The organism is Bacterioplanoides pacificum, assembly GCF_042648445.1.
GTDB lineage: Bacteria > Pseudomonadota > Gammaproteobacteria > Pseudomonadales > Oceanobacteraceae > Bacterioplanoides > Bacterioplanoides pacificum.
In genome coordinates this window covers 344084-456680 of sequence record NZ_JBHRYB010000013.1, presented here as the reverse complement: position 1 = coordinate 456680, position 112597 = coordinate 344084, and the positions used below count along the sequence as shown (strand labels likewise).

The window sequence follows — 112597 nt, the reverse complement described above, 5'->3', positions numbered from 1 at the left end:
CGCAGATTCAGCCGCTGGCGAGCGATTCGTCGCAACAATTCTGGCGCCAGCATCTGAGCAAAGAGGCTACCCACGCCAGTCATTTTCTCAGCGATGACTGGCCCTCGCAAAACGGTGTCTGGCTGGAAAAAGGTGAGTGGCAGACCTTATGGGAAAGCGATCATGATGAGTTGCCTGAGCTGATCGCCGGACACTGTCAGTGGGATGACAATACCACCGTATTTTTCTGTTACGACATGCAGAATATTATTCAGACTAAATGGCAGTTGTTTCGTCGTTACTGGAAGAATTTTTTATTCTATGACGATGCGGTGTTTTTGCTGGGAAAAAAACGTGATCAGGTCGTTCGGTTTGACTCGGATGGCAGTTTTGAAATTGGTATTAAACCCTGATAATTAATGCTAATCGCTATCAGTCTGGTTCCATAAATCCTGCCGTCAGGCGGGATTTTTTTATATCTTTATATTGAGTTAGTTATCTTGTTTTTAAATGAGAATGCAGCGCTTTATTATTCAATTTAGCTTCTTCTCAATATGCTTGCGAAACCCGTCAGGCCTTTATAGACTGGTCTGGTAACTAAATCAGGGGAGATCATCCGATGCAAGGAGATCCAAAAGTTAATGAATATCTTAATCAGATATTAAGCATCGAACTGACGTCGATTAATCAGTATTTTCTGCATGCCAGAATGTTTAAAAACTGGGGCTTAAATGCATTAAATGACAAGGCTTATAAAAAATCCATCAAGGATATGAAACAAGCCGATAAACTGATTGAACGTATTCTGTTTCTGGAAGGTCTGCCCAACCTGCAGCGGTTAAACCGTTTACGTATCGGTGAAACAACAGAAGAAATGCTGCAGTGTGATCTGGATCAGATTGAAGAACAGCTGCTGGTACTGAAAGAGGCGGTCGCGTATTGCGAGTCGGTTAAAGACTTTGTTACCCGCGATTTGTTACTCAGTATCGAAGAATACGAAGAGGAATACCTCGATTGGCTGGATACTCAACAGCAGCTGATTGCCCAGGTAGGTATCGAAAATTATTTGCAGTCCATGATGTAAGGACACCAAGGCGAGGTATAAATTATGCGTGGTAATCAACAGGTTATTGAAAAACTGAACGAGCTGCTGGCCGGTGAGCTGAGCGCCATGGACCAGTATTTTATCCATTCCCGGATGTATGAGGACTGGGGCCTGGGTAAGTTGTACGAACGTATCGATCATGAGTTTGAGGATGAAAAAGGGCACGCCTCTAAGCTGATTGAACGCATTCTGTTTCTTGGTGGTACACCGGATATGGTCACCCGGGTGCCACTGAATATCGGTAAAGATGTGCCAGCAATGTTGCAGAGCGACCTGAACCTGGAATATAAAGTGATCGACGATTTGCGTGATGTGATGGCATTGTGTGAACAAGTGCGTGATTATCAGACCCGGGACATGTTGCAGGTGCTGCTGGATGATACTGAGAATGATCACACTCACTGGCTGGAGCAACAATTGGGTCTGATCGGCAAGATTGGCCTGCAGAACTATTTGCAATCGCAGATGTGATGCGGAATAGTCTGTTTCAGCCAAAAAGCTCCCACGGGAGCTTTTTTTGTGCCTGAATATCGCGCTTTGTCCCGAGTAAGTGAAGTACTTCCCTAATTATCAATGTCGATGTTCAGGATAACAGCGCCTTATGCTTAAATGCCGACCATCCGAATCAGCACTGGAGACGATTATGCCCCGCAGGGCAGCCAGCTTTGTTCTTATATGTAGCCTGTTAAGCGTGACCGGCTGCAGTATTTGGCCTTCCGCAGAACACCGTGCCGTCACGGAAGGCAGTATCCGCAGTACACTGGAACAGGTAGTCAGTGAACAGGAAGCCCGTGAAATACAATGCACCGATACGGCAGTGGTCGACAGCCGGTTGCAGTTGCAGGGTGAAACCTTAGAGCGTGTCAGTCAGCAGTTGCAGATGTTAACGGCTGCCAGCCCGGCGCTGGCGACGGCAGATTGTCCGCCGGCCGCCGCACCCAGCCGTTCGCTGGACGGTAAAACCCTGGTCGGAGCAACGGAATGGATTTATCTGGCCCCGCCGGGTCGCCATTATAAGGCCCGTGTCGACAGCGGTGCCGCAACGTCCTCACTGAGTGCGATTAATATCCAGAAATTTGAGCGCAACGGTCAGCCCTGGGTGCGTTTTGATCTGCAACACGACGACGACAGTGATGCCACTCATATCGAAGTTCCGCTGGAGCGTCATGTCCGTATTCGCCAGGCATCGGCTGATGAAATTGACCGTCGCGCGGTGGTGAAACTGACCGTTAACCTGGGTAGCGGCTTACAGCAGGATACCGAATTTTCCCTCACCGATCGTTCTGAAATGACGTACCCCATCCTGCTTGGGCGCAGCTTTCTACGCGATATGACGCTGATTGATGTTGGTCGCCGTTTTGTGCAGCCAAAATTTATTCCTGATGATGCAGGACAACCCAAACCATGACTTCATTACGAGTAAATTTCCCGCGTTTCCCGCTGTTTATTGCGGTGGTGGTGCTGCTGGCGATTGGTATTACCCTGATCCTGCATCGCCATTGGGTGTACGAAGTTCCGCTGTTGTACGGCGAAACCCAGACCATCTGGTCGGTGGAGGCCAGTGTTGAGTTTGATGCCAGTGGCAACTCAGTTAAGGTTTCCATGGCACGACCGGAGGATCAGGACGGTTATACCGTGCTGAAAGAAGCCGGTGCATCACCAGGCTATGGACTGAATTTTATCGACAGTGATAATCCGCGGGCAGAATGGACCATTCGTGCTGCCAATGGTGCTCAGGAACTGTTTTACCGTGCGGAGGTGCTGGTAAGTCAGCAGACCGAGCGCCAGCAACCTTTGCCGGCGCCGGAGTTGCTTCCGGTGAGCTGGCCGGAGCCGTATGCCACCGCGGCCAATACCGCACTGATGCGGGCTTACAAGACCTCGGCCGGGAATTTCAGTCTGACCCGGGAGTTGCTGAAGCAATTTTCCCGCAGCAATCCGGATCAGGATATTCAGCTGCTGAAAACCCACTTTGGCAATGACTTGCCAGGCTTAATTGTGGATATGTTACACAAGGCCCGGGTTCCGGCAACGCTGGTGTACGGTTTACCCTTACAGGATGGCCGCCGGCGCCAGAGCCTGGTACCTATGTTGCGGGTCTGGGGACAGGAACGCAGTGAAGTGTTCCATTTGCCGGGTGAACATCTAAGTCAGTTATTGACCAGTCAGAATATTCCGATCCTGATGTGGGAAAATCAGGGCGCGCCGGTATTGGATGTGATTGGCGGCGAAAATTCTCAGGTGCGTTTTTCCATGATCCGCCGGGAAGAATCGACTTATGCCAATATCGCTGAGAATATTTCCAGCCAGCACGATTTTCTGAACTTCTCTATTCACAGCCTGCCAATTGAGGAGCAGGCGATGTTCCAGACCATTCTGCTGATGCCGATCGGTGCGCTGATCGTGTGTATTCTGCGGATACTGATTGGTATCCGAACCTCGGGGACCTTTATGCCGGTTCTGATTGCCCTGGCTTTTATTCAGACTTCACTGGTGACGGGGCTGGTCGGCTTTTTACTGGTGGTTGCCACCGGTTTGTTTATCCGCAGTTACCTGTCGCGGCTGAACCTGTTGCTGGTGGCGCGGATCACCGCAGTCATTATTACCGTGATTATGATCATCGGTATCTTCAGTGTGTTGTCGTATAAAATTGGCCTGACGGAAGGCCTGAAAATCACCTTTTTTCCAATGATTATTCTGTCCTGGACCATCGAGCGTATGTCGATTCTGTGGGAGGAAGAAGGTGGCCGGGAAGTGATGGTGCAGGGCGGAGGCAGCTTATTGACTGCCGTACTGGCCTACTGGGCAATGAGTGATCCCTGGATTCGTCACCTGACCTTTAATTTTATTGGCATTCAGTTTGTGATACTGGCGCTGATCCTGATGATTGGTTCCTACACCGGCTACCGTATTCTGGAACTGCATCGCTTCCGGGTGATGGGTGAAACCTCATGATGGTGTTTCCCTGGCGGCTGAAACGCAGCGGTGTATTGGGTATGAATCGCCGTAATATCAGTTATATCAGCCGTTATAACCCACGTCATCTGTATCCGCTGGTGGACAATAAGCTGAAAACCAAACTGCTGGCGCAGGAAGCCGGCATCGCTTCTCCGGCCTTGATCGGTGTGGTACGCAGCCAGCATGACGTTAACTTTATGGCTGATATGCTGGCGGATGTCTCAGGCTTTGCCATCAAGCCGGCCAAAGGCAGTGGTGGTAAAGGTATTCTGGTGCTCAATCAGGCCGACCAGGGCTTTGTGAAAAAAAGTGGCCAGGCACTGACAATGGCCGAGCTGCAGCGCCATACCTCTAATATTCTTGCCGGTCTTTACAGTCTGGGCGGCACGCCTGATATTGCCATTATTGAAGAGCTGATTGAGTTTGATCCGCAGCTGGCACGCTATTCGTTTGAGGGCGTCCCGGATATTCGCGTCATCGTTTGTCGCGGCTATCCGGTAATGGCGATGATGCGCCTGTCGACCCGTCAGTCGGATGGCAAAGCCAATCTGCATCAGGGAGCGGTGGGTGTCGGACTGGATATTGCCAGCGGCCGACCATTAAAAGCGGTACAGCACGGTGTACCTGTGACTCACCACCCGGATACCGGCTGTTCCATCGACGAGCTTGAGTTACCGGACTGGACCGAATTACTGGAACAGGCAGCCCGTTGTTATGACGTCACGGGGCTGGGGTATCTGGGAACGGATATGGTGTTGGACAAGCGCAGTGGACCGGTATTGCTGGAGCTGAATGCCCGCCCCGGCCTGGCGATTCAGGTGGCGAATGGCAACGGCTTGCTACCGCGCCTTAAACGTATCGATGCGCTGACAGATGTGGAGGTGGCATTACCGGCTGCCGAGCGGGTAGCCCGCAGCCGTGAATGGTTTGCCAGCTGAGCTATTCTAATAAGCCGTCCAGGCCGGAGCTGAGCGAGTCCAGAGCCGCCAGATCGGCCAGTGCTGCTTCGCTATCCAGAGCAATTGACTGAGCGACCTGGCGCGGAAATGTATCGCGGATTTCGTCGTCGCTCTGTTGTGCTTCATCGATGCTGGCCGTTTCGGCAGGCATCGCAAGACGGATCAGCAGCTGACCGATTGAATGCAACATGCCACAGGTAAAGGCGCTGCGACTCTGCAAAAGTGCTTGCCATATTCATCGTTATTTTATCCTTTGCTGCCTGATTTAAATCATCGGCGAGGATTTTTCTGGCTCTGTAATTCGCCTGCCATGGTTTGGCGCAAAGCGGTGTAAATTAGCGTTCAGTAAATAGCGGACTATTTGATATTATCGCGGCCACTATCTTATCGCTGCGGAAACACGGCCTGTTATGCAACACACGCGTATTGGTTTTATCGGTATGGGGCTGATGGGGGTACCTATGAGCCGCCGGTTATTGGCTGCCGGCTATTCACTCACAGTATGGAATCGTAGTCGCAATAAAGCAGAACCGCTGGCTGCTGCCGGAGCGCAGCTTGCCGACGATCTGAAAACGCTGGTCAGCAACAGTGATGTCATCATGTTATGTGTTACTGACAGTGATGCGGTAGAGCAGCTGGTATTTGCTGAGAAGGGTCTGGCCTGTTACCTGCGACCGGAGCAACGGCTGGTCGATTTTTCCAGTATTGACCCTCAGCGCACCCGCGACATGGCAGAACGATTGCAGCAACAATGTGGGACATATTGGGTGGATGCTCCGGTATCCGGCGGTGTCGCGGGGGCCGAGCAGGGCACGCTGGCGATCATGGCCGGCGGTCGTGAGCAGGATATTGAAGCGCTGCGGCCACTGCTTGAACCTTTGTCGCAACGGCTCACCCGTATGGGCGACTGTGGTGCGGGTCAGGTTACGAAAATCTGTAACCAGATGCTGGTCAGCTGTAATGTTCTGGTGATGGCTGAAATGATGGCGCTGGCAGAAAAGTCCGGTGTTGATGCCAGCCGTATTCCGGCTGCGTTACAGGGCGGGTTTGCCGATTCTATTCCGTTGCAGCTCACCGGGCCGCGGATGGCCGGGAAGGATTATGAGCCGGTTAAATGGCACGTTAAAACATTATTAAAAGACCTGGATATGGCCGCGCAGCTGGCCAAAACCATGCAGAGCTCCACCCCGATGGCTGGCTTGGGGGCCGAGCTGATGAGGCTTCATGGCAGTCAGGGCTACCTGGAACGGGACCCTTGTACGCTGGTGGAGATGTATACGGAGAAAAACGATTGAAACTGAGCGCTAATTTATCGCTGCTGTACCCTGAACTGCCATTTCTGCAACGTTTTGCGGCTGCTCGTGCAGACGGCTTTCGTGCGGTGGAAATCCAGTTCCCTTACGATACACCGATCGCAGATATTCGTCGGGCGCTGGACGACCATGGTCTGCGTTGTGTCTTAATCAATGTGCCGGCCGGTGATCTGATGCTCGGAGGAGAGGGGCTGGCAGCGGTGCCGGGGAAGCAGGCGGAATATGCAGCTGCGCTGGTGGAGTGCCTGGCGTATGCGCGGGCCTTGCAGGTACAGTGTGTGAATGTTCTGCCTGGCCGTTGTAGTGATGAAAATCAGAAGGTGTTTTATCTCGATACCTTTAAAAAAAATCTGGCTAAAACGGCCCAGTCGCTGGCGCCTTTTGGTATCACCACCACCTTTGAAGCCATCAATACCCGCGATATGCCGGGTTTTCTGATCGCCTTCAGCCAGCAGATGTTTGATATTGTGCGTGAGCTGAATATGCCTTCCGTGCGAGCTCAGTACGACGTATACCATATGGCGATGATGGGGGAGGATGTGTGTGACGTCATTACCCGTTACGCTGACCAGATTGGCCATATTCAGTTTGCCGATACCCCTCAGCGAGGAGAACCGGGCACCGGTATGCTCGATTTTAAGTCGATTTTCCGGGCCATCGAAACGTCGCGTTACCAGGGTTGGGTGGGAGCGGAATACAAACCGAGTAATAAAACCAGTCAGACGCTGGAATGGAAGAATAAGCTCGCCAGTGCGGTTGCCGAATGCAGCTGACCGCTGTGTTGTCAGAATAAGTCGTACTGATCTTTGGGTTCGCTGGCTGTTGTGACGACGCTTCCGGACGCATTCTGAGGGCTGCTTTCTTCGTGTGTCGCAGGCGGGGTTACGCTGCTGATATCCGATGTATCCGTTGCTGTAAACAGATCCAGTTGCGGAATATCGCTCTCTTCGGTCTTATGCTGAGTGGTTTGGCATTCAGCCTGGCGCATCGCCGCCAGTGCTTTTACCCGCCGCCGTTCACACAGGTTGACGATCAGCTGCTTCTGAAACGGCGTGAACTCGTTCCAGTGAAAACGCTCCTCGCGTTTGCGCAGGCATCCTTTGCAATACCCTTTGTTATTGACTTCGCATACTCCACGGCAGGGATTTGCGATGTCAAACATTTCACCCTGGTCAATCATAAGGCGCACTTAATCCGTCAGACATTCTGTCAGACTAACAGCTTAACGATAAATTACGAGTGCCTGAACGGCGGAGATCAAAGAAGGGGGGGAGGTGGCCAGCAGTAAGCACTGCTGGCACGGAAGTCTTATTCAGGCGTAACGTTTTCAGCCTGAGGACCTTTCTGGCCCTGGGTCACTTCCATAGTCACTTTCTGGCCTTCAGCCAGAGAACGGCGACCGGAGCCATTGATAGCGCTGAAGTGAACAAATACGTCTTTACCAGCTTCCTGCTCGATAAAACCGAAACCTTTCTCATCGTTAAACCATTTAACGGTGCCTTGAACTAATTCTGCCATTTTTCTTTCCTAGCGTTGTGCCAACTTACTTGGCTTGGTGTTGTGCCAAATAATTTTGGCCGGTATTACATTTGGCATTTGTGTTGATACAAGCATCAGCCTGAGTCGAAACAAATCCTGGGTTATCGACCAGTATCCTGTATCACGTTCGCCAGCATCAGGTTTGCCTGACTTTTCGGGACAAAATATAGAGCACTCGCCAATAGCTGCTCAGTAAACAACCAAGCAGAGCCATAGTAGCCTACTTATCTGAGCCGACCAAGCATTTATTAGCAATAATGCCGATATATTTTCGAACGGAGAGAATATTGGTCTCTGATTAAGGTTTGTAACCGCTAATTGTGTCATTCCGGTTACTTTTTGCCCGCATTTGGCCGACAATGCGCCGCTTTGTTACACGAGTGGGTTTTGTTGTGTTCAACCACATTCACTGGCCAGCAGACGATCAGGCACAACGGCTGTTTCATGGCCGAGGTCATGCGTATCCGGGCTACGAACATGTCAATATTGACTGGTATGCGCCGCTGGTACTGATCACCTTGTATCGCCCGGCCGATGATCTCTGGCTGCAGCAGCTGGTGGCCGAATTACGCCGGCACATTCCCCGGGCGACACAGATTGTTGCTCAGCAGCGTTATCTGCGGGATGGTCCGTTTGTCTGGTTAGCTGGCGCAGCAACCGAACGTCTGGTGTTACAGGAGCAGGGGTTGAAATACTGGCTGACGCTGGGGCAACAGCAGAATACCGGCATTTTTCTTGATATGGCGAATGGCCGGCGCTGGTTGCAACAGTGCAGTCGGGGAAAACGGGTCCTGAACCTGTTTGCTTATACCTGTGCCTTTTCCGTTGCGGCGCATGCCGGTGGCGCCAGTAAAATTGTCAACATTGATATGAGTAAGGCATCCCTGGCGGCGGGCCGGAACAATCACCGGCTGAATAATCAGGATCTCGACCGGGTTATCTTTGAAGGGGTGGATATTTTTAAATCGTTCGGTCGGATTAAAAAACACGGTCCTTATGATCTGGTGGTCTGTGACCCACCAACCTTCCAGAAGGGCAGTGTTAATATCGAACGCGATTACGGCAAAATATTGCGCCGCCTGCCCCAGTTCTGCAGCCCGGGGGCAGAGCTGTTGTTGTGTCTGAATTCTCCGGATCTGGATGAAACCTTCCTGCAGCAACAGGTGGCAGAACATTGTCCGGATTGTCAGTTTATTCGGCGAATCGACAACCCGGATGTGTTCGTTGAAGCCCAGTCCGGCAAAGGTCTGAAAGCGCTGCTTTACCGTTATGGCTGATGCTGATCCGGGCTGTATGACTGTACCTGAGCTGTTTTAGCGTGCTGTAGCTGGCGGATACGACGCTGGGTTTGCCATTTCCAGAAGGCCGCCAGTAACGATCCGCTGATATTATGCCAGACGCTGAACAATGCGCCGGGCAGCGCCGCCAGTGGGCCATAAAACTTCAGTGCCAGGGCAACTCCCAGGCCGGAGTTCTGCATACCGACTTCCAGAGCGATAGTGCGGGCCTCCACTTCGGTGTGTCCGTTCCAGCGGGCAATCAGGTAACCCCCTGCCAGCCCCAGCAGGTTGTGTAAGATCACGGCCAGTGCCGCAGTGCTTCCCAGCGTGGCAATTTCGTCGGCGTTCAGCGCAACAATAATGGCCACTACGATCAGGATCGCACCACTGGCCAGGTCGGGCAGGTAGCTATTCAGATGTTTACCGAGTTGCGGGACATAATGGTTGGCAAATAAACCCAGCGCGACCGGCAGAATGACAATTTTGGCGATGCTGAAAATCATCGCCTGAATATCGACCACAATTTCAGCTCCGGCGTAAAACCACACCAGATAGGGAGTGATCACCACACTCCATAACGTCGACATCAGGGTCATGCTGACCGATAACGCTACATCACCTCCAGCCAGGTAGGTCATCACATTGGAGGCTGTGCCTCCGGCGCAGGCCCCTACCAGAATCAGGCCAATCGTCAGTTGTTGTGATAATCCCAACAGCATTGCCAGCGCCCAGGCAATCAGCGGCATCAGCAGAAACTGCAACATCACACCGGTAGCGATGGGTTTGGGTTTGTTCAGTACGCGGCGGAAGTCGGCCAGCCGCAGGGTCAGTCCCATGCAAAACATAATCACCATCAACAGCGGCACAATGGCATCTTTCCAGCCTAATAACGGCTGCGGCTGGTACCAGGCCAGAGCGCTGACCGCCAGTGCCAGAAACGGAAAAAATCGACTGATGGAAAACATAAAAAGCCTGTGGGTAGCCGTGTCGTGCCGGCGTTATATCGGCTTTTTAACCGGATTACCAGCCGCAGGCGGTTGAACGAGAAGGATACCGTCGTCATAGTAACGGCCCGTTTTCTGATGGAGGATGCCGCTGTGCAGCTCGATTTTTCCGCTTTATCAGCCTCTGAAATATATCATTGTCTGGTGCAGACCGTGTTGCCACGTCCGGTCGCCTGGATTCTGACCCGCCAGCAAAATGGCAAACACAACCTGGCGCCTTTTTCTTTTTTTGCCCCGGTCTGTTCCAATCCACCGACCCTGGTGGTGTCCATTGGCAACAAGTCGGCGCACCTGAGCAAAGATACTTTCGCCAATCTGAAGCGTGATCCGTCTTGTGTGCTGCATATTGCATCAATGGAACAGCTGCAGCCACTGAACAGCAGTGCGGCGACCTTATCGGATCAGGAAAGTGAGGTTGAACAGCTGGGACTTGAGGTGGTGAACTTTGGTGAAGCCGGTCTGGGTCGTATCAAAGGAAGCCCGGTGGCGTTTGAATGTTGTTTGCAGCAGGTGGTTGAGCTGGGTGATGGGCCGCAGCATGTGGTATTTCTGGAGATTAAGCGTGCCTGGCTGGATGAGCAGGTCGCAGCAAAAATCAACGGCCGGCTTAAAGTCTCGGCTGCAGACCTGAATCCGGTGGCACGCCTTGGGGGTACCGAATACGCGGCGTTGGGCGAGGTGGTATCTTTGCCGCGGCCGGAATAACCGGACTTAAAATGCCGTTTTAAGAATAGCAGCAGTGTATTTTTTTCATTAATTATCCGTCGGACGCCTTACCAGGCGGCGGCTGGTTAAAAAAGCAGCGGACTAATTGGTAATCAGTGATCTGCCTCATGCCTGAAAGGACATAATCAGGTATGATTCCCGTTTGCCCAATTGCAGTGATTGAGAAACTGAATGAACAATAATAACGTCAAACCAGCCAGCGAGTCGCAAGCTGAACAGGCACCGGTGAACTGGGTCCCGGTTTTAATGTTTTCCATTACCACCCTGGTATCTGTTATCGCTGTTCCCTGGTATGCGATTGCCCAGGGTTTTGAAACGTCAGCCTGGGTGGCCTGTGTTGTCATTACCTGGATGACAGGAATGGCGATTACCGGTGGTTATCACCGTTTATGGTCACACAATGCCTATCAGGCGCACTGGAGTTTGCGCATCTGGTATGCGCTCTGGGGGGCGATGGCGTTCCAGAACAGTATTTTGTCCTGGAGTTCCGGCCACCGGGTGCATCACCGTTATTGTGACGATATTGAACGCGACCCGTATTCTGCCAAACGTGGCTTATGGTTCTCACATATGGGCTGGATGTTGCGCAAATACAAAAGCGGTGAGGTCAACTTCGATAACGTGAAGAACCTGATGAAAGACCCGATTGTGATGTGGCAGCACAAATATTACGTTCCCATCGCCCTGGGGATGAATATTGGGGTTCCGCTGTTGTTGGGTATTCTGACCGATGACATTCTGGGCATGTTATTACTGGCCGGTTTCCTGCGCATTGTGCTGGCTCATCACATTACCTTTTTTATCAACTCCATCGTACATAAATGGGGCTCGCAACCTTACACCGACAGCAATACCGCCCGTGATAACGCGTTATTTGCCTTTCTGACCCACGGTGAGGGATATCATAATTACCATCACATCTTCCAGAACGATTATCGTAACGGTATCCGCTGGTTTCACTGGGATCCGACCAAGTGGTTTATTAAAGCCTGTTCCTGGGTCGGGCTGACCTGGGATCTGAAAGTGGTGCCGGACTTTAAGATTCAGCGCGCGCGACTGAATATGCAGTTTAAGCAGGCGCAGGAGAAACTGGCGCGTGCCAAGGACCCGGCCAAGCTGGAGTTGTGGACCGCACAGCTGGAAAAAGAATACGACGAGTTTAAACAGATGCTGAATGCCTGGACCGAATTGCAGGCTCATAAATATGAAGAAACCAAACGCTCGCTGGCGGAAAAGTGGGAAAAAGCCGCTTTGCGCACCCGTTATAAAGAGCTGGAATATTCGCTGAAGATGCAGCAGGAACGTCTGCGGCTACTGACGGCTCAGTTCGCAGGCTGAAGCGTCGCAAGGTTTCTGAGGCCGTAATGAGTTGCTGATGGCTCCTGTTGCTGATATTCCTGCCCGGTTTGTATATGAACAACAAAAAAAGACCTTTCGTGCCCGAAAAATCCGGGCCGGGTTTAAGTTGTTATTTGGTCACTCACCGGCACCTGATGAAGCGTTAATCCGCCAGTTTGGTGCTGCTTATATGCAGGCCGACAGTATTGGGGATGACGTCGCGGAAGAATTATTTGTTCAGCGAAAACCGGCTCAGGGAATGGCATTGTTAAATCGGGGATTGCAGCAGGGGGCAGCTTCTTTAGTTGCCCCGGACGGCACTCCGGAAGCGCCGCAACTGTATCAGTTGTTATACCGTGCTGAACAGAAGCCGGAATGGCTGGATGACGCCAGACTGGAGCTGGCCTGTAAAACCATACATCGTTGTGGCCGGCATGCCATGTATGCGCTGGGGGATCTGGCGTTGTTAGGTGGTTATGCCAATTCGGATATTGCCAAGCCGCTGGCGTTTACCGGCGCATTAAATGGCAACAGCTCGTTTGATCGGGTGTCGGAAACCACCTCGTTCTGGTTTGATGTCACCACACCGGGTGGTTTGGCGCTGCATGGCAAAGGTTATAATTCAGCGATCCGGGTTCGTATTATGCATGCCCTGGTGCGCCGGCGATTATTACAACATCCCGATTGGAACTCTGCTGAGTGGGGGCTGCCGATTAATCAGGGAGACGCTTTAGCCACCAATGTCGCTTTTTCGATGCTGATGATACTGGGCTGTAAAATGTTGGGCTGGCGTTTCAGCGATGAAGAAATTGAAGCCGTGTTACACCTGTGGCGTTACAGTGGTTACCTGATGGGAGACAAGGATCAGTTGTTGCCACAGACCAAAGCGGAAGGGGTCGACTGGCTGTATATGGTGGCCGTTTCTGCCCGGATTAATCCCGATCATGACAGTCTGGAACTGGCGGACTCTTATCTGCAAGCATTTCGTGACGTGGCCGGTTCAGCGTTTTACCGGTTTTTTGTCTATTGGCTGCACCGGATATATTCCGGTTTCTTTATTCCCGCGGATATCCGCAAGGCATTAAAGCTGCCCAGCACCTATGGCCTTAAGCTGTTACCGGCATTACAGGCTCCGGTTATTTTTACACTGGATACGCTGAGTCGCCGCTGGCTCTGGCTGGATCGGTGGTTGCGTCGTCATGGACGGGCCGGGCAGGCTTATATTGTCGCCAGCCGGTTACAGGGGCGGGAAGTGGATTTTCAGGATAAACAAACGCTGACCCGCTGACAGTGGCGATGGCTCCCGAGCACCATGGCGGTATGGAAAAACCGGGCGACTGGGTGGTAACACATCACAAAGTCCTGCTGCCGGTAACCGCTGTTATCATGCTGGCGTTTTCAGCGTTCCACATGAATGCCGATATGGGCATCGCGACGGCATTAATTAGTTTTGTCGCCTTGCTGGTGGATTTTTTATTTTTACCCGCCTTCCTGCTGCTGGTGGATAAACGACAGCTGTCTGTCAGAGACGTTGATGGTGCAGCTAATCATCGCAGAGTAGCAGTGGCGATGAATCAGGCAACAAATCATAGCCAGTGAATGCAATTACAGGGATAACAGAAGGTACCGATTATGATATTCAATAAAACCGTTAAAATTCTCGCCGGTTCTGTCTTAATGACGCTGGCCGGGTTCAGTCAGGCGCTGGATCTGAGTGGCAAAACACCGCAGGAACAGGGACTGGCCATTGCCGAGGAGCGGAAAACCCGTGACCTGGGCTGGGGTGACTCCCAGTCCGCTGTCATCATGACGCTGCGTAATGCACAGGGCGAGGAAAGTGTGCGTGAAATGCGTATGAAAAGCCTTGAAGTGACGGATGATGGTGACAAGGGGCTGACTATTTTTGATCAGCCACGGGATGTAAAAGGCACTGCTTTTCTCAGTTTTTCACACGTTGATAAGGCGGATGACCAGTGGTTGTATTTGCCGGCCTTAAAGCGGGTTAAACGTATATCCTCGCGTAATAAATCGGGCCCCTTTATGGGCAGTGAGTTTTCTTATGAAGATTTAAGTTCATTTGAACTGGAAAAGTATCAGTTCCAGCTGTTAGGTGAAGAATCACTGAATGGCCAGGACTGTTATAAAATTGAACAGATTCCAACAGATAAATATTCCGGCTACACGCGCCAGGTTGTGTGGCTGGATAAAGCTGAGTTCCGGGCTCAGAAAATTGATTTTTACGATCGTAAAAAGTCACTGCTTAAAACCCTGACCTTCGCTCAATACCAGCAGTATCTTGATCAGTACTGGCGTCCGATGGCGATGACGATGGTGAATCACCAGACCAGAAAAAGCACCGATCTGAAAACACTGAGTCTGGAGTTTAAAACCGGTCTGAAAGATTCTGACTTTAATAAAGCGACGTTGAAACGTGCCCGTTAAGTGTTAACAACAGGACGAGTTATGCAACAGCTTAAACTATGGTTACTGCCGGCACTGTTCAGTGCCGCAACCAGTCAGGCACTGGACGGTGTGGAATTCAGCGGTAATGCCGGAGCGGAATGGCGTGAATTTCTCAATGCCGGACAATTTAATAGCGCGGATGACGATCAGGCCCGGCACCAGTTCAGTGCCAGTATCGAGCCTGAGCTGGCCTGGCAATCAGAAAGTGGCCAGCATATTGTGGTGTTCAGAGCGTTTGGCCGCTGGGACAGCGAAGATGACGAACGCAGTCACGCGGATATCCGTGAAGCGTCCTGGTTAACCTATGGTGACAGCTGGGAATTAAAAGCCGGTATCAGCAAGGTATTCTGGGGTGTTACGGAATCTCAGCATCTGGTGGATATTGTTAACCAGACAGACTTTGTTGAAGCACCGGACGGCGAAGATAAACTGGGTCAGCCGATGCTGAAGTTATCTCTGGTGCAGTCCTGGGGATTATTGGATGCTTTTATTTTACCGGGTTTCCGCGAGCGTACTTTTGCCGGTAACGACGGACGTTTCCGCTTTGCTGTGGATATTGCCGAAGATGATGCTTTGTATCAGTCGGATAAGGAAGATCGCCACATCGATCTGGCATTGCGCTGGGCACACACACTGGATGATTATGATGTCGGATTGACGTATTTCCGCGGCACCAGTCGAGATCCGCTGTTTGTTCCTCAGTTTGCCGGTGCTTCGCCTCAGCCGGTAGCACTGGCTCCCTTGTATGTGCTGATAGATCAGTTTGGTCTCGATGTTCAGGCGACGCTGGACTCCTGGTTATGGAAACTGGAAACCATTTACCGCACCTTTGATGACAGCATCGGAACGGACTATGCCGCAATCGATGTTGAAGATTACAGTGCAGCGACCGGTGGTTTTGAATATACCTTTTACGGTATCGCCGAAACCGATTGGGATTTAGGTGCGCTGGCTGAATACCAGTATGACTCACGCGATGACGCTGCACTGGCTTTAGGACAAAATGATCTGTTTGTTGGCGGCCGGCTGGCACTGAATGATGCCGACTCAAGTGAGGTCTTGTTTGGTATCAGTCAGGATCTGGATGATCAGGCTACCCGGAGTGTGCTGCTGGAAGCGGAAACCCGCCTGGGGGACAGCATGAAGCTGAATGTTGAAGGGTTATTGTTCCATTCATCGGCGGATGACAATCTCAGTTATCAGTTGCGTCAGGACGATTATATTCAGTTGTCGCTGTATTATTATTACTGAGCGACACAGGCGCTGAGCGGCGTTAATACGTCATCAGCGCCTGTCACGGTTATTCGGTCGCCGGCTTCAGCGCCAGGATCAGACAGGGGGGCTGGCGGTTATTTTCTATCACACTGGGAAAACACAGGCTGGTTTCTGTTTTCCTCAGTTGCTGCTTATTAAAATACGGATGTGTTAAGGCATCGGCACTTTGCTGCCAATGATAGAGCTGATTAAACATCATCAGTTTTATATCGAAGTCGTGCAGTCTGGCGAGGTACTGATCAAAGTCGGCTGAAATGCCAACCAGTACATGGCCGGCATAATTTCTCAGCATCGAACTGCGGGCTTTGCCCGGAGGCTCATGTCGAACGGCGGCGGCAAATTCGTTCGGGGGTAATAACGACAGACGCTGCAACCGGTACAACCCGGGAGTGATCGCATTCACAGACATATTGGGTTTAAAAACAATCCGCACCAGCCAGCCTGGCAACTCACCCTGCTCATCAAAGAAGTCCGGGCGCTTATCCAGTTGGCGGAATAAACGATAAGACAACATAAATTCACGTGCGATGATATCACTGAAGCTTTTTTCGGCCTGAGTTAACCGACTCAGCCGATGGCTGCGTCGTCCGCTTTGCGCCAATATAACACTGTGCAGATCGAGGATATCGTTCAGCCAGGATAACATCAGCATTTTGCCAATTACGGTATCCTGTAACGCCATGGCGCGGCGAATCTGACGGAATTGTTGTGTCAGCTTATCCTCTGCCACCACAACGGCACCTTGCTGGTAGGCCTGGATGGCCTCAATCAGAGCCAGCCGGGCGGCGTGGTTTAAATAACGGTAAGGTACAAACTCCTCCGCAGCGTCGGGCAGAGTCTGAGTGGTGTATTCGTTAAATGTTAAAAAATGGCGGAAACGGTTAAGCAGTAGCGAATGTTGTGTTAACAGGCCGTTGTTATCGTGAGTTAATAAATACTCCAGGCACTGCGGCTGGCTGAAGCGGCAAAACGGTTCCCCTTCGGGAAGGAGCAGTGGGGGCTGAGCGGAGTTTTCCTGCCCCTCAGCGGTTGTCTGTGACAGCGCCAGAAACCGTTGTTCACCAACGGTTTTCGGATCATTCCCGGCCTGGGCCGAAAAACCCAAAGCATAATAATAAGCGTTACTAGAGGGCGGATTTTGTTGCTGTAACAGCAGCTGTTTGGCTTCTGGTGTGAGCTCATCATCCAGCTGGGTTAAGCTGGCGATGGCAACCAGTGCGATACTAAAAAATACTACAAGTCGTTTCATAACCGCTCGTTCCCTGGTCGGTTTGTTGTTCAGTTCAGCACGATATTCCTGGCCTGCAGCTGTGTGGCAATCGCCGCAGGTATATGTTCCAGCAGTCCGTTAACCGATTCCAGCTGTGGCAGTGCTAATAATATTTCATAGTCGGTAAATGCCAGGCCATCGGCATAAATATGGCGCAGTTTTTTCAGTGTTCGCAGCGGTGTTAGTGATACACCGTCACAGCCGCAAGTCAGATAGAGGGTTTCCAGATTAATGCAATGTCCGATTCCTGTTAATGAAGACACATCAAACTCCTGGCCTTCACCATCCCAATAATTAAAGCAATAACAATAAATATCATCACTGAAGTCGACAGATACGGAGGTCAGTCGGGCTAATAAAGCGTCAGTCAGCGGGTAATGGCTGAGGTAATCCAATACCGGTTGTACTAAACCAAAAGGCAGATCGTCAGTATCCATTGGCCGACCGTAAACAAAATCGGTCAGCTGTTGGCGGTCCGCCAGGTTAATTAATTGTCGCTGGTTCAGCTCACCCAGTACTGCCAGTTTAAAGTTAGGGTCGGCGAAAAAATGACAGGCCTGTGTGTCTGCCGGGGGATAGATGTGTGCCTCGGGCTCAAGTTGCTGAGTGTTATCCGGGTAACAGGCGTTGGGATTGTCCAGCGTGATGGCGATCAGCTGCTGGTTGCGGCAGCGGATTTCTAGGCGGTTGCCGTCTTCCAGTGGTGTGTTGTAACTCAGAATTCCAAATTGCTCCAGTTCGGCATCGGGTGTTAGTGTCAGTTGAGGGTAGATTGCCTGAGCCTGTTCCAGTGACATACCGGGCGACAACTGTTGCATCTGCAGCTTGGGTGAATTGGCATTGCAGTCGAGATAAGCCAATAATCCCTGCTGATCAAAACGTAAACCAACCGGCAGTCCGTTACTGCGTAATACCCAACCCTGATCGCGCGGTTTTATCGTTGTCCAGCGTTGACCAAACAACGCTTTGACATCGGCCAGTGGGGTGCCCAGCGGCAGCCGGATAAGACTTTTGGTTAACGATTTATTGCTGGGAGACGGTTTGCTCATGATATTCCGGACGTTGGCTGTTTTATTGTTTGGATTATCACTACCTTATCACAAGCTGCTCCGGCAAATAACGGCCATGGCCGTTGAAGTGTGGAACTGTGAAGCCGTACGGATCAGGGCTTGTACCAGCAGGCGGGTCAGGTTATGTGTGGCTGTGGTCATCTGAAGCTCTCTGGTGGTTTCTATGCCGTTACTGTGTGTTGCACTTGTGTCACTGGCCATTACTTTCATTCCCCGGCGATTGCATTACTATGGTGGCCACCGAAACAAATGAAAAGGCTGATCAAGCATGGCAAACGTAGTGATTACCGGTGCTAACCGGGGAATTGGTCTGGAGCTGGCGAAGTTGTTTGCTGCCCGGGGTGATAAGGTAACAGCTGTGTGCCGGGAAAGCAGTGCCGAGCTGGACGATATCGCCGATCAGATTGTCAGCGGTATTGATGTCAGCGATGAAACCGCCGTTGCCGGCCTGCAAACTATGCTGGCAGAGTTACTGGATGGCCCGCTGGATATACTGGTCAATAATGCCGGCATCTTTCTGAACGAAACGCTCGATGATATGGATCTCGACAGTATTCGCCGCCAGCTGGAAATTAATACTCTGGCACCACTGAACATGGTTCACAGCCTGTTACCACTGCTGACAGAGGGCAGTAAAATTGCCAATATTACCAGTCGTATGGGGTCGGTCGCTGATAATACCTCCGGTGCTTATTATGGTTACCGTGCGTCAAAAGCGGCGCTGAACGCGGTTGGTAAAAGTCTGGCGATGGATCTGAAGCCGGAAGGTATTGCGGTTGCTCAGCTGCACCCCGGATTTGTTCAAACCCGGATGGTCGGTTTTAACGGCGATATTACTCCGGCAGAAGCCGCGGCCGGTTTATTAGCACGGATCGACGAGTTAACGCTGGATAACAGCGGTGGCTTCTGGCACTCCAACGGTCAGTTATTACCCTGGTAAAACCAGGCTGGCCAAAAATACAACGTTAGCAATTTAACCTGCTAACGATCTCAGTTACGCAACACAACCGAACAGGATGGTTATGGCTAACCAACGAATTATTAAAAAGCGTCACACCAATTATCTGGGTGATTTTCTGCTGGATGTCAGCCAGGACGAAAGCTGGAAAAACAAACTGCAACAGCTGACCATTGAAGGCAAACTGGATACCGCAGAAGATGGTTTTCCGGCGTATTTTACCGACAGCTTTCCAGAAACCGTGGGTATGCAATTGCATTATTGTATCGAACGGGTAAATCTCGACGATGTGCCGCGCGAAGCCGCCTGCTGGTGGCCGGTGGATGAATCAACACATTATTATGTGGCGTATCCGGCACAGTTCCCGAGCGCCGCTATCTACCTGGCCATTGATTTTGATGACCACAGCGAATGTTGCGGTTAATTGTTTAATGCTAAAACGGAATGCCATCGATGACTGATGTTCAAACGTTATCTTTTGCAGGATTAAAACAACGCTTACGCGAACAAGGTAACGGTTTTGATCAGCGGCATTCCACGCGTTTGCACCGGGCGCTGAGCTGGCTCCAGGCGGCAGAGCACCAGGCTGATGATGCGGATATGCAGTTTATTTCGGCCTGGATCGGTTTTTCTGCCTGTCGGGTAGCTGCGGATGACTCCGGCTCGTTAGCTGAACAGGCTGATTTTGTTCATTTTGTTGAGCAACTGGTGGCCCTCGATCATGACGAAAAAATATATCACTGTCTGTGGCATCAGTATTCCGGGCCGGTAAAGGCCCTAATCAAAAATCCTTATGTGTTTGCCCCTTTCTGGCAGGCATTACGTGAGGAACAGGGAGATAGCCGGTGGCAGTTATTGTTTAACCGCTCGTCGGTGGATGCATTAAATTATTTAAGCCGCAAAAAGGTAGCACCGTTATTAGGCATCGTGCTGGATCGGTTACAGGTATTACATAATCAGGTCGTCGGTGGTGGTGCCACTTACCGCAGCAAAATTAACCGGCAACAGGTGGAAGACGGTGCTGCGCTGATGATGACTCTGTTGCCGATTATGATTGATATTATCCTGGATGCAGCAGACCACGACTGGGGCGAGCTGGCCTATCCGGTGGTGAATTAAACGGTTTGTTATAACTCTGCGAATACCGCACTCAGCCAGCTGAATAACTGCTGATAGCGCTTTTCTTTATGATCATTGGGTTTGGTGATCAGATAAAAATGTTCCCCGCTGCTGAAGCGTTTTTCCGAATGTGCCTGCAAAACGCCGCTGCGTAACTCCTGGTTTGAGGTCGGGAAGCTGGCCAGCATAATACCTAATCCGGCCTTGGCTGCTTCGATGGCAGTCTCATAACTATCAAACATCAGTTGCTGACGGGCGGTAATGGTATAGCCCTGTGATTGCTCCAGCCGTTGCCAGTCGTTGGTAACGCGGCGGGCGTGGATCAGGGTCTGGTGTTGCCAGTGCTGACGACAGGTTAACGGATGTTGTCGCCAATACTCCGGGCTGGCGACCATGGCAACCTGAGCGTCACTGATGACCCGGGCGTGATGTTCGGGCCAGGGTGGTGTGCCAAAACGAATCGCGGCATCCAGCGTGTTGGCCTGCAGATTCTGATTGCGCGAACTGGTGTGAATTTCCAGCGGGATGCCGCTGTGCTCCATAAAATCTGCCAGGCGCGGAATAATGATGCGGTTGGCGACGTAGTCGGTCATGCTGATTCGAATCTGAGGGGACAGAAACTGTTCTGCAAACCCTTGCCAGCCCTGCTGATAATGTCCCAGGCTGTGAGCTGCAAAACTAAAAAACTCTTCGCCCGCCTGACTGAGTTGCAGTTCCTTGCCCTGACGGCTGAATAAACTCAGACCAATCCTTTGCTCCAGACTTTTAATTTGCTGACTGATGGCAGACGGCGTGACATTCAGTTGTTGTGCGGCAGCACGGAAGCTGCCCAGTTGTGCGGCGGCAACAAAAGCCGGCAGGTACTGAATAGGAGGGGCCTGCGGTGGCGCTGAAGGTTGTTTGTTATATGCCATTTGCCGGGCTTTTGATTAGAAAATCTTAATTATTGGTCAGATATTATCGTTTGAATGGTTTTTCTATCAAGTCAAAAATGGCTACGGATTAGTAATTCTTATTCTTTGGGGAAGTTATGGCAGTTAACTATATTGGCCTGTCACAGGCACAAGCGGCCACCGGTGTACGTATGATTGTGCCACAGGGGGTTCCCAGTCCATGGAGTGAAGCGGCCAAGGCACTGTTATGGTTACGCGCTATTCCCTGGCAGGCGGTTTACCTGGATCAGCGTGATGACGATATGGCGCGCTGGAGTGGCCGACGCAGTGCACCGGTATTGTTTTATAACCAACAAGCGCCGCTTTATCGCTGGCACGATATTGTGGCTTTTACTCAGCAGCACGGTAGTGGCCAGTCGTTAGTCCCGGATGAGCCACAGCAACAGCAGCAGGTTATGGCCTGGTGTCAGCGTTTGTGTGATGCCCGGGGGCTGGGCTGGAATCGCCGGTTAATCGGGGTCGATAAAGGTTTAAAGGGAGAAGCCGGCGGTTATCCTGAATTTATAGCCCGCTACCTGGGGAAAAAATATGGTTACGACGCTGCTCAGGCACATCGCTATCAGCCCGCGGTGATTGCTGAGTTGCAGGCACTGGCACAACAGTTACGGCAACAGAAGTCTCAGGGCAGCCCGTTTCTGGTGGGCACAAGGCTGACCATTGCTGATATTTATCTGGCCTGTTTTATGGCGTTTTTTAAACCTTATGATGATTCCGTGTGTGCCATGTCGCCGGTTTTACGGACGGTGTTTGAAACCCTGGATACACCACTGGAAAAAGCGCTTGAGCCAATCCTGCTGGCTCATCGCGACTTTATTTATCAGCAGTTTCTTGAGTTGCCTCTGACGTTGTAACCGCTGTGCTCTGCAGGTCCTGCAAAATGGTATACAGGCAGGGCAATACGATCAGAATCAGCAGGGTGGAAATTAACAAACCAAAACTGATGCTGATCACCAGCGGAATTAATACCTGGGCCTGTAAGCTGGTTTCAAATAACAGCGGTAACATACCGGCGACGGTGGTGGAGGTGGTTAATACGATGGCCCGCAAACGATCCTGGCTGGCCTGACGGGCTGCGTCGGCCAGGCTGGCGCCGTTGCGGCGGTGATATTTGACGAACTCCACCAATAAAATGGCGTTGTTTACCACAATCCCCGCCAGTGATACAAAACCCACCATGCTGGGCATTGCCAGGTTCTGGCCCATGATTAAATGCCCGGCAACCACACCAATCAGTGCCAGCGGAATGGATAACATCACAATTACCGGCTCAGCATAACTGCGGAACTGAAAACTTAATAAAATAAAAACACCTAATAAACCGAGTAATAATCCCGACTGTAACGATTGCTGAGTTTCCCGGGCATTGTTCATCTCCCCCTGAATATCAATCTGCAGTTGCGGGAATTGTTGTAGCAGTTGTGGCAAAAACTGTTGTTGAGTATCCAGCATCACTTCGTTGGTATTGGCCTGTAATTTATTCACCGAGCCTAAGACGGTAATTGTGTCGCGATTATTAATTCGGTGAATCCGCGAAACATCCCGTTGCCACTGAATGTCGGCTAGGGTTGCCAGCGGGATCAGCTGAATCTTACCGTTTGCCTGTTGCAGCTGAATCGGAAAATCCCGCAGCTGGTCAAACGATTGTTGTTTATTCAGTTGCACGGTAATTTCCAGATTATCGGCACTGTTCAGCAGCCCGGGGAACGCCGGGTGAATATCACGGTACACTTCATCAACCACAATACCGGCATAGGCGCTGCGCAGCTGTTCTGCCACGCTGGCGGCGTCAATATTCAGCGCCCGTGCCTGGGGTTTAAAGTGCAGGCTGATTTGTGGCTTACCGGGGCGATAGTCGTCCAGGATGTTATAAACCCCGTTATAACGTTTTAACCAGTGTTGCAGTTGTTGTGAGGCCTGTGCCAGTTGTGGCCGCGCTAACCCCGACAGGCGGATTTCGATGGCGCGTCCGGCAGGCCCTAAACTGGGTTCGGTTAAAATTAACTGGCTGGCGTACGGCATATCGGGCAACGCCTGTTGCCAATGACTGATCAGCTGGTCGATGCTGGTGTTACGCTGGTCGGCTGTTAATAAATCCAGGCTGATGGTGGCCAGGTGCGGGCCGTTATCAAACGCGTCGGCATTGTCACTGAAACGCACACTGGTGTGACGTAACAGAGGTTGTTGTTCCTGTGGTTGTAATTGATGCAGAGCCTGCTGCAGGGCGATCAGAATGCTATCCACTTGTTGTTCTGTGCTGGTCAGCGGTGTACCGGCCGGCATAATCAGGCGGGCTTCCAGTACATCACCATCCATTTCCGGCAGGGCATTAAATTTCAGTATGCCGGAAGCAATCAGGCTGATGCTGATAAAAAAACACGCCAGAGTGATACCAATCACCGCATAGCGATAATGAATCGCTGTGGTTAATAATACGCCGAGACGGTTTTTCTGCCGTTCGAACCACTGATTAACAGCTTGTTGTAACGGGTTAACATTTTGCTGCGCTGATTGATGTTGCAGGCTGTGATACAGGTGCGCCGGCAAAATAAGAAACGCTTCAATCAGGCTGATGCTGATCACAATTAATAACACCAGCGGGACCACTCTTAACACCTGGCCTAAATTACCTTCCAGACCCAGGATGGCGCCAAAGACACACACTGTGGTAAGAAATGAAGCGATAACCCCGCGGGCAACTTTATTGACTCCCCGGCTAACCGCCTGCAGTGGCGGCTGACCTGCTTGCCGCTGGGAAGCAATGCTTTCGGCAATGACAATGGCGTCGTCCATCAGAATGCCAAGTGCCAGTAACAGGGCGACCATACTCATCATATTGATGGTGATACCAAACTGCACCAGCACAAACATGGCGGCCAGAAAGCTGACCGGTAACCCCATAATGACCCAGAAGCTGTAACGTAAACCAAAAAATAATAATAACGTCAGAAATACCAGTACCAGACCCTGCCAGGCATTGCTGAGCAACATCTTCAGCCGGTCGTTGACTATGGTGGTGAAATCCTGAGTTAACGAAAATTTCACCCCGCCCGGCAGGTGTAACCCGGTGGTAAATTCTTCAACCGCCTGCAGTACACTGAGACTGTCGTCTTCGGTGTTTTTTAACACCCGTAATAAAGCGGCGCGCTGATTATCAAACGTGACGTATTGTTCTTCTTTTTCAAAACCAAAATAAATATCTGCCAGTTCACCGAGGTGAATTTCTGCGCCCTGAGCATTACTGAACAGCGTCAGCCGGGCCAGCTGTTGTGGAGTTTGTTGCTGGTCGATAAAACGTAATTCATAGTTTTTCCCGGCGCTGGTTAAATCTCCCAGTGGGACGTCAACATTCTGTTTTTTCAGCACAGCGGCAATTTGCTGCAGGCTGATCTGATACTGGCGTAATTTCTCGGGCCGCACACTGACAATCAGCTGGCGCTGGCTGAAGCCCGACAGTTCTACCAGCGGAATCCCCGGATGTTGTTGCATACGGGCTTTGATCAGCTCAGCCAGGTCCTTGAGTTCGCTGGCCGGAAAATCAGGGTCGCTGACGGTTAATGCCAGGGTGACGACCGGGGCAGTGCGACCCGCTTCTGAAATAATGGGGGTTTTGGAGCGTTGCGGAAAATTATCAATTTTATCGATGGCGGCGCGTACGTCATCGAGGAAGTCGTCAAAGTTTCCCTGTTGTTGCATTTTTAATGTCATCAGGCCGCTGTTTGCCCGGGCATCACAGCGTTTTTCATCGAGGTAACTGATGCCATTGGTGGCGTTTTCCAGCGGTAAACAAATGCCCTGCAACACCTCCTCGGGACCGGCGCCCGGATAGGCGATTCTGATCTGTACTTCGTAACTTTTTACTTCCGGAAAGGTTTCCCGGCTCAGCTGTGGCAGGCTGAATAATCCCAGGGCCAGCAACGCCAGCATCAGCAGGTTGGCGGCGGTTGGGTGACCGGCAAATAAACGCAACATATTATTGTTCCCCGGCCTGTTGCAGCGCCATGCCATCCAGCGCCGGTGTCAGATCGTTCAGCACCAGCTGAGCATCCTGCTGGCGGGCATCGGCCAGTGCCTGCGGCAACAACAATGCCTGATTGTCGGTCAGTAGTGCCGGCGTTATGGCCTGTTTCAGCAGGCGGTGACTGAGGTGATGATGATTGCTTTGCGGATAAGCCAGATAAATCGTGTGTGTTGGTGCCGCCGCTGACTGAGCGTGCTGGTGCAGGGCCGACAACGGAATTGCGATCAGCGGACGACGGCTGGCCAGCAGTTCTGCCCGTACCGGAAAACCACTTAACAGCGGTGGCCGCTGGCCCGGGATAATACCGTCGTAGGGCTGGTTAACACGCAAGACCACCGCCAGGGTATGGCTGCCGGCGGTCAGACTTTCGCGCACACTGACCACCTCGGCCTGCCAGGACTGATCCGGGGTCAGAGGTAAACTGATACGGGCGCTCAGGCCTGCCTGTTGTAATGCTTGTTGCAGGTTGTGTGATTGCGGCAGTGGTGTTTGTGGTGAACTGAATGCCAGGGCAAAAAACGGCCGTAATTTATCCAGTGAAAACTGTGCTTCAACTTCCACCTGGTCGCTGGCAATGGCACTGAATAACAGCTGGCCCTGTTTTTTAAAGGCATCCGGGTCGGCATCCAGTTGCTGGATGCGGCCATTAAACGGCATGCTGATACTGGTGCGTTCAATATTCCGCTGTTGCAGTGCAATGCTGGCAGCGGCCGCTTGATCCTGAGCCTTCAGGCTGTTAATACGGCTGGGTAAGGTATCAAGCTGTTGCTGCAGCGATTGTTGCTCCTGCTGCAGATTCAGTAATTTTTGCCGCTCGGCATCCAACTGTGACGCTGCTAATGATTGTTGTTGTGCCAGATTTTGTTTGCGCTGTAATTCCTGTCGCGCGAGCTGCAGTTTGCTGGCGCTGAGCTGTAGCAAAGCCTGCAGGTTTTTTTGATTGCTGTTCAGCTCCTGTAACTGCGCGGCAATGATGTGTTGTTGCGCTTTAGCCTGAGCCAGTGCCAGACGGTAATCGGTATCATCCAGCCGGATTAATACTTCGTGTTGCTGAAACTGGGCACCGGCAACCAGGTTGGGATGTACCCAAAGGATACGGGCCGCCACTTCGGCCACCTGATGTAACTGCCGTGCCGCACTGACCACACCATAACCGGATACCGACGGCGCCAGCTGGCTGGTTGTCAGTGGTTGCAGGGCAACGGAGACCGCGATTTCTTGTGGTGGTTGTTGCTCCGGTCCGGGGGCCAGAGTTTTGGCGATAATTAATATCAACAGTCCGCCGACGGCCAGTAATGGCAACGCCAGCCTGGAGCTGAGCCAGCCAGCCGTTGTTTCATTTCCGGGTGTCATGCTGTTTCTCCGCCGGGGGCGAGCCCCTGAGTTAATACCAGAGTCAGGTGGTGTTTCCATTCGTCGCTGACGATGGTGTTGCGATCAATGTTCAGCACCTGTGACATCACAGGCTCAGCCAGTAACGGAAAAACCACCAGGCTCATCAGACTGGCCACCATATAACCGGGGTTCAGATCGGCACGTAACACTCCCTGACGGATCAGTTGCTGAAATAACGCCAGCAAACCCTGTTTCAGGCGATCAGGAATGGCCTGCATAAAACCGTTACGTAATGCCGACTGCTGGCTTAACACTTCATCCTGTAACAGCCGCACCAGCCAGGGCTCGGAGGCCATCAGCTCAACCAGATTATCGACCAGCAAGCCGATGGCCTGGTCTGGCTGCGCCTGAATGCGCAGGCCCAGCTGTTGCAGCCGTTGCTGGCGCTGTTCGCCGCTGTGTTGCAGCAGATCGAGGAATAAGCCTTCTTTGCTGCCAAAGTAATAACTCACCATCGCCGATTGAGTACCGGCTTGCTGAGCCAGCTCACGGATACTGATAGAGCGATAAGGCTTCTGTTCCAGCAGCTGTTGGGCTGCCAGGCGTAGCGCCTGTTTGCTGGCTTGCTGACGAGCCGGATCTCTGGGTCTGCCGCGTGACATAACGATCTTTTCTTATTGGTTAATCAGTTGATTAATAAAATAGGCGTTAGCTGCTGCAAAGGCAATCATTATTTGTTTTCCGCTCCCCGGTGTGCCGTTACCCGCTGGCTTCAGCGACCCAGCAGCTGGCGGTAAAAGGTACTGACCAGATCAGCATAGTCGCGCACTAATGCGGCGCGGTTTATCAGGCTTTGCTGAAACAAGCTGTTATTGGGGTAGTGGTTGGCGGTAATAGCACTGTAGCTTTGTAATACCGGTAATGCCTGATCGAGGTGGCGTTTCTGACGGGCCAGGTTGGCGTGTTGTTGTGTAACCTCTGCGGGATAGTTCTGCTGCAACTGCTGCAGCGCAATTTTATGGTTCAGCAACAGCAGCAGCTGATCGGAATGAGTGTTGTGGCCGGAGTGCTCGGCGTGGTTTTTTTCTGCGTCGTTTTCTCCGGCGTCGCTGGGCGTGGTTGCCGGAACGTCTGCGGCCACGACAGGCGACAGCAGGATCAGGGCGAACAGGGTTAATCGTTTCATGGCGGCAACCGGTGTTATTTTTTCTCAGTGTACTGACAGATATTGTCAGTCACAATCCATATACTGGCGCGATAACAGGATGGAGAACAGCGATGGCTGAGGCATTAAAAGATCAGTACGGCCCGGAAGTGGTTGACTGGCTGGCGCAACAGATCTGCCAGGTTTATCCGGCATTTAATGCGTCACAATATCGTCAGGCGGTGTTGCCCGGGTTTGACTCGCTGGAATTAATGGCGCGTGGTAAACACATGGCGCAACAGCTGCACCATTTTTTGCCACATGATTACCCGCGGGCAATGGATATTCTGGTGCGCTCCATGGGAGTGAAATTACAGGACAGCCGCAGTTTCAGTATGTCGGCATTTTATTATCTGCCGCACAGCTTTTATATCAGTGAATTCGGGCTGGATGATTTTGAACCGTCCATGGCAGCCATGTACCAACTGACGCAACGTTTTACGGCAGAATTCTGTATCCGGCCATTTCTGCTGCGTTATCCACAACAAACCCTGGCACGCTTGCACCAATGGCTGACGGATCCGAATGAGCACGTGCGGCGGTTGGTATCGGAAGGGACACGGCCACGGCTACCCTGGGGAATGGCATTAAAACCGTTTAAGCAGGACCCGGCTGCGGTGTTACCTTTGCTGGAACAATTAAAAGACGACGAGTCTTTGTATGTCCGTCGTTCGGTCGCCAATAATCTCAACGATATTGGTAAAGATAACCTGGCAATATTATGTGACGTTTGCCGGCGCTGGTTAACGGATGCTGATGACAACCGCCGCTGGCTGATTAATCATGCATTACGCTCGGCCATTAAACGGGCAGAGCCGGAAGCTCTGGCGGTGTTAGGTTATGGTCGCGATATCGATGTGGCGATCGACGCAGTGTCTATCAGTCCGCAGCAGGCACGCCGGGGAGACCAGCTGACGCTGCAGTTTTGTCTGACGAATCGGGCGGCTGCAGCACAGCCACTGCTGGTGGATCTGGTCGTCGATTATGTCAAGGCTAATGGCCGTATAGGGGCAAAAGTGTTTAAGTTAAAAACACTGCAGCTGGATGGCGGTGAAAGCGTGCTGCTTAGCAAACGTGTATCGCTGAAAAATATGTCCACCCGTAAACATTATGCTGGCCGCCATGTTGTGCATGTGTTGATTAATGGTGTGTCATCGGAACTGGGTCAGTTTCAGCTGCAGATCGATTGAGTTAACATGGTTGTCAATAAATCCCGGTGGCAGGTAACAGCAAGATGGCGTTGGATACAACCGAACTGAATACGATTAAAACCCTGCAGCAGGCGTTGACGACATTCCCGCAAACGGACTATGAGCGCAACGAAAATATCCGGTTATTACAGCAGGCCAGCCCGTGGTTTTCACGCATCAGTGAATTAATGCAGGCCACCGGGCTGGAGCGTAACAGCGTTGCTGACCGGTTGCAGTATGACTTGCGCAGCACTGTTTTTTACGCCGTTAAAGATTTGTTGCAATACGAAACCCGCGACAGTCGTCGTTTATTAGACGACCTGTTTGACGGCATGCCGGCATTGTCGCTGGCGGATTATGAAATCTCACTGGTTTGTCAGGCTCATCAGGGCTGGTTTATTCCGTTATTGCGTCAGCAGTTACTGGATATTGTCAGCCAGGCGACGAACCGCAGCCGCATTTCTTACCAGTTATATCTGACCTACCCCGATCTGAAGAAACTGGCGACGGACTTACCTGAGCTGGCCAGCGAATTGTTACCGCTGATCTTTACCGGTCAGTGGGGCATCGGCTACCGGGCCGCGGTGGCACGCCAGCTGTACGACCAGCAACTGGCAGCGGCGGCACTGCAACCGGCGGTTAACATCTGGCAGGCCCTGGAAGCGATGGCCCTGGACGATCAGGTATTGCAGGATGAGGCCGCTCATGGCGCTGTTATTGAGTGGACACAGCATCAGGTACAGGCCCGGCTGGGCAGTGAACGCGGGCCGGAAATCCAGCAGCTGGAGCCGTTTCTGCAACAACAGGCGTTGGCATTTCCTGATTCCCGGCTGGCAGCGTTTGTCAGTAATAAATGGCAGGGCAGTGACTGGAAAGAGCAGCGTCTGGTTTGCCACAATGGCTGGAAATTTCTGCTGCGTCGCTGGCCTTATTACGACGCCTGTAATATCTGGATTGACGGTGGCGAAGTGCGCCGTGATGAGGTGGTCGCCAGTTATCCGCAGCAGCAACAGTGGTTGTGTGAACAACTGGAGGCGCTGGCAGCGGGCCAGTGGCATGTCAGCTGGGTGATTAATTTTCATTTTTACGGTGAAGCGGCTTTGCAACAGTTGCTACAGCGTATCGAGGCGCTGGGAGTAGCCGAGCGTCAGACAGAAGGCTGTCACAGCAAACATAAAATGCCCTGAGATTGTTCACGCAGCGCTAAAGTTCCGTATATCCATGCCGTAATAACAATAAACCCGCTGTCAGTATGCGGGCAATCAGGCAGAGGATTTTCAATGGCGGGTTTATCAGTACGTGGAAAGTTTGTTTTATTGTTGCTGACGATACTGGTGATTTTTTTGCTGGCGGTGGTGAGTATTCGCCAGGCGGGCAATCAGGTTGCCGGGCAATACCAGCAGTTCTACCAGCAACATTTTCTGGTAACCCAGCAGTTTGAGCAGATTAAAGCCCTGCAAGTGGACATCGCACTGAATATCCGTGGTTTGCAGATTGCGTATTTATTAAACCTGAGCGATCAGACCCGCAGTTATCTGCAACAGATTGATGACAATTATCGTCGCACTCCACAATTGCTGCAGCAGCTGGAAAACAGTTACAGCGGTGCGCCACAGGATTACCAGCAGTTGCGCCGCTTAACGACCGCTTTCCAGCAGCGCGCCCGGGCATTTGTCAGTGCCATGGAGCAGGCCAGCGATCACAAAGCCCCGTATGCTGTGTTTCAGGGATTTATTCAGGCCCATCAGCAACTGATTGTTTTCCTCGATCAGTTCAGCGAAAAAACCCGCCAGGCGGCGGCCGACAGTCAGCAACAAACAGCGTCGATCATTCATCGCGCCGGTATCACATTTTATCTGTCACTGGGGGTGGCCTTGCTGGTGGCGGTTGTACTGGGCGGCTGGATTTCCGGCCATTTTATTCAGCGTATCCGTACCGTGCAGCAGGCCTCTGAGCGGCTGGCAAAAGGCAGCCTGGGGGTACGGGCTGAGTTGCAGGGAAGTGATGAACTGGCACGTCTGGGCCTGGCACTCAGTGACACTGCTGTGTATCTGAGCCAGGTGGTGCAGGATATCAAGCAGTCTGCCAACCTGGTTGGTGATAACAGCGTGGCGGTGCTGCAATCCAACCAGCGGGTACAGCAGGTGGTTGAACAGGTCGGGAATCACATTATTCAGGTGGTGACCGCTATTGAAGAAATGTCAGCCACCGCCAGAACCATTGCCGCGAATACCAATGATACCGCCAGCGCTACGCGCGATATTGCACTGCGCGCCGGTGAGGGGTTGTCGTCGTCACAACAGACGGTGGAGTCGATTCGTTCGCTGGTGGCCTCGCTGGCTGATACCAGTAATGTCATTGGCCAGTTGCGTCAGGAAACCGCTAATATCGAACAGATACTGGATGTTATCCGCGCTATTGCAGAACAAACCAATTTATTGGCGTTAAACGCAGCCATTGAAGCGGCCCGGGCGGGGGAGCAGGGAAGAGGTTTTGCCGTTGTTGCCGATGAAGTGCGCACCCTGGCACAACGCTCTCAGGATTCCGTCAACGAAATTGAAACCCTGCTGAATAATCTCAACCAGGCCAGTGAGCAGGCCGTAGGGCGGATGGCTGACAGTTCTGCCATTGCCGATTCAGCCTGTAGTCAGGTGGAAGATAATAACCAGATGATTGAGCAGGTGTTGCAGCAGGTTGAACGGGTAAACGAACAAACGCAACAAATTGCCACGGCTGCTGAGGAGCAGAGTATGGTGGCCCATGACATCAGCCAGAATGTGCATCAGGTGCAAAGCCTGACGAGCGAAACAGCGGATATTGTGGCGTCAACCAAGGATGCCAGCCAACGTATGAATGATGCCAGTGAGCAGGTAATCAGCCGGCTGGAATATTTCACTGATCAGAGCTGAGTAATGAATGGCGGGTTTGTGACAGCGGACATTGTGTTCCGCTGGTAAGCGGAGTAATGTTGCCTTTTAATTATTGACTCCTCTAACATTATGCGCCCGCAGTTACGTGATAAAATCCGCCAGGTCTGTGAACAGAAAATCGCCCGGAAGGGGGAGCAGGTCGGGTTATCTTTTTATGCCTTTTTTGCCAACAAAAATGACGATCCGGAGCTGCTGATGGAAGCGGCCAGCTGGTGGATCCAGACCCATCAGCTGGATCACTTCGAAAAAGCCCGGAAAATCCTCAATATGATTGACGCCGGAGCCTGAGATGAAACATCTGCTGTTTTTAATGGCCGGTGTGTTGTGTGGTGGGCTGGCACATTACCTGTACTTTTACAGTACCGACCATGGCCCGCTGGTGGATCGCGGGGTTATTAATGCGCTGGTACAACACGCCGATCATCCTATCAGCGAGGCGAATAATGGCTGTCGCCTGCCACGTTTTAAAACCGTTGGTTCGGTGCTGGCCGACCTGGTGGCAGAAAACAGCCGCAATAATTACAACGCGCTGATGGCGGGTTGTATTAACCAGGTCTGTTCGTTATCACTGAGTTATTGCAAGCCCTGGCAACACCAGGAATGTAATCAGGTATTTCTGCAATACCGCCAGGATGAACAGGGGCGGGTCATTACGGAATCGTTCCATTGTTTTGATATGCCCTGAACGCCCGGTTGTGGCTGAAGCTTCCCCATTGCCTCTGTGATTGCCAGAGAGGTAATGCATTTTCTGAGATTGATACATGGCTATTCTTGATATTCTGACCGCACCAGACCCTCGTCTGAAACAACCGGCTGAGCCGGTTACTGATGTTGCGGCAATACAATCGCTGATCGACGATATGCTCGATACGCTGTACGCCACCAGCCATGGTATTGGCCTGGCGGCTACTCAGGTTGGTCGCTCTGAAGCGCTGGTGATTATCGATATTTCGGAGCAGCGTAACGAACCGCTGATTTTAATAAACCCGGAAATTGTGTCCGGCTCGGATCGTGTTACCGGTCAGGAAGGATGTTTGTCGATGCCCGATTATTACGCCGATGTAGAACGTTATCGCCAGGTCACGGTGACGGCGCTGGATCGTCATGGAGAACAACAAACCATTCAGAGTGATGATTTTCTGGCGGTGGTGATGCAACATGAAATTGATCATCTGGCCGGTAATCTGTTTATTGATTACCTGTCGCCGCTAAAGCGCAATATGGCGTTAAAAAAAGCCGCCAAAGCCGCGCGCCAACGATAAGGAGAGAGTCATGAGCTACCCGATTGAAGGTTCCTGCCAGTGTGGTGGTGTGCGTTATAAATTATTAGCGGCACCACAAATGGTGGTGGCCTGTCATTGCAAAGAATGTCAGAAGTTATCGACCAGTGCTTTCAGTATTACCGCTGTGGTGAAACGTGACGATGTCGAATTTTATGGTGATATGCAAAGCTGGAGTCGTCTGGCTGACAGCGGCAATGTGAATGCCGCGCAGTTTTGTCCAACCTGTGGTAACCGTATTTATCATTACAATCCGGATGAACCGGAAATCGTTAAACTGAAACCGGCCAATTTATCCGATACCCGCATTATTCAGCCGGTTGCGCATGTCTGGGTCAGCGAAAAACAGGACTGGTTTGATATTCCGCCGGGTGTGGCGGTGTACGACAAACAGCCCTGATGACAGCGTCAGTCGTAATAACGCGTCAGCGTGACTTCCTGCCAGCAGCTGTTATTACCGGCCAGTGCCCCGGCCGGCAGGCTGATTAATAAACCGCCCTGGCTGAGGTGCAACAGATGCATCAGTGGCTGGTGACCGTCGGGTAATAAATCGCGCATGTTGTCATCCGTTTGTGGTAATAACCCCAGCGGCTGGCGGAAAAAGCGCCAGGGCTTCAATACGGCATTTTGATAATAACGCCTGGTCGAATTTCTGCTGGTAATAGCGGCTGTCAGCAACGCCGTCCTCTGTGCCACAGCGTTGTTCGGTTGCGCTCATGACGGCCAGGTACGGTGTCACCTGACAACAGCATTGTATTGGTGCTGGCTTAAAGCACAAGTTTTGTGGCTTACAGGGTATTTAATAACGTCGTCAGTGTGGTTTGCAGACGACCGCGATCAAGTGGCTGCTGATAATAAAAAACCTGTTGCACCTGTTCGGCCAGTGACTCCAGGCCGCTGGCCTGCGGGTGTTGTTGCTGCAACCGGGCAATCCACTGCTCAAGCGGCTGGCCGGGCAGACGGGGTGTCTGATAACACATCAGTTGCAGCTGGCTGAGGCAGTATTTCAGCACCCTGGTGGCATCGTCCTGTGCCTCCGGCCGGAAGCGACGTAACCGCCAGCGGCCGACGGCGGCCAGTACGGGAGGTTGCCACCAGCGCCGGCTCAGCCAGCCAGCCAGCGTCAGCAAGGCGAGGATACACAGTGGCCATAACAGCAGCTGCAGCAGCGCGACCAGGCTGATCAGCAGGGTGTATAAGATATTCCAGATCCGGCTGAGCCAGGCACTGAGGCTGAATTCTCCGTTGTGATTTACTTCATCCAGCCGGATCAGTTGTTGTGCATATTGCTGAATCTGTTCAGCACTCGAGTAAGAGTGGCTGCGTTGTGGAAGCTGATAAAACGCGGTGGGTTCAAACGTCAGCCAGCGGTTATCGATCCAGGCTTCGACCCAGGCGTGGCCATCAATGGCACGGATTTCAAAATAGCCGGTCAGTGGGTTACGGCTGGTAGCGCTGAAACCGGTCACCAGCCGTGCCGGAATATCCAGGCTGCGTAACATCATCACCATGGCACTGGCAAAATATTCACAGTGGCCTTGTTGGGTTTCAAATAAAAAACGGCTTAGTGGTGTACGTCCCTGGGAGTCGAGAATGGCGTTAAAGTCGTACTGATATTGGCTGCGCAGGTGTTGCTCCAGCAGCAGGGCCTGGCTGAACGGGTCGTGCGCCTGCTGTGTGGTGGTACGCGCCAGCTGGGTGATGCGTGGGTCAAAATCGGTTGGTAGCTGGCGGTCCTGCGGGGTGGGTCGCGGGGCGTGAGAAATGGGCCGGTTATCCAGAGTGTGCAGCTGCGATAATACGGTATAGCGGGTGCCGGGTTGTAACGCGCCGGGCAGCAGTGGCTGGTCAAACTGGTCCAGTGCAATGGCACTGGCCGGTAGCCACAGGCTGACCGGATCGGCGGCGACTGGCAGCCAGGCGGGCAGTGGCGCTTCAATCTGAATAATGTGCTGAAAATTGCCCGCTTTATCATCCTGTAAACGGAATTTTCCGGATGGTCCGGCCGATAACTTACGCGAAATATCCTCGTTGGCCGTGCTCCAGCTGAGACCATCGAAATGGTCAAAGGTGCGGACTTTTAAATAACCACCATGACTGGCCTGCATACGGGCCACGATGGCAAACAGGTCGATGGCGCCGCCGCGGGATGGGTCGCGGATATCAAATTGTTCGTTAAAGCCCGGGTAGCGGTAACTGGGGTCGCCGTCGGGCGTCTCAGCCCGTGACAGCTGAGTGATTTGTTGCAGCTGCTGATTCTTTTGTTCCCGGGCCTGATCAAGGTCACCGGGACGGCTGTGTTCTGCGGCTGGCTGTGATGTTGATGGTGACCCGGAGCGGGCTTCTTTCTGCCACTGCTGGTTATGGTAAAAGTCGCTGGCGGATGCCTGCTGGGCACCCCAGTTAAGCGCCGGTAAGCGCGGGATTAACAGGTAAATGACAAACGCCAGTGCGACGGTAACCGCCGCCAACTGTAGTCGTTGCCGGTGACCGGGACCCGTTACCGGTTGCCCGGTGTTATCCTGATCGAGCCAGGCCTCTGTCAGAGCAAAAGCGGCGAACACCACATACAGCGCCATTAATAATAAATAGTGGCCACTGTGTGCTTCGGCGGCACCGATTAATAAAAAAACAAAGCTGATCAGCTGGGCCAGATAAAACTTACGGTAGCTGTTCATCTGGGTGTTTAACGCCAGCGTAGCGAACAACAATAACAGCGTCAGTGCCGGCATCAGGCCGCTGACAAACAGCAATACGATAAATACGGCGATACCGAGAGCCGCCAGGCCATCGGCCAGGGGTTTGTTGTCCAGTGGTTGCTGGCGTGCCTTCCAGCCCAGTCGCAGGGTGATATAGCTGGCCGGCAGGGTCACTAAGGCGGCCAGCCAGCCCAGTGCCGGTGTCAGCAGAGCGGCAATCGCACCACCACTGGCACAGGCCAGTTGCAGGGCAAACCAGAAAAATGTCTGTTGGCGATTAATCATGCGTTCCACACCTGGGCGATATTCGATAAACGATGTAACTGCAGTTGCAAACAGTGTGGGTTGAGCGAACGCCAGCCTTCCGCATAACTGGCCATCGGAGTGATAAAACTCTGCTGGTTAAACACGATGTCGATATGCCCCGCCGGTGGCTGGCAATCGAGTGTCTGGCCACTGTGGCGTACTGTGATCAGCACCGGGTTATCGCTGCTGCGGTTAAGTGTTTGCTGCAGCAGTTGCGAATACTCCAGCTCGCCATCGTCCTGCACCGCGGCCAGTGCTGAAAATACGGGCTGTAAATCCTGCTTGCCCGGCTCAACCGTCAGTTGCAGTGGCTGTTGGCAACCGACCACCAGCTGCAGCCGTAACTGTTGTTGCTGGGCAAACTGCACTAACGATGCGGCGATACTGAGGGCGTATTCAAAGCTGTTGTCGCTGCCCTGGCCGATTGCGCTGTTGCGCTGAGCGTCGATCACAACCAACCAGCAGGGGGTGTCGTAACTGTGATATTCACGTACCACCAGCTGTTGCTGGCGGGCGCTGGCACTCCAGTGTACGTGTTTCAGCGAATCGCCCGGACGTAGTGGCCGTACCCCGGAATATTCGCTCTGAGCCTGACGTTGCAGGCAGGAGTCCGAGCCTTCCGGCAGTGGGTTCTGGCTGCCGGGTTGTGGCAGGGTGTGAATATCAAAGCGGGCAGGCTGAATTTCAATCTGACAGGGTTCACTGCGGGCGCTGATGGGCCTGTCAAGCAGGCCAAACGGCCAGCCACTGGCGATCTGGCTGGGCGCCAGCTGAAAGATGCCGCGCTGGCTGGCCGGGTAGGATAAACAACAGCTGTGTTGTGGTTCTATCCGGGCCAGGAAATGGCTGCCTGAGTGGTCGCCAATGTGTTCACTCAGGGTGACAAAATACCCGGGTTGTGGGGTGACAAAGGTATATTGCAGCTGGATTAACTGACCGACCTGTGTCTGCCCCAGTTGCTGGCGGCGGATGTGTAACTGGCGCAGGTTGAGCCAGGGAGCAATCCAGCTGATCGTCAGTAATGCCAGTAATAACGCAACCAGGCCATACAATAAGGCGATGCCACGGTTCCAGGCGATCAGAAAACACACCAGTACCAGCAGCCATAACAAGCGGTGACCGTTGACATAACGGCTAAGCCAGCGCGCCAGGGGTTGTATCCGGGCTTCCAGCGCGGCCGTCCGGCTCATGACTTCTGGTCCGGAAAATCCGGTTGTGGCGTGCTGTCGAGAATTTCCTGCCAGAAGCCCTGCTGAGCGGCGGCGGATGACTGATAACGGTTGTTATCCCGCCAGACGATACGGTGGCCCAGAACCGGCTCCAGCAGGTCCGGAATCAGAGCCGGAGTCACCGCCGCCTGGCCCTGCAATAACGCCATTGCCCGGGCGGCACGCATCAGTGCCAGCGAACCACGCGGGCTGGCGCCCAGGCGCACCTGAGGGTGTTGCCGGGTGGCGCGTACCAGCTGGCTGATGTAGCCCGCCATCGCGGCGGACAGGGTGATTTTGTCGCACTGTTGCTGCAGTGCTCGCAGACTTCTGTCGTTCAGAACGGCTTTCAGTTGTTGCAGCGGATGGCCCGTCAGTTGCGCCAGCATCAGCGCTACTTCCTGCTGTTCATCTGGGTAGCCAAGGCTGAGGCGGATAAAAAAGCGGTCCAGCTGGGCTTCCGGTAACGGAAACGTGCCACTGAACTCCACCGGATTCTGGGTGGCAATCACCATAAAAGGCTGAGGCAGTTTGTAGGTTTTACGATCGACACTGACGGTGCCTTCGGCCATGGCTTCCAGCAAGGCTGACTGGGTTCTGGGGGTGGCGCGGTTGATTTCATCGGCCAGCAGAATGTTGCTGAACACCGGGCCGGGGATAAAGTGGAAATCGTGTTCTTCGCTGTTATACACACTGATGCCAGTGATATCTGACGGCATCAGATCCGGCGTACATTGCACCCGTTTCATGGATAATCCCAGCGTCTGGCTGAGTGCCCGCGCCAGGGTGGTTTTACCCAGGCCGGGGGCATCTTCCAGCAACAGATGACCACCACACAACAGATTTACCAGCACCAGCTGCAGCTTATCGGGCCGGGTCTGAATGGCCTGGGCAAGTTGTTTTTGCAGATGTTGTAACGCCTGACGGCTTTTTTGTTGTGCGCTGCTCTGGCTGCCGGACATGGTCTTTCCCTGTGGTAAAAGCGGCGCTCAGTATGCCAGCGAGACGGCGGCGACTGAAGGGCTCAGCCGCGCCGTTTGTGGCGACTCTGTCGGATCCGGTCTCAGCGTTTCAGTAAGCGGGCATAAAACATACAGTCTGCGTCTTCCAGTGGTGCGCCGAGCATACATTGTTCATCCAGTGTGAAATCCGGATTGTGCTGCAGGAAGGTGTCGACTTGTTGTTCGTTTTCGCTCAGTTGCCAGCTGCAGGTGGCGTAGACCAGCACCCCGCCGGGGCGCAAAGCGGCACTGGCGTGTTGCAGCAATTGTTGTTGCAGAATCTGTAATTGTTGGCTGTCGCTTGCTGAAAAACGCCAGCGTGCATCCGGGTTGCGGCGCCAGGTGCCGGCGGCGGTGCAGGGCGCATCCACCAGTATCCGGTCGAAGCCGTGTTGTTTGCGGATTTCTGCCGGCAGTTTTAACGGTTGTTCGCCGTCCCAGCAGAACTGGCGGATATTCTGAAGCTGCGCCCGTTTGGCGCGGCGCTTTAATTCATCCAGTTTGTATTGCTGAATATCGGTGGCGGTGACCGAACCTTTGCCATTCAGGGCGCTGGCCAGTGCCAGGCTTTTACCACCGGCGCCGGCGCAGGCATCCCAGATTTTATCACCCGGGCGGGCACCAACGGCGGCAGCAATTTGTTGGCTGGCGAGGTCCTGAATTTCGATCTCACCCTGCTGGTATTGGCTGCTGCTTTGTACCGCTTTACCACCAAAAGCGGCCAGCACTTCACTGCCGTTGATGTGTTTTAACTGCGCATCCACACCCTGTTCATTCAGTGACTGTTCCAGTTCGGCTAGATTGGTACCGGCCTTGGCGCGCAACCAGAGTGGTGGGAAATCGCATTGTTTTTTAATAAAACTCTGCAGCTGTTTGTCGCTCCAGCCACTCTGTTGGGCACGCTGTTGTAACAGCGCTAACCATTGTGGCCGGATGCCATGCCACAGGCACCACAAGGGTGACAGAGGTTGTTCCAGAGCCTGTTGTTTTAATGCCGTAAACAGGCGCTCACGATAGCTGGTATCGCGTAACTGATGGCGGCTTTTCAGCCACTGGCCATGGCCGCGTAAGCCAATCCAGTACCAAAAAGCATCACCACGGAGCTGGCCGGTCTGCCATTGCAAATCCCACTGTTGCCAGTCAATTTCGTCGTCCTGAAAAAACTGATCCTCCAGTGCCTGTGCCAGTTGCTGAAAACGGCTGGCCTGAATCATGGCGCTGTTTAACGCCCAGCGTTGTGCCGGGCTGAGTCCTTGCTGGCGGTTGTGGGCCTGTTTTAACCAGCGGTCGAGCGGCACCGGTTTATCCTGATTGGCGCCCAGCCAGCGCTGCCACAATGGCCCGAGGTCATCAAAACGTATTTCCGGGTTACGTGGCTGTGTGGCTGCCCGGCGCGGCTGACTGCGGCGCGGCTGACTGCGGCGTGCGGCCGTGGTGCGTTGTTTACGATTGGATTGTTTGGCTGACATAAGGTGTGGCAGGGCTCTTGTGGCTGGTAACGGTTAACAGGCTGGAAGGTGGCGGATTTTAGCAAACTGCAGCACAAATGGCTCTCTAAAGTCGTAGTGAGCAACACAGACAAAATATGCCCCCATCGTTATACTCGGCCTGTATTTAACCACTGCCAAGAGGACAACATGCAGAACGAATTCTGGCATGAACGTTGGGAAAAACAGCAGATCGGATTTCATCTGGATGAGGTGAATAAAGTGTTGCTGAAATATTGGCCGGCGATGCAGGCCAGCAGTGGCAGCCGTGTCTTGGTGCCTTTATGTGGCAAAACGCTGGATATCGTCTGGCTGCTGCAACAGGGCCATGCGGTAGTCGGGATTGAGCTGAGCGAAATTGCGCTGGACGAACTGGCAGCCATTATCAGTGCCGAGCTGCAGCTGGAAATCGACAAAAGCCGTGATGGTGATCAGGTGTTTTACCGCGCTGACAAGCTGCTGCTGATTGCCGGTGATTTTTTTGCTGTCCGACCACAACAACTGGGCAAGGTGGATGTGGTTTATGACCGTGCGGCGCTGGTCGCACTGCCAAAACCGATGCGTGATGATTATTGCCGTCATTTGTGGCAGCTGAGTCAGCAGGCGCCACAATTGCTGGTGACCTTTACCTACGATCAGCAACAGATGCCGGGGCCACCATTTGCGGTATTGCCACAGGAGGTTGAGCAGCAGTATCAGCCGTATTACCACGCCGAACTGCAGGAACAGCGCGAAATCATCGACACTGAACCCCGCTTTCGCGAACGGGGGGTAACGTCGTTTTTACAGGATGTGTTTATTCTGACACCGCGCTAATCCGCTCTACCGCGAGCACACAAATGCGGTTTGGGGCGGGATAATGCCAGCGGATGTTCAGGTCCCAGAATTGTGCACCGTAGTGGCGTTCTGGTGTCGGTTGCTGGTACGCCGGTTTCGGGTCCTGAGCCAGGCATTGCTGCACTAACGCCACGACATCCTGATTCAGACGGCTTGCCTGTTGCTGCGCCTGGTCTAGCGCCTGGGTTTGCCAGTTGACGTCAATCAATGTCGGGGCATCACTGGCGATCTGGTTGTGGGCTCCGTCTACGGCGTCGGCATAAGGCACGTAAGGTTTGATATCCAGAATCGGGGTGCCATCCAATAAATCCACGCCACTGACCCATAATGAGCAACCTTCTATTTTTTCCAGGGCGACGACGGATTGCCCCAGGCTGTTCGGACGATGGGTGGCACGACTGGCAAAAACGCCGATTTTTTCGTTACCCCCCAGCCGCGGTGGTCGCACCCGTAATGACGCCGGTTGTTGCCGGGATGAGGCTAACGCCTGATGAAACTGGAAAATCAGCCAGACATGGCTGACCTGCTGCAGGCCCTCAAGTGCCAGCGGAGAGTTGTAGGGGGGTAATAATTCGATCCGCGCCCGGGCGGCGGGTGCCAGCGCTGGCTGACGTGGAATGGCGAACTTCTCAGCAAACGGAGTGTGGGCAATGGCCACAGGGTGCAGCGTTATGGTCATAATCTGGCCGGGCAAAAGTCGCCAGAGTACCAAAAAGCCGCGGCCAGCCAAACCGCGGGTATGCCGGGAGAGGTTTAAAACAGGTCGATTTCTGTTTCTTCGTCACTGCTGCCGGTTTCAAAGCGCAGTTTTTCATCGGTCAGCTGATCGACCAGGCTGATCAGCTCGGTACTGTGTTGTTCCAGGTTGTGGAACCCCTGCTGGACTTTGCCGTGTACCCGGATATTTTTCCGCCAGTCCTGAGCTTCAACCAGATCCAGAATTTCATGCATTTCACGATGCAACTCCTGATGCACCGGATCAATCCGGGGGTAGGTCGGCAAATGACTGAATAACTGGCGGCCGATGCCGTGATCGTACCACTGGCCAAAGCGGCACTGCTGATGGTTGAGTGCAACCGCCTGCCAGGCGTCAGAGTCATGGCCTTTTTCCATCGCCTGGTAACCGTTTTGTACGTAAATCATGTGGTCCACTTTAATGAGCGAGGCAAAACTGACGATCTGGGAATAATTCACCCGCTCGTAGGTTTGTTGAGCGATGTGTGCCAGTTCGGTAAAAGACTGCTCAAAGGCCGCCGTGGCCTGGCGGGCGGTCGCGGCCAGCTGCACCATCTCTCCGGCCTGTTGCGCCATGGTGTTACTCGACTGAGTAAATTCGGCAATCATCTGGCTGATATCAGCCGTCGCTTTGCGGGTGTTTTCTGCCAGTGACCGTACTTCATCGGCAACCACGGCAAACCCACGTCCGGCTTCACCGGCACGGGCTGCTTCGATGGCAGCGTTCAGTGCCAGCAGGTTCGTTTGTTCGGCAATGCCATCAATCAGTTTCAGTACATCGGTAATCCGGTGGGTGTGGTGTTGCAGGCCATCGGCGGTGGTGTGAATGACTTCGGTCATATCGCTTTGTTGCTGCAGATTTTCGCTGACCTGGTTAATTTCCTGCAAGGCATCGGTCGACAGCGAAACGCCACGGCGGGAAATGGTTTCTACCTGCTGCATTTCACCGGAAACCTTGCTCAGGTCATCCTGATTGCGTTTCAGGTTGGTCAGCAGGCTTTCGGTTTTTACCCGGCTGATATTGGCTTCCAGCTCCTGGCAGTGAGATAAAAAGTAGGCGTGTTCCATGGCGTTAAACGCTTCACCAATTTTATCCAGTGAGGTTTTAAAGTCCCCCTGCATGCCCTGGCTCAATGGTTTGCGGTAAAAGCGATCCTTACTGGCTTCGCGGAAAGACGATTCCACTTCGCGGATATAGGTTTCCACCTGGTCAAGCAGGGCATTGATGGAATATTTCAGCGATGACAACACGGTATCGTCGCGGAAGCGAATCAGGCGGTGTTGTAAATCGCCGGCGGCGGCACGCGCCAGTACCTGCTGAATCCGGCGTTCAGCGTGTTTCAGGTATTTCTGTTGCCAATAACGCAGCAACGCGACCGTCAGTAATAACACCACTGAGGTGATGATCGCTGCCACTGATGCATCGCTGATGCTGAGGATGATAATGCTGGTGGCCCAGGCGCCTAAGCCGATGCGGTTCAGGCTGCGTGGATCAGAGCGATAAAGCGAATTCAGCATAGGTGGTGAACTCCTTATTAATCGCCTGCCACAGCAGAGCGGATGACATGGGGATTTGTTGTTCTGGCGGTACTGCCTGTTCGGCTTCTGTCATACGTTGATATAACGGTTCGATCAGGGCGACGGCTTGTGGTGACGGGCAGCGGCGCGAGGATAAATAGCCGCGCAACTCATCGTGCTCGTAAATCGGAGCCACGGAAGCAAAGGTCCAGTAATAACCACCCTGTTTGCAGCGGTTTTTAATGTAGCCAAAAAACTCTTCACCTTGTTTCAGGTGTTCCCACATCAGGTAATACACGGCCCGGGGCATATCCGGGTGGCGAATAATATTGTGTGGCTGGCCTAACAGTTCGGTTTCGGAATAACCGGAATAGCGGCAAAACAAATCGTTGGCGTAGGTAATATGACTGTCGCGATTGGTTTTCGATACGATCAGATCATTACAGCCAATTTTAATTTCCTCACCTGCCGCAGGCTGGCTGATTGCAGTAGCCAATTGCATAAATGCACCGGTAATTACACAACACACAATCAGTATAGAAAGGAATCCGGAGCTTGCCCGTCACAGTGAATGTGACGGGCAGTCAATAACGTGAATCGTTGCTGCCATTATTGGCGCAGAGGTGGTTATTGAATTGCACTGATAAAACGGTGGTAACGATCAGCGGTTTGTTCGGGGATTTCCACCATCGGCAAGTGGCCGATGCCATCGTAAATCTGTACCTCGGCATGGGGGATAAACTGTTTAAACACGCCAACGGCAGACACGTCCAGTACCCGGTCCTGGGCGCCCCAGATAATCAGTGTTGGCATACTGACCTGGTCACTCAGTTGTTGCTCAAAACCACTTTGTTCCAGACGTTCCCGGGTTGCCAGCATGTCGTCAAAAATAGCCCGGTTAATGTCGACCCGGGCCAGGGTTTTACGCATCAGTGCCGGGCGTAGTGGCCAGGGGAAGGGAGGGGCCTTTTCCATCACAAAATCCATGCGGTATTCAAAGCTGGCTTCATCGGTGGCAATCAGCGGGTTCTGGCCTTGTGCCAGTGCCTGCATGTATTCGCTTGGGTTTGGTGCATCCACCCCGGCCGCATCAATTAAGGTCAGGCTCTCGATCTGTTGCGGATAACGGCTGCTGTAAATGGCGCTGATGGCACCCCCCATCGAGTTGCCGGCGATATGAAAACGCTGAATGCCCAGGTTATTCATCAGCTGGTGCAGGCGTTCGGTCTGGCGAATCAGGTCGTAATTCTGATCGGCCGGAGCCGGAGTATCACCATGTCCCGCCAGGTCTGGCACAATCAGGCGGTAATGGTCCGGCAGTTCATAAGCAAATTTAACCCAGGTGTCTTTATTGGCAGAAAACCCGTGCAGCAATAATAACACCGGACCACTGCCAGGACGCTCCAGATAACTCATGGTGACATCGTCCAGCTGGCTTTGGCCGGGTTTGAGATCTGCGGCATCGCGCGCCATTTCTACTGCGGTTTGCAGCAGGCTGTCCTGTTGGCTCTGGGTACAGGCTGAGAGTGTAAGAGTGACAAACAAGCCGATTAAGCCGCGGTAAATAACGTGCATAGGGTTCCCTTGGTTATTGGCGTTCGGATAACTGCAGCAATTCGGCCAGCTGACAGCCGGCTTCCAGTGCCGCTTCTATATCCTCTACGGCCAGCCGGTGAGCGGGCCGGTAAAGCAGCAGAATGCCATTACTGAATTCGATGTGAAGGTGGGGATGTGCCAAAAGCCAGTGTTGCACCTGTGGGGTTAATAACGCCGTCAGCCTGGCCGGATGTTGAGCAAACAGCTGCCGTGAATGTAACGCCGGCGGATATTGCCCCTGGCTCAGACGCAGCAGCGGCGCATTGTCGGCAAACACATCGGCGTGTAACCAGGCGTGTGGCTGGATGCGGAAGCAACCACAATTCAATGAACAGGCGAATAACATCAGCGTCTGGTTGTGGGTGCCTTTATCACTGACCAGGCCATAGTCAAATACGTTAAGCCGGCGCTGAGTGAGCGCCAGCGGCTGCTGTTGGAAATGACTCGTCTGGGGCTGATAACTGCCTTCCAGCAGGTGGCGGAAATAACGCATCTGGCCAACGCTGAAGATCAGGAAACGGGCTTGCCGCAGCGGTTGACTGAGTGACGCAAAAGGGCGGTAACTCAGTGTCAGGCGGTCGGCGAGTTGTTGCAGCTGACCCGAACGCTGGTGACGTTGCAGCAATACCAAAGCGAGCAATAAAAAAACAATCAGCAGCAATACAATGAGACTTAGTATTAACGTCATAATGCTTTTTGCCCGGATAAAAAACGCTATTATCAGGCTTGCCGGGTCTGAGTTACAAATCCGGCCTGTTTAAAAGGAGAGAGTTTTGAGTTCTGTTGCTGCTGATGGGTCGAAGGGTGTGGTGTCAAAGGATGTAGTGTCAAACGATGCGGTGTTGTTTGACGAACTAAGTGCCGGTGCGGATTTTAAACTGGGGCTGATGACACTCAATGTCCCGGCGGCGATGAACGCGGTGGATCTGGATATGGTGAACCTGATCGATGACGGCATCAGGCGCTGGAATGAGGATCCGCAGATTGCCGCCATTATTATGCGTGGTGCTGGTGACAAAGCTTTTTGTGCCGGTGGTGACATCCGCAAGTTGTACACCAGCATGACCTGTGACGATGAGCGTCAGCGATTACAGTATGCGGATGACTTTTTCCGTGGTGAATATGCCAAAAACTATCGCCTGCACCAGATTACCAAACCACTGATTGCCTGGGGGCACGGTTTTGTAATGGGAGGAGGACTGGGGTTATTCATTGCGGCCAATCACCGGGTTGGCAGTGAATGCCTGAAGCTGGCCTGGCCGGAGGTTCGTATTGGTTTATATCCGGATGTGGCCGCCAGTTATTATTTGTCGCGCCTGCCTTATCCCGCCGGACACTGGATGGGGCTGACCGGCAGCCACATGAACACCACCGATTGCAAGCAGCTGGGGTTAATTCAGTACGCGCTGGAGCATAATCGCTGGCAGGACTTTATTCAGCGCATGCAACAGGCTCACTGGTGCACGAATAAAGCGGTTAATCATCAACAGGTGCGGCAGTTGTTAACCGAGCTGGATAGCGCCAGTGCCGGGCAGATGCCAGCCAGTGATATGCAGGCGGTGGCAGCGGAGCTGGATGAAATTTTTGCCAGTGACGATATTGCAGACATCTGTGCCCGTCTGAAACAACACAAAAGCCGTAATAAATGGCTTAAACAAGGCCAGCAGAACTTTAAAAAAGCCTGTCCGGCGACGGTTCATCTGATCATGGAGCAGATCCGCCGTGGCGCCACCATGAGTTTAAAAGAGGTCGTCAGCTGGGAGCTGATACTGGCCTATCAGGCGGTCCGTCATCCGGATTTTTCTGAAGGCGTCAGGGCCATGGTGGTGGATAAAGATTACAAACCCAAATGGCAGCATAAAAGCGTGGCAGCGGTACCGGACAGCTGGCTGAAACAACTGATGACCAGCCCCTGGCCGGCGGATCAGCATCCCTACCATGAGCTGTAATGGTTGGCCGTGTCATTAGCGGCTGTGCTGGTCAGGCGTGGGCGGCGCGGCTCTGCCAGGCCATCATCTTTTTCTGTACTTCATCGGTGGTCAGGCCCAGGCGCTCCAGTACTTTGCAATCCTGCCAGTCTTTACGCTGTTCGGATAAAAAATAGCAGGCGGCTGCAACCAGATCTGATATATCAGCCTGTTGTTTGCCGTTATGATTCATATTCTGATAGTTGTGCGGCACGGCACACAGCGACGGTGGAAAACACCAGTCGTCCAGCAGCTGCTCTGCCAGCAGCGCCTGATGTTGCTCCACCAGTGTCATGATCTGTGTTCGCGACAGCTCGATGTCGGTTTGCTCATCCAGCCAGCGTAAGATCGGTAACGCGCCAATTTTATGCAGCAGTCCGGCCAGGTAAGCACTACCGGGATTGATCGGATAGTTTGTCGCCATGACCAGACACAGATTCGCCACCCGGGTTGATTCTTCCCAGGTGTGTTCGATCAGGTCGCTGATTATTGCATGGCGGGCCCGGAATAACTGGCGCAACGCCAGGCTGATCGCCAGCTGGCTGCAATATCCAATACCAAATAAACCAATCGCGGTGCCCAGGTCCGTGACTTCCGTCGGACAGCCGACCAGCGGGCTGTTGGCGATTTTCACCAGATGGGCGGCGATGGCCGGGTCCTGTTCCACCAGTGCCGACAGGGAATCCGTGGTCAGGTTGTCACCCTGAGCCGCTTTTAACACCTTTTGTGCCAGTGATGGCAGGGTCGGCAACGGCAATTGGCCATTGTTGACCAGAGGGATTAACTGTTCGCTGAGTGGTTGCACTGGCATATCCGTATTCTCAAAAATAACCGGTGGTTAGCCGTTCATGGCGGCCTGAGTTGCGTCAACTTCGTCGCTGAGTGCTTCCAGCTGGGTAACTTCTTCATCACTGTCGAGTCCGAGGCGCCGGAACGATCCCAGCTGACTGCGGTCAACCCGGGCCAGTGGATGTTCAGTGTCGGCATAACTCTGAAAGGTGGCTACCTGTACCAGGTCGACGTAGCTGGGCTGAGTTGTCTGATATTGCTGATCTAGGTAATGGCGCGGCACTTCCACCAGATCGGCCGGAAAATCCCAGCTGCGCAGAATATAGGCACCCAAGGCCGGATGCAGACGTTCGATGACGTTGTCGAGTGACAGGCTGTCAGCTAACAGGCTATCGTGGTTCTCGGCATAAGCCAGAATCGGCAGAATCCCAATCTGGTGCACCAGTCCGGCCAGCATCGCCTGATCGGCCTGCAGCTGAGTGAAATGTTTAGCCAGTACCTGAGCTGTGGCGGCAATTTCCATCGCCTGCGACCAGCAGCGGCGCATACGTTTATCAATCATATCGTGGGTGGCCTGGAACATCTGTTCCATCGCCAGGCCAATGGCGAGGTTGGATGTGAAGTCGATGCCCAGCCGCGAGACGGCGGTGGTCAGGTCATTGACCGGCATGTTAGCGCGAATCAGCGGGCTATTGGTGACCTTGATAATGCGTGCGGTTAAGGCCGGATCCCGGGCGACAACGTCACATAAATCATCGATGGTGGCATTTGCATCTTCGGCGACTTCGCGGACTTTCAGGGCAATTTCCGGCAAGGTCGGAAGGACCAGTTCATCATTTTTGATTTTGCTGACGATGTCGTCTTTTACCTGTTTCGCCAGGTCGGTGGTCATAGGGCGCTCTCTTAAACTGTGCCAGAAAAACAGCGCCCGCCGTTGGCTCAGGCGCCGGAATTTGTTGTCTGCTCTTCAGTATAGGAAAGCTTTTGCACACTGGCTGAGAATTGCTGGTTTTCGGCGGTTTTTACCCGAACCTGTCGCAGCTCGTCATCGTCATTCAGCAGTGCCAGCCCCTGATTCTGCTGCCAGGCGGTAACTTCACCGAGGTTTTTGCCACTCTCGCTGGTAACCGTACAGAGCAGAGCCGGTGCCTGGCTGCCGCTGCTGCTGATGCGGAACAGGGCTTTTTTGGCTTTGCCCAGATATTGCAGCCGGGCAATAATCTCCTGGCCGGTATAACACCCTTTGCTGAAGCTGATACCCCCTTGCCGGTGCCAGTCGATATTTTGTGGAATCCAGTGTTCACGACTGTCGCCGGTTACCCAGATAATGCCCTGATTCAGATCCAGGCGGTTGTTGCGGTCACTGCAACACAAAGCGACATCCTGAAGTTGTGCCTCTGCGGCGTTTTTTTCCAGCCAGTATTCACGGCGGCCGTCGCCAAGTTCCAGCCGGGCGGTGCCGTCCTGCCACTGACATACGCGTCGCTGTGGCAGGCCCTGATTGTCGATACAGTCGGAGGCTGCGGTTTCAGCCGGCAGGTCGGCGATGATGGCATGAGTGGCGCTGAGGTCCTGCAACTCGGCTTTAAAAAACACCGCGTATTTCTGCAGGTGTTGTTGTAGCGGGGCCACCTGATCCTGTGGCAGGCGTAACCAGAAACCCTGTTCGTCACGGGCAATGATAAAATTTGCCACCATGCGCCCTTTGGCATTGCAGCAGGCGCCCAGCGTCCAGTGTTGCGCATCGAGCGCCACCACATCACAGGTCAGTTGCCCCTGTAATAACTTTTCACTGTCGGGCCCCTGCACCCGCAATAAACCAAACTGAGACAACCAGCTGCGCGCGGGCTGATCCGCTGCAACCGGGTTTTCGGGAACAAAATAACCGCGTTGATTCAGCTGAGAATCCGACAACAATGACATACAGACAACCGTACCGTGTAAACCGGCGGCCAGTGTAAAACATTCTGCGGCTGACGATAACGCCATAATAGGTATGGCTATTTGTGCCAGAGGCAGTGATATACTGTGACAGTTAACAGAAGGAGTCCGTTCGTGACCGATCAAACAAGCCCTGAAGCCATCGAAAATAAACGCACTGCCTGGCACAGCCGTCGCGGTATGCTGGAACTGGATGTGTTGTTGTTACCCTTTGCCGAACAGGCTTTTCCAGATCTGAGCCGGGAAGATAAAGACCGTTACCTGGCGTTACTGGATTGTGAAGATCCGGATTTATTTACCTGGTTTATGGAGCATCAGATTCCCGACGACCCGGAGATGGCGAAAATTGTCGCTATGGTGCAGGAGCATGCGCGCCAGCGCTGAGTGGCGTATAGCGCCGTCGCGTTCACAGCCCTGGCGTGATTACGGCGCGTTGCTGCTGTTATTACTGGCCGTTTATCTGCAGCTGCCATGGCATCCGCTGCTTTGCTTGTTAATTCTTGCGCCAGTTGCTGCCGTTGCCGGGCTGGTATTACGCCGGCAACCGGCGGTGTCCGCGCTGGGTTATCAGCTGCAGCATAATACACCACAATGGTGGCTGGAGCAGGACGGTAAACGTTACCGGGTTCGGTGGCGTGACGGTTGCGTGCGACGGCGCGATTATCTTATTCTGCACTGGTCCTGGTGGCCCTGGCAGCGGCTGATTATCCGCCCCGACAGTTGCGTCAGCAGGGAAGAGTTCCGGCGTCTCAAAGCGGCGCTGTACGGCGTTGCCTGAGCCGGGTTGCTACAACTCTCCCAGTTCCTTCAGATATTTCGGCGTCAGTACGGTATCAAATGCCCGTGGCAGCGGTTGTGGGTAATCATGGCTGTAATGCAGGCCACGGCTTTCTTTCCGCAATAATGCCGAGCGGATAATCACATCGGCGATATCCACCAGATTACGCAACTCCAGCAGGTCATTGCTGATGTGGTAGTTGCTGTAGAATTCCTGAATTTCCTGACGCAACAAACTGACCCGGTGCTTGGCGCGCAGCAGTCGTTTGGTGGTGCGTACAATGCCGACGTAATCCCACATAAAGCGGCGCAATTCATCCCAGTTATGGGAAATCACCACCGCTTCGTCGGAGTCTGTGACCTGGCTGGAATCCCAGGCCGGTGCCTGCGGGAAATCAGCCTGTAAGTCGATATGGTCGACGATGTGCTGGGCCGCGGAACGGGCGTAAACCAGACATTCCAGCAATGAATTACTGGCCAGCCGGTTTGCTCCGTGTAAGCCGGTGGAGGCCACTTCACCAATGGCATACAGATCGGGAATATCGGTCTGGCCGTTGGTGTCCGTTACCACACCACCACAGGTGTAATGGGCGGCGGGTACGACCGGAATCGGGTCCCGGGTGATATCAATGCCGAGCTGCAGGCAGCGCTCGTAAATAGTGGGGAAGTGCTCCCTGATAAACGCAGCCGGTTTGTGGCTGATGTCGAGGAATAAACAATCGGCCCCCAGGCGTTTCATCTCATGGTCGATGGCGCGGGCAACGATATCACGTGGTGCCAGCTCTCCGCGTTCATCAAAACGATGCATAAATGGCTGGCCATCGGGCAATAATAACCGGCCACCTTCGCCGCGTACGGCTTCGGTAATCAGAAACGATTTGGCCTGTGGATGGTACAGGCAGGTCGGGTGGAACTGGTTAAATTCCATATTGGCTACCCGGCAGCCGGCGCGGAACGCCATGGCGATACCATCGCCGGAAGCGCCATCCGGGTTGCTGGTATAAAGGTAGGCTTTACTGGCGCCGCCGGTGGCCAGTACCACCGCATGGGCGGTAATCACGTCGATATCGCCGTTGCGGTTATTAAGGAAATAAGCGCCGATGCAACCATGACCGTCGAGGCCGAGCTTTTCGCGGGTAATCAGATCCACGGCGATGTAATCGTGCAGCAGTGTCAGGTTGGTTTTTTGCTGTGCGCGTTTCAGCAGGGTATCGGAAATGGCGTGGCCGGTGGCATCGGCGGCATGAATAATACGCCGGGCACTGTGACCACCTTCACGGGTCAGGTGGAACTTGTCACCTTCCTGGGTGAAAGGTACACCGATATCAATCAGCCACTGAATGGCTTCAGCGGAATTTTCCACGGTAAAACGAACACTGGGTTCATGACACAGCCCGGCGCCGGCGATCAGGGTATCCTGGACGTGGGCGTCAACGCTGTCTTCTTTATCGAGCACCGCGGCCACACCACCCTGAGCCCAGCGGGTAGAACCGGAATCAAGCTGATCTTTGCTGATCACAGCAACCTTCATATGATCCGGCAGCGACAGCGCCAGGGTCAGGCCGGCAGCGCCACTGCCAATGATAACGACGTCGTACGACAAAGACTGGGTCATGAGTGCATTCTTTCAGATAACTGTGGCGCACTATACTTTCCACGCCGCGCCATGAAAAGTGGTGCTTTATTGATTGCTAGCGGGAACTTTTGGCCGTTGCTGCTCTCAAAGCCGGGTAAGTATCTTCTGGTGTGGGAGAATAACATTGGCAAAACAGGCGTTGGCTGTGCAACAACGGCATATAACAACGGATAACAGCATGACAGATCAACCTGACAACGACCGGCAACTGGTTGCACGGGTACAAAAGGGTGACCGCCGCGCTTTCGACCTGCTGGTGGTGAAATATCAACACCGTATTCTGGCGTTGGTCAGTCGTTACATCAGCGACTTTGCCGAAGCCCAGGACGTCACTCAGGAAGCCTTTATTAAAGCTTTCCGGGCGTTGCCCGGTTTTCGCGGTGAAAGTGCGTTTTATACCTGGATGTACCGGATTGCTGTGAATACCGCTAAAAATTATCTCATCAGCCGTGGCCGACGGACGCCCACACACGACGTAGATCCGGGTGATGCTGAATTTTTTGCCGATGAAAGCAGCCTCCGGGACAGTGATACTCCGGATGGTTTATTGCATCGGGATCAGTTGCAGAAAGTGGTGTTTGATACCATCGAAGGGTTACCGGAAGAACTGAAAATAGCCGTCACGTTGCGGGAAATAGAAGGTCTCAGTTACGACGAGATTGCCGCCGTGATGAATTGTCCGATTGGTACAGTGCGTTCGCGTATTTTCCGCGCCCGGGAAGCGATCGATAAAAAAATGCAGCCGTTATTAGCGGCAACGGCGTAACAGACGCCAGGCAGGTGGATATGAATGACAGAATGAAAGAATCGTTATCAGCACTGGTAGACGGCGAGGCCGATGAGCTGGAAATCCGCCGCTTACTGAACCAGCTGGAGGGTGACGACGAACTACGCGCCAGCTGGCAGCGTTATCAGCTGATGAGTGAACTGATGCGGGCTGATGCTTCCGGTGACGGTACGCCGGATGAAACGTTCGCTGACATCGATTTATCGCGTGGCATTATGCAGGCGATTGACGGGGAACCGATGGAAGAAGTGCCGGCTAAAGCCCGGCCGCAGGCTACAGAGGCGGCCGCCGCTGGTCGTCGGGGGATTAACTGGCTGGCATCAGCGGCTGTTGCGGCGTCGGTAACCCTGGCGGTATTGGTTGGTGTACGCCTGAATCAGGAGTCGCTGGCACCTCAGTTAGCCGATCAGGCCGCGCTACCACAGAGTGACCAGCAGCTGGCTGGCCATGCGGCCGTGCCCGACAGTCAGCAACTGCAGCAAGCACAGCGTAAATTGCAGCAATATGTGCTGCAACACACCGAAAATGCCGCCCTGAATACCGGTAAAGGTATGATGCCTTATGCCCGGGTGGCCAGTTTTGATCAACCCGATGACGAAGCCGCAGAGGCGGTAGCGCAGCCGGCTGAAACGGCTGATGGCAAAAGCGCGGAGTAATTGATGTTGCTGCTGTTGAATGGTCGTCGGTTGTTACTGAAGCTGGCCGGTTTATTCCTTCTGGCTCTGCTGTTGCCGGTTATGGCTCAGGCCGCGGATGTACACGACTGGCTGGAACGTATGTCCCGGGCGCAGAAGGAGCAGAATTATCGCGGAGTATTGATTTACGGCAATCATCAACGCTGGGAAACCCTGCAACTGGCGCATGCGGTCAGGCAGGGCGTGGAGTATGAACGTTTGTTGCACCTGACCGGCGCACCGCGCGAAGTGATTCGTCAGGGGCATGACGTTACCTGCATTCACCCGGGCGAACATATGATGCGTTTTAATGTTCAGGCTAACCCGCTTAAGCGTGATTTTGCATATCAGCATGCCGCGCCGGATGCTTATTACGGTTTTACACTCGGGCAGCAGAGCCGGGTTGCCGGCCGTCTGGCACAACGGATTGATGTCACTCCTAAGGATGGCTATCGCTATGGGTATCAGTTGTGGCTGGATCGGGATAGCGGGCTGTTATTACGCTCTGACCTGGTTGATGCGCGCCAGCAGGTGCTGGAGCGCTTCCAGTTTGCGGCGATTGAAATCGGCGTGGCTCTGGCTGACAGCGACTTCCTGCCACAGAGTCAGGGTCACCGTCTGGCTGCCCATATGGCCAGTCATGAAAGTACCGATGTGCTGGAACAGCAGCGCTGGCAAATCGGCTGGTTACCCAGAGGCTTTATGGTCGCGGCCAGTCAGGTGCGGGCCCAGAATGGTAATGCTCTGAATCATCCGGCTGCGGATAGCGGGCAGGGCACACTGGCGACCTTGATGTATACTGACGGCCTGGCGGCGATTACGGTGTTTGTTGACGATGCCAGCGGCGAGCTGCCCATGCCATTGATGAAACAGCAGTGGGGAGCAACGGCCGCTGTGGTCAGTTATCTGAACACGGATGAACGTCAATACCGCATTAGTGTGGTGGGAGAAGTGCCGTTGCTGACGCTGGAAAAAATTGCCACCTCAGTGATGCCGCAGTAATCTGCGTCACGCTGGTGTTACAGCCTGTGTCTACCAATTTGTCAGTGCGGGAATGTGTGTGAGTCAGGAAGTTGTTGAAATTGTCGGGATCGGTCGTGACGGTGTATGGGTAGAAGCCATGCAGCAGAGTGCCTGCTCTTCCTGTAACGCCCGCAGTGGTTGCGGGCAACAATCGTTGAGCAAGCTGGGGCGCAAAATGCGCTTATGGGTGGCGACCGATAAACCCTTCCGGGTAGGGCAGCAGGCAACGCTGACCCTGCCGCAAGGCAGCCTGGCGATCAGCGCTCTGGTGTTATATGGCCTGCCGCTGCTGGGTATGCTGTTGTTGTCGCTGCTGGGGCATTTCCTCTGGCTGGAGCCGGGTGCCATGCTGGCTGGACTGGCCGGTTTGTTGCTTGGCTTCATGGCTGCGCGTTTAATTTCTGAGCGGAAAAAAGATGACTGGCAGCCGCGTTTCCACGATTCCTGTGAACAGCTGCAACGGCTTGAAATACGCTGAGTCAGGCTGCTGATTGTTTGCTAAGTCCTTGCTCAACCTTACTTTTTTATACATGACAATTGCAGCTTCCTGGGACATCGTTATCCTTACAAAAACTGGGATGATTTTCCATGCAGAGGAATGGTATGACGCAATTGTTTCGTTCGTTTTCAGTGTTGGCTGCTTTGCTGGTGGCCTGTTTCAGCTTATCGGCTCACGCCGATTTACCCGACTTCCGCGAGCTGGTGAAAGAAACCTCCCCCGCGGTGGTGAACATTTCCACCGTTCAGCACGTTGACCAGCGTAATACGCTGCGCCGTTACGGCTTGCCGGATGATGTGCCGGAAATCTTCCGTCATTTCTTTGGTCAGCCGATGCCCTATGGCAATCCGCAGGGTCCTCGCGGGCGGCAGCAGGAAAAGTCGTCGCTGGGTTCCGGTTTTATCATCTCTGATGATGGTTATATTCTCACTAACAATCACGTTATTCGTGAGGCGGACGAGATTATTGTGCGTCTTAATGATCGCCGTGAACTGGATGCTCAGGTCATCGGAGCAGATGAAAGTTCAGATCTGGCGTTGTTAAAGGTCGAAGCGGAAGATTTGCCGACTGTTGAATTAGGTGATTCCGATAAGCTGGAAGTGGGCGAGTGGGTAGTTGCCATCGGTTCTCCGTTCGGCTTCGACTATTCCGTGACCGCCGGGATTGTGTCCGCCAAAGGCCGTAATTTACCCAACGAAAACTATGTGCCATTTATTCAGACCGATGTGGCCATTAACCCGGGTAACTCCGGTGGTCCGCTGTTTAACCTGGATGGTGAAGTGGTGGGGATCAACTCACAGATTTATACCCGCTCCGGTGGATTTATGGGGGTGTCGTTTGCGATCCCGATGAACGTCGCCATGAATGTGGCCGACCAGCTGAAAGAAAAAGGCAAAGTCAGCCGGGGTTGGCTGGGGGTTGTGATTCAGGAGGTCAACAAAGAGCTGGCCGAGTCGTTCGGGCTGGACAAAGCGGCGGGTGCGCTGGTAGCACAGGTGGTACCTGACAGCCCGGCAGAAGCCGGTGGCCTGGAAAACGGCGATATTATTACCCATTTCAATGGCAACGAAATTTATCTGTCATCCGATCTGCCACATCAGGTCGGGCGGGTTAAGCCGGGCACAGAGGCTAAGGTCAAAGTGGTGCGTAACGGCAAGCGCAAGCTGCTGAATATCCGCATTGGTAACCTGCCGGACGGTGACGGTGTGGTACTGGCTAACCATGATCCGCAGCAAAGCCAGAGCAACCGCCTGGGTGTTGTGGTCGCCGATCTGAGTGACGCGCAGCGCAAGCAACTGGGTGATGGTGTGCTGGTGAAAGAAGTGAAGCAGGGTCCGGCGGCGTTTGCCGGCCTGGTGAGTGGTGATGTGATTACCATGATCTACGGTGAGTCGATTCGTTCGGTCGAGGATTTCGAGAAGGTAAGCAAAGCGTTGCCGAAGAACCGCAGCGTACCGATGCGTATTGTGCGCCGTGGTGCCGCGATGTTTATTCCGCTGAGAATTGCAGAATAAGGTTTCAGTCACTGAATCAGGATAGGAAGAATCCCGCAATGGCGTGAGCCGTTGCGGGATTTTTTGTGTCTTTGGGCTCTAGCAATCAGACAGGCCCTAGCTGGCCTATAATCCGTTGCGTCGTTCTGAATGATTGTGGAAAAAAGTACAATCAATCAGCGTGCTGCTGTGAATTATGTCCTGATACGTACCATTGCCGATTTCAATGATTTTATTTTCAATGGTGAGTCCGCGAAGAGTGTGATGATCCTGACCTTCGGCTGGGGGGAGTAGTTCCATGTCTGCTGATTCCGAACGAGCTCTGGTGGTGGCAAAGCATACGTCAAATCGTTTGTGGTCGTGAACAGCGCTGGCGGTCATCGCTCCACAGAGCCGCTAACCATCTGAATCCGTTAGCCTTTGGATCACCTTTCAAGTAGAATTCCAGCCCATTTGAATACTTAAGCGGATCTATTTCGTGAGCCAACTGGACCACATTCGTAACTTCTCCATCATTGCCCACATCGACCACGGTAAATCGACCCTGTCGGACCGTTTTATTCAGGTGTGTGGCGGTTTGTCCGACCGTGAAATGCAGCAGCAGGTGCTGGATTCCATGGATATCGAGCGTGAACGCGGCATTACCATTAAAGCCCAGAGCGTGACGCTGGATTACACCGCCCGTAACGGTGAAACCTATCAGCTGAACTTTATTGACACCCCGGGGCACGTTGACTTCAGCTATGAAGTGTCACGCTCGCTGTCGGCCTGTGAAGGTGCGTTGCTGGTGGTGGATGCGGCTCAGGGGGTGGAAGCTCAGTCGGTTGCTAACTGTTACACCGCCATTGAGCAGGGCCTGGAAGTGTTGCCGGTGCTGAACAAAATGGATCTGCCACAGGCCGATCCGGACCGGGTGGCGCAGGAAATCGAAGACATCATTGGTATCGATGCTACCGAAGCCGTACGCTGTTCGGCGAAAAGTGGCCTGAACATCGATGATGTGCTGGAAGAGCTGGTGGCCAATGTGCCGCCACCGGAAGGCGACCCGGAAGCACCGTTGCAGGCGCTGATCATTGATTCCTGGTTTGACCCTTACCTCGGTGTTGTCTCTCTGATTCGGGTGAAAAACGGCTCGATCAAAAAAGGCGACAAAATCCGTATTAAATCGACCGGTAAAGATCATGGCGTGGACGGTGTGGGTATCTTTACCCCCAAGCGCAATGAAACCGGGCGCTTAGGCTGCGGTGAGGTGGGCTATCTGGTTGCCGGTATTAAAGATATTCACGGCGCACCGGTGGGCGACACCATCGTTGCCGCGAAACAACCGGATACCGAAGAGCTGCCGGGTTTCCAGAAAGTGAAACCTCAGGTTTACGCTGGCCTGTTCCCGGTATCTTCTGACGATTTTGAATCCTTCCGTGACGCGCTGGAAAAGTTGTCTCTGAATGATGCCTCCTTGTTTTATGAGCCGGAAAACTCCGATGCACTGGGCTTTGGTTTCCGTTGTGGCTTCCTCGGCATGCTGCATATGGAAATCATCCAGGAACGACTGGAGCGGGAATATAACCTGGATCTGATCACCACCGCGCCGACGGTGATTTATGAGGTGGTCAATAATAAAGGTGAAATCTTAGAAGTTGATAACCCGTCCAAGCTGCCGGACCCGGGCACCATCGATGAAATGCGTGAGCCGATTGCCGAATGTAACATCCTGGTGCCACAAGAGTATCTTGGTAACGTGATTTCTCTGTGTGTCGATAAACGCGGTGTTCAGGTGGATATGCAATACACCGGTACTCAGGTGGCACTGAAATACGAAATCCCGATGGCCGAAGTGGTGATGGACTTCTTTGACCGGCTGAAATCGGCCAGCCGGGGTTTTGCCTCGCTGGACTATAATTTCCTGCGTTTCCAGGATGCGCCGCTGGTGCGTCTGGATGTGCTGGTGAATGGTGACCGGGTGGATGCGCTGGCGGTGATTATGCACCGTGACAATATTCGCCGTCGTGGTGCTTTACTGACGGAAAAAATGAAAGAGCTGATTCCTCGTCAGATGTTTGATGTGGCCATTCAGGCGGCGGTGGGTAACCAGGTCGTTGCCCGTACTACCGTGAAGGCATTACGTAAAAACGTAACGGCCAAATGTTATGGTGGTGACGTCAGCCGTAAGAAAAAACTGCTGCAGAAGCAGAAAGAAGGTAAGAAGCGGATGAAACAGATTGGTAATGTGGAAATCCCACAATCTGCTTTCCTCGCCGTATTACGTGTCGATGACTAAATGTCAGGTAATAACAGACTATGAAAAAACAAGACGGAATTGCATCGCTATCGGTGTTGCTGGCAGTGTTTGCTTTCATCGTGATTATTCGTATCACCTTTGCGGTGGTGCCTATGTATTACGATGACAAAGTGGTTGAAACGATTCTGGATGACCTGGTCAGTTCCGGAAAAATTGACGGCCGCACCAGCACCCGCAAGGCACGCGACCTGATTCGCATCCGTCTTGACCGTAACCAGGTCGAGGTTGATCTGGAAGGCCTGGCGATTCGTCGTACCCGTAATGGCAGTTTGCTGTTCTGGGATTACGAACATCGTTCAGGCTTTATTTCAAATATTGAGCTGGTTGGCCGGTTTCAACATCAAAAAGAATTAGCTAAGTGAACAACCCGTTATTAAAACTTTCGCAACGCCTGGGTTATGCCTTCCGTGATGAAGAGCTGGCGCATCTGGCACTGACACACCGCTCAAAAGGTGTCAAAAACAACGAAAGGCTGGAATTTCTTGGTGACTCCATTTTAAGCCTGGTCATTTCCGAAGATTTATACCGTCGTTTTCCCGAAGCCAAAGAAGGCAAGCTGAGCCGCTTGCGGGCCCGTATTGTTAAAGGAGCCACGCTGGCGGATCTGGCGAAAGAATTCAGCCTGGGAGACTTTTTATTATTGGGTACTGGTGAATTAAAGAGTGGCGGGCATAAACGCGATTCTATCCTGGCGGATGCTGTCGAGGCCTTAATTGGTGCTATTTATCTCGATGCCGGACTAGAAGTGGCACGTGAGCGGGTGCTCGACTGGTTTGCTTCGCGGCTGGATAAACTGACACTGGAAGATCCGATTAAAGATCCTAAAACTCAGTTGCAGGAAATTCAGCAAGCAGCGGGCTCGCGCTTGCCTAAATACGATGTACTGGCCGTTGATGGCCCAACCAATGAGCAGATTTTTACCGTGACCTGTGTGATCCCGGAAATAGACGCCGCGGTGACGGCCACGGGTACCAGTCGCCGAAATGCCGAGCAGACTGCTGCAGCAATGGTACTGGAACAACTGAATGCCCGCGACAATGAGCAGGAGAACCACGCATGAGTGAAGAACAAGCCATTACCCGCACCGGCTTTGTTGCCATTGTTGGCCGCCCGAATGTGGGCAAATCGACCTTGCTTAATCGCATTCTGGGGCAAAAATTATCCATTACCTCGCGTAAACCACAAACCACCCGCCATCAGATTCTTGGTATTAAAACTGAGAACGGTAACCAGGTGGTGTACGTCGACACGCCGGGGATCCACAAAAATCACGATAAAGCCATTAACCGCTACATGAACAAAGCGGCGACGACAGCGGTAAAAGATGTCGATCTGATCGTGATGATTGTCGATCGTATGCGCTGGACCGATGAAGATGAAATGGTGCTGCAGGCGATTAAACAACAGCGCGCTCCTGTGGTACTGGTGGTGAATAAAGTCGACTTTGTAAAAGAAAAAGACGAACTGCTGCCATATCTGCAACAGCTCAGTGGCCGCCATAATTTCGAACAGATTGTGCCGCTGTCGGCAAAAACCGGCCATAACGTTGAACGTCTGGAAAATCTGATCGAAAGTTTTCTGCCTGAAAGTCAGTATTTTTATCCGGAAGATCAGATTACCGATCGTTCTTCACGTTTCCTGGCAGCGGAGCTGGTGCGGGAAAAAATCATGCGTCAGCTGGGCGATGAATTACCCTATGAAATGACGGTAGAGATTGAAGAATTTACCCACGATGGCCGTATGGCGGAAATCAGTGCTCTGATTCTGGTCGAGCGTGATTCGCAAAAACGGATTGTAATTGGTGATAAAGGCTATCGTATTAAACAGATTGGTATTGAAGCACGGAAAGACATGGAGCAGATGTTTGACTGTAAAGTGATGCTGAATCTGTGGGTTAAAGTGAAATCTAACTGGTCGGATGATGAGCGGGCGTTGCGTAGTCTGGGGTATGACGACCAATAATGCCGATGCAGGCAACTGCATTATTTTTCAGTCGCCACGCGGCAGGGCCATCTCTGACCCTGCCGCGCTACCGCAACAGCCTGTTGCTGCTTTGAAAAACAATCCAGCTACCTGCTTTTTAACTCCTCGGCTCGATGGACGAGTGAAGCCATGAAAAAGCTGTTTGTTTTGCAGCGTCAGCCGGTCGGCGAACATCAGTTTTTATTGGATGTTTTTTCTGCAGAAGCAGGCCGTTTAGCCGTTGTAACGCCAAGACGTTCTGCCAAACAAAACACCTTTACTCCCGATTGTTTTCAGCAATGTCAGGCCGATTGGCGTGCCGGCGAAGATTGGCCAAATATTAAAGTTGTGCAGTTACAGCAACGTTTTGAGCTGGCCGGTAACGCTTTGTATTGTGGCCTGTATCTGAATGAATTATTAGTCCGGTTATTATCCCGCAACGAGCCGCTTCCCGTGTTATTTCAGGTTTATCGCAGTGTATTAAATGGTCTGCAGCAGGGTGGTTCAGCAGAGCCCTGGCTGCGGCTATTTGAACACCAGTTGTTGCTGCAACTGGGTTATGGTGTGTCCTGGCAGTACGACAGTCTGCAACGGCAAATCGATGCCCGGCAGTGTTATCAGTTTAATGCCCAGGAAGGATTTGTTCTGCATGGTGCCGGGCAATATTCTGGTGCAGATATTCTTGCGTTCAAAACCTGGCTGCAGGACTTTTCCCGGTTACCGGCCAGTGTTAGTGTTTGGCAAATGGCTAAGCAGGTGTTGCGGCTGTCGCTGGAGAACATTCTGGAACGGCCGTTAGTCAGTCGTGAATTATTCACAGCAACCTCTCTCTGAATTTTTAAAGGATCCGAATATGACCCAGGTTAAAAACCCGCAACGCGTGTTATTAGGTGTGAATATTGATCATGTCGCGACTTTGCGCCAGGCCCGGGGCACGCGTTATCCGGATCCGGCCCAGGCGGCCTTTTTAGCCGAAGAAGCCGGTGCCGATGGTATTACCATTCACCCGCGCGAGGATCGGCGTCATATTCAGACCCGTGATGTGTATGTGCTGGCAGAAACCTTAAATACCCGTATGAATCTGGAAATGGCGGTGACTGAGGCCATGTTGGCACTGGCGGAAGAGGTTGGCCCGGAAGCTGTTTGCCTGGTACCGGAGAAGCGCGAAGAGCTGACCACCGAAGGCGGTCTGGATGTTGTTGCTCATGAAGCGGCGATTACGGCTGCGTGTGAGCGGCTGGCGGCGGTAAACAGCGAGGTGTCGTTATTTATTGATCCGGATTTTGCTCAGATAGATGCCACGCTGCGCTGTGGTGCGCCGGTTATTGAATTACACACCGGTGCTTATGCCGATGCCGAAAGTGACGCTGAACAGCAGCAGGAACTGGAGCGTATCCGCGAGGCAGCAGCCTATGCTCAGCAACAGGGACTGATTGTTAATGCCGGCCATGGTCTGCATTACCATAATGTTGAAGCGATTGCCGCGATCCCGGGAATGAATGAGCTGAACATTGGCCATGCCATTGTTGCCCGGGCGGTGTTTGTTGGCTTAAAAGACGCCGTTAAAGAAATGCGTGAGCTGCTGGAAAAAGCCAGCGTTCGCTAACGCGGGTGACGGTTGATGGTGGAATTTCCCCAGGCTCAGGGCATTATTGGTATTGGTACCGATCTGCTGGATGTCAGCCGCATCGAACAGGCTTATCAACGTCATGGTGAGCGGTTGGTGAGACGTTTCCTGACCCCGGCAGAGCAGCAGGTGTGGCAGCAGCGTCATCAGAGTATCAATTACCTGGCCAAACGTTATGCCGCTAAAGAAGCGCTGGCCAAAGCGCTGGGTACCGGTATTGCAAAAGGGGTGGGGTTCCAGCAACTGGAAGTGTTAAGCGACCGGCAGGGAGCGCCGCGGGTCAATCTGTATCAGGCGGCGCTGTTGCGTATGCAGCAACTGGGCGGACGGCAGGCCTTCATCAGCCTGTCGGACGAAGGGCCCTGGATTCAGGCGTTTGCTGTTATTTCACGCTGAGCGCGGGCTAATAAGCTCAGCCAGTCGTGCCCGGCGGCCCATTGTTGCAGGCTGTCGACCTCGGCCATAAAGTGTCGCATATGATCCGGCAGTTGTTGCCGGTTATCGGATTTCAGTTCGGTTTCAAAATTACAGACCGCGCTGCGCAGCCTTGGTACGCCACAATAGCGGCAAGCGCCGTGAATCTTGTGCACTTTCTCCAGTAACTCGTCGAAATTTTCCGCTTCCCAGGCTTCCAGTGCTGCTGCGCTGTCACGTTGTAACGATTGCAGCAACATACTGAACATGTCGCAGGCCAGGTCCTGCTTGTAGTTAGCGTGCTTCAGGCTTTCTGTGGCGTCAAAAATGACTTCGCTGACCGCTGTGCTGCTGGCTGCCGGATTCTGGGGCGGCGTGAGCGAAGGACTGGCCGGCTGATTCAGCTGCGGCTGATAGTTGGTCCAGCGTTGTATGCAGTGCGCCAGGGTTTCCAGATTGATGGGTTTGGTCTGATAGTCATCCATACCGCTGTTGAGTAACAGCTCTTTTTCATCCGCCAGTGCGTGGGCGGTGAGGGCGACAATCGGCAGGTGGGCCTTGCCGGGTAAACCACGAATATACTGACTGGCTTCCAGACCGGTCATGTTTGGCATCTGAATATCCATCAGTACCATTTCCACCGGGTTGGCGGTCACTTTGTCGATGGCCTCCTGGCCGGAGGTTGCAGAGCATACCGGCACGCCCAATTCAGCCAGCAGCGCGGTGACCAACTTCAGATTAGCTTCATTGTCATCAACCGCCAGTACCAGTGGTGGCTCGCGTTGTTCGCTGATGGTCGGGTTGTCGCCGTTGTCAGGCGCTGTTTCCGGTTCCGGTAACAGTACCCGGCGCAGGGTGTCACACAGTTTCTGCTGCACCAGCGGGATCGACAACACCTGAGTCGCGCCGCAGCTGACCAGCCACTGCAGTTCTTCGTGTTCGACACTGTTGACCATGGCAATGACCGGAATATCCAGCAACGCCAGCTGCTGTAAAAAGGCCTGTTGCGGAGCCTTATGAATCTGTTGCCGGTCGACGGCCAGCAAGACGGCGGACGGCGGCTGGTCGGCGGCTAACAGTTCGCGTAGCTGAGCTTCGTCCTGAGCCAGCTGATAATCCATCTGCCAGTCTTTCAGTAATGATTCCAGCAGCTGGCGGTTGAAGTCGTTGGTTTCCAGGACTGCGACCCGTTGCTGGCTCAGAAGTGGCTGCTGGTCGGCGACATAATCGCGGTTAATGTCGATATCGATATGGAAAATAAACGCTGATCCCTGTCCCGGAGTACTTTCGACTTTAACGCCGCCATGCATGGCTTCAACCAGGGCTTTGCTGATGATCAGGCCTAAGCCGGTACCACCAAAGCGGCGGCTGGTGCTGGCATCCGCCTGCGAGAAGGTGTCGAAAATCCGTTCGATCTGGTCGGCTGTCATACCAATGCCGGTGTCACGGACTTCAAACTGCAGAGTGGCCCGTTGCTCGGTCTGGCTGATGCGTGAAATCAGCACTTTGACATTGCCACGTTCGGTGAATTTGACGGCGTTGTTGACCAGATTGGTCAGGATCTGTTTCAGTCGCAGCGGGTCACCAACGACCTGCAGCGGTACATCGTCAGCAATTTGCTGGTACAGGCTGAGCTGTTTGTCGTAGGCCTGTGGTGCCAGCACCGTCAGTACCTGTTCCAGGACATCACGCAGATCAAACGGACTGTGTTCAAGGATCAGTTTGTCGGCATCAATTTTGGACAGATCGAGGATGTCATTAATAATTTTCAGCAGATCCTGCGATGATTTACGAATGGTACCCAGGTAATCGGCCTGCAGGTTGCTGACTCCGGTGCGCTCCAGTAAACCGGTAAAACCGACGATGCCGTTCAGAGGGGTGCGGATCTCGTGGCTGACGTTGGCCAGGAACTGGGATTTCATCTGGCTGGCTTCAATCGCTTTTTTTCGTCCCAGTTGCAGCTCGTTATTGCGGATCTCCATTTCATCGACATTTTCCTGTAAATCGCGCATCGCCTGCTCCAGGTTCTGCTGATATTCCAGTTCGGCGTGCTGAATGGTGCTGGCTAGTGAATTCACACCTTTGGCCATGCGCTCAAACTCAGGGCCGGAATCGACTTTAATGCGGTAATCGTAACGGCCTTCGCTCAGCTCATGAATGCCATCGACCAAAGTGCTGATCGGTACCGTCAGCTGGCGGCTGATGTGATACGCCAGCAGGCTGCAGCCCAGCAGTACCAGCACCACAACAGCCAGAGAACTGGCCAGATGCTGGTACTGCTGCAGCCGGGTATTGGCGCTCGACAGTTCTACTTCGGCCCAGCCCAATAACCGCATCTGTTTGCTTTCCTGGGCGTAAAACTGTTCGGAGAACTGATCCGGAATCACCAGGTTTTCGGCGAATACCGGCGCCCGTACCCGCACCGAACCCGGGGTACGTAACAGCTGTAGCTGATTTTGCTGCAGTTCCGCAGAACCGACCCGTTCGGTCATCATTTTGGGCCCGGCGTGGGCCAGCATGTCGACGTCCTGGTTATAAATGCTGACCGAGCGCACATCCCGTTCTTCCAGCATATTGTTGGCAATGTTTTGCAAAATACCGGAATTGCCGGTCATAACCCCGTATTCACAGGTGGGAGCCAGTTGTTTCGCCATCGCCAGTGCGCGCTGGTTGAGCAGATCGTCGAGGTCACGTTTGCGGTCGACAATAAAGAATAGTCCCAGTGTCAGCGACACAATGATGCCGGGCACCAGTGCCATATACATAATCCGGGACTGGATCTTCCAGTGCTTCATGCGGTTTCCGAGGTGGTTATTGGGCAAAAGTCATAGAGTAAAGCGGCAGAGCCGGGCTGTCATCTGCAATGTATATAACGAAATACCGTTTCGTTATTACCTATGACTGCAACAAAGCATTAGAATCGCGGTCTTCTGTTATAAGTCATCTGAATTGAGAGCAACAGCGTGAGCGAGATCAGTTACCCGACCATCGCCGACTGCGTCGGTAATACCCCACTGGTGCGGCTGCAGCGGATTATTCCGGCCGGTCGTAATAATACGATTCTGCTCAAGCTGGAAGGTAACAATCCGGCTGGTTCTGTAAAAGACAGGCCGGCACTGTCAATGATTCAGCAGGCACAGGCGCGTGGTGATATCCGCCGCGGTGACACCCTGATCGAAGCCACCAGCGGGAATACCGGGATTGCGCTGGCGATGGCCGCCGCCATTATGGGCTACCGCATGATTCTGATTATGCCGGATAACGCCACCATGGAACGGCGCTGGGCGATGGAAGCGTACGGTGCTGAGCTGATTCTGGTATCCAAAGACAGTGGTATGGAAGGGGCCCGGGATCTGGCGTTACAGATGCAGCAGCAGGGGCAGGGGATTGTGCTCAATCAGTTCGGCAACCTGGATAATCCGCTGGCGCATTATCAGGGGACTGGTCCGGAGATCTGGCAACAAACCCAAGGGCAGGTGAGCCATTTCGTCAGCTCGATGGGAACGACCGGGACCATCATGGGGACCTCTCAGTACCTGAAAGAACAAAACCCGGCGGTGCAGATCGTTGGCCTGCAACCGGCCGATGGTGCTGCCATTCCGGGCATCCGGCGCTGGCCCCAGGAATATCTGCCAACCATCTTTGACCGGCAGCGGGTCGATCAGGTACTGGATATCGGCCAGCAGGAGGCGGAACAGACAATGCGCCAGCTGGCGCGTGAAGAGGGAATTTTCTGTGGTGTCTCGTCTGGTGGTGCTGTTGCCGGCGCATTAAAGCTGGCAGAGCAGGTTAATGATGCCACGATTGTGGCGATTATCTGTGATCGCGGTGACCGTTATTTATCTTCCGGCGTGTTTGCACCCGAGTAAGCCTTGAAAATGTGAGGATTACCCCCATCATTGCGTCAAATTATTAAAGCTTCGCTTCGGCTGGAGCTGTTTGGGAGTTATTGGTGGCACATCCACGTAAGCGCCGTTCAGCGGCAGCAGTGCGCCGTACGGCAAAACGCCCGGCTGCCAAAGGGCAGGGCACACTACACAGCGCAGCACAGAACAGCGCAGCACAGACGTCGGAATCACAATGCCTGACTCTGGAAATTGACAACCTGACGTCCGATGCCCAGGGCGTCGCCCGTCGCGGCCGTGATGTGTATTTTGTACCCGGTGCGTTACCGGGAGAAACGGTTGAGGTGTTGCTTGACGGACGACGAAAAAAAGTCTGGCAAACACGCTTACGGCAGGTACTGACGCCATCCGATCAGCGCCGCGACGCCGGTTGCCCGCATTACCGTCAGTGTGGCGGTTGCGATATGCAACACATGAGCAGTGAGGCCCAGCTGGAGGCCAAGCAACAACGCAGTCAGCGTGAATTTCAGCGTCAGGGGATTGCCGTGGAGCAGTGGCTGGAACCGATCGTCGGTGAGCCCTGGCATTATCGCCGCAAAGCCCGCCTGGGGGTGCGCTTCAGCAAAGCCGAACAACGCAATTACATTGGCTTCCGTGAAGCCGCTTCCAGTCATATTTCCGATATCGATCATTGTCCGGTGCTGGTACAGCACCCGGTGCTGGACTGGGCGGCCTGGCGTGAGCTGATCAGTGGCCTGCAGGGCCGTGATGCCATCAGCCAGATTGAGGTTATCGCTGCGGATAACGCCCTGGCGCTGGTGTTGCGTCAGCTGAAGCCGTTATCAGCCCAGGACCAGCAGCAGTTGTGCGACTTTGTTGCGCGTTATCAGCAGGATGCACAACCGCTGCAGCTGTGGCTGAAAGATGAACACCACAGCCAGTGTATTTTCCCGCAACATCCGCCTGCGCCGTTATGGCATGAGGTTCAGGGATTACGCCTGAATATGGCGCTGGATGACTTTATTCAGGTTAATGCCAGAGTGAATCAGGCCATGGTTGCCCAGGCCCTGGCGTGGTTGCAGGTGACTGAAAACGACTGTATCTGGGATTTATTTGCCGGCCATGGCAACTTCAGTATGCCGCTGGCACGACTCAGTCAGCAGGTGCTGGCCGTGGAAGTACAACCGGATATGGTGGCCAGCATTCAGCGTCAGGCTGAAAAACTGGCGTTACCTTTGCTGGCAAAACAGGCGGATTTATCGGAGGCGGGTTGTTTACAGGCGTTACCCGAACCTCAGGCGGTGTTATTGGACCCTCCCCGGGCCGGTGCTGCTCAGGTGTGTGAAGAGCTGATTCGTCGCCAGGTTCCGCGCATTGTTTATGTTTCCTGTGATGTGGCAACACTGGCCCGCGATCTGGCCAGCTTAACCGCCGCAGGCTACACAGTTGTCAAAGCAGGCATTATGGATATGTTTCCTCAGACCCATCATGTAGAGACCATGGTGCTGCTGCAATATAAGAGTAAAAACAGACATGGTTAAGGTCAGAGATACCCACCCCTTGCTCCATGACGGTTCACTGGATGTGGATCGCTGGATGGAGAGTATTCAGCAGTCGCTCGAAGTCGGCGACCCGGAAGTCATTCGCCAGGCCCTGGTTACCGCCAAACAGTTGTCCGATGAAGCGATTGCCAACCGTACTTACTGGTCGATTGACAGTGTACAGATGGGCCTGGAAATGGCTCAGATTCTGCTCGATTTACGCCTGGATACCGATTCCATTGTGGCGGCTATTCTGTACCGGGCCGTGCGCGAAGGGCGGCTGGCACTGCGTAAAGTGGAAAAGGAGTTTGGTGACAATGTTGCCAAGCTGATTGAAGGTGTGTTGCGCATGGCAGCCATCAGTGCCATTCAGAATGATGGCGCTAAAGATCAGACCGTGCTGGGCCAGCGTGAGGCCCAGGTGGATAACATGCGCAAAATGCTGGTCGCCATGATAGATGACGTGCGGGTGGCGCTGATCAAGCTGGCTGAGCGTACGTCGGCAATCCGGGCGGTGAAAGACGCACCGGAAGATAAACGCCGTAAAGTGGCCGAAGAGGTGTTTAATATCTATGCACCGCTGGCACACCGTTTGGGTATTGGTCACCTGAAATGGGAACTGGAGGATCTGGCGTTTCGTTATCTGCAGCCCCATTCCTATAAAAAAATTGCCCGTTTGCTGGATGAAAAACGCTTGACCCGCCAAAGCTATATTGAGCAGGTGGTACAGCGTATGCGCGACGAATTGCTGGGGGCCGGGATCAAATGTGATGTCTATGGCCGCGCCAAGCATATCTACAGCATCTGGCGCAAAATGAACCGCAAAAACCTCGATTTCTCTCAGATTTACGATATCCGGGCGGTGCGGATTCTGGTGCCGGAAGTGAAGGATTGTTATGCCACGCTGGGCATCGTGCATTCATTGTGGCGCCATATCCCGAACGAATTCGACGATTACATCGCCAACCCGAAAGAAAACGGTTATCGCTCGTTGCATACCGCTGTGATCGGCCCGGAAGGCAAAATACTTGAGGTTCAGATTCGTACTCACCAGATGCACGAAGATGCCGAACTGGGGGTATGTGCCCACTGGCTGTACAAAGGCACCGACATTAATGCCAAAGACCAGGGCTATGAGCAAAAAATCGCCTGGTTGCGTCAGGTACTGGAATGGCATGAAGAACTGGATGATCTGCCCGAGCTGATCGGTGAGTTACGTTCCGATATCAGCCCCGACCGGATTTATGTTTTCACCCCGGATGGCCATGTCGTGGACCTGCCACCTAAAGCCACACCGGTGGACTTTGCCTACCGGGTGCATACCGAGGTCGGCAACAAATGCCGGGGTGCCAAGGTGAACGGCCGGATTGTGCCGTTAACTTACCTGCTGAAAACCGGTGAGCAGGTGGAAATTCTGACCAACGCCAATGCCCATCCAAGTCGCGATTGGCTGTATCCGGAAGCCGGTTACATCCATTCCAGCCGCGCCCGGGCGAAGGTGGCACACTGGTTTAAGCTGCAGGCGAAAGATCAGAATATTGAAGAAGGACGGCAGCTGGTGTTGCGCGAACTCGATCGCCTCGACCTGGTCGACCAGCCGCTGCAGAAAATTGCCGAGCAGGTGAACATGAAGTCGGTCGACGACATGTTTGCTGCCGTGGGAGCCGGTGATTTGCGCGCCGGACAAATTGTGCATGCCGTATTGCAGCAGGCCGACCGTAATTCACCGAAGATGGACCAGCAGGAACTGCCGCTGCTGCGCAAGCCGGAAACCAGTCAGAAAGCCGCCAGTGCCGATGATGTGTTTATCGAAGGGGTCGGCAACCTGATGACCAATCTGGCCAACTGCTGCCAGCCGGTACCGGGAGATGATATCCGTGGCTATGTCACCATTGGCCGCGGGGTGAACGTGCATCGCAGTGATTGTGAAAACCTGCTGCATCTGGAAATGACCGAACCACAACGGGTATTACAGGTTTCCTGGGGCGCGCGTCCGAGTCAGAATTATCCGGTGGATATGAGCATTGAAGCTTATGACCGTACCGGGCTGTTGCGCGATGTCAGTGGCTTGTTAGCCAATGAAAAAGTGAATGTACTGGCGGTGAACACCCAGTCGAACCCGGGGGAAAATACCGCCAGCATGAACATCACTGTTGAGGTGGAAAGTCTCGAGGGTCTGTCACGGCTGATGAATAAAATTGCCCAGTTGCCCAACGTCACCAGTGCCCGGCGTATTCGCGGAGGTCATTGATGTATCGGCTGGATGATTTGTTGTTTTGTATGCAGCGTTTACGCAACCCTCAAACCGGTTGCCCGTGGGACCTGAAACAGGACTTCGCCAGTATTCTGCCGCATACCCTGGAAGAAGCCTACGAAGTGGCGGATGCGATTGAACGTCAGGATTGGCCCCACCTGGAAGAAGAGCTGGGAGACCTGCTGTTCCAGGTGATTTTTTATGGCCAGATCGGCAGTGAACAACAGCTGTTTGATGTGGCTTCGGTGATCGACAAGCTGGTGGCTAAACTGATCCGGCGACACCCGCATGTGTTCCCGCAGGGGGATTTAGCCAGTGAACGTGATCCGCAGATTACACCGCAGGAAGCCGAAGTCAGTGCTAACTGGGAGGCCATCAAAGCGGAAGAAAAGCGGCTGTTACAGGCGTCCGGGCGAGCGTTGCCGGCAGCGGGGCTGTTAGCCGATGTGCCGCTGGCATTGCCGGGCTTAAGCCGGGCGGTCAAGTTGCAGAAAAAAGCGTCCGCCGTCGGTTTTGACTGGCAGGACGTCGCTGGGGTACTGGATAAAATCCGCGAAGAACTGGCTGAGGTGGAAGCCGAACTGGAAAGTGGTGATCAGCAGGCGCTGGAAAATGAAATTGGTGATTTATTATTTGCCGTGACCAATCTGGCCCGCCACAGCCGGATCAATCCGGAGCAGGCGATACGTGGCACTAACCAGCGTTTTCAGTCACGGTTTGAGTTTGTTGAACAACAGATAGAACAACAGGGTGGCTGGCAACAGGCGACCAGCGAGCAGATGGAAAGCGCCTGGCAGGCGGCCAAATACTATGAAAAAGCCAACTCCTGATACCCAGACGGAGGCATTATTTTATGCCGCTGACGGTGGTTGTGATGAGGTACCACAAGCGCCAGCTTGTTGCCCGCTGTGCGGGACTGATAATCAGTGTCTGATGGCCCGTCCCGGTTACCACAATCCGCGTGATTGCTGGTGTATGACGCTGGATGAGCGGTTGCCGGAGGAGCTGCTGGAGCTGGTTCCGGCAGAACAACGTGGCCAGCGCTGTATCTGCCAGGCCTGTGTGCAGGCTTATTGGTGTGGCGAAATCCCGTAGTCGAGAATCAGCTGACGAAAGTCACGGCGGCGGGTGATTTCCCTGACCAGGTTATCCAGCTGGTGCTGCCCCAGTAATTGCGGGCGGATCAGGATGCTGTGTGAATAATGCTGGTCGTATTTTTCGGACACCAGAAACTGCGATGCTTTCGCCGGGTTTTGTTGCACGAATCGTTGCCAGTAGGCTTCTGACATCAGCGCCACGTCACCATGACCCCGCTGTAGCAGATCGAGCACTTTCTGATTATCCCAGGTCAGGGTGATCTGGTAATTGTCACGTAGAAAGGTCTCATCCGAATTGTAGCCGGCAAAACCGTAGTGATAGCCGAGAATGCCAACCAGGTGACGCTGCTGCAGTTGCTCAAAAAAGCGCTGGTCTCGTCCCGGCGCGGCCTGTGCTATGTACAATTCGCCACCCGACTGATACGGCTGGCTGGCGCGAATATCAATGTTACGCCGCGCCCAGCCCCATTTCATATTTTCGTATAAAAATGCATCGACATCCTGATTCAGATAGGCCTGATAACGGCGCTTGGGAGACACAGGAACAGCTTCAAAGGTCAGTTGCTGCTGGTGCTGATTAAGAATGGCGATCAGCCGTTGTGCCATGCCCCGCAGCTGCCCCTGATCATCGTATTCGGCAAACGGCGAAAACGGATATACCCCCACCCGTACGCGTTGTGGCGGGGTTTTATGCGCCTTAATGTCGTCTTCAGCCTGAGTCCGGGCAGACAGGCCTGGCAGTAACAGGATGGTCAGTAACAGGATCAGCCAGGTGTGGCCGCAGTGTCGGATATTGGTCATTCGTAAGTCCCGGCAGCAATCGCTAATTCAGTGTAGCAACTTCAGCGGCGGCAACGCTGTCCTGATACGACAGTCAGTAAATAAAAACAGCCTTTTATGGGTAGTCGCGACATAACTGCAACCAGGCGTTCAGCCCTGCACTGCGGTACTTTTGTTTGTGCACTATCAGGTAAAGGGTGCGCGAGAAGTCCCGGGCCGGAACGTCAATCTGCACCAGGCTGCCACGTTTGAATGCATCCTGCAGGGTGATCAGTGATAAACAGCCCACGCCCAGTTGGGCTTCCACCGCACGTTTGATGGCTTCGGTGTGTTGCAGTTCGAGGCTGATATTCAGCTCAGGTAATAAGCCGTGCATGGTGCGGTCGAACGCCTGGCGGGTGCCGGAGCCGGGTTCACGTAAAATCCAGCTGGCTGCCAGCAGATCCTGATCGCGGATGTTATCACCGCGCTGCTGTTGCACTGCCAGTGGATGCTCCGGGTGACAGAAAATGGCCAGTGTGTCATCGCGCCAGGACATCACATCCAGCTCCGGGTGGTTCAGTTCGCCTTCAATCAGACCGGTGTCCAGCTGATAGTTCAGTACCTGCTCGGCGATGCGGGCGGTATTGGCGACCTCCAGCTGCACTGCGGCCTCCGGGTGTTGTTTCATATATTCGGCCATCAGGCCAACCGCCAGGTAATTACCGATCGACAGGGTGGCACCAATATTCAGCGGCCCGGCATCGGCGTGACGGGTCAGTGCCTGCTCGAAATCCCGCGCCTGCGCCAGTAACGCTTCTGCCCGGGGGCGGATCTGACGGCCCTGTTCATTCAGTTTCAGGCGTTTGCCGACGCGATCAAACAACTGGATATCAAACTGACTTTCGAAGTCCTTCAGTGAACTGCTGGCAGCACTCTGAGACATCGCCAGATCATTGGCTGCCCGGGTCAGATTTTCATAGTTGGCAATGGCCAGAAATACTTCCAGCTGACGCAGGCTGTAACGCATAGCAATAGCTCCCGGAGAGGGTCTTTATATCGGTAAAATCGAATATCTATATAAAGATAAGTCGTTTTACCGATATTATCCGTCAGACTATGCTGTGTGGCAATCAATAACCACTTACCCGGAGCCCGATCATGAGTAACCTGATTCGCGAAACTGTGACCAGTGTTCATCACTGGAATGAAACCCTGTTCAGCTTTACCACCACCCGCAATCAGGGGCTGCGTTTCAAAAACGGTCATTTCACCATGATTGGGCTGGAAGTTGAGGATAAGCCGTTGCTGCGGGCATACAGCATTGCCAGCGCCAATTATGAAGAAGAAATGGAGTTCTTTTCCATTAAAGTGCAGGACGGCCCTTTGACCTCAAAACTGCAGAAGCTGGCGGTGGGGGATGAAATTCTGGTGGGTACCAAGCCGGTCGGTACGCTGATCACAGATAACCTGTTACCCGGTAAAAACCTCTATCTGTTATCCACCGGTACCGGTCTGGCACCTTTTATGAGCATCATCAAAGATCTGGATGTGTATGAGCAGTATGACAAGGTGGTGCTGACGCATGGTGTGCGTTATGTGTCTGAGCTGGCGTATCAGGATCGTATTGAACAGGAATTACCGAACAACGAATATTTTGGCGATATCGTGCGCGATAAACTGATTTATTACCCCACTGTAACCCGTGAAACCTACCGCAATACCGGGCGGCTGACTGATCTGATCCGTAGTGGCAAATTAACCGCGGATATTGGCCTGGCAGATCTGGATCCGGAAAACGATCGTTTTATGTTGTGTGGCAGTCCGGCGATGCTGGATGAGCTGACCAGCATGCTGGACGAACTGGGTTTTAAAGAAGCCCGTGCCGGCCAGGCCGGTCACTATGTGATTGAACGCGCTTTCGTGGAAAAATAATTTCCCTCCCTTCTGCCTGACCGGAATCTTGGCCCGGGCAGGCAGCTTTTTGGCATTAATTCTGCTCTGACCTAGCTGAAACTGTTTTCTGTCATATTTTTGTCGGGAGTAAATGATGCCGGGTTATGGAAAAGTTGACGCTGTATTGCGCAGCCTGAATGGTGCTACGGAGATCAGCAAAGAAATCCGTGACGCCAACTTTATACTGGAGCGGCTGGAAATGAAGCAGCAGCTGACCGATCTGGCCGGTTATATTTCGGTGGCCAAGATGGAGCTCAGCCTGTTGCAGCACAGTATCGAAGAAAAAGACCAGCAACTGCTACGCCAGGCCGAAGCGCTGGCCTATAAAGGCAATATTAAACGCCGGGGGGATGGCTATTATCGCACTGCCGATAATCGCCCCTATGGCCAGCCTTATTGTTCTTATTGCTGGGAGCATGATCAGCAGCTGATTCATTTACATAACCGTGTGTTAAGTAACGATATCCGTATTTGCCCACACTGCAAAAATGAATATCAGAATGCCCGTACCCCCTATATTGAAGCGGATTTACTGGCGGTATAACGGGTTATTTTAGCCGTGGGCTGGTATCCGGCTGAGCAGGTTATTATGATGCGGCGCGAGGATAATCTGTTGAGGATAAACGATGCGCCTGTTTCCCCTGGCCCTGCTAACGGGCCTGTTATCAGTTCCGGTACTGGCTGACAACAACGCCGCTAACAACGGCAATGCCAACGTCGATAGCAACGCTAACAGCAGCGCAGATGAGGTGTTGCTGCCGGATGATTCACCGCTGAAAACCACCCTGCAACAAGTGGAGGTTATTGATCCACAGGAGTTGCCGGAAGCCGTACGTAATCTGCCCACGCTGGTGGAAAAAATTCAGGTTGAGCGGGCGGCGGCTAACAGCCGTTATGTGTTATTGCCACACCGGCCAAATTATATTCTGCCACTGACCTATCAGTCACGACCCAACCCACGGGAATGGGAGCGGCTGGTGAATGAGCTGAGTAATGGCCAGGCAGAGGATCCGGGTGAGTTTGATCACGTGGAAGCGATGTTTCAGATCAGCATTAAATACCTGCTGGCCGAAGGTCTGGTGGGCAAACACAGTACGCTGGAAGTCGGTTATACCAACCGTTCGTTCTGGCAGGCGTATAATTCTGAAATCTCCCGACCTTTCCGTGAAACCAATCACGAGCCTGAGCTGATTTTGTCCTGGCGTCCCAAGCACATTGATTGGCTGGAGCAGGCTGGCCTGGCGCTGAATCACCAGTCTAACGGCCAGACCAGTTCATTATCTCGCAGCTGGAACCGGGTGATTTTTCATGCCGCGTCGATCGTCGGCGATGGTATCTGGTATTTACGCGCCTGGTGGCGTATTCCGGAAGAAAGTTCCGCTGATCCGTTTGACCCGAGCGATAACGATAACCCAGATATAGACGATTATATGGGGCCGGGTGAATTATCTTATTTACACGTGATGGATCAGCATAATTTTTCGGTGACGCTCCGCAATAATTTAAATTTTGACGAAAATCGCGGTGCCCTGCAGCTGGAGTGGAGTTTTCCGATGACCAAACGCCTGAAAGGTTACATGCAATATTTTAATGGTTATGGCGAAAGTCTGATCGATTACGATCGTTATCAGGAACGTTTTGGTATTGGTATCCAGTTATCCGGCTGGCTCTGATCAGGATATAATAATCGCTTATTTTTAACGGGAACCCGGTATGATCACCTTTGGACTGATTATTAATCCGTTGGCCGGTATTGGTGGTGCTGTTGGCTTAAAAGGCAGTGATGGCATGGCCGCAGAAGCGTTTCGCCGCGGGGCGGAAAAAAAAGCCATGCAGCGCAGCGAGCAGGCCTTGCAGTGTCTGCTCGAACAACAACATAACTGCCGGTTTCTCAGTTGCCCGGGAGAAATGGGTGAACAATTGCTGACGGCGATGGGGTTCAGTGTCAGCCTGGTGGATATCAAACTGCCATCTTCCGGTGTGACCTGTGCCGCGGATACCCGTGAGGCAGCCCGGCAAATGGCCGACGCCGGGGTGGATGTGTTGATTTTTGCCGGTGGTGACGGTACCGCGCGGGATATTCTGCAGGCACTGGAACAGGCGGGTCGCAGTGATATTCCGGTATTAGGTATTCCTGCCGGGGTGAAAATTCATTCCGCAGTATATGGCGTAACACCGCAGGCCAGTGGTGAAGTATTACGCGCACTGGTTAGCGGAAAGCTGGTGGATATCAAAGAATCTGAAGTCCGTGATCTGGATGAGGAAGCCTTTCGCCAGGACCGGGTTGTCGCCCGTCATTTTGGTGAACTGCAGGTGCCTCAGCTGGGTCATTTTGTCCAGGCTGTAAAACAGGGCGGGGTGGAATCGGAAGAGCTGGTACTGGCCGATATTGCCGCTTATATACGCGAGATGATGGAAGACGACGAAGACGTGTTGTACCTGATTGGTTCCGGCAAAACCACTCAGGCGGTGATGCAGGAGCTGCAGCTGGATAACACACTGTTAGGTGTTGATGCGGTATTTCAGCAACAGCTGGTTGGTCAGGACCTCAGCGAGCAGGGCATTCTGGCATTGCTGGATCAATATCCCCGCGCCCGGGCGGTATTAAGTGTGATGGGTGGCCAGGGCCATATTATTGGCCGCGGCAATCAGCAGTTCAGCCCGCAGGTACTTAAGCGTCTGGGCAAAAAGAATGTCTGTCTGATTTCCAGCAAAAGTAAACTGACGGCGCTGGCCGGGCGGCCGTTAACGATCGACAGTGGTGATTGTCAGCTGGATAAACAGTGGTCCGGTACGATTCAGGTAATTACCGGTTACCGTGATCAGGTGGTACAAAACCTCCGCTGATAGGGTGTTTCTGCCCGGGTAGTTATACCGGCCAGTCGTGATCTGGCCGGCAGATTAAAAAAATTGCATTTGGTAACAATTCCCTACGCTTCTTCACTACCCGGTGATCCTTAAATACTTTCTTTAAAATCAAAGAGTTATAGCTATACTTCAGGACGTTTCTGAACGCTGCGGGAATAACCCAAGGCTTGCTGGCTTGTTTGTCGGCGTGTGCTCCCTACAATGCGCACACGTTTCGTAATGGTATTGCTATGAAGTGTTGTTATTGCCGTGAAAATGTTTTGTCCGGGGAGCCCCTGACGGTACCGGGAACCGGGCCCGCACATCGCAGTTGTTATGAAAAAAATCTGATCGAACAACGTATCTTCCGGCAGCTGAATCTGCGCGGCTTACCGGATGTGGAATTACGTGAGTTAGCAGATATGGTGCAAATGGAATTAAACGTCCGGAATGCTGAACAAAGTGGTATCGATTTGTGGCAACAGGACGATGTGTTGTTTGGTTAAACTGGTTGTTTTATTCGTAGCGGTTATCCGTTAATATCAATCTCCCTTTCATTCCCGTCTTGGGAATATATTGATTAATTTGTCATTCATTAACTGAACTATATTAATCGTTTAACTAATATCCGAGGTACTAAGTGAGCGTGTTTGCGACTGATATCGATAAACAGATCCAGCAGCATCAGCAAAAAATCCAGGAACTGGAAAAGCTGAAAGTGGATCAGGAAAAGAAGTTTGAAGGTATTAAAGAGTTTGATGTTCAGATCAAACGTCTGTGCAATCAGAACAGCCTGACGGAAGAAGAATTATACGTTTCCCGCGCGGAAAAAATTGAAAACTGGATTGTTGGCCTGTCTCAGAATGAGTCACCGTCTTCCATTTATAAAAATCTGAAGAAACACTTTGAAAAGGTGATCGCCAAGGAAGCGCGTGGTGGCACTAAAGCGACCAAACCTTCAACCCTGCCTAAGCCAAAACTGGCGGTGGGTGTGTACCAGAATCCGGCCACCCATGAGAAAGTGGAAAAAATTAAGCGTAACCCACGTCAACTGGATGAATGGATTGCGGAATACGGTTTTGAAATTGTAAAAACCTGGAAGGTCAGCTGACATTTCAGTGGTTGCCTCAGGCATAAAAAAACCGCCAGCTGGCGGTTTTTTTATGCGCTTTGAAACTCAGAAAAGGTTTAACACCAGTGCTGCCGGTTCACAATAATCCTTTTTCTTCAGATCGTTCTTCTGTTTTGATTGTTCAGATTTAATCCAGGTGTAGCTGCTGGGGGAACCTTTACAGATGGTCAGACCCAAAACGTTATTTTTGGATTTAACGAACACATTCATATTCACCAGTCCGCGGGTACGGGAGCGCAGGTGGATTTTTTTGGGTGAAATGGTGTAGGAACGCAGCCCGTCTTTGGCGGTGACGTTCATGCTCTGACCGGCCGGCGCATTGACGAATACCGCATCGTCACGGATTTCCAGGCTGGTCCAGTTGGAATCGGTTTCAAATTCCAGCTCGTAGATTTTTTCTTCTGCCAGGGCGGTTACAGAAGCCGTGGTGGCGGACGCCGTCAGCAGGGCACTCAGAATCAGTTTTTTCATACAACCTTCCGTGGAATCTCCGGAGGTAGGTGAATTTATAATCAGCCACCGGATGAAGGGTGGCTAAAAAATATAAGTGTCATAGTTATATAGTTCAGGTTTCTTATATCGTCAAAGTTCAGAGAGCAATTCTCCGGCTTATAAATGATTTTCGGCGTATTCTGCCAGCTCGGAGCGGGGTGAACCTTCCAGGTGAACGGTCCCGCCATGGGCAAACCCTTTAAAACGTTCGATCAGGTAGGTCAGGCCGGAGCTGATCGGGTTGAGATACGGGGTATCGATCTGTGCCAGGTTACCCAGGCAAACCACTTTACTGCCGGCTCCGGCGCGGGTGATGATGGTTTTGATCTGGTGGGGGGTCAGGTTCTGACATTCGTCGATTAATATCAGGCTGTGCTGGAAACTACGGCCGCGGATATAGTTCAGTGATTTAAACTGTAATGGCACTTTCTGCAGGATGTAGTCGACGCTGGAAGGTGAATGTTCATCATCGCTGTGTAACGCTTCCAGATTGTCTGTAATAGCGCCTAACCAGGGTTCCATCTTTTCTGCTTCGGTGCCTGGCAGGTAACCGATGTCTTCGTCCAGCCCCCGGGTGCTGCGGGTGGCGATAATGCGGCGGAACTGACTGGTGGCAACTGTCATTTCGATGGCGGCAGCCAGTGCCAGGATGGTTTTCCCGGATCCCGCCTGGCCCGTCAGGGTGACCAGATGGACATCAGGGTCGAGTAACAGGTTAAGTGCCAGCGCTTGTGGAATATCACGCGGCGACAGGCCCCAGGCGCTCTGGCTCAGCAGTTGTTCGCCAGACAGGTCCTGTAACACGGCCTGCTGTTGTTCCAGGCTGACAATTTTCCCGACAAATCCTTTTTCATCCACAATAAAGCGATTGAGGTAGAGCTCTTCCGGCAGGTCCGTCAGTGCAATGCGATGGTAGGTGCCGGTTTCGTCGTGGAAAGTTTCAACCTGTTGCTGGCTGTCCCAGAACGACCCGGCACAAGTGAAATAACCGGTTTCCAGTAATGACACATCATCGACCAGCTGATCGTTCTGATAATCCTGTGCACCCAGGCCACAGCCCCGGGCTTTGAGGCGCATATTAATGTCTTTGGTGATCAGGATCACATCGCGACGCGGATATTTTTCCTGCAGCCCGACCATGCTGTTAATAATTTTATTGTCGTTGAGGTCGGATGGCAGGGCTCGTTTGGGCGATTCAAAACGATCCAGCAAAATAGAAAGGTGTCCCTGCGTGTTACCGTCGGGGCGGATAATGGGAACCCCTTTGGCGATTTCGGTCGGTGTGGCATCACCGATAATACGGTCGATCTGACGGATGGCTTCACGGCAGTCGGTGGCGATGGCCGCCTTGCCCATTTTTAATTTGTCCAGTTCTTCCAGTACCGTCATCGGAATAACGACCTGATGTTCTTCAAAATTCAGGATCGCCTGAGGATCGTGAATCAGAACATTGGTATCCAGTACGTACAGCTTGGTAGCGGACTTGGTAGCAGCCATATAATCATTCTCCTTGATCACTATGGTTTCACTATGTTGGCTTTCGCCAGGCTTGGCAAGTGTCGGTTTTGTTACGTGTTTCAGGCCCCGGGTTTCTGAGTCCGGCGGATGGTGGCACCATCCGGGCATAAAAAAACCCGGCACTGGCCGGGTTTTCTCAGTCCGTTAAATGGCGGACTTATCCATCAGCGGATCAGTGATCCTGTGCCGCACCGGCCCCTTTAGGAACACGGATGTCTTCAATCATATGGCGGACTTCTTCCGGAATTGGTGCCGTCATATTCGACACAATAAAGGCGGTGGCAAAGTTCAGTAACGCACCAACCGCACCAAAGGCTTCCGGAGCAATGCCGAGGAACCAGTTGTCCGGCGTGTTCGCCAGCATGTTGGTGCCGGATACGAAGAACCAGCCTTTATAGGTGAAGATATACACCAGCGTGGAGGTCAGACCGACCAGCATACCGCTGACTGCACCGGTGTTGTTTACCTTAGTGCTGAAGATACCCATCATCAGTACCGGGAAGATGGAGGATGCGGCCAGACCAAAGGCCAGTGCCACCACCTGGGCAGCAAAGCCCGGCGGGTTAAGCCCCAGATACCCGGCTACCAGAATCGCACCGGCCATCGACACACGAGCGGCGAGTAATTCCTGCTTTTCGTTAATCTGTGGCATAAAGGTGCTTTTCAGCAGGTCATGGGAAATAGCGGAAGAAATCGCCAGTAATAAGCCCGCTGCTGTTGACAGCGCCGCAGCCAGACCACCGGCAGCCACCAGTGCAATTACCCAGTTTGGCAGCTGTGCAATTTCAGGGTTGGCCAGTACCATAATATCGCGGTCGACCTTCGTCATTTCGTTGCCTTTCCAGCCGAAACTTTCTGCTTTGGCGGCAAACTCCGGATTTTTGTCGTTGTAGTACTGAATACGACCATCACCGTTTTTATCTTCAAATTTCAGCAGACCGGTGGTTTCCCAGTTTTTGAACCAGTCCGGACGTTCGTCATACACCAGGTTGGCTTGTGGATCACCAACTTCCAGTGTTGGGTTCTGAATGGTATTGGTCAGATTCAGACGTGCCATTGAGCCTACCGCCGGTGCTGTGGTGTACAGAATGGCAATAAACAGCAATGCCCAGCCTGCTGATTTACGCGCATCGGATACTTTTGGCACGGTGAAGAAACGGATAATAACGTGGGGCAGACCTGCGGTACCCATCATTAACGACAGGGTATACATCAGCATATTAAAGCTGCCGCCTTTTTGAGCGGTGTATTCGGCAAAGCCCAGGTCGACCAGAGTCTGATCCAGTTTCAGCAGCAGCGGGGTTCCGTCGGCGGTATCACTGAGGAAGCCCAGCTGTGGCAGCGGGTTGCCGGTCAGGTTCAGGGAAATAAACACCGCCGGAACTGTGTAAGCAAAAATCAGCACACAATACTGAGCGATCTGAGTGTAGGTTACCCCTTTCATGCCACCCAATACGGCGTAGAAAAATACGATGCCCATACCGGCGTATAAACCGGTGGAATAATCGGTATCGAGGAAACGAGAGAATGCCACGCCGATGCCTTTCATCTGGCCGATAACGTAGGTCAGAGACGCCACGATCAGACAAATAACAGCAACAATACGTGCCGTTCTGGAGTAATAACGATCACCGATAAAATCCGGCACCGTAAATTTGCCGAACTTACGCAGGTAAGGTGCCAGGCACAGTGCCAGTAACACATAACCACCGGTCCAGCCCATCAGGAAAATAGAGGCGTCATAACCTTTAAACGCAATCAGACCAGCCATGCCGATAAACGAGGCCGCCGACATCCAGTCAGCCCCGGTGGCCATACCATTGGCAACCGGGTGGACACCGCCACCGGCGGCGTAAAATTCACCCGTGGTTCCGGCGCGGGCCCAGACTGCGATCCCCATGTAGAGCGCGAAGGTCGCGCCAACTACTAAATACGTTAATGTTTGCAGATCCATAGATAGCTCCTCGTATTAATCGTCTACGCCAAACTCGCGATCGAGTTCACGCATTTTTTTGGCGTAAAAGAACACAATGAACAGGAATACATAAATGGAGCCCTGCTGTGCGAACCAGAAACCTAAACCCACACCGCCGATAGGAATTGCATCGAGCACGTCCCGCAGCAGAATACCGAAGCCATAAGAAACTACTGCCCACAGAATCAGCAACTTGATCATCAGGCTGATGTTTCTGCGCCAATAGGCTTGTTTATCGTCGTCTGACTTAAAAGCCATAACCCCCTCCTAGTTTTTATTAGATGCCCATTCAAGCTAGGGGAGGCGTCTCTATATAAGAAGATAGACCTTGGTATTAACTCTGAAAGAGTGTTACCTCTGTTTTTAAAATCCTTTAAAAAACAATGATTTAAATATTATTCCTGGTGTTACTTTTTGACACATGAATACCTTGGTATAAGTGGAATAACGCTTGTGGTTAATGCGCAGAGGGAGCTGGCAAAGCACTGAGACAAGCACCTGCTGATAGCCCTGAACGCCACTTTCATAATCAGTGGTGGCCGGGTTGAACTGCAGCATATTCACAATATTTTAACCACCGAGCTGAGCGGCCATGAAATAGGTGGTAATCATTTTGTTGGTCTGGATGGCAAGCTCGACTGGAAATTATCGACTTACGATAACCATTTCTATTATGGCGATGTGCCAAACGGCAAAGACAACAGTTATTTTGTCGCTAAATTTACCCAGAAAAATGTCGTGTTTGACGGCCTGCAATACGACGCCGATGGTGAAGGGCGTTCGAATAATATCATCGACGGTGGTAACAGCTCTTCTTACAGCCATAACGATCGCCTGATGGTGTATTTCGATATGAACAACATCACCAACGAGCCGCTGGGCCAGCGCCAGCGGCTTTTTTATTACTGACGGCAATGTGAACTGTCGCGCAAAAACAACCATAACCCCGGTACTGGCTCGCAGATTCATTGAGCGCTTGTTCAGTGGCGTGCTAGTTTGCGCCGGTTATTGATCAGTAATAAGAAAAAAACATGAAAAAACTCGTGAGTGTGGCGTGCCTGGTGTTATTAACGGCCTGCAGTGGCGGCGGTGGTTCCGGTGTGGAAATTAATGCCGAACCGGACCGTCCGGTATTGCCGGAAGTTGATGTGGCTGCGGTACAGCAGTTACGCGGCTATTTAAACGGCGTTGCAATTGGCGCGGCGGCGGCACTGCCGGCGGGTGACGGTCCGATTATGGCGGCGATGAACAGTTCTGGGTATGGCGGCGGATCGCCGTTCCGGGTCGGTGGTCATGCCGCACTGCAATGCAGCGGTGAAGGCGATGCGCGTCGCTGTCAGCTGGCTCCGGGCCAGGCGTTTGATAATGTCAGGGTGTATCACAAAGCCCTGAGTGAAGCGGAAATTCAGGCGTTATCACAACGATGAGCCTGATTTTAATCACCGGATGGGAATAATAACTTATGAAAATCATACCCCTGTGCCTGACGTTAGGCAGCCTGATATTACTGACCGCCTGTGGTGGTTCTGGAGGTTCTGGCGACAGCCAGCCGGTGGTGCAGGAAAGTGCACTGGATAAAGCGTTACGCAGTGGCGACGTGCGGCCGATCAAGGATGAAGCATTGTTGCTGGATGCCGCGCTGAGCGATATTAATGCTCAGGTCGGTCATTTTGATGGTATTAAACGCAGCCTGTTTGGCAGCGGCAGCAGTGGCCTGAGCCAGTTAAGCTGGAACCCGAGCCACGACTCATCATTAATTGCCAGCCAATATCCGTTTAACGATGTGGTGTTGTACAGCAACTCCAGCTGGCAGGAAGGTAATGAGGTGCACCAGCTGCCGCTGGCGGTGGCGGGCAGCCGCAGTCAGGTCAGCGAAAACAGCCGGTATCTGGTGTTTGGTGGTAACCCGCTGCGTACCAGCCATAACGAGTCGTTTGATCAGTTTCTGAATAATGCGATGCACTGGCTCAGTGGCGTAACGGGCAGTACCCAGCGGCCGCTCAGAGTGGTAATCAGTCAGCTGGATCAGAGTTATTATTTTCCTGATCGGAGCGCGGTACGCAGCTGGTTTGATGATCATTATCAGGGTGAAGTCAGTTATAACGAGGCGAGCAGTTGTAACGGTGCGGCGTTAGCGGGCTGCCTGGAACAGGCGCCGGATATTCTGCTGGTATCGCAACACCTGCGGAATGACGCCGAGCTGGCTCCGGCACAGGCGGCAATTAAGCAGGCCCTGCAGCGAGGAATTCCTCTGTTATATGTGCATCACAACGGCGATCATAAACCGCTGGGTAAAGCGATTTTTGAGCTGCTTAATGTTGGTTTTAATAAAGATAATTATTGGTCCCGGCTGGGGCTGACGGATTTTAATCCGCAGAGTCTGCTGGGCCGTTTACCTGATAATATGACCGCGATTAAAACCTTGCTCAGCAATTTTAAAACGGCCGATTTTAACGTCGATTTAACCGCTTGTGAGGTGCGCAGCTGTCCGCCGGACTCCGGTTTGGAATCCGCCTTTTCAGCCGGTGCCAGCGCTGTTAAAGCGATGTTTAATCAGTACGATGCCCGTCAGTTCCGTCTGTTCGATCAGTCATTGTCAGCCTACCGGTTACCCAAACTGCTGATTTTACTGGCGGATTATTATCGTCGTGAGGTGCGTTATCCAATGGATAAAAACACCACGGATACCCTGGCATTTCTGCAGTCGTTTTATGCCGATCATGCCGTATATAACAGTCGTGATCTCAACCCGGTGCAGCCGGATATGGGGAATTTCAGCCGTTCGGATTTCAGCCATATTACTCCCGAAAACGTTAACGTCACGCTGACGGCAAAACCGTATTTCCGCTCTGCCGGAGTGTATGCGATTCCCGGTGTCACCATGACGGTCAGTCGTAAGGACAATGCTGCGGTGAGTACCCATGTATTTATTAATACGCTGCGAACCGGAGCGACCCATATTTTCAGCGATAATCAGTACAATCGTCCGTATTACCTGAAAAGTCAGGCGATTGAAATCAAACCGGGTGACACCTTCCGGTTTACCTCCAGTTACGGTGGTCCGGTACAGATTGGTTTTGATCAGAAAGATGTTGACGTTGAGTTTGAATTTAAACAGGTGGGCCGTCATCCACACTGGCGCGATAAAAATGATGACGCTGATTTTGCCGCAAGGATGGCTGCAGCGGAATACGATTGGGCTGAAATTGCCACCGCAGGTTTTGAAGTGCATTCACGCCTGCCAAAACTGAATGCTTCTCTGCAGGACAGTATCTGGCCACTGGCGTCCGATTTCGCCAATGCCACCATGCGATATACCCATAATAAAGTGCATGTGTTAGCCGGTTTTCAGGGGCCGGGTATCGATAAGGTGGGTGAAATACACGACTTTATTGCACAGCGCGGGCTGGCTATCGATACCATTGATATCGTTAAACATATGAACGCCGATCAGCCGACCTGTGGCTGGGGCTGTTCCGGCAATCCTTATGATGCCGGCTGGAATTTCAGCCCGGTAGGGCATGGCGATATTCATGAACTGGGCCATGGTATCGAACGTTCTGAAATGCGCTTTGAAGGCTACGGTGGCCATTCCAATACCAATTTTTATTCGTATTATGCCAAGTCCATATATGAGGAGGAAACCGGCGAAAGTGCCTCGTGTCAGGCATTACCGTTTAAAGAGCTGTTTGAGGTTCTGCAACAAAGTAAAAAAGCCGACAATGCATTTGATTATGTCGCTGCTCAGCGCAGTGGTTCAGGGAGTGAGCACCACGCTATTTATCTGCAACTGATGATGGCAGCACAGCAGATGGGTAAGCTGGAAAATGGCTGGCACCTGTATCCGCGGCTGCATATCTGGTTGCGCCAGTACTGGCAGGCCGATAGTGACGAAACCCGCTGGCTGGCGATGCGCAATAAACTGGGCTTCGACAGTTATGGTTTTAATGAACTGGCGGATATCAGCCGTAACGACTGGTTATTGATTTCCCTGTCGGAAATCACCCAGCTCGATCTGGTGAACTGGTTTAATCTCTATGGTTTTAGTACCAATCAGAAAGCCCGTGATCAGGTTGCCAGTAAAGATTACGACAGCCTGGGTGATGTATTTTACAGCGCCGATGGCAGTGATTTCTGCCGTACCTTGCAGCACCAGGAACTGCCACTCGATGGCAACAGCAGCTGGCCTGACAGCGCCGATTAACTGCTTGCCGCAATGGCAGCAGGCCGACGCACTGCGTGCCGCATTGCCGGCTTTCTCTGGTGGCGCGGGCAATGCCAATGCTGATTGATCAGCGTAACGGTTTTTATTTCCGCAGCGAAAACGGTGCTTTGTTATTTGGCCTGCGCGACAGCCAGGGCTGTGTAACGGATGCCACGCAGTTGCCGGAGGATATTCACAGCCTGGCATTTCCTCAGGACCCCCAGGGCTGGGCGGCGCTGGAAGAAAACTGGCAGGCGCTGATTGCCCGTTATTAGCGCAGGCGCAACTGAATCATTACATCGCCGGAGTCTCGAGTTATACCCCGGATGGTAAGCCGTTATTAGGGCTGCTGCCTGGCTGGTGCAATGCTTATGTGGCCAGTGGCTGCAGTGGTGCCGGTATCGCCAGGAGTGGCGGCATTGGCCGATTGTGTATTAGGTCAACAGGGGACACTTGAGATAGCGTGTTACCCGCCCGAGCGCTTTGCCCGACACAGCCTGCAGCTGGATTTTTTCAGCGCTGCTTTCCAACAACAGTGTGCACCGGCCGCATTTTCTGATTTACCTGGCCGCCGGCGATAAACCCTGAGGGTTGAGGGTTATGGCGCGGGGTTTTGCTGAATCAGTTTCAGCCGCGGCTCGCCCTTGTCATCGGAAAAAATCACCCAGTGGTTATCCTGCCACTGGTAACTGACCGACTCACTCAGCGCCTGCAGGAATCTCTGTTCCTGTTGCATCAGTGCCGGCGCACAAGCCCGCCGGGTGCTGGCCGGGGCGCTGATCCGGATATCTTTGTCGTGCTGGCTGAAGCCGGCGTTATAGCGGTTACAGCCGGAAGAACCCGCGATACGTTCAGCGTCAATAAACACCAGAGTCAGATGGCTGGCGTCGATAATGCCACCGCCATTAACCGACTCCACCTGCCACTGGCCGGTTAACGGTTGTCGCGGCTCTGCAGCGGTTGTTGTGCTGGCCGGCTGCTGAGCACAGCCACTGGTCAATAAAGCAATGAGCGCAAGCGCGCGGTATTGGGGCAATAACATCGGCGTGTTCCTGTGGTTGATCCGGTATTGAATCCTTCCGGATGATACCAGAGTCAATATTCCCCCGGGTTGCTACTATCGTTCAACCGCCTGGTGTACTGGCCGATCCGCTGTGGCGGCACCCGCCGTCATGGATATTGTCCGCTATCCGCAACACTGCATCCGCCGCACTTTTGGGTTGCATTTAAGCGCCGAAGAATTAAAGTGGTCAGGCCAATTGCGCCAGTTAAGTTGTCGGCCTGGCGCTGATCACAATACCTATAACACGAACAACACCAATAACAACAAACTGCACTTTGAGGTCAGTTCATGAAAAAAGTACTCACTATGGCGGCATTGGGTCTGATGTCGTTCTCTTCTGTCGCGGACATTGCTGAAGGTCGTTGGGTAACCATTGATGATGAAGATGGTTCCCAGGCATCGGTGGTCGAGATTAAAGTGTCGCAGGACGGCGAACTGAAAGGCACTATCGTAAAATTATTGCGCGAAAAAGATCAGGGCAAAAGCTGCGAAGAATGCCCGGACGAATTTCATAATCAGCCGATCGAAGGCCTGACCTTTATGTGGGGGCTGGAGCGTGAAGGCGAAGGTGAATGGCGCAGCGGCCGCATTCTCGATCCGAAATCCGGTTCGATTTATAAATCCAAACTGGACGTTGCTGAAGACGGCCAGTCGCTGGAAGTCCGTGGTTACATCGGTGTGTCCTGGATTGGTCGCAGTCAGGAATGGTTACGTTACGATGAACCGGTAAGCGCCGCTGTTGAAAGTCTGCCGGCTGACGCCGCTGACTCTGATACGGCAGCCGCCGTGGAAGCCGTCAGCGAAGCGGCAGCGGCACAAGCTGAGTCCGCCAGCAAAGCGGTGGCGGCTGAATAACTGTCCATCCTGCTAAAGGATGATGACACGGCGGCTTGTAAGTTAACGCCAGCCGCCGTATGATTTTCGCGAATTCTGTCGGGGTGCTCTGCCTGAAATGGGGAGCTGAGATCGCATAAGCGGATCCCGTTGAACCTGATCTGGTTAGAGCCAGCGTAGGGAACAGAAAAGCAGCCCGCATTCTGCCTGTGGGTCTGTGTGACGGGCAGGCTGTCTTGCCGCCCTGATTATTTTCTTCCTGTCCGCTGCCTGCCTGATCGTTTTTTATTTTCTGAATGTAAAAACGAGACTCAGCATGGCAAATAACACTCCCAGCGCTACGGCGTTAAAAGACGCTATTAAAGTCGATGAATTATCCACTCAGCCGTTTCCGGCCTCGCGCAAGTTATACGTCAGTGGCAGCCGCGCGGATGTACGCGTGGGCCTGCGTGAAATTGAATTAACGCCGACTCAGTTGGCGGAAGGTAAAACTGAATATAACCCTCCGGTACGGGTATACGACACCTCCGGCCCTTATACCGACCCGGATGTCAGCATTGATGTCCGCAAAGGATTAACCGCACTGCGTGAAAACTGGATTGTGGAACGTGGCGATGTGGAAGAACTGGCGGCATTCAGCTCCGATTACGCCAGAATCCGTGAGATGAATATCGCGCTGGAAGATTTACGTTTTGAATTAAAGCGTAAACCGAAAAAAGCCAAAGCCGGTCGCAATGTGACCCAGTTGCATTACGCCCGTCAGGGCATTATTACCCCGGAAATGGAGTACATTGCCATCCGTGAGAATCTGGCGCTGGCAGAAGCTGAGTTAGAAAAAGCACTGGAAACCCAGCACCCGGGAGAAAGCTTTGGTGCCAGTATTCCGAAAATGATTACTCCGGAATTTGTCCGCGACGAAGTGGCCCGTGGCCGTGCGGTTATTCCGAATAATATTAATCATCCGGAAACCGAACCTATGATTATCGGTCGCAATTTCCGTACTAAGGTAAATGCCAATATTGGTAATTCGGCGGTAACTTCGTCCATCGAAGAAGAAGTGGAAAAGATGGTGTGGGCCACCCGTTGGGGCGCCGATACGGTGATGGATTTGTCTACAGGTAAAAATATTCATGAAACCCGCGAGTGGATTATCCGTAATTCGCCGGTTCCTATCGGTACTGTGCCTTTATATCAGGCACTGGAAAAATGTGGTGGTGTGGCTGAAGACCTGAGCTGGGAATTATTCCGCGATACCCTGATCGAACAGGCGGAACAGGGGGTGGATTATTTCACTATTCACGCCGGGGTGCGACTGCAACATATTCCGTTAACGGCCAACCGGGTGACGGGGATTGTATCGCGTGGCGGTTCTATTATGGCCAAATGGTGCCTGGCACATCATCAGGAAAGTTTTCTGTATACCCACTTTGAAGAAATCTGCGACATCATGAAGGCTTACGATGTGTGTTTTTCTTTGGGGGATGGTTTACGCCCGGGGTCGGTGGCTGATGCCAATGACGAAGCCCAGTTTGCTGAATTGCGCACCCTGGGTGAATTGACCAAAATTGCCTGGCAACACGATGTCCAGACCTTTATTGAAGGTCCGGGTCATGTGCCGATGCATATGATTAAAGAAAATATGGATGAGCAGTTAAAACACTGCCATGAAGCACCGTTTTACACTTTAGGGCCATTAACCACGGATATCGCACCGGGTTACGACCATTTCACTTCCGGCATAGGTGCAGCGTTAATCGGTTGGTATGGCTGTGCCATGTTGTGTTATGTCACACCGAAAGAACACCTGGGTTTGCCCAATAAAGATGACGTTAAACAGGGCTTAATTACCTATAAAATTGCCGCTCATGCCGCGGATCTGGCGAAAGGCCATCCGGCGGCGCAGTTGCATGATGATGCGATGTCGAAGGCACGGTTTGAATTCCGCTGGATTGATCAGTTTAACCTGGCACTGGACCCGGATACCGCCCGTGCTTACCACGACGAAACATTGCCGAAAGACGGCCATAAAGTGGCGCATTTCTGTTCCATGTGTGGTCCTAAATTCTGCTCGATGAAAATTTCCCAGGAGGTGCGGGATGCCTCTTCGGATAATCCAAACTGGGCGGCTGAAGCACAGGCAAAACAGGCGGAAGTTGAGCAGGGCATGGCGGACATGTCACAGCAGTTTCGTGAGCAGGGCAGCGAACTGTATCACGTAGCTGAAAGCTGATGGCGGGGTTAGATTATCAGCCGCTGGTGATTGTGGGTGCCGGTTTGCTGGGACGGTTAATTGCCTGGCGGCTGGCGCGGCAACACCCACAGCGGGCCGGACAAATCCGTGTGCTGGAAAAATCAGCGCCAGCCCAGCTGGAATGTGCGGCAAATACCGCGGCGGCGATGGTGGCCCCTTATGCCGAGCGGCATGTGTGTGACGCTTCCTTGTTCGAGCTGGGTAAACGCAGCTTAACCCTGTGGCCACAATTATTAACTCAGCTGCAACAGGATTCGGGTGTGGCTGTGGATTACGGCAGCCAGGGTTCGCTGGTGGTTGCCCATCAGGCCGATCTGGGCGAGTTGCAGCAGTTTGAACAGGAAATGTCGCAGTATGGTTTATTCACCCCTGAGTGTGTGCGCAAACTGAACCGGCAGCAGGTTCAGGAACTGGAGCCCGGGCTGAATCGTGGTTTCAGTGGTGGTTTTTATTTACCCCAGGAAATGCACCTGGATAACCGCGCGTTGCTGCCGTTATTGCAACAACAGGCGCAGCAGTTGGGGGTGCAGTTTGAATTTAATTGTGATGTCAGCGATGACGAGTTAACCGCGATCAGCGAGCAGGCCATCGTACTTGATTGTCGCGGTGTCGGAGCTAAATCGGCTCTGACGGCCAGTCAGCCGTTACGGGGAGTGCGCGGCGAGGTGTGCTGGATTGAATCGGCGGAGGTATTTATCAGCCGGCCGGTGCGCCTGTTACACCCGCGTTATCACTTGTATCTGGTGCCTAAGGGGCAAACACCTCAGGGCGCGTATCGTTATATTCTGGGTGCTACGGAAATTGAGTCGGAGGATAAGTCACCACTCAGTGTGCGTTCGGCGCTGGAGATGTTAAGCGCGTTGTATTGTTTAAGTCCGGCGCTGGCCGAGGCCCGGATTATCGAAACTGATGTGAATTTACGGCCGGCGTTTAACGATCATAAACCGCGGGTGATTTACAGCAATGCCAACCTGATTCGACTGAATGGTCTCTTCCGTCACGGTTTTTTATTGGCGCCCGGTTTTTTACAGCAGTTTGAATCTCAGTTAATAACCAGCCACGGGCTGTCGCTGGGGCTGGGTGGCGGTATCAAAACCAGCGAAGGAGCATCAATGTGAATCTGGCAATAAACGGTGAACAACAACGCTTTGATGTGATTCAGACGTTGCAGCAGCTCCTGATGACACTTGGCTATGTCAGTGCTGCTGGGGTTGTACAGGGCAATATTGTGGTTGCCTTAAATCAAACCATTATTCCTGTGTCGCAGTACGCTGAAACGCAGCTTAATGATAACGATCAGTTAGATATTCTGGGTGCAATTACCGGCGGTTAACGATGACGACAGACAATACAATGACGATCGCCGGTGAGGCAATTAACGGTCGCCTCTGGCTAGGTACTTCCCTGTATCCTTCGCCGGAAATTATGCGCGACAGCCTGATCGCCGCACAACCCGGCTTTGTCACTTTATCGTTGCGGCGGCAAACCGCGCAACAGGTGGCGGATAACGGTCACTGGCAGTATGTGCAGACTTTTGTTGAACAGAGTGGCTGTAAAATTTTACCCAACACCGCTGGTTGTCACAGTGCTGACGAAGCGCTGTTGCTGGCTAATATGGCGCGCGAATTATTTAAAACAGACTGGATTAAACTGGAAGTTATCGGTGACGATTATACCTTGCAGCCACACCCTACTGAGTTACTGAAAGCGGCCGATACTCTGGTACAGCAGGGTTTTAAGGTGTTGCCTTATTGCACCGATGATCTGGTGTTGTGCAAAGAGTTACTGGCGGCTGGCTGCCCGGCAGTGATGCCCTGGGGCGCTCCGATCGGTACCGGTAAAGGATTATTAAACCGCCATCAGTTAATGACTTTACGAGAGCGCCTGGCGAACGACGTTTTAATTATCGATGCCGGTCTGGGGAAACCCTCACAGGCGATGGATGCGCTGGAACTGGGTTTTGATGCGGTGTTATTAAATACCGCCGTGGCGAAGGCGCACGATCCGGTATTAATGGCAAAAGCGTTTTCTGATGCGGTCAATGCCGGGCGGATGGCTTACCGGGCTGGCATGATGCAGGAGCGCCAGGTGGCCAGTGCGTCAACGCCAACTCTGGGAATGCCATTCTGGCATCAGAGTTAATAGCTTCTTAGATAGCGCAGCAGAAAATAAACACAGTGTTATTTTTTGCCGCCGCGCCGAAGGGCCATCCCTGGCCCTGCCGCGCGGACGCGACATCCTGTCGCTGCTCTCAAAAACAACACTGTATTTATTTAACGTTCCCGAATGATTGATTCGACTATGAATGAAACCAATCGCAATAAAATCTGGGCCATCAGTGCATCGGACAGCTGTGCCGGAGCTGGAATGCAGGCCGATTTAAAAATGGCACACGCACTCGATGTCGAGTGTGGAACGCTGGTCAGCGCACTCACCGCACAAAGCAGTTGGGGTGTTGATGCTGTTGAAACGGTATCCGTCGAATTTCTGCAGCAACAATGGCAGTCACTAAAAAAAGATGGTTTTCCACAGGCGATTAAAATTGGCTGGTTTCCCAAAGACGAAGCTTTTATTAACTGGTTAGCCGACAAACTGAGCGAATATAAAAATGAGTTACCGGGCGGATGGATAGTCTGGGACCCGGTTTTATCTGCGTCGCAGGGAGGTTTGGCAACTGGTGAACTAGCGCTGTTAAAACAACTGTTGCCGCTGGTGGATGTCATAACGCCGAATCAACAGGAGGCACTGCAGCTCAGCGGTTGTCAAACAGCTGCTGAAGCCGGAGAAGCGCTGCAGCAAGCGGGTGTTTCTTATGTGGTGATCAGTGGTGGTGATTCAGATATCGATTGCGACTATGTTCAGAGTTTATGTTTTGCCGGCGCGAATATTTCTGAACCGGAGCAAGCGGTATTAACGCAGTTTATTATTCAGCAGCCACGTATCAGGCAAGAGATCCATGGCAGCGGCTGTCACTTTGCCTCTGCCGTGGCTGGTTATCTGGCTAACGCTGAGCGTATTTATGATGCGTTGCTGCTGGCTGCCGCCAATATGAGTGTGGTGATTCAGCAGGCGTCATACACGCCGTCCGGCTATTTAAATGCCTGGGCTGACGTGCTTGATAAAGACGGAATGGGAAATTTAGCCGCCGGACAGTGGCCGCAGGTGTATCCGCTGACCGGAGCCGTTAACCTGGAATTTCCTGTGCTGCAGCGGCCCCTGGGGTTATATGGTCTGGTTGATAACCTGGACTGGTTAACACAGCTGCTGGCACTGGGGGTCGATACCCTGCAGTGGCGGGTAAAATCACGCGCGCAGTATGAGCAACAATTCGGTCCCGGCAGTTACCGCCGTGATATGCAGCGTGCGATTGAGTTGTGTCAGCAGCACAATATTCCGCTGTATATTAACGATGACTGGCCGCTGGCCATTGAACTGGGTGCTTATGGTGTGCACCTGGGTCAGGAGGACTTGTTGGCAGCCAATCTGAGTGCCATTGCCAGCGCCGGTTTAGCGTTAGGTGTCAGTACCCATACGGAATGGGAAATTGCCCGGGCGCGCGCGTTTAAGCCGTCGTATATCGCTTTTGGTCCGGTCCATCCACCACTATCCAAACAACTGAAATACCCACCGCTGGGATATACCAGGCTGAGCAACTGGTGCGCCCGCGTTGGTCAGGAATTCCCGCTGACCTGTATCGGCGGTATTACCGGCGATAATATCGCTCATATCCGAGCCTGTGGTATGTTGTCGGCGGCGATTGTTACCGACCTGATGCCAGATGATGACTTAGCTCAGCGCCATCAGCGTTTACGAAGTTATTACCCGGGGGCAACAGAAGCCTGACGGCGGTAAACAAGCGACACAAAACATCACTGGCAGCTTGTTGAGGAAGTGGTTAATATCGCGCTTTTTCTGTTGAGCCGTTATGAAGCAGGATACTAATCAGGGCGCATTATTCGCCACGCTGGCGTTTGTCTGGTGGGGACTGACGCCACTGTATTTTAAATGGCTGGGTGATATTGCCCCGTTTGAGGTGCTGGCCAACCGTATTGTCTGGTCGTTTTTGCTGGTGTCATTGTTGTTGTGGTTCAGCTACAAGGCGTCGGGGTTGCGCAGCATTTTTGCCAGTCCGAAACAGGTGATGGTGATGATAGCCAGCTCGGCCATTATTGCGGTTAACTGGCTGACCTTTATCTGGTCGGTCAGTGTCGACCGGGTACTGGAGGCCAGCATGGGGTATTACATTAATCCGCTGGTGTCAGTTTTTCTTGGCATGATTTTCCTGAAGGAGCGGTTGATTCCGGTACAGCGGGTGGCACTGGCACTGGCGGCAATTGGTGTGTCGGTACAGGTGATTGCGGTGGGGTATCTGCCCTGGATTACTCTGGTGCTGGCCTTCAGTTTTGGTTTTTATGGCTTGTTGCGTAAGCTGGTGCCGACCGATGCTTATACCGGCCTGTGGTTTGAAACGGCAATGGCTACGCCGCTGGCGCTGATTTATCTGATCTGGATTGATGGCGGTGCAGCGTTAGCCGCGCCGTCTGTGGATGGTTTAAAGCTGGCGTTGGCGGGCGTGGTCACGACTGCGCCGCTGATCTGGTTTGCGATGGCGGCACGTCGTTTGCCACTCAGTACACTGGGCTTTTTTCAGTACCTGGCGCCAACCATTGCGTTGTTGTTGGCGACTCTGGTGTTTGGTGAAACTCTCGACTGGACAAAAGTCCTCACCTTTGTGTTTATCTGGGCGGCATTGCTGCTGCTGATTGGTCATAATCTGCTGCAGCGCCGCCGCCAGAGCGAGGCGCTGGCGGGTAAATAAAGCCGACGGTTATGCCTGGCGGTAGCGGGCTAATACGCCGATGGGTAATAACCACAGCCACCAGGCACCCCCTGAATTATTGTTATCACCCTTGTCCGGGTCAGGCTTGGGATCTGGATCTGAATCTGGATCCAGAGTCGGGTAGCGCTTCCCCATTAGTAATAATTGCGGTGTTTGGCTGTTGTTATTGAAATGCCATAAGCGTTGACCCTCATGGTTAGTCGGCTGGTCAAACCCGGTGAAAATCAGCCCATTGCAGTTGTTGGTTTCGGAAGCGCAATAGATATCACTAGCGCGGACATCGTTACTGCCGGCATTCGGGTTGTTGGCGATGCGCTGGGTGGTATTGCTCAGGTCGCTGGCCCAGAATACCGATGCCATCGCTGCACTTTTATAATGACTGTCCGAGCTGACGACGCCGCCAGCGGCTACTGTATCGGGGATATGTAATAAGCTGATGCCACGGCTAATGGTTACACCTCTGGTGCCGGATTCGCTGTAATCGTTGCCAACCATACCGGCCGCACTTCTTGCGGAGGTGACCTGGCCAACGACCAGAACGTCGCTCAGGCTATCCAGGTTAGCGGTACCCAGAATTCCGCCGATGCTGGCGCTGACATCAAAATGACTATTAGCAATAATTGACTGGTATTGTGAGTCATCACTCCAACCTGCAACCCCGCCCATCCAGCGCCAGCCCGGTTTGTCATTCAGGTCGGAATAATTGTGAAAGTGAGCGGTGACGGCAATGTCAGAAAATTCGCTGGCGGCCGCCTGACCAATCAGGCCGCCAGTGCGGTAATTGCTGAATAGTTCAGCCTCCAGTGCGACGTTACTCACACGAGAGCCATCCTCAAGAATGCCGATCAAACCACCTATTTGATCGGCACCACTACGAACCGTAACGTTTGCCCGGATGTTTTTAATGCGCGTTTGCCAGCCGTGCCCGATCAGAGCGCCGGAGTGCATGCCGCCAATGATTTCTGCACTCAGCGTCAGGTCGTGTATGTAAGCCATTTCGTTGTAGCTGAATAAACCGACAAAGCGCTGTTCCGGGTAGTTCATATAAAGGTGTTTGATCGCGAAGCCGTTACCGTGGAACTCGGCGCCAAATTTGGGACTGAACTGGCCAAATGGAGCAAAACCTTTGCCGTCGTTCCAGAAGCTGTCGCCGGGATCAAATTCGCCATTATTATTGCTGTCGAAGGACAGGTCCGCCGCCAGTTCGTAGCCATGACACTGAGGCTGGTTATCGTCACCGGGGGCACAACCGTCGTTGTTACCATATAACGTCGCCCCGGTAATCAGGCCGCTTTGCGGATCGGCTTCGTGGCGTATCTGATCCAGATCTTCAAGGGTGAAAATTTCAATCAGGCCATCGTTATCGATGTCGTAATCGATGCGGTTATCGGCCAGTACTGCACCACTGGTTAACAGGCTGGTGGCGATCAATAATTGCGTCCGTTTCATCACTGTATCGTTTTAGTTATTGCTAATAAGTGCAGCATAAAGCAATGGCCGGCAGTAAATAATAACTCTGGCTGGAACAATGCTGAGCCCTTTCGCAACAGTAATTGATTATCACTTATGGGTTATGTGAATTCAGCAGCACAACAACGCTTGAATTCTGTTGACTGGCCCCCAGATACAGAGTCATAACCCGTCTGCTTATTGTTTTAGCGATTGAGAGGAGAAAAGCATGACCGCAGCCAGTAAAGAGACACTGGGCTTTAAGACTGAAGTAAAACAGTTACTGCACCTGATGATTCACTCTTTGTATTCCAACAAAGAAATTTTCCTGCGTGAACTGGTTTCCAATGCCTCTGATGCCTGTGACAAGTTGCGCTTCGAAGCCCTGAAAAATGACGCTTTGTATGAAGGCAACGGTGATCTGGCGGTGCACATCGATTTTGATGCCGAAGCCAGAACGGTCACCATTGAAGACAATGGTATTGGTATGAACCGCGACGATGTGGTGAATCATCTGGGTACCATTGCCAAATCCGGTACCGCTGAGTTCCTCAGCCAGCTGAGTGGTGATCAGGCGAAAGATTCGCAGTTAATCGGCCAGTTTGGTGTTGGCTTTTATTCGGCCTTTATCGTTGCCGACAAAGTCACGGTAGAAACCCGCCGTGCCGGTGATGCCGCCGATAGCGCTACCCGTTGGGAGTCTGCCGGTGAGGGTGACTTCACACTGGAAAGTATCGACAAAGCGGAGCGTGGTACACGTATCACTCTGCATCTGAAAGACGGTGAAGAAGAGTTTGCTGATAACTTCCGTCTGCGGTCGCTGATTAAAAAATACTCTGATCATATCGCTGTGCCTGTGTACCTGCCGCAGGAAGTCGATGCAGAAGACGACGATGGCGACAAGAAAAAAGTACCGGAAGCGGTTAACGAAGCCAAAGCGCTGTGGACCTGCGCTAAGTCAGAACTGAGCGACGACGACTACAAAGAATTCTACAAACATGTATCGCATGACTGGAATGAGCCGCTGACCTGGATGCATAACCGGGTAGAAGGCAAGCTGGATTACACCAGCCTGTTATACATTCCGTCGAAAGCGCCGTTTGATATGTGGAATCGTGAAGCAACCCGCGGTCTGAAGCTGTATGTGCAGCGTGTCTTTATTATGGACGACGCCGAACAGTTCCTGCCGATGTACCTGCGCTTTGTTAAAGGTGTGCTGGATTCCAACGACCTGTCGCTGAACGTCTCGCGTGAAATCCTGCAGCAGGATAAGCAGGTGGATTCCATGCGCAGTGCGCTGATTAAGCGGGTATTGGATACCTTAACCAAAATGGCGAAAAATGAACCGGAACAATACCAGAACTTCTGGAATGAGTTCGGTGAAGTCGTGAAAGAAGGTCCGGCAGAAGACTTTGCCAATAAAGAAAAAATCGCCAAGCTGTTCCGTTTTGCAACGACTCAGAGTGACGGTGAAACCCAGAGTGTTGCGCTGGAAGATTACCTTGCCCGTATGCGTGAAGGGCAGAAGAAGATTTATTACATTACCGGTGATAATCACGCCGCTGCGTCCAGCAGCCCGCACCTGGAGTACTTCAAAAACAAAGGTATTGAAGTACTGCTGCTGACCGATCGTGTGGACGAGTGGATGGTCAGCCATCTGAACGAATTTGATGGCAAGGTCTTCCAGGACGTCACCAAAGGCGAACTGGATCTGGATGAGCTGGCAGACGAAACGGAAAAGTCGCAGCAAAAAGAGCTGGAAGAAAGCCATAAAGATCTGGTTGAACGACTGCAAAAGGTACTGGAAGGTCAGGTGAAAGAGGTGCGGGTAACCTCACGCTTAACCGATTCTCCGGCGTGTCTGGTGGTGGGTCAGTACGATATGGGTGGCCATATGCGTCGTCTGATGGAAGCGGCTGGCCAGCAAATGCCGGAGGCGGAAGTATCGCTGGAAGTGAATCCGGGTCATCCGTTGATTGCCCGTCTGGATCAGGAACAGGATGAAGATCGTTTCTCTGAACTGGCACAGGTGATTCACGCGCAGGCGCAGCTGGCGGAAGGCAGTCAGCTGAAGCAACCGGCGGAATACGTTGCCAAGCTGAATAAGCTGCTGCTGGAGTTAATGAAGTAACAGCGATAACCAATCGCTGAACAGATCGTTTTACTCTTCTTTGAACAGCAGTGCGGCGCATGTGGTTTCACCCCATGCGCCGCACTGCTATCATGCCCGACAATTCTGTCTTTTATACTAATTGTGCTCGATTACTGAGTCATACTCTGAGGAATTTTTATGTCTCAGCTGAAACAAGCTCTGATGACATCTCTGCTGGTCATCTCCGCTGGTGCACAGGCCGGTGGCTCTCTGGATGTCAGCCTGGCTGACGAAATGGTACGTGCTTCGTACGACGCCACCAAAGTCGGTTCCGGGATGCATGTCAGTATGGATGTCCTGCACCATACCGATGACGGCGAAATTGCCTCGCTGGGAGTGCATGTCGTTGATGTGCGTAACCAGGATACCAACCTGTATATTGGTGTGGGTGGTAAAATTTATGGTTTTGCCAGTCGTGGTGCTGAAGATCACAGTGGTGGTGGTATTGGTCTGGGGGGCTTTTTCCGTTACCGCATTCCCCAGGCACCGGATGTCAGTGTGGCCGGTTACGCCTATTACGCACCACCTGTGGTATCGGTGGCGGATGCGGAAAACCTGTTTGACAGCGATTTACGCCTGCAATACAGCCTGATTCCGACCGCCCGTGTTTACGCCGGCTATCGTTATACCAGCATCAAACTGGAAGATATCAGTGACCGGCTGGAGCTGGGTGATGGCTTTCATGTGGGTCTGAAAGTCGACTTCTGAAAAGTCGGCACTTTTATTTGCGGGAGCGTCTGATGGCCAGCTGGTTAAGTTTTACCAATCATAAGTTGTATCAGTGTCGTTTGTTGTTACAGCAAGCCGACACGACCACACAGCCCCTGGCGCTGCATGAAGCGCTGCAGGACAGCGCTTTATATGCTCTGCGTGATGCCTATCTCTCTTATCTGCATGAACTGGCTGAGCTGGCGACCTACCGTCAGCCGGTTTCCGGTCTGGCGCAGTTATTAGCTGATACACCTTTGATTACCGGCGAAATGAAAGAGCTGGAATATCTGGAAAACGACAGCTTCTCCTGGCTGAAGGCCATGCTGAATGCGGCTGAAGCGGTGGGCCAGGCGGATAGCAAAAGCCATTCTCAGCCTCAGGCGGTGCGTCCGGGAATGATTCAGTTGCATCAGGAAAATCAGCCGGATATTTCTGCCTGGCTAGGCCAGTTAACGCAACTGATTGATCTGCAACGGGAAAACCGTCAGGAGAGCTGACGCTATCGCGATTCCTGCACTTTGCTGGCATTTCTGAGCGTCAGTAAGTCATTCAACTTCTGAAAAAATAATGCGCAACCGGGTGAATTCAACCCCATAATGAAACAGCGCTGTGGTACACTCCCGCGCCCGGAAACGAGAGGCGGATATGGCACGCTTTTTTGAAATTGTAGAGTTATCGAATGGTGATATCGCGTTACGTCGTGCAGATGAGCAGGATGGCGATGCACTGGTGAGTATTCATTTTTCTGATGATGCAAAGGCCAGTTTACAGGCGCATCATATGGACATCGCCCGGGTGATGCTGGAGGCCGGTGTACGTAAAGTGGGGGAGTTGTCCGGCATGGAAGTGGAGCGTGATGATTTTGAACAACCGGAATATCACAATCAGCTGCACTGATTGCTGATTACCGCAACCCGTCAAAAAAAAGCCTTGCAAGACTGCAAGGCTTTTTTCGTTTCTGCATCAGGCATGAGGCAGTTGTTGTATTTCCAGCGCGCCAACGGGCTGGCTGAAAATGTACGTCGTTGCGATTAACGACGCTGAATCAGAATGACCTGGCTGCCACTGCGCCAGGCTTGCTGCTGGATACATTCCCGCTGGTTGTCGTGCAGTGTCCCTTGCCATTCAATGATGATATGACTGTTTGCAGCAGCCAGTACTTTTTCTACCAGTACCATTTGTGTATCGGCACAGACATCCAGGTGAATAACGGCTGAGTTTTCCAGTCCCAGGCTTTCGAGATAACGTTTGTTCATGGGCATGGATGGGCTCATCCACATCAGCCAGCGTTGTTGTGCTGAACATTGTGCTAATAACGGCAGCAGCTGCATGGGTTGTACGGCACTGCCTTCACTGAGAATCAGCTCGGTCAGGCTGCCACGGGAGATAGCCGGTCGCTGCTGACTACTGAGTGACAAGCCGGTTGGTTCAACTTCGAGAGTTAACTGACGCATATTTCCCCCTGAACGTTTGATTATCCCTGGCGTTTTAGTTGCGGCGCACGACGCCGACGTACAGCCCTTCAATGGCGAAATCGGCTTCTTTTAAGTCAACTTCGATTGGCTGGTAGTCTTTGTTTTCCGGATGCAGCAGCACTTTACTGCGCTTTTTCTCATAACGTTTAACGGTGACTTCATCACCCACCCGGGCGACGACAATTTCACCGTTGCGGGCGGTATCCATACGATGAACGGCAATGTAGTCGCCGTTAAGGATGCCGACCTCCATCATAGAGTCACCGTGTACCTCAAGCAGGTAATCGGCTTCAGGTTTAAAGAAGCTGGGCGGGATTTCGCAATAATCATCGATGTGTTCCTGTGCCAGGATAGGCTCCCCGGCAGCAACCCGGCCAACGATTGGCAGACCCGGGTTGTGTTCTTCTACGACCCGGATACCACGTGAGGCGCCAGCCATCATCTCAATGGCGCCTTTACGTGCCAGTGCCTTGAGATGTTCTTCAGCGGCATTGGGTGAGCGAAAACCCAGTTCGTTGGCAATTTCCGCGCGGGTAGGCGGAAAGCCGGTGTCTTCCAGTGATGACTTAATAAAGTCGAGAACCTGCTGTTGACGCGCGGTCAGCTTGATCATGATATTTATCCAAACTGGTGATCCATACAGTGACTGTAAATGTATACAGTATTTTTGCTGCTGTAAACCCCCCTGCGAATTTTGCCGCAGGCCACTGTACGACCTTTTCACGACCTAGTTCTACGGTTAGCGGGAGGGCAGGAATACTGCAATGTCGGCCAGGAGTACCGGGGAAAGCCGCCGGGGCTTGCGTTCAGAATGTTTTAAACGTATGTTTGAAACAGTTGTTTTTATGACGGTAATTCATGAGTTTCGGGGAGTCCGGCCGGCATGGCGAATAAAGATACGGCTAAGGCAATTCTCAATGCAGCGGAAGAGTTGTTTTCGGAGAAAGGGTTTGCTGAGACTTCTCTGCGCAATATTACCACTAAGGCCGGGGTCAATCTGGCGGCGGTGAATTATCACTTTGGTTCCAAAAAGGAACTGATCCAGGCGGTGTTTGCCCGTTTCCTGAACAGTTTTTGCCAGCGTCTGGATCAGCAAGTGGATGCCTATCAGCAGCAACGTGGCAGTGCACAGCCGGATCTGAATGCGGTATTGATGATGTTGCCGGCTACTGCGCTTGAAGATGATAAAGGTGTGCAGGACGAACTCAGTCAGCGCCGTTTAGGTATCTTTATGCGGTTATTGGGCCTGGCTTATACCCAGGGGCAGGGCCATGTGCGTAAGTTTCTGAAGCAGGAATACGGTACTGTCTTTAATCGTTATATGGCGTTAGTGACCGCAGCGTCGCCACAGCTGAGCAATGAAGAACGCTTCTGGCGTATTCATTTTATGCTGGGAGCCACGGTGTTTACCTTGTCAGGGGCCGACTCGCTGATGGCGATGGCGCAGCATGAGTTTGGTTTAACCACAGATATCAGCCAGGTATTTGATAAGCTGATTCCGTTCCTGGGAGCCGGACTGCAGGCACCGGGCTGAAGTACGTGCTCTGAGTGTCCTGAGGCGACAAAAAGCCGTTTCGGAGGTCGCTTAATTCTGCGCTTCTGATAAGCTGCGCTGTTATATTTCAGTCGTATTTGGCACATTTCATGACGGACAATCTGATCGAAGTTTCTGTTGCTGATCAGGCATTAAGGATTTCTGCGGCAGGTATCTGCCATCTCTATTCAGTTTCTACCGCCGCGGCCGGTGTTGGTGAGCAGTCTGGCTCTGGCCAGACGCCGCGTGGCTGGCATCGTATTGTGGCCCGGATTGGTGCTGGCCAGCCGGAGAATACGGTGTTTGTTGGTCGTCGTGCCAGTGGTGAAATTTATTCCCCTCAGTTGGCGTTGCAGTACCCCCGGCGGGACTGGATTCTGACCCGTATCCTCTGGTTACAGGGGCTGGAAGTCGGCCGTAACCGCATGGGTTCTGTTGATAGTATGCGGCGTTATATTTATATCCATGGCACCCCCGATTCTGAACCGATGGGGCAGCCGCTCTCCCATGGCTGTATCCGTATGCGTAACCGTGACCTGCTGGAGTTGTTTGAACTGGTTAACAGCGACACACAGGTCTGGATTCAGGCGCACAGTTTTTCGAGAATTCCATGCAAAAATCTGTAACAACCAACTTCACCCGTCAGCTGGGGGTGATTGCCGATCTTGATGGTCTGCAGCTGAGCGCCGCTGATCGTGACTTTTTGCAACAGCCCGAAATAGCCGGGCTGATCTTATTTACCCGTAACTATCAGTCGCCACAACAACTGCAGCAGCTGACTGCGGAAATAACGGCGCTGCGTCCGGAATTACTGATCTGTGTTGATCAGGAGGGCGGCCGGGTACAGCGCTTCCGTGATGGTTTCAGCCGCTTGCCGGCGATGCTGACGCTGGAGCCGGTCTGGCGCCAGCAGCAACAACAGGCGCTGGAGCTGGCGCGTGAGCTGGGCTGGCTGATGGCGCAGGAACTGCTCGATTGTGGCGTGCATCTGAGTTTTGCGCCGGTGCTGGATATCGAACGGGACTGCTCCCGGGTGATTGGTGATCGGGCGTTTGCTCATGATGCTGACGGGGTGATTGCGCTGGCGTCCGCCTTTGTTGCAGGGATGCAGTCGCTGGGTATGTGTGCTGTTGGTAAACATTTCCCCGGTCATGGTGCGGTGGTGGCTGATTCTCATCTGGAATTACCTACGGATGAACGGCCGCTGACTGAGCTGGAGTATGATATCCGACCGTTCCGTGAGCTGATCCGACGCGGTCAGTTACAGGGCATTATGCCTGCTCATGTGGTGTATCCGGCACTGGATGCCAATCATACCGCGGGGTTTTCGTTTGCCTGGTTGCAGCAGAAGCTGCGCCATGAGCTGGGCTTTCAGGGGGTGATCTTCAGTGACGATCTGTCGATGGCGGGTGCCGCCGCTGCGGGTGACTACCGCCAGCGCAGTCGCCAGGCCATTGCTGCCGGTTGTAATGCCTTATTAGCTTGTAACGATCGTTGTGCGGCACAGCAGGTGGTCGACACCGTTGCCGAAGCACGCCGGCAACAACCGGATTTACAACCCCTTAACCTGAGTAGCCTGATTCCGCCGCGGCCAGCGACTGCCAGTCCGCAACGCCGGCGTCAGCTGCAGCAGCAGATTCATTTACTGACGAACATATGATGACAGAGAAAATAGCCATTATTGGTGGTACCGGGCTGACGCAACTGAGTGGTCCTGACATCCGGCAACAAGGCGTTATTGCCACGCCGCTGGGAGAAACTTCTGGCCAGGTGTGTGAAGGCACCTGGCAGGGGCAGGAAATTGTATTTCTGGCTCGTCATGGCCACCCACATTCGCTGCCACCGCATCACATTAATTACCGCGCGAACCTTCTGGCGCTGCAACAGCTGGGGGTTAGTGCCATTATTGCGGTTAATGCGGTGGGGGGTATTCATGCCGATATGGGGTCAGGCAGAATCGTGATCCCGGATCAGCTGGTGGACTACACCTGGGGGCGTGAAAGCACCTTCTTTGATGGCAAGTTTAAAGCGCTGGACCACATTGATTTCAGCCATCCTTATGATGCGGCATTGCGTACCCGGCTGCTGGCGGCGGCCAATCAGTGTGAATTATCGGTGTGCGACTTTGGCGTGTATGGTGCTACTCAAGGGCCACGATTGGAAACCGTCGCAGAAATCCGCCGGCTGGAAAACGACGGTTGTGATCTGGTGGGTATGACTGGCATGCCGGAAGCTGTGCTGGCGCGGGAGCTGGCTATACCGTACGCCAGTGTGTGTCTGGTGGTGAATCCGGCGGCGGGGAAAAGCGATGGTGAAATAACCATGGACGAAATCCGCGCCGTACTCGCCGGTGGTATGGAGCAGGTGCGTCAGTTGCTGGCGGCCACCCTGAGCCGCTGGTAAGGCGGCGTCAGCGCATACGTTGTAAAAACTGGGCGATATCCGGCAGAATCTGCAGGTAAACGCCCAGTCGGCTGGCGGCTAATAGGCCGTCTTTTTTTAGCAGCTGTTGCTCGGCGTCGGCCACGGTTTGTTGCAACAACCGTCGGGCGCGAAAACGGTTCATACCCCATTCCAGTCCGGGAGCCAGGAGTGGTGAGATCAACAATGCGGCGACCACCCCGGCACTGGCGCCAGCCAGGGTCACCCAGCCGGGGACTCCCATCCAGCCAGCCCATAATGCCGCCAGCCAGCCCTGCTGGCTCAGATATGCCGAGGTAGCCAGGGTACCACCGACGCTGGCGGCGCTGGATAACACCGCTTTGTCACCCAGCGCGCGGCCGGTAATCATTAGCGTGAAGGCTAATAAGCCTTCGCGCAGCCCTTCGTGGGTCAGGTGCAGACGATTCAGCTGATGGTCAACATAGCGCTCGAATTCCAGCCGTTGCTGCTGGCTGAGTTCTGCCTGGCCAGTCAGTTGTTGTTGGTAACTCTCAATGGCCTGATTGACCTGGTTTTCTATTTTTTGTTCCAGGCCCGGCAGGTCGAGCAGTTCGTCATTGATAATACGGCGCAGCTCCTGCTGCTTACCGCTTTGTCGAAGGGGGTTGTCGCTGTTGTCCTGGCGTAACAGGCGACGGCCGCTGTTGAGTAAGGAGCGGGGGAGTGCTAATAAGTCAGCCGGAATATCACGTTTGTGGCGCCAGTGACGGGAAAACACCGCTGTGGGGCTGGCAAAATAGCGCTGGTAAACCGGCTCGATGGCTTGTTCGGCCTCACGGAAATGCTGCTGAATCAGGCTTGTCAGGTCTGTCTGCGGGTCATCTGAAGCTTGTGGTTGTGGGCGTTCCGGGTACTGCTTTGGCACGTAATCACCTTTTTATCCGGCGGTTTTGGTCCTAGTCTCGTGGCCCTGATTGACCTTATTGCCAACCATTACAGGCAACAGAGTCAACCAGCCAGCGGCGACTCAGGGTACAATTTACCGCTAAAGGCCAGTGCTTGCACGGCTGGCCGGGAATGAACTGATTCCCGACAGAATAACAACAAATACATCTCAAAATCTGGGGGCTCCATGTCGATTCTGACACGCATAGCGCTACTGTCTGTGGCACTGATTTCCATGTCTGGCTGCAGCATGATCTACAAAACCACTGGTTGGTTTGCTTACGATTTCACCGAAGATTACGCCATTCCTTACACCATGAGAGGCGATGATGTGGGTATGGCCTGCGCCATGACCGAAGGTATGACCGGTGCGTTATTGTCGTTTACGGAAGTGGCTTACACGCCGGATCGTCAGGCCGTTTCTATGTATATGATGGCGGGTGCCTGTGCCGAAGATCGCGCACAGCAGGAAGCACTGGCGTATCTGCGCGCGTTTAAGTCGCAGAACATCGCTGAAGCGAAAGATGCACGTATCCGCGAAAAGCGTGCTTTTGCTCTGGCTGCCAGTCGCCAGTACAACGCCTACCGTCATATGGTGGCGGAGTTTGGTGAACCCGGTCAGGAATGTCCGGATATGAGTGATGATGAAGAATTGTTCTGGGTGTTGGGGATTCTGGCCGGGGTACAGTCGGTGATGAATGATGTTCGCGCCCAGGGAGAAGTGGGGGTGCCGAAAGACATCGCCATGAAAGCGACCCGTGGTATTCAGTGTGTCGATAATCAGCGCTGGTGGGGTGTGCCTCAGGCGGTATCGTCTGCCGTGGGTATTATGTTGCCGGATGGCAGTGCCAAAGAGGGCAACAGCCCGTGGCAACAGATGCATGAAGCCAGCCGGATTGCCTCTGCATCGGGGGTGCGCCTGGCCCACGCCGTGGAAATCACCGTGGCCGATGGTTCCGGTAACCAGCAGCAATTACGCGATGCTATTCGCCGTCATGCGACGTCGCTGAAAAACACGCCGAGCAATCCGCGTTTTAAAATGATGGATATCATGGCGCATCGTCAGATCCTGGCGGTGTCTGACCGGTTATGGACGGAAGCAACCGGCTCCCGTACGCCGGTGGGTGGCTTAGGAACCTTCTGGGATGATGCTCCGAAAGCGGTGCCGTCGTTCGATATCGATGATCTGCTGGGGGAATAAGCCATGAAAGCGATGATGTTAACCCTCGGCCTGCTGGGGTTGCTGGGCAGTGTGGTGGTATCGGCCAAGCCACTGGAAAAACGTACCTTCTGTGTATTCGATCCGCTGGGAGCGAATGGCTCGCTGTTTAGTACCGCCAAAGACTACGCCACTAAGGCGCTGGAATGGGGGTATGACTTTCACCTGCGGCCTTACACGGATGAAAAAATCGCCACCGATGACTTTAAGGCGCATCAATGTGACGCTGTATTATTAACCGGCGCTCGGGCGCGACCGTTTAATAAATTTGCTTCTACGGTTGAAGCCATTGGTGCAATTCCATCGGAGTCGGTGATGCGCAATCTGGTGCATATGCTGGCCTCTCCGAAAGCCGCTAAATATATGGTGGAAGGCAATTATGAAGTAGCGGGCATTATGCCAGCCGGCCCCATTTATTTATTCCTGCGTGACCGCAGCGTGGATTCAGTTGAAGAAATGTCGGGTAAGCGGATTGCTACAATTGATTACGACGAGCCTTCTAAACGTCTGGTGCGTCATGTTGGCGGTTCTATTGTGCCGTCAAATTCGGCCAACTTTTCCGGTAAATTTAATAACGGCAGTGTTGACGTTGCTTACGCTCCGGCGCTGGCTTATAAGCCACTGGAACTTTACAAAGGTATGGGCGAAGACGGTGGTGTGATCCGTTTTAATCTGGCGTATCTGGATTTTCAGCTGGTGGTGCACAAAGATCGTTTCGACGATCAGTTTGGCAACCAGTCACGGAAAACCATCGCGGCGGCGTATGATAAAGTCGCTGAGTTTATTCAGCGTGATACCAAAGACATTCCTCAAAAATACTGGGTCGAGCTGGATCCGGCCGACGTTGAAAAATACAATCTGATGTTGCGTGATGTGCGTCTGGCACTGCGCGAAGAAGGGGTCTACCACCCGACCATGTTAACCATATTACGCAAGCTGCGTTGTCGGGAAAATCCGACTCACGCGGAATGTGTTGAAAAGCTGGAATAAGCGATCTTTTCGCTGCCAAAATAATAATTAAAGAGGCTGTGTTTACAGCCTCAACAGAGGGCTCACACTATGGAGCAGGCTATCCGTTTAGGCAATCGCAGTGCCTATGAATGGCTCGCCGCGTTACCGGCATTTCTGGTGCTGGTATTTGTTGTCATTCTTAATACCAGTCATGCGATTCATGCGCAGTTGTTGCAGGTAGGCGAAGGCACCTGGGATGGTTATTTTATGCTCAGGAGTGATCCGGTTGAACCGGCCTGTAACCTGAATATGAATATTGACGCCCGTTTAGCTCAGCTGGTTGCAGAGGCCAGCGCTGAAGCAGATGAGTGGGATTTATTCGATGCCGAGCCGGTTGATGAAGATGCCATGCGTCAGTCGCTGCTGGCCGCTCAACAACAATGTGAACAAAAGCACCAGCAATATCAGCAGACGCTGGAACGCATCACCCCAGGGGTGGAAGTTTTCCGCGCTATTGAATTGGGAGTTGCTCGTTTTGGTGAAATAGGACTCAGTGCTCAGCGTATTATGCTGGCGGTGCTGGTATTAATTTGTGGTTTAACGGCTGTGTTCCGTCGCCATCATATTGCCTTACGGCCGATGGAAACGGTGATGGATTACCGGGTCGCTGCCGGTGCTCAGTTAATTGCTTCTGCCATTCTGTTTTATTCGGTATTCAGCTTCCGCGACGTGGCCTACTCGGCCGGCGTCGAAGTCAGTACTCAGCACGGTATTCTTCATCACCTCTGGATTGTTGGTTTTGCGGTTATTTTATTACTGAGTCTGTATCAGTTTTTGTTTATTCCGAAAGACGCCAAGCCCGGCGGTAACTTTCTGAAGGCGCAGCTGGCGGTCCCTTTGTATGCCACTATGTGTATTATTTCCGGTGGGTATTTTATCGCCTCGGGCCACAGCGCTGGTATTGGTATTTATCTGAACCAGATGATGGAACTGTCACAGCTGTTCCTGAATGTCGGTTTGTACGTCTGGATTGGCATGTTGCTGAAGCGCACTCAGCTGGCGCAGGCGGTATTTAATTTATTCCGGCCGTTCCGTTTGCCGCCGGAAATATTATCCGTCGCGGTCGTGGCGCTGGCGGCGATTCCGACGGCTTACACCGGTGCTTCCGGTATTTTTGTGATCGCAGTCGGCGGCCTGATTTATGCCGAGTTACGTCGTGCCGGTGCCCGTCGTCAGCTGGCGCTGGCGGCTACCGCGATGTCCGGATCCCTGGGGGTGGTATTGCGTCCGTGTTTGCTGGTGGTGATTATCGCGGCACTGAATAACGAAGTGACGACCGACCAGTTATTCGGCTGGGGGGTAAAAGTCTTTTTGCTGACCACGGTATTGTTTGCCGCTATGGCGATGCTGACCAGTCAGAGTTCATTAAAAATAAAGCTGGATGATAATACCTGGCCGGAATTTAAGCAGGCGCTGTTACCGCTGCTTCCTTATGTGCTGATTATTGGTGCCACATTGCTGGCCTATGCCTGGTTGCTGGACGCTTATCTGGATGAATTTTCGGCGCCGATTATTCTGCCGGTGTTGTTACTGGTCATTCTGATTTACGAACGTGCGACGCAGGAAAAAGGCATTCTGGCACGTGAGAATATGAACGTCGATTATATCGAAGAGCGGGTGGAAAAAGGCTTCCATGATCTGGTGGAAGGCCGTGATTCGCTGGAAAAAACGGTGCGCGAAGCGACCACGGAAACCACCGGTCATATTGGTGCGTTATTGATGCTGATGGGGCTGTCGGTCAGTATTGGTGGTGTGGTTGAGCGTGCTGAATTGATGATGATGGTACCAACTACGTTTGAATCCATCTGGCTGGCGATGGCGTTGCTGGTGGCTATCCTGGTCGTCATTGGTATGGTGATGGACCCGTATGGTGCTGTTATTCTGGTCAGCGCTACGATCGCTTCGGTCGCGTATGACAGTGGCATTGATCCGGTGCACTTCTGGATGGTGACGCTGGTGGCCTTTGAGTTGGGCTATCTCAGCCCGCCAGTGGCATTGAACCACCTGTTAACCCGTCAGGTTGTGGGGGAGCAAGAGGTGGCGCTGGCGCGTCAGGAGGGTCACAACTTCTGGTATCGCAATGAAAAAATTCTGCTGCCACTGGTGACCATGGGGATTGCACTGATGGTTGTTGCTTTCCTGCCGTTGGCGATCGGTTACCGCGGATAATGATTATTTGATAGAGCAAACCCCGTTTTGTATTGGCAAAACGGGGTTTTTTAATGCCACTGAGCCGGTTAGTTGGCTGCTACGCTGGCGTAGGGGTTGGAGTAACTGACTTCCACTGACTGTTGCTGCTGATTGTATTTCAGCGTCAGATTGATTTTTCCGGAAGGGGTGGTCAGCTGGCGTTCAACGTTGATGGTTTGACCGGCGCGTGAGCCGGGGGCAATCTGCAGCCGTGCCAGGCGTTGTTCTCCATCCATAACATCCACCTGCAGCTCTTCAGTCGTGCGATTATGCAGATTTAATACGTAACGGTTGGTGATGGTGTCCTGAGGGGTCAGTTCATACAGGGAAAAGCGGTCGCGCTGTACGCTGACGGTCAGGTCTTCGCTGCTGAACACCGAGCTGATAGTTAACACCGCCACCAGTGTGGCTGCCATGCCATAACCCCATAATCGCCAGCGCTGAGCAAAGCTGAGTTGTTGCTCCGGTTCGTAGGTGATCAGGCCGCGGGCCTTGCCGAGTTTATCCATCACCTGGTCGCAGGCGTCGACACAGGCACCGCAATCGACACATGCGATTTGCAGGCCATCACGAATATCAATATTGGTTGGGCAAACCTGCACACACAAATTGCAATCGACGCAGTCGCCCTGGCTGTTTTTGGGATTGCCTTTGCCGCGAGGTTCACCGCGTTGTTCGTCGTAACGTACCGTGCGGGTGAAGGAATCAAACATCACTGACTGAAAGCGTGAATAAGGGCAGGCATCGGTGCAGAACTTCTCCCGCAGCCAACCGGCATTAATAAAGGTTAAGCCGCCAATGATGATCACCCAGGCCATAGCCATGGCTGAAATATCGCCTTGTAGCACGTCGGCTGCCCAGACTTTCAGCGGGTAAAAATAGGCCAGAGCGGTCACCGCGGTTGCCAGTGCTAATACCGCCCACACCAGGAATTTGGCCAGCCGGCGCAGTTGCTGGCTGCGTGATCCTTTGCCCTGGTCCAGCTTGCGGCGCTGATTGCGCGAACCTTCAATTTTCTCTTCCAGCCAGATAAACAGGAAGGTCCAGGTGGTTTGTGGACAGGCATAACCACACCAAAGGCGCCCGGCGTACATGGAGACAAAAAACAGGGCGAAGGCACTGCCGATTAATAACCCTGTGATCACTGTCAGATCTTCCGGCCACAATACCCAGCTCCAGAGGTGAAACTCTTTTTTCACCAGGTCGAAGTGGACGGCCGGATTGCCATCCCAGGTCAGCCAGGGAGTCAGAAAAAAGAACAATAACAGTGGCCAGGTGGATAACCGGCGCCAGTTGCGGAAGCGGCCGGAGACGGTTTTGACTCTGTGTGGGGTGATGTCGATCGCGGTGGCCTCGATTCGTCTGGCCTGCCAGTCGGTTTCGGCGGTGCGGTTTACTTCAGACATGGGGTCTCTCTCATGATTACAAACTCATCAGAGATGCCATGGCAACCGCCGTACCAGAATGACAAGCGGGCAACCATGGGCTTTTATTGACGGCTGATGGTGGAATATTTGATATATCGACGCGATATATCGTGTTATTCGATATATCGTGCTTTTATCCGGGTGTGGAGGTCAGAGCCCCAGCTTTTTAATGCGTGAGCGCAGGGTGGAGGGCGGCAGGCCTAACAGTTCGGCAGCACCGCTTTTACCGCCAATCACACCGTGGCAATAACTCAGTGCCTGGCGTATATGCTGGCGTTCAGCTTCTGCCAGCGGCAGAGGTTTCTGCTGGCGGGTTGGGGTAACGGTCGTATGGCTGAGAGGAGGGATGTGCAGTTGCTGATCACTGACAATCAGCGCATGTTCGATCACGTTGGCCAGTTCCCGGACATTGCCGGGCCAGTCGTATTGCATCAGGGTCTGCAGCGTTTCCGGTAATAACTCCGGTGGGCGTTTGCCCAGTTTGTGGCTGAGGCTGGCGATAAAATGACTGACCAGCAGGGGAATATCGGCTTTTCGTTCACGCAATGGTGGAATCGTTAGCGGGAATACCCGCAGGCGGAAATACAGATCGGCGCGGAACTCGCCGTTTTTAACCATGTGCTCCAGGTTGCGGTGAGTGGCGGCAATGACCCGTACGTCGATACGAATGGTCTGGCTGCTGCCGAGACGCTGAATTTCACCTTCCTGTAATACGCGCAGCAATTTAACCTGGGCGGCAGCCGACAGTTCGGCGACTTCATCAAGGAATAATGTGCTGCCGTCCGCTTGTTCAAAGCGGCCAATACGGCGCTGGTGGGCACTGGTAAAAGCGCCTCGCTCGTGGCCAAACAACTCGCTTTCCAGCAGGTTGTCGGCGATAGCACCACAGTTCACTTTTACCATGGCGCGCTGGGCTCGTGGACTGTGGCGGTGTAACGCTTCGGCGACCAGTT

Annotated in this window: 115 protein-coding genes, 1 pseudogene and 1 riboswitch (2 of these 117 cut by a window edge); of the genes and pseudogenes, 76 read left to right on the top strand and 40 right to left on the bottom strand. The window is 52.9% G+C overall.

Going from position 1 to position 112597, the window contains the following annotated elements; all coding sequences use genetic code 11:
- From ACFOMG_RS13360 to ACFOMG_RS13335, 6 genes are all read left to right on the top strand, one after another.
- Nucleotides 1-392: the 3' portion of a DUF2947 domain-containing protein gene (locus ACFOMG_RS13360; protein ID WP_376867282.1), read on the top strand. It extends 82 nt beyond the left edge of the window; the window shows 392 of its 474 coding nt (coding positions 83-474); its start codon lies beyond the left edge, outside the window; its stop codon occupies nt 390-392.
- Between the two features lie 206 nt (nt 393-598).
- Nucleotides 599-1063, top strand: coding sequence for a bacterioferritin (gene bfr, locus ACFOMG_RS13355; protein ID WP_376867280.1), 465 nt, complete (start codon nt 599-601; stop codon nt 1061-1063).
- A gap of 24 nt (nt 1064-1087) precedes the next feature.
- Nucleotides 1088-1555: a bacterioferritin gene (gene bfr / locus ACFOMG_RS13350; RefSeq protein ID WP_376867277.1), complete on the top strand. Its 468-nt coding sequence runs from the start codon at nt 1088-1090 to the stop codon at nt 1553-1555.
- Nucleotides 1556-1727: 172 nt separating this feature from the next.
- On the top strand, nt 1728-2492 hold the full coding sequence (locus ACFOMG_RS13345; RefSeq protein ID WP_376867275.1) for an ATP-dependent zinc protease family protein: 765 nt from the start codon (nt 1728-1730) through the stop codon (nt 2490-2492).
- Nucleotides 2489-4039: an inactive transglutaminase family protein gene (locus ACFOMG_RS13340; protein WP_376867273.1), complete on the top strand. Its 1551-nt coding sequence runs from the start codon at nt 2489-2491 to the stop codon at nt 4037-4039. The genes ACFOMG_RS13345 and ACFOMG_RS13340 overlap by 4 nt, the downstream gene beginning before the upstream one ends.
- Nucleotides 4036-4980, top strand: coding sequence for an alpha-L-glutamate ligase-like protein (locus ACFOMG_RS13335; RefSeq protein WP_376867272.1), 945 nt, complete (start codon nt 4036-4038; stop codon nt 4978-4980). Before ACFOMG_RS13340 ends, ACFOMG_RS13335 begins: the two co-directional genes overlap by 4 nt.
- Before the next feature lies 1 nt (nt 4981).
- Here ACFOMG_RS13335 and ACFOMG_RS13330 read toward each other — a convergent pair whose 3' ends face one another.
- Nucleotides 4982-5221 (bottom strand): hypothetical protein, encoded by a 240-nt coding sequence (locus tag ACFOMG_RS13330; RefSeq protein WP_376867270.1) that lies wholly within the window; start codon nt 5219-5221, stop codon nt 4982-4984.
- Between the two features lie 190 nt (nt 5222-5411).
- Between ACFOMG_RS13330 and ACFOMG_RS13325 the strand changes: the two genes are divergently transcribed.
- Complete coding sequence (locus ACFOMG_RS13325) at nt 5412-6296, top strand: NAD(P)-dependent oxidoreductase (protein WP_376867268.1); 885 nt, start codon at nt 5412-5414, stop codon at nt 6294-6296.
- On the top strand, nt 6293-7087 hold the full coding sequence (locus tag ACFOMG_RS13320; RefSeq protein ID WP_376867266.1) for a hydroxypyruvate isomerase family protein: 795 nt from the start codon (nt 6293-6295) through the stop codon (nt 7085-7087). Before ACFOMG_RS13325 ends, ACFOMG_RS13320 begins: the two co-directional genes overlap by 4 nt.
- An 11-nt stretch (nt 7088-7098) precedes the next feature.
- Here ACFOMG_RS13320 and ACFOMG_RS13315 read toward each other — a convergent pair whose 3' ends face one another.
- Together ACFOMG_RS13315 and ACFOMG_RS13310 are read right to left on the bottom strand one after the other, a co-directional pair.
- Nucleotides 7099-7476, bottom strand: coding sequence for a DUF1289 domain-containing protein (locus tag ACFOMG_RS13315; RefSeq protein WP_376867264.1), 378 nt, complete (start codon nt 7474-7476; stop codon nt 7099-7101).
- A gap of 146 nt (nt 7477-7622) precedes the next feature.
- A complete protein-coding gene (locus ACFOMG_RS13310) occupies nt 7623-7832 on the bottom strand; it encodes a cold-shock protein (protein ID WP_376867262.1) in 210 nt (69 codons plus the stop codon).
- Nucleotides 7833-8245: 413 nt separating this feature from the next.
- On the opposite strand from ACFOMG_RS13310, the gene ACFOMG_RS13305 reads away from it, so the two are divergent.
- Complete coding sequence (locus ACFOMG_RS13305) at nt 8246-9130, top strand: class I SAM-dependent methyltransferase (RefSeq protein ID WP_376867260.1); 885 nt, start codon at nt 8246-8248, stop codon at nt 9128-9130.
- Here the strand turns inward: ACFOMG_RS13305 and ACFOMG_RS13300 are convergent.
- Nucleotides 9121-10098, bottom strand: a complete 978-nt coding sequence (locus tag ACFOMG_RS13300) for a bile acid:sodium symporter family protein (protein WP_376867258.1) — start codon at nt 10096-10098, stop codon at nt 9121-9123. The genes ACFOMG_RS13305 and ACFOMG_RS13300 overlap by 10 nt on opposite strands.
- Nucleotides 10099-10170: 72 nt before the next feature.
- Between ACFOMG_RS13300 and ACFOMG_RS13295 the strand changes: the two genes are divergently transcribed.
- The 6 genes from ACFOMG_RS13295 to ACFOMG_RS13270 all read left to right on the top strand — a co-directional run bounded on the left by ACFOMG_RS13295 (nt 10171) and on the right by ACFOMG_RS13270 (nt 15915).
- Entirely contained in the window at nt 10171-10842 is a 672-nt protein-coding gene (locus ACFOMG_RS13295) for a flavin reductase family protein (RefSeq protein ID WP_376867256.1), read from the top strand.
- Between the two features lie 192 nt (nt 10843-11034).
- Nucleotides 11035-12201, top strand: coding sequence for an acyl-CoA desaturase (locus ACFOMG_RS13290; protein WP_376867254.1), 1167 nt, complete (start codon nt 11035-11037; stop codon nt 12199-12201).
- Between the two features lie 37 nt (nt 12202-12238).
- Entirely contained in the window at nt 12239-13489 is a 1251-nt protein-coding gene (locus ACFOMG_RS13285; protein ID WP_376867252.1) for an oxygenase MpaB family protein, read from the top strand.
- Between the two features lie 8 nt (nt 13490-13497).
- A complete protein-coding gene (locus tag ACFOMG_RS13280) occupies nt 13498-13800 on the top strand; it encodes a hypothetical protein (RefSeq protein ID WP_376867251.1) in 303 nt (100 codons plus the stop codon).
- A 33-nt stretch (nt 13801-13833) separates the two neighbouring features.
- Complete coding sequence (locus ACFOMG_RS13275; RefSeq protein WP_376867249.1) at nt 13834-14643, top strand: outer membrane lipoprotein-sorting protein; 810 nt, start codon at nt 13834-13836, stop codon at nt 14641-14643.
- A 21-nt stretch (nt 14644-14664) separates the two neighbouring features.
- Nucleotides 14665-15915: a hypothetical protein gene (locus ACFOMG_RS13270; RefSeq protein WP_376867245.1), complete on the top strand. Its 1251-nt coding sequence runs from the start codon at nt 14665-14667 to the stop codon at nt 15913-15915.
- Nucleotides 15916-15964: 49 nt separating this feature from the next.
- On the opposite strand, the gene ACFOMG_RS13265 is transcribed toward ACFOMG_RS13270, so the two are convergent.
- A complete protein-coding gene (locus tag ACFOMG_RS13265; protein ID WP_376867242.1) occupies nt 15965-17188 on the bottom strand; it encodes a hypothetical protein in 1224 nt (407 codons plus the stop codon).
- A gap of 29 nt (nt 17189-17217) precedes the next feature.
- A complete protein-coding gene (locus ACFOMG_RS13260) occupies nt 17218-18258 on the bottom strand; it encodes a DUF6892 domain-containing protein (RefSeq protein ID WP_376867240.1) in 1041 nt (346 codons plus the stop codon).
- 289 nt (nt 18259-18547) lie between these two features.
- Here ACFOMG_RS13260 and ACFOMG_RS13255 point away from each other — a divergent pair, with 289 nt between their 5' ends.
- From ACFOMG_RS13255 to ACFOMG_RS13245, 3 genes are all read left to right on the top strand, one after another.
- A complete protein-coding gene (locus ACFOMG_RS13255) occupies nt 18548-19219 on the top strand; it encodes an SDR family oxidoreductase (RefSeq protein WP_376867239.1) in 672 nt (223 codons plus the stop codon).
- A gap of 82 nt (nt 19220-19301) precedes the next feature.
- Nucleotides 19302-19661 carry a hypothetical protein gene (locus ACFOMG_RS13250; RefSeq protein ID WP_376867237.1) on the top strand — a complete coding sequence of 120 codons (360 nt, stop codon included), beginning with the start codon at nt 19302-19304 and terminating at the stop codon, nt 19659-19661.
- Nucleotides 19662-19690: 29 nt separating this feature from the next.
- Nucleotides 19691-20356: a hypothetical protein gene (locus ACFOMG_RS13245; protein WP_376867236.1), complete on the top strand. Its 666-nt coding sequence runs from the start codon at nt 19691-19693 to the stop codon at nt 20354-20356.
- Nucleotides 20357-20364: 8 nt separating this feature from the next.
- Here the strand turns inward: ACFOMG_RS13245 and ACFOMG_RS13240 are convergent, their stop codons facing one another.
- Nucleotides 20365-21270 carry a LysR family transcriptional regulator gene (locus tag ACFOMG_RS13240; RefSeq protein WP_376867234.1) on the bottom strand — a complete coding sequence of 302 codons (906 nt, stop codon included), beginning with the start codon at nt 21268-21270 and terminating at the stop codon, nt 20365-20367.
- Between the two features lie 116 nt (nt 21271-21386).
- Here ACFOMG_RS13240 and ACFOMG_RS13235 point away from each other — a divergent pair, with 116 nt between their 5' ends.
- On the top strand, nt 21387-22160 hold the full coding sequence (locus tag ACFOMG_RS13235) for a glutathione binding-like protein (RefSeq protein ID WP_376867233.1): 774 nt from the start codon (nt 21387-21389) through the stop codon (nt 22158-22160).
- Here the strand turns inward: ACFOMG_RS13235 and ACFOMG_RS13230 are convergent.
- The 4 genes from ACFOMG_RS13230 to ACFOMG_RS13215 form a co-directional block, all read right to left on the bottom strand.
- Complete coding sequence (locus ACFOMG_RS13230; RefSeq protein ID WP_376867232.1) at nt 22120-25278, bottom strand: efflux RND transporter permease subunit; 3159 nt, start codon at nt 25276-25278, stop codon at nt 22120-22122. The genes ACFOMG_RS13235 and ACFOMG_RS13230 overlap by 41 nt on opposite strands.
- 1 nt (nt 25279) lies before the next feature.
- Nucleotides 25280-26680: an efflux RND transporter periplasmic adaptor subunit gene (locus ACFOMG_RS13225; protein WP_376867231.1), complete on the bottom strand. Its 1401-nt coding sequence runs from the start codon at nt 26678-26680 to the stop codon at nt 25280-25282.
- Entirely contained in the window at nt 26677-27324 is a 648-nt protein-coding gene (locus ACFOMG_RS13220; RefSeq protein ID WP_376867229.1) for a TetR/AcrR family transcriptional regulator, read from the bottom strand. Before ACFOMG_RS13220 ends, ACFOMG_RS13225 begins: the two co-directional genes overlap by 4 nt.
- A gap of 110 nt (nt 27325-27434) precedes the next feature.
- Nucleotides 27435-27848: a hypothetical protein gene (locus tag ACFOMG_RS13215; RefSeq protein WP_376867227.1), complete on the bottom strand. Its 414-nt coding sequence runs from the start codon at nt 27846-27848 to the stop codon at nt 27435-27437.
- 92 nt (nt 27849-27940) lie between these two features.
- Here ACFOMG_RS13215 and ACFOMG_RS13210 point away from each other — a divergent pair, with 92 nt between their 5' ends.
- The 7 genes from ACFOMG_RS13210 to ACFOMG_RS13180 all read left to right on the top strand — a co-directional run bounded on the left by ACFOMG_RS13210 (nt 27941) and on the right by ACFOMG_RS13180 (nt 33666).
- Nucleotides 27941-29056: a hypothetical protein gene (locus ACFOMG_RS13210; protein ID WP_376867226.1), complete on the top strand. Its 1116-nt coding sequence runs from the start codon at nt 27941-27943 to the stop codon at nt 29054-29056.
- A gap of 44 nt (nt 29057-29100) precedes the next feature.
- Nucleotides 29101-30243: a hypothetical protein gene (locus ACFOMG_RS13205; protein WP_376867225.1), complete on the top strand. Its 1143-nt coding sequence runs from the start codon at nt 29101-29103 to the stop codon at nt 30241-30243.
- 93 nt (nt 30244-30336) lie between these two features.
- Nucleotides 30337-31965 carry a methyl-accepting chemotaxis protein gene (locus ACFOMG_RS13200; protein ID WP_376867224.1) on the top strand — a complete coding sequence of 543 codons (1629 nt, stop codon included), beginning with the start codon at nt 30337-30339 and terminating at the stop codon, nt 31963-31965.
- 90 nt (nt 31966-32055) lie between these two features.
- Complete coding sequence (locus ACFOMG_RS13195) at nt 32056-32274, top strand: DUF6500 family protein (protein WP_376867223.1); 219 nt, start codon at nt 32056-32058, stop codon at nt 32272-32274.
- Between the two features lies 1 nt (nt 32275).
- Nucleotides 32276-32671, top strand: coding sequence for a hypothetical protein (locus ACFOMG_RS13190; RefSeq protein ID WP_376867221.1), 396 nt, complete (start codon nt 32276-32278; stop codon nt 32669-32671).
- 76 nt (nt 32672-32747) lie between these two features.
- A complete protein-coding gene (def, locus tag ACFOMG_RS13185) occupies nt 32748-33248 on the top strand; it encodes a peptide deformylase (RefSeq protein WP_376867218.1) in 501 nt (166 codons plus the stop codon).
- 10 nt (nt 33249-33258) lie between these two features.
- A complete protein-coding gene (locus ACFOMG_RS13180) occupies nt 33259-33666 on the top strand; it encodes a GFA family protein (RefSeq protein ID WP_376867217.1) in 408 nt (135 codons plus the stop codon).
- Nucleotides 33667-33674: 8 nt separating this feature from the next.
- On the opposite strand, the gene ACFOMG_RS13175 is transcribed toward ACFOMG_RS13180, so the two are convergent.
- The 5 genes from ACFOMG_RS13175 to ACFOMG_RS13155 form a co-directional block, all read right to left on the bottom strand.
- The gene (locus tag ACFOMG_RS13175) at nt 33675-33962 is read right to left on the bottom strand and encodes a hypothetical protein (RefSeq protein WP_376867216.1); all 288 of its coding nucleotides are present in this window, start codon (nt 33960-33962) and stop codon (nt 33675-33677) included.
- Between the two features lie 92 nt (nt 33963-34054).
- On the bottom strand, nt 34055-36250 hold the full coding sequence (locus ACFOMG_RS13170) for a transglutaminase family protein (protein ID WP_376867215.1): 2196 nt from the start codon (nt 36248-36250) through the stop codon (nt 34055-34057).
- On the bottom strand, nt 36247-37461 hold the full coding sequence (locus ACFOMG_RS13165) for a DUF58 domain-containing protein (RefSeq protein WP_376867214.1): 1215 nt from the start codon (nt 37459-37461) through the stop codon (nt 36247-36249). The genes ACFOMG_RS13170 and ACFOMG_RS13165 overlap by 4 nt, the downstream gene beginning before the upstream one ends.
- Nucleotides 37458-38441, bottom strand: a complete 984-nt coding sequence (locus ACFOMG_RS13160) for an AAA family ATPase (protein WP_376867212.1) — start codon at nt 38439-38441, stop codon at nt 37458-37460. Before ACFOMG_RS13160 ends, ACFOMG_RS13165 begins: the two co-directional genes overlap by 4 nt.
- 101 nt (nt 38442-38542) lie before the next feature.
- Entirely contained in the window at nt 38543-39949 is a 1407-nt protein-coding gene (locus ACFOMG_RS13155; RefSeq protein ID WP_376867210.1) for an RsmB/NOP family class I SAM-dependent RNA methyltransferase, read from the bottom strand.
- A 168-nt stretch (nt 39950-40117) separates the two neighbouring features.
- On the opposite strand from ACFOMG_RS13155, the gene tmpT reads away from it, so the two are divergent.
- Nucleotides 40118-40783, top strand: a complete 666-nt coding sequence (gene tmpT / locus ACFOMG_RS13150; protein WP_376867208.1) for a thiopurine S-methyltransferase — start codon at nt 40118-40120, stop codon at nt 40781-40783.
- On the opposite strand, the gene tsaA is transcribed toward tmpT, so the two are convergent.
- From tsaA to ACFOMG_RS13120, 6 genes and pseudogenes are all read right to left on the bottom strand, one after another.
- The gene (gene tsaA, locus ACFOMG_RS13145; protein WP_376867206.1) at nt 40764-41483 is read right to left on the bottom strand and encodes a tRNA (N6-threonylcarbamoyladenosine(37)-N6)-methyltransferase TrmO; all 720 of its coding nucleotides are present in this window, start codon (nt 41481-41483) and stop codon (nt 40764-40766) included. The genes tmpT and tsaA overlap by 20 nt on opposite strands.
- Nucleotides 41484-41557: 74 nt before the next feature.
- On the bottom strand, nt 41558-41947 hold the full coding sequence (locus tag ACFOMG_RS13140) for a CZB domain-containing protein (RefSeq protein WP_376867496.1): 390 nt from the start codon (nt 41945-41947) through the stop codon (nt 41558-41560).
- Between the two features lie 120 nt (nt 41948-42067).
- Nucleotides 42068-42379 (bottom strand): annotated as a pseudogene (locus tag ACFOMG_RS13135) (methyl-accepting chemotaxis protein); the annotation flags it as partial.
- 652 nt (nt 42380-43031) lie between these two features.
- Nucleotides 43032-43559: a PAS domain-containing protein gene (locus ACFOMG_RS13130; RefSeq protein WP_376867205.1), complete on the bottom strand. Its 528-nt coding sequence runs from the start codon at nt 43557-43559 to the stop codon at nt 43032-43034.
- Nucleotides 43560-43684: 125 nt separating this feature from the next.
- A complete protein-coding gene (locus ACFOMG_RS13125; protein ID WP_376867203.1) occupies nt 43685-44632 on the bottom strand; it encodes an alpha/beta fold hydrolase in 948 nt (315 codons plus the stop codon).
- A 13-nt stretch (nt 44633-44645) separates the two neighbouring features.
- A complete protein-coding gene (locus ACFOMG_RS13120) occupies nt 44646-45341 on the bottom strand; it encodes a hypothetical protein (RefSeq protein ID WP_376867201.1) in 696 nt (231 codons plus the stop codon).
- An 85-nt stretch (nt 45342-45426) separates the two neighbouring features.
- Between ACFOMG_RS13120 and ACFOMG_RS13115 the strand changes: the two genes are divergently transcribed.
- Nucleotides 45427-46602: an enoyl-CoA hydratase/isomerase family protein gene (locus tag ACFOMG_RS13115; RefSeq protein WP_376867199.1), complete on the top strand. Its 1176-nt coding sequence runs from the start codon at nt 45427-45429 to the stop codon at nt 46600-46602.
- Between the two features lie 31 nt (nt 46603-46633).
- Here the strand turns inward: ACFOMG_RS13115 and ACFOMG_RS13110 are convergent, their stop codons facing one another.
- Genes ACFOMG_RS13110 through ygfZ form a run of 3 tightly spaced genes read right to left on the bottom strand, consistent with a single transcriptional unit; the run spans nt 46634 to nt 49398 of the window.
- Complete coding sequence (locus ACFOMG_RS13110) at nt 46634-47431, bottom strand: HDOD domain-containing protein (RefSeq protein ID WP_376867197.1); 798 nt, start codon at nt 47429-47431, stop codon at nt 46634-46636.
- A gap of 27 nt (nt 47432-47458) precedes the next feature.
- A complete protein-coding gene (locus ACFOMG_RS13105) occupies nt 47459-48301 on the bottom strand; it encodes an HDOD domain-containing protein (protein WP_376867196.1) in 843 nt (280 codons plus the stop codon).
- 47 nt (nt 48302-48348) lie between these two features.
- Entirely contained in the window at nt 48349-49398 is a 1050-nt protein-coding gene (gene ygfZ, locus ACFOMG_RS13100; RefSeq protein WP_376867194.1) for a CAF17-like 4Fe-4S cluster assembly/insertion protein YgfZ, read from the bottom strand.
- A 66-nt stretch (nt 49399-49464) separates the two neighbouring features.
- Between ygfZ and ACFOMG_RS13095 the strand changes: the two genes are divergently transcribed.
- Together ACFOMG_RS13095 and ACFOMG_RS13090 are read left to right on the top strand one after the other, a co-directional pair.
- On the top strand, nt 49465-49734 hold the full coding sequence (locus ACFOMG_RS13095) for an FAD assembly factor SdhE (protein ID WP_376867192.1): 270 nt from the start codon (nt 49465-49467) through the stop codon (nt 49732-49734).
- Nucleotides 49718-50128 (top strand): hypothetical protein, encoded by a 411-nt coding sequence (locus ACFOMG_RS13090; protein ID WP_376867190.1) that lies wholly within the window; start codon nt 49718-49720, stop codon nt 50126-50128. The genes ACFOMG_RS13095 and ACFOMG_RS13090 overlap by 17 nt, the downstream gene beginning before the upstream one ends.
- Before the next feature lie 9 nt (nt 50129-50137).
- On the opposite strand, the gene nadB is transcribed toward ACFOMG_RS13090, so the two are convergent.
- On the bottom strand, nt 50138-51742 hold the full coding sequence (gene nadB / locus ACFOMG_RS13085; protein WP_376867187.1) for an L-aspartate oxidase: 1605 nt from the start codon (nt 51740-51742) through the stop codon (nt 50138-50140).
- 199 nt (nt 51743-51941) lie between these two features.
- Here nadB and rpoE point away from each other — a divergent pair, with 199 nt between their 5' ends.
- The 12 genes from rpoE (at nt 51942) to acpS (ending at nt 62523) form a co-directional block, all read left to right on the top strand.
- Nucleotides 51942-52529, top strand: a complete 588-nt coding sequence (rpoE, locus tag ACFOMG_RS13080) for an RNA polymerase sigma factor RpoE (protein ID WP_376867185.1) — start codon at nt 51942-51944, stop codon at nt 52527-52529.
- 20 nt (nt 52530-52549) lie between these two features.
- On the top strand, nt 52550-53206 hold the full coding sequence (locus tag ACFOMG_RS13075; protein ID WP_376867183.1) for a sigma-E factor negative regulatory protein: 657 nt from the start codon (nt 52550-52552) through the stop codon (nt 53204-53206).
- A gap of 3 nt (nt 53207-53209) precedes the next feature.
- Nucleotides 53210-54226 (top strand): MucB/RseB C-terminal domain-containing protein, encoded by a 1017-nt coding sequence (locus ACFOMG_RS13070; protein WP_376867181.1) that lies wholly within the window; start codon nt 53210-53212, stop codon nt 54224-54226.
- Nucleotides 54227-54284: 58 nt separating this feature from the next.
- Complete coding sequence (locus ACFOMG_RS13065; RefSeq protein WP_376867179.1) at nt 54285-54725, top strand: SoxR reducing system RseC family protein; 441 nt, start codon at nt 54285-54287, stop codon at nt 54723-54725.
- Between the two features lie 125 nt (nt 54726-54850).
- A complete protein-coding gene (locus ACFOMG_RS13060; RefSeq protein WP_376867177.1) occupies nt 54851-56260 on the top strand; it encodes a DegQ family serine endoprotease in 1410 nt (469 codons plus the stop codon).
- Nucleotides 56261-56717: 457 nt separating this feature from the next.
- A complete protein-coding gene (lepA, locus tag ACFOMG_RS13055; RefSeq protein ID WP_376867176.1) occupies nt 56718-58517 on the top strand; it encodes a translation elongation factor 4 in 1800 nt (599 codons plus the stop codon).
- 20 nt (nt 58518-58537) lie between these two features.
- Nucleotides 58538-58900, top strand: a complete 363-nt coding sequence (locus ACFOMG_RS13050) for a DUF4845 domain-containing protein (RefSeq protein ID WP_376867175.1) — start codon at nt 58538-58540, stop codon at nt 58898-58900.
- Entirely contained in the window at nt 58897-59598 is a 702-nt protein-coding gene (rnc, locus tag ACFOMG_RS13045; RefSeq protein WP_376867173.1) for a ribonuclease III, read from the top strand. The genes ACFOMG_RS13050 and rnc overlap by 4 nt, the downstream gene beginning before the upstream one ends.
- A complete protein-coding gene (gene era / locus ACFOMG_RS13040) occupies nt 59595-60500 on the top strand; it encodes a GTPase Era (protein ID WP_376867171.1) in 906 nt (301 codons plus the stop codon). Before rnc ends, era begins: the two co-directional genes overlap by 4 nt.
- A 150-nt stretch (nt 60501-60650) precedes the next feature.
- Entirely contained in the window at nt 60651-61334 is a 684-nt protein-coding gene (gene recO, locus ACFOMG_RS13035; RefSeq protein WP_376867170.1) for a DNA repair protein RecO, read from the top strand.
- Between the two features lie 19 nt (nt 61335-61353).
- Nucleotides 61354-62106, top strand: a complete 753-nt coding sequence (pdxJ, locus tag ACFOMG_RS13030; RefSeq protein WP_376867169.1) for a pyridoxine 5'-phosphate synthase — start codon at nt 61354-61356, stop codon at nt 62104-62106.
- Between the two features lie 15 nt (nt 62107-62121).
- Nucleotides 62122-62523: a holo-ACP synthase gene (gene acpS / locus ACFOMG_RS13025; RefSeq protein ID WP_376867167.1), complete on the top strand. Its 402-nt coding sequence runs from the start codon at nt 62122-62124 to the stop codon at nt 62521-62523.
- Here the strand turns inward: acpS and ACFOMG_RS13020 are convergent.
- A complete protein-coding gene (locus ACFOMG_RS13020; RefSeq protein ID WP_376867165.1) occupies nt 62496-65336 on the bottom strand; it encodes an ATP-binding protein in 2841 nt (946 codons plus the stop codon). The two genes, acpS and ACFOMG_RS13020, sit on opposite strands and share 28 nt — an antisense overlap.
- Nucleotides 65337-65513: 177 nt before the next feature.
- On the opposite strand from ACFOMG_RS13020, the gene cysM reads away from it, so the two are divergent.
- From cysM to ACFOMG_RS12995, 5 genes are all read left to right on the top strand, one after another.
- Nucleotides 65514-66410 carry a cysteine synthase CysM gene (gene cysM, locus ACFOMG_RS13015; RefSeq protein WP_376867495.1) on the top strand — a complete coding sequence of 299 codons (897 nt, stop codon included), beginning with the start codon at nt 65514-65516 and terminating at the stop codon, nt 66408-66410.
- Between the two features lie 83 nt (nt 66411-66493).
- Nucleotides 66494-67927 (top strand): 23S rRNA (uracil(1939)-C(5))-methyltransferase RlmD, encoded by a 1434-nt coding sequence (gene rlmD / locus ACFOMG_RS13010; RefSeq protein ID WP_376867163.1) that lies wholly within the window; start codon nt 66494-66496, stop codon nt 67925-67927.
- Entirely contained in the window at nt 67920-70178 is a 2259-nt protein-coding gene (relA, locus tag ACFOMG_RS13005; RefSeq protein ID WP_376867160.1) for a GTP diphosphokinase, read from the top strand. The genes rlmD and relA overlap by 8 nt, the downstream gene beginning before the upstream one ends.
- Entirely contained in the window at nt 70178-71011 is an 834-nt protein-coding gene (gene mazG / locus ACFOMG_RS13000; protein ID WP_376867159.1) for a nucleoside triphosphate pyrophosphohydrolase, read from the top strand. The genes relA and mazG overlap by 1 nt, the downstream gene beginning before the upstream one ends.
- Entirely contained in the window at nt 70992-71276 is a 285-nt protein-coding gene (locus tag ACFOMG_RS12995) for a cysteine-rich CWC family protein (protein WP_376867157.1), read from the top strand. The genes mazG and ACFOMG_RS12995 overlap by 20 nt, the downstream gene beginning before the upstream one ends.
- Here the strand turns inward: ACFOMG_RS12995 and ACFOMG_RS12990 are convergent.
- Together ACFOMG_RS12990 and ACFOMG_RS12985 are read right to left on the bottom strand one after the other, a co-directional pair.
- Nucleotides 71252-72079, bottom strand: a complete 828-nt coding sequence (locus ACFOMG_RS12990) for a hypothetical protein (protein ID WP_376867155.1) — start codon at nt 72077-72079, stop codon at nt 71252-71254. The genes ACFOMG_RS12995 and ACFOMG_RS12990 overlap by 25 nt on opposite strands.
- 94 nt (nt 72080-72173) lie before the next feature.
- Nucleotides 72174-73067 (bottom strand): LysR family transcriptional regulator, encoded by an 894-nt coding sequence (locus ACFOMG_RS12985; protein WP_376867153.1) that lies wholly within the window; start codon nt 73065-73067, stop codon nt 72174-72176.
- A gap of 131 nt (nt 73068-73198) precedes the next feature.
- Between ACFOMG_RS12985 and ACFOMG_RS12980 the strand changes: the two genes are divergently transcribed.
- From ACFOMG_RS12980 to ACFOMG_RS12955, 6 genes are all read left to right on the top strand, one after another.
- The gene (locus tag ACFOMG_RS12980; RefSeq protein ID WP_376867152.1) at nt 73199-73972 is read left to right on the top strand and encodes a ferredoxin--NADP reductase; all 774 of its coding nucleotides are present in this window, start codon (nt 73199-73201) and stop codon (nt 73970-73972) included.
- A gap of 112 nt (nt 73973-74084) precedes the next feature.
- Complete coding sequence (locus tag ACFOMG_RS12975; RefSeq protein ID WP_376867150.1) at nt 74085-74537, top strand: hypothetical protein; 453 nt, start codon at nt 74085-74087, stop codon at nt 74535-74537.
- A gap of 82 nt (nt 74538-74619) precedes the next feature.
- On the top strand, nt 74620-75666 hold the full coding sequence (locus ACFOMG_RS12970) for a phospholipase A (protein WP_376867148.1): 1047 nt from the start codon (nt 74620-74622) through the stop codon (nt 75664-75666).
- Nucleotides 75667-75706: 40 nt separating this feature from the next.
- Nucleotides 75707-76840 carry an ATP-NAD kinase family protein gene (locus ACFOMG_RS12965; protein ID WP_376867146.1) on the top strand — a complete coding sequence of 378 codons (1134 nt, stop codon included), beginning with the start codon at nt 75707-75709 and terminating at the stop codon, nt 76838-76840.
- 281 nt (nt 76841-77121) lie between these two features.
- Nucleotides 77122-77346 (top strand): hypothetical protein, encoded by a 225-nt coding sequence (locus ACFOMG_RS12960; protein WP_376867145.1) that lies wholly within the window; start codon nt 77122-77124, stop codon nt 77344-77346.
- Between the two features lie 134 nt (nt 77347-77480).
- On the top strand, nt 77481-77951 hold the full coding sequence (locus tag ACFOMG_RS12955) for a hypothetical protein (protein WP_376867143.1): 471 nt from the start codon (nt 77481-77483) through the stop codon (nt 77949-77951).
- A 66-nt stretch (nt 77952-78017) separates the two neighbouring features.
- Here ACFOMG_RS12955 and ACFOMG_RS12950 read toward each other — a convergent pair whose 3' ends face one another.
- From ACFOMG_RS12950 to ACFOMG_RS12935, 4 genes are all read right to left on the bottom strand, one after another.
- Entirely contained in the window at nt 78018-78443 is a 426-nt protein-coding gene (locus tag ACFOMG_RS12950) for a hypothetical protein (RefSeq protein ID WP_376867142.1), read from the bottom strand.
- A gap of 138 nt (nt 78444-78581) precedes the next feature.
- Nucleotides 78582-79961, bottom strand: a complete 1380-nt coding sequence (locus ACFOMG_RS12945) for a PhoH family protein (protein WP_376867140.1) — start codon at nt 79959-79961, stop codon at nt 78582-78584.
- A 193-nt stretch (nt 79962-80154) separates the two neighbouring features.
- The gene (locus ACFOMG_RS12940) at nt 80155-81936 is read right to left on the bottom strand and encodes a sodium:solute symporter family protein (protein ID WP_376867138.1); all 1782 of its coding nucleotides are present in this window, start codon (nt 81934-81936) and stop codon (nt 80155-80157) included.
- A gap of 15 nt (nt 81937-81951) precedes the next feature.
- Nucleotides 81952-82215, bottom strand: coding sequence for a DUF4212 domain-containing protein (locus tag ACFOMG_RS12935; protein ID WP_376867136.1), 264 nt, complete (start codon nt 82213-82215; stop codon nt 81952-81954).
- Nucleotides 82216-82638: 423 nt separating this feature from the next.
- Between ACFOMG_RS12935 and ACFOMG_RS12930 the strand changes: the two genes are divergently transcribed.
- The 5 genes from ACFOMG_RS12930 to ACFOMG_RS12910 all read left to right on the top strand — a co-directional run bounded on the left by ACFOMG_RS12930 (nt 82639) and on the right by ACFOMG_RS12910 (nt 86436).
- Nucleotides 82639-82866, top strand: coding sequence for a hypothetical protein (locus tag ACFOMG_RS12930; RefSeq protein ID WP_376867134.1), 228 nt, complete (start codon nt 82639-82641; stop codon nt 82864-82866).
- A 122-nt stretch (nt 82867-82988) separates the two neighbouring features.
- Nucleotides 82989-83384: a hypothetical protein gene (locus ACFOMG_RS12925; protein WP_376867133.1), complete on the top strand. Its 396-nt coding sequence runs from the start codon at nt 82989-82991 to the stop codon at nt 83382-83384.
- A 35-nt stretch (nt 83385-83419) separates the two neighbouring features.
- A complete protein-coding gene (locus tag ACFOMG_RS12920) occupies nt 83420-86161 on the top strand; it encodes an ImpA family metalloprotease (RefSeq protein ID WP_376867131.1) in 2742 nt (913 codons plus the stop codon).
- The gene (locus ACFOMG_RS12915; protein ID WP_376867130.1) at nt 86127-86249 is read left to right on the top strand and encodes a hypothetical protein; all 123 of its coding nucleotides are present in this window, start codon (nt 86127-86129) and stop codon (nt 86247-86249) included. The genes ACFOMG_RS12920 and ACFOMG_RS12915 overlap by 35 nt, the downstream gene beginning before the upstream one ends.
- The gene (locus tag ACFOMG_RS12910) at nt 86233-86436 is read left to right on the top strand and encodes a hypothetical protein (protein ID WP_376867128.1); all 204 of its coding nucleotides are present in this window, start codon (nt 86233-86235) and stop codon (nt 86434-86436) included. Before ACFOMG_RS12915 ends, ACFOMG_RS12910 begins: the two co-directional genes overlap by 17 nt.
- 323 nt (nt 86437-86759) lie before the next feature.
- On the opposite strand, the gene ACFOMG_RS12905 is transcribed toward ACFOMG_RS12910, so the two are convergent.
- Nucleotides 86760-87203, bottom strand: a complete 444-nt coding sequence (locus ACFOMG_RS12905; RefSeq protein ID WP_376867127.1) for an META domain-containing protein — start codon at nt 87201-87203, stop codon at nt 86760-86762.
- A gap of 309 nt (nt 87204-87512) precedes the next feature.
- On the opposite strand from ACFOMG_RS12905, the gene ACFOMG_RS12900 reads away from it, so the two are divergent.
- From ACFOMG_RS12900 to rarD, 7 genes are all read left to right on the top strand, one after another.
- Nucleotides 87513-88079, top strand: a complete 567-nt coding sequence (locus ACFOMG_RS12900) for a DUF2147 domain-containing protein (protein ID WP_376867125.1) — start codon at nt 87513-87515, stop codon at nt 88077-88079.
- A 69-nt stretch (nt 88080-88148) separates the two neighbouring features.
- A riboswitch (TPP riboswitch) is annotated at nt 88149-88258 on the top strand.
- Nucleotides 88259-88374: 116 nt separating this feature from the next.
- Nucleotides 88375-90288: a phosphomethylpyrimidine synthase ThiC gene (gene thiC, locus ACFOMG_RS12895; protein WP_376867123.1), complete on the top strand. Its 1914-nt coding sequence runs from the start codon at nt 88375-88377 to the stop codon at nt 90286-90288.
- Complete coding sequence (locus tag ACFOMG_RS12890) at nt 90288-91427, top strand: FAD-dependent oxidoreductase (RefSeq protein ID WP_376867122.1); 1140 nt, start codon at nt 90288-90290, stop codon at nt 91425-91427. The genes thiC and ACFOMG_RS12890 overlap by 1 nt, the downstream gene beginning before the upstream one ends.
- A complete protein-coding gene (gene thiS / locus ACFOMG_RS12885; protein ID WP_376867120.1) occupies nt 91424-91642 on the top strand; it encodes a sulfur carrier protein ThiS in 219 nt (72 codons plus the stop codon). The genes ACFOMG_RS12890 and thiS overlap by 4 nt, the downstream gene beginning before the upstream one ends.
- A 2-nt stretch (nt 91643-91644) precedes the next feature.
- The gene (locus ACFOMG_RS12880; protein ID WP_376867118.1) at nt 91645-92451 is read left to right on the top strand and encodes a thiazole synthase; all 807 of its coding nucleotides are present in this window, start codon (nt 91645-91647) and stop codon (nt 92449-92451) included.
- A gap of 159 nt (nt 92452-92610) precedes the next feature.
- A complete protein-coding gene (locus ACFOMG_RS12875; protein ID WP_376867116.1) occupies nt 92611-94152 on the top strand; it encodes a bifunctional hydroxymethylpyrimidine kinase/phosphomethylpyrimidine kinase in 1542 nt (513 codons plus the stop codon).
- Nucleotides 94153-94234: 82 nt separating this feature from the next.
- Nucleotides 94235-95128, top strand: a complete 894-nt coding sequence (gene rarD / locus ACFOMG_RS12870) for an EamA family transporter RarD (protein ID WP_376867115.1) — start codon at nt 94235-94237, stop codon at nt 95126-95128.
- 9 nt (nt 95129-95137) lie between these two features.
- On the opposite strand, the gene ACFOMG_RS12865 is transcribed toward rarD, so the two are convergent.
- Complete coding sequence (locus ACFOMG_RS12865; protein WP_376867113.1) at nt 95138-96598, bottom strand: hypothetical protein; 1461 nt, start codon at nt 96596-96598, stop codon at nt 95138-95140.
- A gap of 229 nt (nt 96599-96827) precedes the next feature.
- Here ACFOMG_RS12865 and htpG point away from each other — a divergent pair, with 229 nt between their 5' ends.
- The 4 genes from htpG (at nt 96828) to ACFOMG_RS12845 (ending at nt 100358) form a co-directional block, all read left to right on the top strand.
- Nucleotides 96828-98729: a molecular chaperone HtpG gene (htpG, locus tag ACFOMG_RS12860; RefSeq protein WP_376867112.1), complete on the top strand. Its 1902-nt coding sequence runs from the start codon at nt 96828-96830 to the stop codon at nt 98727-98729.
- A gap of 159 nt (nt 98730-98888) precedes the next feature.
- Entirely contained in the window at nt 98889-99458 is a 570-nt protein-coding gene (locus tag ACFOMG_RS12855) for a YfaZ family outer membrane protein (protein WP_376867110.1), read from the top strand.
- A gap of 32 nt (nt 99459-99490) precedes the next feature.
- Nucleotides 99491-99958, top strand: a complete 468-nt coding sequence (locus tag ACFOMG_RS12850; RefSeq protein ID WP_376867109.1) for a DUF6586 family protein — start codon at nt 99491-99493, stop codon at nt 99956-99958.
- A gap of 148 nt (nt 99959-100106) precedes the next feature.
- Nucleotides 100107-100358 (top strand): hypothetical protein, encoded by a 252-nt coding sequence (locus ACFOMG_RS12845; protein WP_376867107.1) that lies wholly within the window; start codon nt 100107-100109, stop codon nt 100356-100358.
- 134 nt (nt 100359-100492) lie between these two features.
- Here the strand turns inward: ACFOMG_RS12845 and ACFOMG_RS12840 are convergent, their stop codons facing one another.
- Nucleotides 100493-100915, bottom strand: a complete 423-nt coding sequence (locus ACFOMG_RS12840; RefSeq protein WP_376867105.1) for a SulA-like leucine-rich domain-containing protein — start codon at nt 100913-100915, stop codon at nt 100493-100495.
- Between the two features lie 34 nt (nt 100916-100949).
- Nucleotides 100950-101549 carry a transcriptional repressor LexA gene (gene lexA, locus ACFOMG_RS12835; RefSeq protein WP_376867102.1) on the bottom strand — a complete coding sequence of 200 codons (600 nt, stop codon included), beginning with the start codon at nt 101547-101549 and terminating at the stop codon, nt 100950-100952.
- A gap of 270 nt (nt 101550-101819) precedes the next feature.
- Between lexA and ACFOMG_RS12830 the strand changes: the two genes are divergently transcribed.
- The 4 genes from ACFOMG_RS12830 (at nt 101820) to ACFOMG_RS12815 (ending at nt 104873) form a co-directional block, all read left to right on the top strand.
- On the top strand, nt 101820-102470 hold the full coding sequence (locus tag ACFOMG_RS12830; RefSeq protein ID WP_376867101.1) for a TetR/AcrR family transcriptional regulator: 651 nt from the start codon (nt 101820-101822) through the stop codon (nt 102468-102470).
- A gap of 110 nt (nt 102471-102580) precedes the next feature.
- A complete protein-coding gene (locus ACFOMG_RS12825; protein WP_376867100.1) occupies nt 102581-103096 on the top strand; it encodes a L,D-transpeptidase family protein in 516 nt (171 codons plus the stop codon).
- Nucleotides 103081-104130, top strand: a complete 1050-nt coding sequence (nagZ, locus tag ACFOMG_RS12820) for a beta-N-acetylhexosaminidase (RefSeq protein ID WP_376867098.1) — start codon at nt 103081-103083, stop codon at nt 104128-104130. Before ACFOMG_RS12825 ends, nagZ begins: the two co-directional genes overlap by 16 nt.
- Nucleotides 104130-104873 (top strand): S-methyl-5'-thioinosine phosphorylase, encoded by a 744-nt coding sequence (locus tag ACFOMG_RS12815; RefSeq protein WP_376867096.1) that lies wholly within the window; start codon nt 104130-104132, stop codon nt 104871-104873. Before nagZ ends, ACFOMG_RS12815 begins: the two co-directional genes overlap by 1 nt.
- A 7-nt stretch (nt 104874-104880) precedes the next feature.
- Here ACFOMG_RS12815 and ACFOMG_RS12810 read toward each other — a convergent pair whose 3' ends face one another.
- Nucleotides 104881-105777 (bottom strand): hypothetical protein, encoded by an 897-nt coding sequence (locus tag ACFOMG_RS12810; protein ID WP_376867094.1) that lies wholly within the window; start codon nt 105775-105777, stop codon nt 104881-104883.
- A gap of 207 nt (nt 105778-105984) precedes the next feature.
- Between ACFOMG_RS12810 and ACFOMG_RS12805 the strand changes: the two genes are divergently transcribed.
- The 3 genes from ACFOMG_RS12805 to ACFOMG_RS12795 all read left to right on the top strand — a co-directional run bounded on the left by ACFOMG_RS12805 (nt 105985) and on the right by ACFOMG_RS12795 (nt 110196).
- Nucleotides 105985-106998 carry a hypothetical protein gene (locus ACFOMG_RS12805; protein WP_376867092.1) on the top strand — a complete coding sequence of 338 codons (1014 nt, stop codon included), beginning with the start codon at nt 105985-105987 and terminating at the stop codon, nt 106996-106998.
- 3 nt (nt 106999-107001) lie between these two features.
- On the top strand, nt 107002-108006 hold the full coding sequence (locus tag ACFOMG_RS12800; protein WP_376867091.1) for a putative solute-binding protein: 1005 nt from the start codon (nt 107002-107004) through the stop codon (nt 108004-108006).
- Nucleotides 108007-108075: 69 nt separating this feature from the next.
- Complete coding sequence (locus ACFOMG_RS12795) at nt 108076-110196, top strand: TRAP transporter large permease subunit (protein ID WP_376867089.1); 2121 nt, start codon at nt 108076-108078, stop codon at nt 110194-110196.
- Nucleotides 110197-110264: 68 nt separating this feature from the next.
- Here ACFOMG_RS12795 and ccoG read toward each other — a convergent pair whose 3' ends face one another.
- The gene (ccoG, locus tag ACFOMG_RS12790) at nt 110265-111623 is read right to left on the bottom strand and encodes a cytochrome c oxidase accessory protein CcoG (protein WP_376867088.1); all 1359 of its coding nucleotides are present in this window, start codon (nt 111621-111623) and stop codon (nt 110265-110267) included.
- A 171-nt stretch (nt 111624-111794) separates the two neighbouring features.
- Nucleotides 111795-112597, bottom strand: partial view of a sigma-54 interaction domain-containing protein gene (locus ACFOMG_RS12785; RefSeq protein ID WP_376867087.1) — the 3' portion only. Its footprint extends 613 nt past the window's final position; 803 of the gene's 1416 nt are visible here — the last part of the coding sequence; the start codon falls outside the window, past its right edge; its stop codon occupies nt 111795-111797.

Excerpts from the sequence above, each read along its gene's own strand:
- ACFOMG_RS13250 (WP_376867237.1), top strand. The coding sequence starts at position 19,302 with ATGGCTAACCAACGAATTATTAAAAAGCGTCACACCAATTATCTGGGT.
- ACFOMG_RS13230 (WP_376867232.1), bottom strand. The coding sequence starts at position 25,278 with ATGTTGCGTTTATTTGCCGGTCACCCAACCGCCGCCAACCTGCTGATG.
- ACFOMG_RS13105 (WP_376867196.1), bottom strand. The coding sequence starts at position 48,301 with ATGACCACCGACCTGGCGAAACAGGTAAAAGACGACATCGTCAGCAAA.
- ACFOMG_RS13220 (WP_376867229.1), bottom strand. The coding sequence starts at position 27,324 with ATGTCACGCGGCAGACCCAGAGATCCGGCTCGTCAGCAAGCCAGCAAA.
- ACFOMG_RS13290 (WP_376867254.1), top strand. The coding sequence starts at position 11,035 with ATGAACAATAATAACGTCAAACCAGCCAGCGAGTCGCAAGCTGAACAG.
- rarD (WP_376867115.1), top strand. The coding sequence starts at position 94,235 with ATGAAGCAGGATACTAATCAGGGCGCATTATTCGCCACGCTGGCGTTT.
- ACFOMG_RS12965 (WP_376867146.1), top strand. The coding sequence starts at position 75,707 with ATGATCACCTTTGGACTGATTATTAATCCGTTGGCCGGTATTGGTGGT.
- lexA (WP_376867102.1), bottom strand. The coding sequence starts at position 101,549 with ATGATCAAGCTGACCGCGCGTCAACAGCAGGTTCTCGACTTTATTAAG.
- ACFOMG_RS13245 (WP_376867236.1), top strand. The coding sequence starts at position 19,691 with ATGACTGATGTTCAAACGTTATCTTTTGCAGGATTAAAACAACGCTTA.
- ACFOMG_RS12995 (WP_376867157.1), top strand. The coding sequence starts at position 70,992 with ATGAAAAAGCCAACTCCTGATACCCAGACGGAGGCATTATTTTATGCC.
- ACFOMG_RS13130 (WP_376867205.1), bottom strand. The coding sequence starts at position 43,559 with ATGCAATTGGCTACTGCAATCAGCCAGCCTGCGGCAGGTGAGGAAATT.
- ACFOMG_RS13275 (WP_376867249.1), top strand. The coding sequence starts at position 13,834 with ATGATATTCAATAAAACCGTTAAAATTCTCGCCGGTTCTGTCTTAATG.
- ACFOMG_RS12900 (WP_376867125.1), top strand. The coding sequence starts at position 87,513 with ATGAAAAAAGTACTCACTATGGCGGCATTGGGTCTGATGTCGTTCTCT.
- ACFOMG_RS12800 (WP_376867091.1), top strand. The coding sequence starts at position 107,002 with ATGAAAGCGATGATGTTAACCCTCGGCCTGCTGGGGTTGCTGGGCAGT.
- ACFOMG_RS13020 (WP_376867165.1), bottom strand. The coding sequence starts at position 65,336 with ATGAAGCACTGGAAGATCCAGTCCCGGATTATGTATATGGCACTGGTG.
- ACFOMG_RS13195 (WP_376867223.1), top strand. The coding sequence starts at position 32,056 with ATGCGCCCGCAGTTACGTGATAAAATCCGCCAGGTCTGTGAACAGAAA.
- ygfZ (WP_376867194.1), bottom strand. The coding sequence starts at position 49,398 with ATGGCGTTATCGTCAGCCGCAGAATGTTTTACACTGGCCGCCGGTTTA.
- ACFOMG_RS13205 (WP_376867225.1), top strand. The coding sequence starts at position 29,101 with ATGGCGTTGGATACAACCGAACTGAATACGATTAAAACCCTGCAGCAG.
- ACFOMG_RS13075 (WP_376867183.1), top strand. The coding sequence starts at position 52,550 with ATGAATGACAGAATGAAAGAATCGTTATCAGCACTGGTAGACGGCGAG.
- acpS (WP_376867167.1), top strand. The coding sequence starts at position 62,122 with ATGGTGGAATTTCCCCAGGCTCAGGGCATTATTGGTATTGGTACCGAT.
- bfr (WP_376867277.1), top strand. The coding sequence starts at position 1,088 with ATGCGTGGTAATCAACAGGTTATTGAAAAACTGAACGAGCTGCTGGCC.
- ACFOMG_RS13170 (WP_376867215.1), bottom strand. The coding sequence starts at position 36,250 with ATGATTAATCGCCAACAGACATTTTTCTGGTTTGCCCTGCAACTGGCC.
- ACFOMG_RS13125 (WP_376867203.1), bottom strand. The coding sequence starts at position 44,632 with ATGCACGTTATTTACCGCGGCTTAATCGGCTTGTTTGTCACTCTTACA.
- ACFOMG_RS12815 (WP_376867096.1), top strand. The coding sequence starts at position 104,130 with ATGACAGAGAAAATAGCCATTATTGGTGGTACCGGGCTGACGCAACTG.
- ACFOMG_RS13060 (WP_376867177.1), top strand. The coding sequence starts at position 54,851 with ATGACGCAATTGTTTCGTTCGTTTTCAGTGTTGGCTGCTTTGCTGGTG.
- ACFOMG_RS12985 (WP_376867153.1), bottom strand. The coding sequence starts at position 73,067 with ATGCGTTACAGCCTGCGTCAGCTGGAAGTATTTCTGGCCATTGCCAAC.
- ACFOMG_RS12905 (WP_376867127.1), bottom strand. The coding sequence starts at position 87,203 with ATGTTATTGCCCCAATACCGCGCGCTTGCGCTCATTGCTTTATTGACC.
- ACFOMG_RS12970 (WP_376867148.1), top strand. The coding sequence starts at position 74,620 with ATGCGCCTGTTTCCCCTGGCCCTGCTAACGGGCCTGTTATCAGTTCCG.
- ACFOMG_RS12925 (WP_376867133.1), top strand. The coding sequence starts at position 82,989 with ATGAAAAAACTCGTGAGTGTGGCGTGCCTGGTGTTATTAACGGCCTGC.
- ACFOMG_RS12825 (WP_376867100.1), top strand. The coding sequence starts at position 102,581 with ATGACGGACAATCTGATCGAAGTTTCTGTTGCTGATCAGGCATTAAGG.
- ACFOMG_RS13180 (WP_376867217.1), top strand. The coding sequence starts at position 33,259 with ATGAGCTACCCGATTGAAGGTTCCTGCCAGTGTGGTGGTGTGCGTTAT.
- ACFOMG_RS13155 (WP_376867210.1), bottom strand. The coding sequence starts at position 39,949 with ATGTCAGCCAAACAATCCAATCGTAAACAACGCACCACGGCCGCACGC.
- tsaA (WP_376867206.1), bottom strand. The coding sequence starts at position 41,483 with ATGACCATAACGCTGCACCCTGTGGCCATTGCCCACACTCCGTTTGCT.
- ACFOMG_RS12975 (WP_376867150.1), top strand. The coding sequence starts at position 74,085 with ATGATGCCGGGTTATGGAAAAGTTGACGCTGTATTGCGCAGCCTGAAT.
- nagZ (WP_376867098.1), top strand. The coding sequence starts at position 103,081 with ATGCAAAAATCTGTAACAACCAACTTCACCCGTCAGCTGGGGGTGATT.
- ACFOMG_RS12940 (WP_376867138.1), bottom strand. The coding sequence starts at position 81,936 with ATGGATCTGCAAACATTAACGTATTTAGTAGTTGGCGCGACCTTCGCG.
- ACFOMG_RS13325 (WP_376867268.1), top strand. The coding sequence starts at position 5,412 with ATGCAACACACGCGTATTGGTTTTATCGGTATGGGGCTGATGGGGGTA.
- ACFOMG_RS13200 (WP_376867224.1), top strand. The coding sequence starts at position 30,337 with ATGGCGGGTTTATCAGTACGTGGAAAGTTTGTTTTATTGTTGCTGACG.
- ACFOMG_RS13050 (WP_376867175.1), top strand. The coding sequence starts at position 58,538 with ATGAAAAAACAAGACGGAATTGCATCGCTATCGGTGTTGCTGGCAGTG.
- ACFOMG_RS12850 (WP_376867109.1), top strand. The coding sequence starts at position 99,491 with ATGGCCAGCTGGTTAAGTTTTACCAATCATAAGTTGTATCAGTGTCGT.
- ACFOMG_RS13225 (WP_376867231.1), bottom strand. The coding sequence starts at position 26,680 with ATGACACCCGGAAATGAAACAACGGCTGGCTGGCTCAGCTCCAGGCTG.
- ACFOMG_RS13210 (WP_376867226.1), top strand. The coding sequence starts at position 27,941 with ATGGCTGAGGCATTAAAAGATCAGTACGGCCCGGAAGTGGTTGACTGG.
- ACFOMG_RS13190 (WP_376867221.1), top strand. The coding sequence starts at position 32,276 with ATGAAACATCTGCTGTTTTTAATGGCCGGTGTGTTGTGTGGTGGGCTG.
- ACFOMG_RS13345 (WP_376867275.1), top strand. The coding sequence starts at position 1,728 with ATGCCCCGCAGGGCAGCCAGCTTTGTTCTTATATGTAGCCTGTTAAGC.
- ACFOMG_RS12980 (WP_376867152.1), top strand. The coding sequence starts at position 73,199 with ATGAGTAACCTGATTCGCGAAACTGTGACCAGTGTTCATCACTGGAAT.
- ACFOMG_RS12865 (WP_376867113.1), bottom strand. The coding sequence starts at position 96,598 with ATGAAACGGACGCAATTATTGATCGCCACCAGCCTGTTAACCAGTGGT.
- ACFOMG_RS13255 (WP_376867239.1), top strand. The coding sequence starts at position 18,548 with ATGGCAAACGTAGTGATTACCGGTGCTAACCGGGGAATTGGTCTGGAG.
- bfr (WP_376867280.1), top strand. The coding sequence starts at position 599 with ATGCAAGGAGATCCAAAAGTTAATGAATATCTTAATCAGATATTAAGC.
- ccoG (WP_376867088.1), bottom strand. The coding sequence starts at position 111,623 with ATGTCTGAAGTAAACCGCACCGCCGAAACCGACTGGCAGGCCAGACGA.
- ACFOMG_RS12880 (WP_376867118.1), top strand. The coding sequence starts at position 91,645 with ATGACGACAGACAATACAATGACGATCGCCGGTGAGGCAATTAACGGT.
- ACFOMG_RS12910 (WP_376867128.1), top strand. The coding sequence starts at position 86,233 with ATGCCAATGCTGATTGATCAGCGTAACGGTTTTTATTTCCGCAGCGAA.
- ACFOMG_RS12855 (WP_376867110.1), top strand. The coding sequence starts at position 98,889 with ATGTCTCAGCTGAAACAAGCTCTGATGACATCTCTGCTGGTCATCTCC.
- ACFOMG_RS13300 (WP_376867258.1), bottom strand. The coding sequence starts at position 10,098 with ATGTTTTCCATCAGTCGATTTTTTCCGTTTCTGGCACTGGCGGTCAGC.
- ACFOMG_RS12935 (WP_376867136.1), bottom strand. The coding sequence starts at position 82,215 with ATGGCTTTTAAGTCAGACGACGATAAACAAGCCTATTGGCGCAGAAAC.
- relA (WP_376867160.1), top strand. The coding sequence starts at position 67,920 with ATGGTTAAGGTCAGAGATACCCACCCCTTGCTCCATGACGGTTCACTG.
- rpoE (WP_376867185.1), top strand. The coding sequence starts at position 51,942 with ATGACAGATCAACCTGACAACGACCGGCAACTGGTTGCACGGGTACAA.
- tmpT (WP_376867208.1), top strand. The coding sequence starts at position 40,118 with ATGCAGAACGAATTCTGGCATGAACGTTGGGAAAAACAGCAGATCGGA.
- thiC (WP_376867123.1), top strand. The coding sequence starts at position 88,375 with ATGGCAAATAACACTCCCAGCGCTACGGCGTTAAAAGACGCTATTAAA.
- ACFOMG_RS12920 (WP_376867131.1), top strand. The coding sequence starts at position 83,420 with ATGAAAATCATACCCCTGTGCCTGACGTTAGGCAGCCTGATATTACTG.
- ACFOMG_RS13235 (WP_376867233.1), top strand. The coding sequence starts at position 21,387 with ATGGCAGTTAACTATATTGGCCTGTCACAGGCACAAGCGGCCACCGGT.
- ACFOMG_RS12875 (WP_376867116.1), top strand. The coding sequence starts at position 92,611 with ATGAATGAAACCAATCGCAATAAAATCTGGGCCATCAGTGCATCGGAC.
- ACFOMG_RS12805 (WP_376867092.1), top strand. The coding sequence starts at position 105,985 with ATGTCGATTCTGACACGCATAGCGCTACTGTCTGTGGCACTGATTTCC.
- ACFOMG_RS13260 (WP_376867240.1), bottom strand. The coding sequence starts at position 18,258 with ATGAGCAAACCGTCTCCCAGCAATAAATCGTTAACCAAAAGTCTTATC.
- ACFOMG_RS12990 (WP_376867155.1), bottom strand. The coding sequence starts at position 72,079 with ATGACCAATATCCGACACTGCGGCCACACCTGGCTGATCCTGTTACTG.
- ACFOMG_RS13110 (WP_376867197.1), bottom strand. The coding sequence starts at position 47,431 with ATGCCAGTGCAACCACTCAGCGAACAGTTAATCCCTCTGGTCAACAAT.
- ACFOMG_RS13285 (WP_376867252.1), top strand. The coding sequence starts at position 12,239 with ATGGCTCCTGTTGCTGATATTCCTGCCCGGTTTGTATATGAACAACAA.
- ACFOMG_RS13090 (WP_376867190.1), top strand. The coding sequence starts at position 49,718 with ATGCGCGCCAGCGCTGAGTGGCGTATAGCGCCGTCGCGTTCACAGCCC.
- ACFOMG_RS13340 (WP_376867273.1), top strand. The coding sequence starts at position 2,489 with ATGACTTCATTACGAGTAAATTTCCCGCGTTTCCCGCTGTTTATTGCG.
- ACFOMG_RS13240 (WP_376867234.1), bottom strand. The coding sequence starts at position 21,270 with ATGGCATATAACAAACAACCTTCAGCGCCACCGCAGGCCCCTCCTATT.
- ACFOMG_RS13315 (WP_376867264.1), bottom strand. The coding sequence starts at position 7,476 with ATGTTTGACATCGCAAATCCCTGCCGTGGAGTATGCGAAGTCAATAAC.
- nadB (WP_376867187.1), bottom strand. The coding sequence starts at position 51,742 with ATGACCCAGTCTTTGTCGTACGACGTCGTTATCATTGGCAGTGGCGCT.
- ACFOMG_RS12840 (WP_376867105.1), bottom strand. The coding sequence starts at position 100,915 with ATGCGTCAGTTAACTCTCGAAGTTGAACCAACCGGCTTGTCACTCAGT.
- ACFOMG_RS13215 (WP_376867227.1), bottom strand. The coding sequence starts at position 27,848 with ATGAAACGATTAACCCTGTTCGCCCTGATCCTGCTGTCGCCTGTCGTG.
- ACFOMG_RS13335 (WP_376867272.1), top strand. The coding sequence starts at position 4,036 with ATGATGGTGTTTCCCTGGCGGCTGAAACGCAGCGGTGTATTGGGTATG.
- ACFOMG_RS13140 (WP_376867496.1), bottom strand. The coding sequence starts at position 41,947 with ATGATTTACGTACAAAACGGTTACCAGGCGATGGAAAAAGGCCATGAC.
- era (WP_376867171.1), top strand. The coding sequence starts at position 59,595 with ATGAGTGAAGAACAAGCCATTACCCGCACCGGCTTTGTTGCCATTGTT.
- mazG (WP_376867159.1), top strand. The coding sequence starts at position 70,178 with ATGTATCGGCTGGATGATTTGTTGTTTTGTATGCAGCGTTTACGCAAC.
- ACFOMG_RS13280 (WP_376867251.1), top strand. The coding sequence starts at position 13,498 with ATGGCTCCCGAGCACCATGGCGGTATGGAAAAACCGGGCGACTGGGTG.
- ACFOMG_RS12795 (WP_376867089.1), top strand. The coding sequence starts at position 108,076 with ATGGAGCAGGCTATCCGTTTAGGCAATCGCAGTGCCTATGAATGGCTC.
- ACFOMG_RS13310 (WP_376867262.1), bottom strand. The coding sequence starts at position 7,832 with ATGGCAGAATTAGTTCAAGGCACCGTTAAATGGTTTAACGATGAGAAA.
- ACFOMG_RS13165 (WP_376867214.1), bottom strand. The coding sequence starts at position 37,461 with ATGAGCCGGACGGCCGCGCTGGAAGCCCGGATACAACCCCTGGCGCGC.
- ACFOMG_RS13270 (WP_376867245.1), top strand. The coding sequence starts at position 14,665 with ATGCAACAGCTTAAACTATGGTTACTGCCGGCACTGTTCAGTGCCGCA.
- pdxJ (WP_376867169.1), top strand. The coding sequence starts at position 61,354 with ATGACCCAGGTTAAAAACCCGCAACGCGTGTTATTAGGTGTGAATATT.
- ACFOMG_RS12945 (WP_376867140.1), bottom strand. The coding sequence starts at position 79,961 with ATGGCTGCTACCAAGTCCGCTACCAAGCTGTACGTACTGGATACCAAT.
- recO (WP_376867170.1), top strand. The coding sequence starts at position 60,651 with ATGAAAAAGCTGTTTGTTTTGCAGCGTCAGCCGGTCGGCGAACATCAG.
- ACFOMG_RS12950 (WP_376867142.1), bottom strand. The coding sequence starts at position 78,443 with ATGAAAAAACTGATTCTGAGTGCCCTGCTGACGGCGTCCGCCACCACG.
- ACFOMG_RS12830 (WP_376867101.1), top strand. The coding sequence starts at position 101,820 with ATGGCGAATAAAGATACGGCTAAGGCAATTCTCAATGCAGCGGAAGAG.
- ACFOMG_RS12845 (WP_376867107.1), top strand. The coding sequence starts at position 100,107 with ATGGCACGCTTTTTTGAAATTGTAGAGTTATCGAATGGTGATATCGCG.
- ACFOMG_RS13070 (WP_376867181.1), top strand. The coding sequence starts at position 53,210 with ATGTTGCTGCTGTTGAATGGTCGTCGGTTGTTACTGAAGCTGGCCGGT.
- ACFOMG_RS13120 (WP_376867201.1), bottom strand. The coding sequence starts at position 45,341 with ATGACGTTAATACTAAGTCTCATTGTATTGCTGCTGATTGTTTTTTTA.
- ACFOMG_RS13160 (WP_376867212.1), bottom strand. The coding sequence starts at position 38,441 with ATGTCCGGCAGCCAGAGCAGCGCACAACAAAAAAGCCGTCAGGCGTTA.
- htpG (WP_376867112.1), top strand. The coding sequence starts at position 96,828 with ATGACCGCAGCCAGTAAAGAGACACTGGGCTTTAAGACTGAAGTAAAA.
- def (WP_376867218.1), top strand. The coding sequence starts at position 32,748 with ATGGCTATTCTTGATATTCTGACCGCACCAGACCCTCGTCTGAAACAA.
- ACFOMG_RS12890 (WP_376867122.1), top strand. The coding sequence starts at position 90,288 with ATGGCGGGGTTAGATTATCAGCCGCTGGTGATTGTGGGTGCCGGTTTG.
- ACFOMG_RS13265 (WP_376867242.1), bottom strand. The coding sequence starts at position 17,188 with ATGAAACGACTTGTAGTATTTTTTAGTATCGCACTGGTTGCCATCGCC.
- ACFOMG_RS12915 (WP_376867130.1), top strand. The coding sequence starts at position 86,127 with ATGGCAACAGCAGCTGGCCTGACAGCGCCGATTAACTGCTTGCCGCAA.